The sequence below is a fragment of the Planctomycetaceae bacterium genome (assembly GCA_041398785.1).
Taxonomy (GTDB): domain Bacteria; phylum Planctomycetota; class Planctomycetia; order Planctomycetales; family Planctomycetaceae; genus JAWKUA01.
Window position 1 is genome coordinate 57,672 of sequence record JAWKUA010000012.1, and the last position, 115,343, is coordinate 173,014.

81 protein-coding genes (1 of these 81 only partly in view) are annotated in these 115,343 nt (G+C 59.8%); 43 read left to right on the plus strand and 38 right to left on the minus strand.

What is annotated here, in order from left to right; all coding sequences use genetic code 11:
* Window positions 1-2,466, plus strand: partial view of a hypothetical protein gene (locus tag R3C19_15085; GenBank protein ID MEZ6061670.1) — the final stretch only. 2,640 nt of this gene lie to the left of the window's left edge; the window shows 2,466 of its 5,106 coding nt (coding positions 2,641-5,106); its start codon lies beyond the left edge, outside the window; the stop codon is at window positions 2,464-2,466.
* Between the two features lie 191 nt (window positions 2,467-2,657).
* On the opposite strand, the gene R3C19_15090 is transcribed toward R3C19_15085, so the two are convergent.
* On the minus strand, window positions 2,658-3,140 hold the full coding sequence (locus R3C19_15090) for a hypothetical protein (GenBank protein MEZ6061671.1): 483 nt from the start codon (window positions 3,138-3,140) through the stop codon (window positions 2,658-2,660).
* 400 nt (window positions 3,141-3,540) lie between these two features.
* On the opposite strand from R3C19_15090, the gene R3C19_15095 reads away from it, so the two are divergent.
* Window positions 3,541-3,984: a hypothetical protein gene (locus R3C19_15095; protein MEZ6061672.1), complete on the plus strand. Its 444-nt coding sequence runs from the start codon at window positions 3,541-3,543 to the stop codon at window positions 3,982-3,984.
* A gap of 52 nt (window positions 3,985-4,036) precedes the next feature.
* Window positions 4,037-5,125: a hypothetical protein gene (locus R3C19_15100; GenBank protein MEZ6061673.1), complete on the plus strand. Its 1,089-nt coding sequence runs from the start codon at window positions 4,037-4,039 to the stop codon at window positions 5,123-5,125.
* A 13-nt stretch (window positions 5,126-5,138) separates the two neighbouring features.
* Here R3C19_15100 and R3C19_15105 read toward each other — a convergent pair whose 3' ends face one another.
* Together R3C19_15105 and R3C19_15110 are read right to left on the minus strand one after the other, a co-directional pair.
* A complete protein-coding gene (locus R3C19_15105; GenBank protein ID MEZ6061674.1) occupies window positions 5,139-6,857 on the minus strand; it encodes an ATP-binding protein in 1,719 nt (572 codons plus the stop codon).
* Between the two features lie 15 nt (window positions 6,858-6,872).
* The gene (locus tag R3C19_15110; protein MEZ6061675.1) at window positions 6,873-7,832 is read right to left on the minus strand and encodes a response regulator; all 960 of its coding nucleotides are present in this window, start codon (window positions 7,830-7,832) and stop codon (window positions 6,873-6,875) included.
* Between the two features lie 189 nt (window positions 7,833-8,021).
* Here R3C19_15110 and R3C19_15115 point away from each other — a divergent pair, with 189 nt between their 5' ends.
* The 4 genes from R3C19_15115 (at window position 8,022) to R3C19_15130 (ending at window position 12,370) form a co-directional block, all read left to right on the plus strand.
* Window positions 8,022-8,363, plus strand: coding sequence for an Hpt domain-containing protein (locus tag R3C19_15115; GenBank protein ID MEZ6061676.1), 342 nt, complete (start codon window positions 8,022-8,024; stop codon window positions 8,361-8,363).
* Between the two features lie 68 nt (window positions 8,364-8,431).
* Window positions 8,432-9,040 (plus strand): c-type cytochrome domain-containing protein, encoded by a 609-nt coding sequence (locus R3C19_15120; protein MEZ6061677.1) that lies wholly within the window; start codon window positions 8,432-8,434, stop codon window positions 9,038-9,040.
* Window positions 8,953-10,863 (plus strand): DUF1549 and DUF1553 domain-containing protein, encoded by a 1,911-nt coding sequence (locus tag R3C19_15125; GenBank protein MEZ6061678.1) that lies wholly within the window; start codon window positions 8,953-8,955, stop codon window positions 10,861-10,863. The genes R3C19_15120 and R3C19_15125 overlap by 88 nt, the downstream gene beginning before the upstream one ends.
* A 106-nt stretch (window positions 10,864-10,969) precedes the next feature.
* Window positions 10,970-12,370, plus strand: a complete 1,401-nt coding sequence (locus R3C19_15130) for a DUF1501 domain-containing protein (protein ID MEZ6061679.1) — start codon at window positions 10,970-10,972, stop codon at window positions 12,368-12,370.
* 132 nt (window positions 12,371-12,502) lie between these two features.
* Here R3C19_15130 and R3C19_15135 read toward each other — a convergent pair whose 3' ends face one another.
* From R3C19_15135 to R3C19_15160, 6 genes are all read right to left on the minus strand, one after another.
* The gene (locus R3C19_15135) at window positions 12,503-13,438 is read right to left on the minus strand and encodes an isoaspartyl peptidase/L-asparaginase (protein ID MEZ6061680.1); all 936 of its coding nucleotides are present in this window, start codon (window positions 13,436-13,438) and stop codon (window positions 12,503-12,505) included.
* Between the two features lie 117 nt (window positions 13,439-13,555).
* Window positions 13,556-14,392: a hypothetical protein gene (locus R3C19_15140; GenBank protein MEZ6061681.1), complete on the minus strand. Its 837-nt coding sequence runs from the start codon at window positions 14,390-14,392 to the stop codon at window positions 13,556-13,558.
* A 400-nt stretch (window positions 14,393-14,792) separates the two neighbouring features.
* Window positions 14,793-15,551 (minus strand): lysophospholipid acyltransferase family protein, encoded by a 759-nt coding sequence (locus R3C19_15145; protein ID MEZ6061682.1) that lies wholly within the window; start codon window positions 15,549-15,551, stop codon window positions 14,793-14,795.
* A gap of 6 nt (window positions 15,552-15,557) precedes the next feature.
* A complete protein-coding gene (locus tag R3C19_15150) occupies window positions 15,558-16,562 on the minus strand; it encodes a phosphatidate cytidylyltransferase (protein MEZ6061683.1) in 1,005 nt (334 codons plus the stop codon).
* Window positions 16,559-17,227, minus strand: a complete 669-nt coding sequence (locus tag R3C19_15155; GenBank protein MEZ6061684.1) for a CDP-alcohol phosphatidyltransferase family protein — start codon at window positions 17,225-17,227, stop codon at window positions 16,559-16,561. Before R3C19_15155 ends, R3C19_15150 begins: the two co-directional genes overlap by 4 nt.
* Complete coding sequence (locus R3C19_15160) at window positions 17,224-17,574, minus strand: hypothetical protein (protein ID MEZ6061685.1); 351 nt, start codon at window positions 17,572-17,574, stop codon at window positions 17,224-17,226. Before R3C19_15160 ends, R3C19_15155 begins: the two co-directional genes overlap by 4 nt.
* 251 nt (window positions 17,575-17,825) lie before the next feature.
* Between R3C19_15160 and R3C19_15165 the strand changes: the two genes are divergently transcribed.
* A complete protein-coding gene (locus tag R3C19_15165; GenBank protein ID MEZ6061686.1) occupies window positions 17,826-19,523 on the plus strand; it encodes a B12-binding domain-containing radical SAM protein in 1,698 nt (565 codons plus the stop codon).
* Window positions 19,524-19,629: 106 nt separating this feature from the next.
* On the opposite strand, the gene R3C19_15170 is transcribed toward R3C19_15165, so the two are convergent.
* From R3C19_15170 to R3C19_15185, 4 genes are all read right to left on the minus strand, one after another.
* Window positions 19,630-20,307, minus strand: coding sequence for a Uma2 family endonuclease (locus R3C19_15170; protein ID MEZ6061687.1), 678 nt, complete (start codon window positions 20,305-20,307; stop codon window positions 19,630-19,632).
* A 439-nt stretch (window positions 20,308-20,746) separates the two neighbouring features.
* Window positions 20,747-21,592, minus strand: a complete 846-nt coding sequence (locus R3C19_15175; GenBank protein ID MEZ6061688.1) for a hypothetical protein — start codon at window positions 21,590-21,592, stop codon at window positions 20,747-20,749.
* An 11-nt stretch (window positions 21,593-21,603) separates the two neighbouring features.
* Complete coding sequence (locus R3C19_15180) at window positions 21,604-22,938, minus strand: sulfatase-like hydrolase/transferase (GenBank protein MEZ6061689.1); 1,335 nt, start codon at window positions 22,936-22,938, stop codon at window positions 21,604-21,606.
* Window positions 22,939-22,998: 60 nt separating this feature from the next.
* Window positions 22,999-23,472, minus strand: coding sequence for a carbonic anhydrase (locus tag R3C19_15185; protein ID MEZ6061690.1), 474 nt, complete (start codon window positions 23,470-23,472; stop codon window positions 22,999-23,001).
* Between R3C19_15185 and R3C19_15190 the strand changes: the two genes are divergently transcribed.
* Both R3C19_15190 and R3C19_15195 read left to right on the plus strand, forming a co-directional pair.
* Window positions 23,467-23,649, plus strand: coding sequence for a hypothetical protein (locus R3C19_15190; GenBank protein MEZ6061691.1), 183 nt, complete (start codon window positions 23,467-23,469; stop codon window positions 23,647-23,649). The genes R3C19_15185 and R3C19_15190 overlap by 6 nt on opposite strands.
* A gap of 77 nt (window positions 23,650-23,726) precedes the next feature.
* Window positions 23,727-25,160 (plus strand): cytochrome P450, encoded by a 1,434-nt coding sequence (locus tag R3C19_15195; GenBank protein MEZ6061692.1) that lies wholly within the window; start codon window positions 23,727-23,729, stop codon window positions 25,158-25,160.
* 160 nt (window positions 25,161-25,320) lie between these two features.
* Here the strand turns inward: R3C19_15195 and R3C19_15200 are convergent, their stop codons facing one another.
* The 3 genes from R3C19_15200 to R3C19_15210 form a co-directional block, all read right to left on the minus strand.
* Window positions 25,321-25,884 (minus strand): hypothetical protein, encoded by a 564-nt coding sequence (locus tag R3C19_15200; protein ID MEZ6061693.1) that lies wholly within the window; start codon window positions 25,882-25,884, stop codon window positions 25,321-25,323.
* A 331-nt stretch (window positions 25,885-26,215) separates the two neighbouring features.
* Window positions 26,216-26,914, minus strand: a complete 699-nt coding sequence (locus tag R3C19_15205) for a hypothetical protein (protein MEZ6061694.1) — start codon at window positions 26,912-26,914, stop codon at window positions 26,216-26,218.
* A 155-nt stretch (window positions 26,915-27,069) separates the two neighbouring features.
* Window positions 27,070-28,602, minus strand: coding sequence for a hypothetical protein (locus R3C19_15210; protein ID MEZ6061695.1), 1,533 nt, complete (start codon window positions 28,600-28,602; stop codon window positions 27,070-27,072).
* 362 nt (window positions 28,603-28,964) lie between these two features.
* Here R3C19_15210 and R3C19_15215 point away from each other — a divergent pair, with 362 nt between their 5' ends.
* The 3 genes from R3C19_15215 to R3C19_15225 all read left to right on the plus strand — a co-directional run bounded on the left by R3C19_15215 (window position 28,965) and on the right by R3C19_15225 (window position 32,558).
* Complete coding sequence (locus R3C19_15215) at window positions 28,965-29,768, plus strand: hypothetical protein (protein MEZ6061696.1); 804 nt, start codon at window positions 28,965-28,967, stop codon at window positions 29,766-29,768.
* A 126-nt stretch (window positions 29,769-29,894) separates the two neighbouring features.
* On the plus strand, window positions 29,895-31,193 hold the full coding sequence (locus tag R3C19_15220) for a hypothetical protein (protein MEZ6061697.1): 1,299 nt from the start codon (window positions 29,895-29,897) through the stop codon (window positions 31,191-31,193).
* A gap of 30 nt (window positions 31,194-31,223) precedes the next feature.
* On the plus strand, window positions 31,224-32,558 hold the full coding sequence (locus tag R3C19_15225) for a Gfo/Idh/MocA family oxidoreductase (protein MEZ6061698.1): 1,335 nt from the start codon (window positions 31,224-31,226) through the stop codon (window positions 32,556-32,558).
* A 301-nt stretch (window positions 32,559-32,859) separates the two neighbouring features.
* Here the strand turns inward: R3C19_15225 and R3C19_15230 are convergent, their stop codons facing one another.
* Entirely contained in the window at window positions 32,860-34,206 is a 1,347-nt protein-coding gene (locus tag R3C19_15230) for a Gfo/Idh/MocA family oxidoreductase (protein MEZ6061699.1), read from the minus strand.
* 269 nt (window positions 34,207-34,475) lie between these two features.
* On the opposite strand from R3C19_15230, the gene R3C19_15235 reads away from it, so the two are divergent.
* The 4 genes from R3C19_15235 to R3C19_15250 all read left to right on the plus strand — a co-directional run bounded on the left by R3C19_15235 (window position 34,476) and on the right by R3C19_15250 (window position 41,559).
* Window positions 34,476-35,831, plus strand: coding sequence for a thioredoxin-like domain-containing protein (locus R3C19_15235; GenBank protein MEZ6061700.1), 1,356 nt, complete (start codon window positions 34,476-34,478; stop codon window positions 35,829-35,831).
* Window positions 35,832-36,077: 246 nt separating this feature from the next.
* The gene (locus R3C19_15240; protein MEZ6061701.1) at window positions 36,078-37,259 is read left to right on the plus strand and encodes an acyl-CoA thioester hydrolase/BAAT C-terminal domain-containing protein; all 1,182 of its coding nucleotides are present in this window, start codon (window positions 36,078-36,080) and stop codon (window positions 37,257-37,259) included.
* The gene (locus R3C19_15245) at window positions 37,259-39,367 is read left to right on the plus strand and encodes a hypothetical protein (GenBank protein ID MEZ6061702.1); all 2,109 of its coding nucleotides are present in this window, start codon (window positions 37,259-37,261) and stop codon (window positions 39,365-39,367) included. Before R3C19_15240 ends, R3C19_15245 begins: the two co-directional genes overlap by 1 nt.
* A gap of 107 nt (window positions 39,368-39,474) precedes the next feature.
* A complete protein-coding gene (locus R3C19_15250; GenBank protein ID MEZ6061703.1) occupies window positions 39,475-41,559 on the plus strand; it encodes a fused MFS/spermidine synthase in 2,085 nt (694 codons plus the stop codon).
* A gap of 33 nt (window positions 41,560-41,592) precedes the next feature.
* On the opposite strand, the gene R3C19_15255 is transcribed toward R3C19_15250, so the two are convergent.
* Window positions 41,593-42,972, minus strand: a complete 1,380-nt coding sequence (locus R3C19_15255) for an alkaline phosphatase D family protein (GenBank protein ID MEZ6061704.1) — start codon at window positions 42,970-42,972, stop codon at window positions 41,593-41,595.
* Window positions 42,973-43,377: 405 nt separating this feature from the next.
* Window positions 43,378-44,439, minus strand: coding sequence for a hypothetical protein (locus tag R3C19_15260; protein MEZ6061705.1), 1,062 nt, complete (start codon window positions 44,437-44,439; stop codon window positions 43,378-43,380).
* A gap of 656 nt (window positions 44,440-45,095) precedes the next feature.
* Here R3C19_15260 and R3C19_15265 point away from each other — a divergent pair.
* The 7 genes from R3C19_15265 to R3C19_15295 all read left to right on the plus strand — a co-directional run bounded on the left by R3C19_15265 (window position 45,096) and on the right by R3C19_15295 (window position 54,225).
* Entirely contained in the window at window positions 45,096-46,532 is a 1,437-nt protein-coding gene (locus R3C19_15265; GenBank protein MEZ6061706.1) for a DUF1501 domain-containing protein, read from the plus strand.
* 58 nt (window positions 46,533-46,590) lie between these two features.
* Window positions 46,591-48,234 (plus strand): ABC transporter permease subunit, encoded by a 1,644-nt coding sequence (locus R3C19_15270; GenBank protein ID MEZ6061707.1) that lies wholly within the window; start codon window positions 46,591-46,593, stop codon window positions 48,232-48,234.
* Window positions 48,231-48,974 carry an amino acid ABC transporter ATP-binding protein gene (locus tag R3C19_15275; protein MEZ6061708.1) on the plus strand — a complete coding sequence of 248 codons (744 nt, stop codon included), beginning with the start codon at window positions 48,231-48,233 and terminating at the stop codon, window positions 48,972-48,974. Before R3C19_15270 ends, R3C19_15275 begins: the two co-directional genes overlap by 4 nt.
* A 23-nt stretch (window positions 48,975-48,997) precedes the next feature.
* Entirely contained in the window at window positions 48,998-50,980 is a 1,983-nt protein-coding gene (locus tag R3C19_15280) for a GDSL-type esterase/lipase family protein (GenBank protein ID MEZ6061709.1), read from the plus strand.
* 131 nt (window positions 50,981-51,111) lie between these two features.
* On the plus strand, window positions 51,112-51,720 hold the full coding sequence (locus R3C19_15285; protein ID MEZ6061710.1) for a sigma-70 family RNA polymerase sigma factor: 609 nt from the start codon (window positions 51,112-51,114) through the stop codon (window positions 51,718-51,720).
* On the plus strand, window positions 51,707-53,296 hold the full coding sequence (locus R3C19_15290) for a serine/threonine-protein kinase (protein MEZ6061711.1): 1,590 nt from the start codon (window positions 51,707-51,709) through the stop codon (window positions 53,294-53,296). The genes R3C19_15285 and R3C19_15290 overlap by 14 nt, the downstream gene beginning before the upstream one ends.
* Window positions 53,297-53,442: 146 nt before the next feature.
* The gene (locus R3C19_15295; GenBank protein ID MEZ6061712.1) at window positions 53,443-54,225 is read left to right on the plus strand and encodes a hypothetical protein; all 783 of its coding nucleotides are present in this window, start codon (window positions 53,443-53,445) and stop codon (window positions 54,223-54,225) included.
* A 179-nt stretch (window positions 54,226-54,404) separates the two neighbouring features.
* Here the strand turns inward: R3C19_15295 and R3C19_15300 are convergent, their stop codons facing one another.
* Entirely contained in the window at window positions 54,405-58,430 is a 4,026-nt protein-coding gene (locus R3C19_15300) for a plastocyanin/azurin family copper-binding protein (GenBank protein ID MEZ6061713.1), read from the minus strand.
* A 121-nt stretch (window positions 58,431-58,551) separates the two neighbouring features.
* On the opposite strand from R3C19_15300, the gene R3C19_15305 reads away from it, so the two are divergent.
* From R3C19_15305 to R3C19_15320, 4 genes are all read left to right on the plus strand, one after another.
* Entirely contained in the window at window positions 58,552-61,611 is a 3,060-nt protein-coding gene (locus tag R3C19_15305; protein ID MEZ6061714.1) for a DUF1553 domain-containing protein, read from the plus strand.
* 25 nt (window positions 61,612-61,636) lie between these two features.
* A complete protein-coding gene (locus R3C19_15310; protein ID MEZ6061715.1) occupies window positions 61,637-63,073 on the plus strand; it encodes a DUF1501 domain-containing protein in 1,437 nt (478 codons plus the stop codon).
* 80 nt (window positions 63,074-63,153) lie between these two features.
* A complete protein-coding gene (locus R3C19_15315; GenBank protein MEZ6061716.1) occupies window positions 63,154-63,648 on the plus strand; it encodes a RidA family protein in 495 nt (164 codons plus the stop codon).
* A gap of 84 nt (window positions 63,649-63,732) precedes the next feature.
* Window positions 63,733-65,133 (plus strand): glycosyltransferase 87 family protein, encoded by a 1,401-nt coding sequence (locus tag R3C19_15320; protein ID MEZ6061717.1) that lies wholly within the window; start codon window positions 63,733-63,735, stop codon window positions 65,131-65,133.
* Window positions 65,134-65,409: 276 nt separating this feature from the next.
* On the opposite strand, the gene R3C19_15325 is transcribed toward R3C19_15320, so the two are convergent.
* Entirely contained in the window at window positions 65,410-65,649 is a 240-nt protein-coding gene (locus R3C19_15325; protein MEZ6061718.1) for a GYF domain-containing protein, read from the minus strand.
* Window positions 65,650-67,152: 1,503 nt separating this feature from the next.
* Between R3C19_15325 and R3C19_15330 the strand changes: the two genes are divergently transcribed.
* The 6 genes from R3C19_15330 to R3C19_15355 all read left to right on the plus strand — a co-directional run bounded on the left by R3C19_15330 (window position 67,153) and on the right by R3C19_15355 (window position 73,198).
* The gene (locus tag R3C19_15330) at window positions 67,153-67,458 is read left to right on the plus strand and encodes a hypothetical protein (protein MEZ6061719.1); all 306 of its coding nucleotides are present in this window, start codon (window positions 67,153-67,155) and stop codon (window positions 67,456-67,458) included.
* A gap of 431 nt (window positions 67,459-67,889) precedes the next feature.
* Window positions 67,890-68,258 (plus strand): hypothetical protein, encoded by a 369-nt coding sequence (locus R3C19_15335; protein MEZ6061720.1) that lies wholly within the window; start codon window positions 67,890-67,892, stop codon window positions 68,256-68,258.
* Between the two features lie 1,748 nt (window positions 68,259-70,006).
* Window positions 70,007-70,246, plus strand: coding sequence for a hypothetical protein (locus R3C19_15340; GenBank protein ID MEZ6061721.1), 240 nt, complete (start codon window positions 70,007-70,009; stop codon window positions 70,244-70,246).
* Between the two features lie 796 nt (window positions 70,247-71,042).
* Window positions 71,043-71,216, plus strand: coding sequence for a hypothetical protein (locus R3C19_15345; GenBank protein MEZ6061722.1), 174 nt, complete (start codon window positions 71,043-71,045; stop codon window positions 71,214-71,216).
* Window positions 71,217-71,227: 11 nt separating this feature from the next.
* Window positions 71,228-71,608: a hypothetical protein gene (locus R3C19_15350; GenBank protein ID MEZ6061723.1), complete on the plus strand. Its 381-nt coding sequence runs from the start codon at window positions 71,228-71,230 to the stop codon at window positions 71,606-71,608.
* Window positions 71,609-72,733: 1,125 nt separating this feature from the next.
* A complete protein-coding gene (locus R3C19_15355; protein MEZ6061724.1) occupies window positions 72,734-73,198 on the plus strand; it encodes a hypothetical protein in 465 nt (154 codons plus the stop codon).
* Between the two features lie 611 nt (window positions 73,199-73,809).
* Here the strand turns inward: R3C19_15355 and R3C19_15360 are convergent.
* Complete coding sequence (locus R3C19_15360; protein ID MEZ6061725.1) at window positions 73,810-73,968, minus strand: hypothetical protein; 159 nt, start codon at window positions 73,966-73,968, stop codon at window positions 73,810-73,812.
* Window positions 73,969-74,216: 248 nt separating this feature from the next.
* Complete coding sequence (locus R3C19_15365) at window positions 74,217-75,224, minus strand: Gfo/Idh/MocA family oxidoreductase (protein ID MEZ6061726.1); 1,008 nt, start codon at window positions 75,222-75,224, stop codon at window positions 74,217-74,219.
* Between the two features lie 117 nt (window positions 75,225-75,341).
* Here R3C19_15365 and R3C19_15370 point away from each other — a divergent pair, with 117 nt between their 5' ends.
* Window positions 75,342-76,112 (plus strand): DUF4058 family protein, encoded by a 771-nt coding sequence (locus R3C19_15370; GenBank protein ID MEZ6061727.1) that lies wholly within the window; start codon window positions 75,342-75,344, stop codon window positions 76,110-76,112.
* 169 nt (window positions 76,113-76,281) lie between these two features.
* Here the strand turns inward: R3C19_15370 and R3C19_15375 are convergent, their stop codons facing one another.
* From R3C19_15375 to R3C19_15400, 6 genes are all read right to left on the minus strand, one after another.
* On the minus strand, window positions 76,282-76,761 hold the full coding sequence (locus tag R3C19_15375) for a hypothetical protein (protein MEZ6061728.1): 480 nt from the start codon (window positions 76,759-76,761) through the stop codon (window positions 76,282-76,284).
* Between the two features lie 34 nt (window positions 76,762-76,795).
* On the minus strand, window positions 76,796-78,145 hold the full coding sequence (locus R3C19_15380) for a right-handed parallel beta-helix repeat-containing protein (protein MEZ6061729.1): 1,350 nt from the start codon (window positions 78,143-78,145) through the stop codon (window positions 76,796-76,798).
* A gap of 36 nt (window positions 78,146-78,181) precedes the next feature.
* Complete coding sequence (locus R3C19_15385) at window positions 78,182-78,616, minus strand: type II toxin-antitoxin system VapC family toxin (GenBank protein ID MEZ6061730.1); 435 nt, start codon at window positions 78,614-78,616, stop codon at window positions 78,182-78,184.
* Window positions 78,617-78,618: 2 nt separating this feature from the next.
* Window positions 78,619-78,834: a hypothetical protein gene (locus R3C19_15390; protein MEZ6061731.1), complete on the minus strand. Its 216-nt coding sequence runs from the start codon at window positions 78,832-78,834 to the stop codon at window positions 78,619-78,621.
* Window positions 78,835-78,868: 34 nt separating this feature from the next.
* Window positions 78,869-80,278, minus strand: coding sequence for a DUF1501 domain-containing protein (locus R3C19_15395; GenBank protein MEZ6061732.1), 1,410 nt, complete (start codon window positions 80,276-80,278; stop codon window positions 78,869-78,871).
* A gap of 320 nt (window positions 80,279-80,598) precedes the next feature.
* On the minus strand, window positions 80,599-83,112 hold the full coding sequence (locus R3C19_15400; GenBank protein ID MEZ6061733.1) for a DUF1549 domain-containing protein: 2,514 nt from the start codon (window positions 83,110-83,112) through the stop codon (window positions 80,599-80,601).
* Between the two features lie 209 nt (window positions 83,113-83,321).
* On the opposite strand from R3C19_15400, the gene R3C19_15405 reads away from it, so the two are divergent.
* The 3 genes from R3C19_15405 to R3C19_15415 are packed head-to-tail and all read left to right on the plus strand — an operon-like array spanning window position 83,322 to window position 88,533.
* Window positions 83,322-86,180: a DUF1549 domain-containing protein gene (locus R3C19_15405; protein ID MEZ6061734.1), complete on the plus strand. Its 2,859-nt coding sequence runs from the start codon at window positions 83,322-83,324 to the stop codon at window positions 86,178-86,180.
* A gap of 21 nt (window positions 86,181-86,201) precedes the next feature.
* The gene (locus R3C19_15410) at window positions 86,202-87,485 is read left to right on the plus strand and encodes a DUF1501 domain-containing protein (GenBank protein MEZ6061735.1); all 1,284 of its coding nucleotides are present in this window, start codon (window positions 86,202-86,204) and stop codon (window positions 87,483-87,485) included.
* 37 nt (window positions 87,486-87,522) lie between these two features.
* A complete protein-coding gene (locus tag R3C19_15415; GenBank protein MEZ6061736.1) occupies window positions 87,523-88,533 on the plus strand; it encodes a hypothetical protein in 1,011 nt (336 codons plus the stop codon).
* Window positions 88,534-88,755: 222 nt separating this feature from the next.
* Here R3C19_15415 and R3C19_15420 read toward each other — a convergent pair whose 3' ends face one another.
* Entirely contained in the window at window positions 88,756-93,738 is a 4,983-nt protein-coding gene (locus R3C19_15420) for a HEAT repeat domain-containing protein (protein ID MEZ6061737.1), read from the minus strand.
* Between the two features lie 212 nt (window positions 93,739-93,950).
* Window positions 93,951-94,559 (minus strand): RNA polymerase sigma factor, encoded by a 609-nt coding sequence (locus tag R3C19_15425; GenBank protein MEZ6061738.1) that lies wholly within the window; start codon window positions 94,557-94,559, stop codon window positions 93,951-93,953.
* 292 nt (window positions 94,560-94,851) lie between these two features.
* On the opposite strand from R3C19_15425, the gene R3C19_15430 reads away from it, so the two are divergent.
* The 3 genes from R3C19_15430 to R3C19_15440 all read left to right on the plus strand — a co-directional run bounded on the left by R3C19_15430 (window position 94,852) and on the right by R3C19_15440 (window position 102,639).
* Window positions 94,852-96,165, plus strand: a complete 1,314-nt coding sequence (locus R3C19_15430) for a hypothetical protein (GenBank protein ID MEZ6061739.1) — start codon at window positions 94,852-94,854, stop codon at window positions 96,163-96,165.
* 191 nt (window positions 96,166-96,356) lie between these two features.
* On the plus strand, window positions 96,357-102,401 hold the full coding sequence (locus tag R3C19_15435; protein ID MEZ6061740.1) for a choice-of-anchor Q domain-containing protein: 6,045 nt from the start codon (window positions 96,357-96,359) through the stop codon (window positions 102,399-102,401).
* Window positions 102,391-102,639 (plus strand): hypothetical protein, encoded by a 249-nt coding sequence (locus R3C19_15440; GenBank protein MEZ6061741.1) that lies wholly within the window; start codon window positions 102,391-102,393, stop codon window positions 102,637-102,639. The genes R3C19_15435 and R3C19_15440 overlap by 11 nt, the downstream gene beginning before the upstream one ends.
* A 286-nt stretch (window positions 102,640-102,925) precedes the next feature.
* On the opposite strand, the gene R3C19_15445 is transcribed toward R3C19_15440, so the two are convergent.
* Window positions 102,926-105,403, minus strand: coding sequence for a serine/threonine-protein kinase (locus tag R3C19_15445; GenBank protein MEZ6061742.1), 2,478 nt, complete (start codon window positions 105,401-105,403; stop codon window positions 102,926-102,928).
* 195 nt (window positions 105,404-105,598) lie between these two features.
* Between R3C19_15445 and R3C19_15450 the strand changes: the two genes are divergently transcribed.
* Window positions 105,599-106,909, plus strand: coding sequence for a Gfo/Idh/MocA family oxidoreductase (locus R3C19_15450; protein MEZ6061743.1), 1,311 nt, complete (start codon window positions 105,599-105,601; stop codon window positions 106,907-106,909).
* On the opposite strand, the gene R3C19_15455 is transcribed toward R3C19_15450, so the two are convergent.
* Genes R3C19_15455 through R3C19_15465 form a run of 3 tightly spaced genes read right to left on the minus strand, consistent with a single transcriptional unit; the run spans window position 106,899 to window position 110,225 of the window.
* A complete protein-coding gene (locus R3C19_15455; GenBank protein MEZ6061744.1) occupies window positions 106,899-108,722 on the minus strand; it encodes a biotin/lipoyl-containing protein in 1,824 nt (607 codons plus the stop codon). The genes R3C19_15450 and R3C19_15455 overlap by 11 nt on opposite strands.
* A 22-nt stretch (window positions 108,723-108,744) precedes the next feature.
* The gene (locus R3C19_15460; GenBank protein MEZ6061745.1) at window positions 108,745-109,869 is read right to left on the minus strand and encodes a sodium ion-translocating decarboxylase subunit beta; all 1,125 of its coding nucleotides are present in this window, start codon (window positions 109,867-109,869) and stop codon (window positions 108,745-108,747) included.
* Window positions 109,870-109,928: 59 nt separating this feature from the next.
* Complete coding sequence (locus R3C19_15465) at window positions 109,929-110,225, minus strand: OadG family protein (protein MEZ6061746.1); 297 nt, start codon at window positions 110,223-110,225, stop codon at window positions 109,929-109,931.
* A gap of 456 nt (window positions 110,226-110,681) precedes the next feature.
* Here R3C19_15465 and R3C19_15470 point away from each other — a divergent pair, with 456 nt between their 5' ends.
* On the plus strand, window positions 110,682-111,536 hold the full coding sequence (locus tag R3C19_15470) for a LamG domain-containing protein (protein MEZ6061747.1): 855 nt from the start codon (window positions 110,682-110,684) through the stop codon (window positions 111,534-111,536).
* Between the two features lie 41 nt (window positions 111,537-111,577).
* On the opposite strand, the gene R3C19_15475 is transcribed toward R3C19_15470, so the two are convergent.
* The 3 genes from R3C19_15475 to R3C19_15485 all read right to left on the minus strand — a co-directional run bounded on the left by R3C19_15475 (window position 111,578) and on the right by R3C19_15485 (window position 115,311).
* Entirely contained in the window at window positions 111,578-112,285 is a 708-nt protein-coding gene (locus R3C19_15475) for a Dabb family protein (protein ID MEZ6061748.1), read from the minus strand.
* Window positions 112,286-112,662: 377 nt separating this feature from the next.
* Window positions 112,663-114,711, minus strand: a complete 2,049-nt coding sequence (locus R3C19_15480; protein ID MEZ6061749.1) for a protein kinase — start codon at window positions 114,709-114,711, stop codon at window positions 112,663-112,665.
* A gap of 36 nt (window positions 114,712-114,747) precedes the next feature.
* Complete coding sequence (locus tag R3C19_15485; protein MEZ6061750.1) at window positions 114,748-115,311, minus strand: sigma-70 family RNA polymerase sigma factor; 564 nt, start codon at window positions 115,309-115,311, stop codon at window positions 114,748-114,750.
* Window positions 115,312-115,343 lie beyond the last annotated feature (32 nt).

The following is a 115,343-nucleotide window of genomic DNA, read 5'->3' on the forward strand; positions in this document are numbered from 1 at the left end:
ACGGTCAGCTTCGACGGTTCGGCATCCACGCACACCAACCCAGGTGCCGGTTCGCTTGTGTTGTATGAATGGGACTTTGACTATCAGAACGCAACGTTTACCGTCGATGCGACCGGCGTCACGGCATCGACGTCGTACAATACCGACCGCGACCGGATTGTCGCGCTGCGTGTGACGGACAACTCGAACAAGACGGACATTGCATTCGTGACCGTTATTGTTGGAGTACCGACTCGGCCGGAAATCATCAGCCCGTTCCCGGTTACCAGCGACTCCACACCCACCATTGACTGGATCAATGCGACCGGGACGTTCTCGCTGGTGATCAACAATCTGAGCACCGGGCAGAACGGCGTCGTTTCGCAAACCGGTTTGACATCGAATTCCTTCACGGTTCCCGCGAGCCTGGCTCCCGGTCAGTACGAAGTCATTGTCACTGCGACGAACGCTGACGGCAGCACGTCCAGCCTTCCTTATGAGTTTGAGATTGTCCAGATCCAGCTTCAGAATCCGGCCAATGGACAGTCCGGGTTTGACACAAGTCCGAACTTTGTCTGGAACGCTGTACCCAACACAGAACGATATGTGCTGTGGGTGAACCAACGGACGCCTGTGGCAACTCCGCGGATCGTCTTCGAAGAATTCATTGACGGAACGACATCCGTTTCTCTGGATGGGCTGACGGCAAGTTTCGAAGTTATCAATTCACTGCCGGTAGGAACCTACACCGCATGGGTGCAGGCAATCGACGACAACGGAAATGCCGGCGACTGGAGCCCGGCGACGCAGTTCGAGATTTCACGAATCATGGTGACGGGACCCGCACCCGCGACGCATTCCATCCTTGACCGGACACCGACGATTACCTGGACAGGACTTGGTGCGAACCAATACGAACTGTGGGTCACGCAGTTGAGCGGCGAAACGAAGGACACGTCCGGAAACACAGTGCCGCTGACATCGCCAAAGCGCGTGATCTACCTGCCCGCGTTGCAGCTTCAGCCCGGTGCTCCCCGCGAATATACGCCGACAACACCGCTTAATAACGGCCAGTACCGGATTTGGGTACGCCCGCTGGCGGACGACGGAGAGCCGGGTCTGTGGAGTCCGGCTTATGATCTGCAGGTTGACTTCCGGGTCGGTCCGACTGCCATTTCGCCGACCGGAACGGTGACGGATCGGACTCCGGAGTTCGTCTGGACGGCCATCGACGGTGCTGACCACTACGAGTTGTGGGTAAACCGGGCCGGTTCGAATCCTGCGACGAGAGTGATCTACAACAACGATATTCCGCACGTCAACGGGGCGACGACAATCAAGTACACCGACCCGGCCGTGAAGCTGATCAATCCCGGACACCGCTGGTGGGTCCGGGCATTCACGGCGGACGGGACTCCGGGCGCGTGGAGCGCTGTTCAGACATTCTTTATTCCGGCACCGGCGATGACCGGTCCCTCCGGTGCTATCACAAACACCGGTCGGCCGACATTTACATGGACCGGCGTGCCGGAATATGTCCGGTATGAACTTTGGGTCAATAATACGACGACCGGCGTATCGCGTGCGGTCTATGAAACTCAATTGACCGGAACCTCATTCACGCCCGACCTGCCGCTGCAGAACGGAACGTTCCGGGCATGGGTCAGAGGATTTGACGCTCAGGGAAATGACTCCCAGTGGAGTAACCCGATTGTCTTTTCCATCAACACGGCTCCGACGAATGCTCCGACTCTGTTGAGTCCCAGCGGAGTGACGACAGACAACACGCCGACATTCACCTGGAACGCCGGCGGGCCTGCTGTCGCCTACGAACTGATTCTGAAACAGATCACGAATCTGGGACAGCAGGAAGTTGCTCATCCGACGGGAATCACTGGCACGTCGTATCAGCAGACCACGCTGCTGTCGCCGGGAACCTACCGCTGGTGGGTGAGAGGCCTGAACGTCGACGGCAATCCGTCAACGGCATGGAGCCAGCCGCGCGACTTCCGGGTCGTGTCTGCTGAAGTTCCTGCGATCGACGGCTTTGCCTCTCCGCTGATCCCGGGTGAGTCTGCCGCCGAGGCGATCGTAACGTCACTGGATGTCACTGACTGGAAGGACAATCTGCACAGCATCACGGTTCATCCTGCAGCCGTCGTGGCCACGTATCATTCGAACGCTGTGGAAGCGCAGACGGCTGTTTTGGAAGAAGTTCCCGCATCGGCCGAAGACGAGAACTACCGACAGTTGGACGCCGTGCTGGAAGCATTCGCCGTTGATGGATTCTGGTCAGAACTGCCTGGTGTGGAGCTGCAGTTTGACGATGCCGATAGCGACAACCTTCCCGGCGTTCCGGCAGCTGTCATTGACGAAGCCGTCGTGCAGCCCGCTGAACAACAGGAGCGGTCGTATTCCGCTGCCGCAGTGGCAATCGGGATCGCGGCGTCAACGAGGAGACGTCGTGTTCGCAATGAAGAAGAGTAGGCTCCCGGCGCGAATTGGCGGCTGATTCGGCGTCACAGAGGATGCTGCCATGTGGCGGCGAGTTGTGGTGACGACGATCACGCCGAAATGAACGTGCGAGCCTGGTGACAACGGAGACGGGGCCGGCGGATATCCGCCGGCCCCGTTTTTTTCGTCGTCACGGAATGTCTGCCAGATCAAATCGACCGGCACTAATCCTGATAGTCGACTTCGATGTATCCCTTCCTGACGCGAACATCGACCTTGTACTCACCGTAGTTGTATCGAACGCGATTGCCGTCGCGACGACATTGAATGCTCTCGCAGGCACACGGCGGCACGCAGATGCTGATGTAGACGCACTTCGGACCGCAGCAGTCGCAGTCGTGTTTGCATGCACAGGGATCCTTGACCTTGATGATCTTCGTGACGGCGCACGGAGCCATCTCCCTGAGGTCTTTGTACCTGACGCGCTGGAACAGCGGCGCCACGGGTTCGGAGTAGATTTGCCCATACGGTGCCGCGTCGCTGTAGATCTCCGCGCCACCGTTGACGTCGCCGTCGCTGTAGATGTCGCCGTACGGTGCCTCCGGAATCGGCGTCAGGACTGGCGGATCCTGTGCCGGCGCGAAGCCGACGGAACCAGCAACAACCAGGGTCATGCACAATGACCCGATTCGACCGAGTTTCTTCATCGCTGTCCTTTCCTTCCCTGTGAAAATTGAGTGAATTCGACTGAACGGTGCGAGTGTTTCGCCGCAGGGACGACGTCCGGACTCGCCCCTGCATGACAACTCTTGCCCACCGTGACGATCCGTCAAGAGCTGCTTTCCGTGGCGGTGCCATTTCTGCGGTGCCCGGCGTCGTGTTGGCGCGTCGTGGCGACCGCTGTTAATCACGGTAGGCTGCGAAGCCTGAAAAACTCAGCGGATTTCGCCGATATTCTGATCCGACTGCATAAGACACGACACGTGGGCGGTTTGTGCGATCCGTGCGGACTTCCGGCTGTTGACTTTCGTCTTGGCCGAATTTGCCGATTTCCGTACGATCGGGCATATGGAATTCAACATACGGCCAGTTTCACGGACATGTGCCGTGACGGGAAAGGCGTTAACACCCGGCGACATCTGTTGGTCAGCGCTGGTTGAAGAAGAGGGACGGCTGGTTCGACAGGATTTCAGTGCGGAGGGCTGGACCGAGCCTCCGCCGAATGCTGTTGGGTATTGGAGATGCGTTGTTCCGCCCGAACAGGAATCCGGCGAGCGTCGCCTGGATACAAGTTCGCTGTTTGAATACTTCCTGCAGTTGTGCGAATCACCGAATGTCGTGGAGCAACAGCATCTGTATGTTCTTGCGCTGCTGCTGCTGCGAAAGAAACGACTGATTCTGGAAGAGACCGTGGAGACCGAAGGGCAGTCGTCAATGCGGCTGATCGGATCAGGCGGCGAAGGGCCATTCACGGTCACCGAAGTTGAACTCGCCGGCGACAGCATCCTGGAGATACAGTCTCAGTTGTTTGGAACTGCCGACGCCGCGTGACTGCACGAACCGCTCACGGATGAGCCATTCGAGATCAGGGAAGACAATGTACGTGCAAGTACTTCAACGTCTGGCAATCTGTCTGCTGCTGCTGCTGACGGTCTGCGGCTGTCAGTTGAACCGCTGGTGGCGAAAAAGTGAGGTTGTGCCGGCAGATCCCGCTTTGCCGATGACGCTGAGTCGGGATGAGCTGGTGGAGTACATCAACAGTCAGGTTGTCGGCATGGATTCCTGGCGCAGCACTCGGACGAAGATGACGGTTCGGATGCCGGGGATGCCGTCGCAGCGGCTGAGCGGTTCGATTGCCTGTCAGGCTCCGCGGTATTTTCACCTTGTTGCCGACAATGTTATTGCTCACGCGGATCTGGGGTCGAATTCCGAACGATGCTGGGTGTACGTGCAGCCTGGTGAATCCGCGGTGCTGACATGGCAGCATGAGGACACCGCCCTGCTGCAGCAGGTTCCCACCGGCGTCCCGTACATCGACCCGAGCTGGCTGATGCTGGTGCTGGGCGTCACACCGCTGGAACCGGAAGACTACTTTTTGAGTGAAGAAGCGTCCCGTGTGCTCTGTCTGAACGCGAATGAACGCAGCCCGGAAGGACGCAGCCTGAGACGTGTCATTCGCGTGGACACGGTGAAAGGGGTGGTGAAGGAGCATGCAGTCTACGACGACCACGCGAATCTGCTGGTGCGGGCTCAGCTAAGCGACCACCGGCCGTTTCAGGGGCGCGTGATCCCGACCGCCGTCACGCTGGATTTTCCACAGATGAATTCTGAAATCTCGCTGACGTTCGAGCAGATCGAAACCAACCCGACGTTGCCTGCCGCGATCTGGGAAGTGCCGAGCGGCAAGGCAATGGAAGTGGTAGATCTGGGCGTCAATCTTCGGCAGCATTTGCAAAAAAACAACATTGTGATCCCGCCGCCGAAACGGGAACCTTTCCTGGGCGGTCCATCGATTCGGCTTGAGCAACCGCAGTTTAACGGCAGCGGCAGTCCGGGGCACGACCTGGAGGCGCCGGACTGGGACGTCGACAGTCCGTTTGGTTCAGTCTTTCGTGAGACCGGCGCGACCGACTCAGAGTTCGACACGACCGATTCGCCTGCCGCAGCGGGGCGCGCCCGGCCTTCCTGGTAGCGGGCTGGCGGTATCAATCGGCAGCCGGGCCGGTGCCGTGCGGGACAATCGTTTCACTTCCGAACGGTGCGGTTTGGGATTCCACCGATCCGCGGGGCCAGCACAGCACAAACCGAGTGCCTTCACCCGGAGCGCCTTCAATTGAGATGCGGCCGCCGTGTTCCCGGATGATCTTGCGGCTGACGGGAAGTCCGATTCCGGTTCCGCGCGACCCTTTGGACGATTCGAACAGATTGAAGACCGTACCGCGCTGTTCTTCCGGTATGCCGGGACCATTATCGGAGACAGCCACCATCATCATGTCAGAGCGGGAATCGAATCCGGTCTGCATGACGACGGCCCCGCCGTCAGTACCTTCGACGGCGTCGATGGCGTTGGAGGCGATGTTCAGCACCGCGCGATGAATGCCGTCTTCGTCGAATGCCGCAACGGGCAGATTCTCGCAGGGTTCGAACTGAAAACGAACGCCGCGTTCTTCCGCCTGCAGCGCCATCAGGTCCGCGATGTCGCCACACACATCGTTCAGTTGAGCGGGTTTCAGATTCGGGACACGATCCTTACTGAACGAGAGCATATCGGTCACCAGATCGAAGATCCGGTTTTGATTGCGTTCCACGATTCCCCAGCCCTGGCGAATCTGCTCCTCCCGAGACTGATCCAGGCCGGTTTGAATCAGGTAACTGCCTCCGCGAATGCCCTGCAGGATATTCTTGATGTGGTGGCTGAGCACTGCGATCGTCTGTCCCATGGCGGCGAAGCGTTCCGCCTTCAGAAAAGCTTCCTGATGACGTCGGGCCTCCACCGCCAGAGCTGACTGGCGAGCGACCGCCAGCACGGCTTTGAGGTGTTCGTCGTTGAGGTGTTCCCCGCTGAGCACCACTCCACCATCGCCACCGATAGTGGTCGTATCGATATACAGGACTCCCAGAAGTTCTTCATGGCCCTTCATCGGTGCACAGATGGCTTCGCGAGTTCCGGAAGCAACGATGCTGTTTCCTCCGGAAAACCGGGCGTCGTGCAGTGCGTCGGACGTGCGGACGGCCTGACCGTGTTTAAGCACATGTCCGGTAATCGACCGCGAGATCTGCATTTGATCAGGTGCTCCCTGGTCCGGTCGCCGCTTCTGAAACGCGATCGGTGTCAATTCTTCGCCGATGGCTTCCTTCAGCAGAAAGCAGCCCCGATCGGCCCGAATCGCGGTCAGCGTCAGTTCCAGAATTCGCTGCAGCAGTGATTCCAGCGTATGCACCGGTCGGACCAGTTCTTCGGCGACCTGGTACAGCAGTTCGAGTCCGCCGCGCTGTTCGGACCATAGCGCCAGCGACGACGCGGAATCGGCCCGCACCTGCCGCACGATCGCCGATTGCGGTTCGGCCAGGAAGTCGTCAACCAGTTGCACCTGATCGGCTGAGGCGTTTGCGGTGTCTTCGGCCTGGTCCAGTTGAAACGTCAGCAGAGTTGCACCCAGCCGAATGGAATCGCCGTTTCGCAGGCGGGCATCGGAAGTCCGCTGCCCATTCACGCGGATGCCGTTGGCGCTATTCAGATCGACGACGCGAAATCCGGAACCATCGGGAACGATTCTCGCGTGTTGACGAGAAACTTCGCTGTCGTCGAGCCGCACCTGCGACCCGACACTGCGTCCGATGACGATGGCACCTTCGTCGGAAGTGACTTGAAACCGCGTGCCACGATTTGGTCCGTGGACGACCAGCAGTGTCGCCAGAGTCACAGGATCTTCCCTCGTTCATCGACACGCGGCAGCGGACTGTCTTTCCGAGTTTGCCGCGGCACAGTCGTCGCTGCCGGAAGCGTCGGCATCGCTGCGGCGGCGCTTCACAATCGTGACGGCATTCCCTTCGTCGTTGAATGTCACTCTGTCCATGAACGCGCGGACCAGCAACAGCCCCCGGCCGCTGGCACGCAGCAGATTCTCCGGGTCGCGAGGATCGGGCAGCGCTGCGACGTCGAACCCTGGGCCTTCATCGCGGATCGTGATTTCGGCCATATCGCAGGTGAACAGTGCGTCAATCGTCACACGGCGCTCCTGATACGGCGACTCAACGCGTCGCGCGGCAATCATCTGTTCGTAGTGGTCCTGCCCCGACTCCTTCAGATCGGAACTGACTTCCAGATTGCCGTGGACGATTGCATTGACGAGTGATTCTTCCAGTGCCACTCCGAACTGAACGGCATCGCTGTCGCCGATGACTCCCAGAGAACGGCCCAGTTCCTGCAGATACGAAACGGTGACGGGGATCTGTTTGCGGTCGTTTGGCAGCCGGATTTCCAGCGAATGCCGAGTCACCTGGCTCAGCAGAGCCCTCCGCTGCCGGTCGCCGTCCGACGCGGCCAGGACGGACTCAATGGCTTCGGCAAGTGACGCTTCCAGGTGCTGTTTGGAAACGTAACTGGCGGCTCCCTGTCGCAGAGCCCGCATTGCCACTTCCTCACTTCCGAAGGACGTAACGATCACCACCGGAATCTGAGGATGCTGTTTGCGGACGTGGCCCAGCAGGGCCAGCCCGTCCATCCGCGGCATCCGAACGTCGCTGATAATCAGATCGCAACTATTCTGTTTCAGGAATTCCACGGCTTCCGTTCCGTCGGTCGCGGTGCGGACTTCCCATTCCGGCACACGTGCCAGCAGCCTTTCGGCAAACATCAGATCGAACTTCGAATCGTCGACCAGAAGAATCCGCGGCATGAGAACAGTTCTTTCTGTGAACAGACACGCCGAAGTCGCTGCTACGCGGTATCATCAGCATGGCAAACCTGTCAGCCCGAACGGTGCTTTCGATATCGTAGCCGGATTCAGGTGCCTGTCACAACAGAGCGATGTGAACTTGCAGATGTGCCGGTGCCGGCTGTTTCCGGGCGGCGGAAGTGAGTCCGCATGATTGATCAGCAGCAACTTCTTGTGAATACGGGGAACGATCCCGTATTGGCGTATCAACTCTGCGAAGCATTCGTCAGCAGTTCCACCGAACTGGAAGCCGAACTGCGAGCTGCCTGCCTTTCACATGATCATGAGTTACTGTCCCGCACGGCTCACACTCTGAAATCTGCCTTCGACGTGCTGGGGGCCGTTGAGCAGCGCGACCTGGCACTGCAGGTCGAACTGCTGGCTTCGGCACGCGGCTCAACCGGTGCGGAAGCGGACCTGCTGACTCTCAGCCACCGTCTGCTGGGGGAGGTCGTCTCGGTTCGGGCCGCCGTCCGGCAGTTACTGGACTGACACACGTTGTTTATGCCCGGTGCCCTGAATAAACTGGATAGCCGTCCTGAGCCATCGGAGACTTGTCCATGAACATGACAGCAAACCTAAAGATCATGCCAGCCGTGATGGCGGCGATCCTTCTGGCTCCCTTTGCATCAGCGCAGGACGCAGCTGCGCCAGCGCCTGAATTCGAAACGGTGATCGCCCCGCTGCTGGAAGCTCATTGCATTCAGTGTCACGGCCCGGATGCTCAGGAAGGTGATCTGCGGCTGGACGGTTTTGAGGGGCTGGCCGCCGGTGGCAAGTCAGGTTCTGCGATCGTGCCGGGTTCCGTCGACGAGAGCCTTCTGATCGCGGCCATTGAGTACAACGATGAGGCGCTGCAGATGCCTCCCGACGGTAAGTTGCCAGCGGACGTCATCAAATCACTGCGATCATGGATCGAAAACGGAGCTAATCACCCGGACGGCGACCTGACTCCGCGCGAAGTGAAGCCACCGTTTGATGTCGACCAGGCGCGCCTGTTCTGGGCGTTCCAGCCTGTGCGCCGGCCGACAATTCCTGCTGTCGCCGGTGAAGCTGCCGGGACGCGCCGATCGACGCGTTTGTGCTCGCAGCGCTGCAGGACCAGGGCATTCCGCCGAATGGTCCCGCAACGAAGGAGCAGCTCATTCGACGTGCCACATTCGATCTGACGGGGCTTCCGCCGACTCCCGAAGACATTGCGGCGTTCCTGGCCGACGAATCCGAGCAGGCATGGGAACGCGTCGTCGACCGCCTGCTCGAATCGCCGCACTACGGCGAACGCTGGGGACGTCACTGGCTGGATGTCGTTCGGTATGCTGATTCCAACGGCCTCGATGAAAACGTGGCCCACGGCAACGCCTGGCGCTATCGAGACTACGTGATCGCTTCCTTCAATGCCGACAAACCATTCGATCAGTTTCTGCGTGAGCAGATCGCCGGGGACCTGCTCATCGGTGATGCCACTCCGGAAGACCGCCGCAATGAACTGCTGACGGCGACAGGATTCCTGGCACTTGGCGCAAAGGTGCTGGCTGAAACCGACAAAGTCAAACTGCAGATGGACATCGTCGACGAGCAGGTCGACACGCTTGGGAAAGCGTTTCTGGGAATGACCTTCGGCTGTGCTCGCTGCCACGATCACAAGTTCGATCCGGTTTCGCAGGCGGACTATTACGCGATGGTCGGCATCTTCAAAAGCACTCACACAATGGAGTCGCTGAAGACGATCGCTAAGTGGAACGAAAACCCGATCGCGACAAAGGCCGACACGGCGCGAATCGAGCAGCATCAGCAACAGATTGATGCGAAGAAAACCGACATCGAACGCGTCATCGCTGACGCCCGGGCGGCTGTCGCGACGGCTTCCGGCAGCGATGCCGCAAACGCTGCCGAAGAGCAGTTCCCCGAATCCTCAAGGAAACACCTTGCGGCCCTGCGAGAAGAACTGAAGCAACTGGAATCCTCCGTTCCCGTTGTTCCGACGGCCATGGGAGTCACCGAAGGCGAAGTCGCCAGCGCCCGCATCAATGTTCGCGGCAGCCATCTGACGCTCGGCAGGCGAGTGAATCGCGGCGTCCCGATTGTGTTTTCCGATGCGTCGAAGCTGCAGATCGCGTCCGAAGAAAGCGGCCGGAAACAGCTTGCCGACTGGCTGACGGGTCCGTCACATCCGCTGACCGCACGAGTGTTCGTCAATCGCATCTGGCGCTGGCACTTCGGTCGCGGGCTGGTGGCGTCGACCGAAAACTTTGGTCATCTGGGAACTCCGCCGTCGCATCCGGAACTGCTCGACTGGCTGGCCGCCGAACTGGTGGAGCAGGGCTTGTCCGTGAAGCGACTTCACCGCGAAATCATGCTGTCGGCAGCGTACCAGCGAAGCAGTCGCGATTGTGAAACAGCGACCGGCATTGATCCGGAGAATCACCTGCTGTGGCGATTCAGCCCGCGTCGCCTTGAGGCCGAAGAAATTCGCGACAGCGTACTGTTCGTCAGCGGCCTGCTGGACAACAAACAGGGCGGTTCGATTCTGAACGTCGGTAATCGCGAGTTCATCTTTGACCATACGTCTAAGGACAATACGTCGTACGATTCGTTTCAGCGGTCGGTGTACCTGCCCGTGATCCGCAACAACCTGTACGACGGCTTCGCGTTGTTCGATTACACGGACGCAGCGGTGCCCAACGGAGACCGCAGCACATCAACCGTGGCTCCGCAGGCGCTGTACATGCTGAACAGCCCGCTGTTTTTGCAGGCGTCCTCAAAGTTATCCTCCCGGCTGTTGAGCGAATGTCCTGACGATGAAGCTCGCGTTCAACGACTTTATCAGCTGGCGTTCGGGCGCACGGCGACGGCTGACGAAATCCAGAGAACGCTGGCCTTCTCGCAGCAGTTTGCCGAAGCAATCACGCAGCAGAATGAAAAACGTGACGCCGCGTGGACCGCGATTTGCCAAAGCGTCTTGGCGTCGAATGAGTTTGTCTATGTGAGGTAAAAGCACTCCGCAGCGACCGTTGCTTTGCAGATCCGCGTCCCGAACGGTGCTGTCGACACTCCCGATGATCCCTCCCTCCGGCAATCCCGCCATCAGACTTCCCGCCATGAATACCAACGTACAGAGTCGCCGTTGTCTGCTGCAGAACACCGCTGTCGGTTTCGGACATCTCGCGATGGCCGCCATGCTGCAGCAGCAGGCCTTTGCCGACCTTCCGACGGCAGCAGCACCCTTTCATTTCGCTGCGCGAGCCAAGCGGGTCATCTTTCTGTTCATGAAGGGCGGCCCGTCGCACATGGATACGTTCGACTACAAGCCGCAACTGCAGAAGGATCACGGCAAGCCGCTGCCGTTCGACAAGCCGCGTGTCCAGTTCGCTCCCACCAACAACCTGCTGGGATCGCCGTGGCGATTCCGCCCGCACGGTGAAAGCGGCATTCCGGTCAGCACGCTTTTCCCGAATGTCGCGAAGTGCGTTGACGACATCTGTTTTCTGAATTCCGTCCACGGCACAAATGCGGCTCACGGCGGAGCAGCTCTCAAACTGCACACGGGAAGCGACACGTTCGTGCGGCCCAGCATGGGAGCGTGGGTGAATTATGGTCTGGGCACGGAAAACGAAAACCTGCCTGGTTTCGTCACGATCTGCCCGACGCTGGCTCACGGTGGTGTTAACAACTGGGGGTCCGCCTTTCTTCCCGCACAAAGCCAGGGGATTCCGCTGGGTGTCGCCAGCCAGCCTTCGTCGTCCGCCGCCGTGAAGTACATCAGCAACGATCGCTGGTCGCCGGAAGTTCAGCGATTGCAGTTGAAGCTGCTGAAGCAGATGAATGCTCCTCTGCTGCAGGACGCCGCCAACGCCGACGTGCTGGAAGCCCGCATCAAGTCGTTCGAACTGGCGTTTCGAATGCAGTCACAGATGCCGGCGGTGCAGGATCTCACGCAGGAAACCAAGGCCACTCATCAGTTGTACGGCATGGATGAAAGCATGACCGAAGACTTCGGTCGGCAGTGCCTGATGGCTCGCAGATTCACGGAAGCCGGCGTTCGGTTCGTCCAGATCACTCACAGCGACACGAAAGTCCAGTGGGATCAGCATTCCGACCTGTTCGAAGGTCATACAAAGAACGCACATGAAGTCGACAAGCCGATTGCCGGGCTGCTGATGGATCTGAAGCAGCGAGGACTGCTCAGCGACACGCTGGTGATGTGGGGCGGCGAGTTCGGGCGCACGCCGACGGCTCAGGGAACGAACGGCCGTGATCACAATCCGGAAGGCTTCACGATGTGGATGGCCGGTGGCGGCGTAAAGGGCGGCATGCGCCACGGCGCGACCGACGAATACGGCTATTACGCCGTCGAAAAGCCGATGCACATTCACGACGTTCACGCGACCATGCTGCACCTGCTGGGACTGGACCACGAGCGTCTGACGTACCGCCACGCCGGCCGCGATTTCCGCCTGACGGATATCGCCGGAAAGGTGCACAGCGAAATCCTCGCGTGACACGAATTCAAGGGAGCGGTGTCCTCCGTCATTCCCGCGCAGGCGGAAACCCAGCGTATGCAACTGCGTTTCCGCCTGCGCGGGAATGACCAGCTGATACAGGGAACTGAAGCATCAATCCATTGGTACACGTTACTTACCCACCAGAATCTCCCGCCGGCCATTCGAGTCTGCTGCCGCGCGGTTCATGCCGTCCGTATTAAAGTCCATGACGATATTGCCGGCCTTCGAAACTGCGATCACGCCGCCACTTGTCCTGTGACTCGGATGCCGCAGCGTCGCCCTGACCGCTTCTTCGACCGATTCGCCGAGATACTCCATCCGCGCCGCGATGTTGTACGCAACGGCGTGGCGAATGAAGTCTTCGCCAACACCGGTGCACGACACGCCGCACGTTGAGTTATCGGCGTACGTTCCGGCTCCGACGACGGGAGAATCGCCGACCCGACCAAAGCGTTTATTCGTCAGGCCGCCGGTGGACGTGCCGGCCGCGATATTGCCCTGAGAATCAATCGCCACGCAGCCGACGGTCCCGATGCGAAATCCGTCGGGCATTTCCCGGAACGCCTGCGCTTTCTGCAGATTCTTCCGCTGTTGATCTGTGGAAAACCATTCGTTCGAGACACGTTCGATCGCATCGCCGAGTTCATCAGCGAAGGATTCCGCACCGTCGGTGACGAGCAGCACATGGCGAGTATCCGTCATCACATGGCGGGCGAGCGTAATCGGATGACGGATCGTGCGGACTCCGGCAACCGCTCCGCAGGACCGGTCGCGTCCGTCCATGATCGACGCGTCCAGTTCGTGACCCCCAGCCGCATTGAACACAGCTCCGCGGCCGGCGTTGAACTGCGGCAGATCCTCCATAACACGGATGACGGCTTCGACGGCATCCAGACTGCTTCTCCCGTCTTTAAGTATCAATTCACCGGCTGACAGTGCCTGTTCCAGTCCGGCTTCGCGACTCGACCGGTCCTCATCGTTCTCCGGAGCACTGCCTGCTCCGCCGTGGATGGCAATGGCATACGAGGGAGCCTTCTGCTGGGCAGCGACATTAACAGTTGTCATGACGAACAGTCCCAGCGTGATAACAACAGGGCATGTCGAATAACGGCAGCGTGGCCTGCGAGACATTTCAGATCCTTTGCGGTCAAAGACGACAGAGTCCGGACGGTCAATCAGTGGTCATGACGTTGTCGACCGTTTCGTTTCCGCTGCGGCCATCAGTTTTCGCTGATACCGTCCCTGTACGACGTCGACAATCACCAGCACGAAGATCACGAAGTAGAACGTGCTCTTGGCCATCGGTTCGACGTGGTACGAAAACAGTTCCAGGTGAGCCAGGTGGCCGCCTTCGGAAACCAGCATGATGCCGACGATAAACAGGATGAACAGGCCGAGGACTTCATATAGCCGATTGCGTTTCAGAAACTCACTGACGCGGTCAGCCAGGACAATCATCAGCACGCCGCTGGCCACGATCGCCAGAGACATCACCACCATGTTGGCCGTCGTGACGGTCCGAATCTTTGTTTCCGCATCCGTCGTCGAAGCCAGGGCAATCGCGCTCAGGATGGAATCAAAGCTGAAGATGACGTTCATCGTCACGATCCAGAACACCGCCGACGCGACGGATCGTTTTCCGCCTGTCTCCGCGTGCAGGTCGTGATCGGCCAGCATGTGGTGAATCTCCTTAACGGCCGTGTAGATGATGAACGCCCCACCGGTCAGGACGATCAGCGAATGCACAGTAAATTCAAAGCTGACGTGAATGGATTCGAAGGTGCGGCCGATCAATGGCTTCGAAAACTTCTCGATCGCCGCTGTCACCGCAAACAGCAGAGCAATGCGCAAAAGTATCGCGAGCCCGATTCCCAGCTTGCGAACAAACGACTGCCTGTCCTCGGGCACTCGCTTGGATTCAATGGAGATATACAACAGGTTATCGAACCCCAGCACCGCCTGCAGCAGAGTCAGCATCAGCAGCGTCATGACGTGAGACAATAGGATTTCAAACGCCATGGCGCTGGCTTTCACGGTGGTTCGCGGTGGAGTCAAACCGTACGGAATGCGGTCGCGCGGGAGTGTAACAGCGCTGTCGCACCGACTTCAAAGTCACCACGCGAACGATTCGACCGGAGTGATCGCCTGTTCTGCGCTGTTGTGGCTTTAGCCGAAGCTCGCAAACCGACGATCGCAGTGCCATGCCCAGGCAACTCGGTGCAGCCAGTTGCCACCGTCAACGTCCGATTCACGGCAGTTAATGACATGCAACTCACTGGTGCCAGGCTCTGCGAGCTCTGAAGCGGTGGGAGCGGACATCGATTCGTTCCAGAATTTCGTTGTGTCGCCGGAAACTCGCTGGCCAGTGCCGTGGACGTCTGAACCCAGGCGATGGCGAGGAATCGCAGGACGTTTCCGTTCAGCGTGAATGTGCTTCAGTCCGGACGCCGGTTCGCAATACTTCAACCGTCTGTTGCATCTGATCGCTGATCTGTTGCCAGCCCGCGCGACGGTACTCGACTTGGTCAAACGTCATTGCTTCGCCGATGCAAACCGAGACCGCGCCGAACTTCGGACGCTTAGCGTCCGGTGGCCACGCCTCGAATGCTCCGCGAATGTAACAGGGGATTACCGGCACCGCCGTTCCGGCGACCAGCATTCCCGCGCCGGGTTTGAATGGGTTCATCATGCCTGTTCGCGTGCGAGTTCCTTCCGGAAACAGAATCAGCGCCCCGCGACCGTCCACCAGCCGTTGACGCAGCGATTTCAGAGCATGCAGGCCACAGTTGTCTCGCCACATCGGTAAAGCATTCAGCAGGAAAGCCGACAGCACTGCCGACGTTCGTGTTTCAAAGAATGTGTCACCCGCGGCGATTGGAAACAAACGATGACGAATCGCTGCCGGGGCGGCAGCTCCCAGAACAAGTGCATCCAGATGCGAAGAATGATTGGCGACCATCACGAACGGAGGTCTTGAAGGCAATCGGTCGCCGCCCTCCACCTTCAATGCGAATCGTCGCCGCAGCCACCGCTCGACGAAAAACCAGCAGCACCGAGTCGTGGCGCTGCCAACCAATCCCGGTTCACGCACGGCGCTTCGAAGGGCTGCCCCGGCCGACAGGTTCAGGTCGGCTGCCGGTTCATATTGCCATTCCGATTCCGGTTCCTCGTTGCTCATGTTTCGTTACACGCCACTAATGATGCGGGTCGCCTGATCGAGTCCAACTCCGCCGGCTTTGAAGTAGTTGACGTAATGAAACACTGCCGGAGCCACCAGCAGCAGGCTGTCGAAGCGATCAAGAAATCCGCCGTGGCCCGGAATCGTGGCTGCCATGTCCTTGATCCCCAGGTCGCGTTTGATCGATGACAAGACCAGGTCGCCGCATTGTCCCATTACGCTGATTGTCATTCCCAGCACCAGCAAGTGTGCCGGATGGTCGAGTGTGGTTTTCTGAAACACGAAGTGCCCGATGACCGAAACAAGAATGGTCGTCAACATCAATGCTCCGACCGCCCCGCCGATTGTCTTGTTGGGGCTTGTATTCGGGGCCAGTTTCTGTCTGCCGAATTTCTTTCCGGCGATGTACGCAAACACATCATTGAGTTCCACGGTCAGCAGCAGCCATAACAGCATCGGACGAAACAGCGCGTCGTTTGCCAGGTATGCCAGGTGTCCAAGACTTGCTCCCAGAAGTGCGAATCCGAAGACGCTGAGACCAACCCGCTGAATGAAACCCTTCGGTTGATCCGCGAGCAAAGCGGTCAATGAAATCAGGCAGACCGCCAAAGGCCACGCCGCTGTGAAGAACCCAGGCCAATGATCGATCACCGCAAAGTAGACCATCAGAATCGTCACGACGACGGCGCTGCTCATCATCGGCCAGCGAAAGAGTCCGGTCGCGCGCGCGTACTCGCGGTAACACAATAGACTCAGGAAGCAAAGAGTCCCGATGACCCAGGCGGCACCCAGCAGAATCGGGACAACCAGCAGCGTGGCCAGCACATACCACGATCGGGTTCTCGTGATGAGTTCCCGGAACGTCGTCTCGTCGACACTGCGCCGGTGATGTAGAACACGAATCATCACCGACGCGAAAAGCAGTCCGGCGACAATCGCGATGCAAACGCCGACAGTCACCGGGTGATCAAACGCCTTCGTTACATCAAATAGCCGCTCCCGGGTGGTCATTGCGTTTGACCTCCCAGAAATACGGCCGCACGCCACAGCCTGCGGATTGCGGTGATGAGTCCGCCAGCGATAACCACCAGCAGCACCGCCCGTGCCTCACCCGTTAAACCGTGCCAGGTGCCCGGTGCGAATGTCATGTAGACTCCCAGCATCGTGACAAGCGCCATTCGCTGCGGCTTCGCCAGCGGTCCGCAGAAGTCATTGGGTGCTCCGACGTTTGCCGCCGTCATTCGTACGTAGGCGACGAATACGGCCACAAGAGCCGCAAGGTAGCCGAACGTGACGCCGCCGCCGGCTGCGTAGCCCAGGCCAATGAAGATTGCCGAATCCGAAACGCGGTCCGGAACTTCGTTGTAGAGTTCACCCGTTGGCGATGCGATCTTTCGTTCAATCGCAACCATGCCGTCGAACAGATTGCACAGCAGCCGCACCTGGCACAGGATGGCTCCCAGCAGCCACGCCAGTCTCTGCGGTACCCCCGTCCAATGCGATGTCGCGGCGAATGTGCATCCCGCGCAACCGGCGGCGACCATTCCGAATACCGAAATTGCATTCGGCGAGACTCCGGCACTCGCCAGTCCGTGAGAAGCCCATTTCGCCCACGCAGTACCGCGGCTCTTCAATGGCCGCCGATCGGTGGGTGCATACGGCGGGTCCGGGATCATGATTTACCCATCAGGTACATTCCGGCAATCATCAGCAGCATTCCGGCGACGTTAACCATTCTGATCGGCGTCCCATAGGCTCGCCAGGCGACCAGAGCAGCCCAGATAAATGTGCTGGCATAGATCGGATACAGGACCGTCAGCGATCCGCCTTTCCTGAACGCTGCCACAAACAGAACCATCACGGCCACATAGCAGATCACTCCGCCGGCGAGCCGCGGATTCACCACGTAGCTCATCACGGAACCCTGCGCGGATTCCGCGCCGCTCTTGTAGAGATACTGTCCGATGGCACCCAGCAGTGCGGCGATCGCGAACAGCACAACGCTGACAGCGGGTGTTTTCACTGAATATCTCCCCAGGTCCTGTGTGAAGATGGTGGCAGGCTCGCGTATTCACTTCGTGCGATAAAGCGCAGTGTAATGCACGGTCCGTGCAGAATTTACTCTGCAACAGGACTTCGAATGTCTGCGGATTCCGTTCCGACATTGTAATCCTGTTGACTGGCCCTGGCGGCAGTCTCAGACTGGGGCAGCATTCGCGGATTCCGCGTGCGTATCTGTCTGACTGTTTCGAAATTCCACAGAACATTGTCCTTATGGCTTGGCCGAATTGCGTTCCGGACGACAACGTCCATTGCCTGCTGATTCAGCCGGAGTTCAGGGCATCCAATTTCTGGAACCTGACGGAATCGGCGGCTACCACGGGAGCAAGAACCGTCGCGCCACCTCTGGGACTGCTGACGGTTGCCGCCATTCTGCCGCAGCACTGGACGTTTCAGCTGGTTGATCTGAATGTCCGGCCGCTGAGTGACGACGAATGGGAAGCCGCCGATGTGATCTGTACCGGCGGCATGATCCCGCAGCAAAGCGGCATTCTGTCGCTGATTGACCGCGCGAACCGTGACGGCAAGTACATCGTTGTCGGCGGACCCGATCCCACCAGCCAGCCGGACATCTACTGTGGGGCCGACGCGCGAGTACTGGGCGAAGGCGAAGCGTCGATTCCCGTGTGGATGGAATCCTGGCGCGCCGGAAATCCCTGCGGCCTGTTCGCCGCAAACGGAAAGCCGGACGTGACACTGTCGCCGACACCTCGCTTTGATCTTGTTGATTTCCGGTACTACCTGCAGGTGGGAATTCAGATTTCCCGTGGCTGTCCGTTCAATTGTGAATTCTGTGACATCATTGAACTTTACGGCCGAGTACCCCGCAGCAAGACGGTGCCGCAGGTGCTGGCCGAACTGGACCGTATCGCCGACCTGGGTTATCGCGGCTGGATCGATATTTCAGACGACAACTTCATCGGCAACAAGAGATTCGTGAAGTCGTTCCTGTCGGAACTCGAACGCTGGTGTCAGCGCAGAAAGTTCCCGTTCTACTTTTCGACCGAAGCGTCGATGAATCTGGCGGACGATGACGAGTTGCTGGACCTGATGAAGCGCTGCGACTTTCGCTTCGTCTTTATGGGAATTGAAACGCCGGATCCGGATCTTCTGGCCGTGACGCAGAAGAAGATAAATTCCATGAAGCCGATCGTGGAACGCGTGCATCACGTCTACAAACACGGCATCTCCATTTCGGCCGGCTTCATTCTGGGATTCGACAGCGAAAAGCCGGGTATCGCCGATGCAATGATCGAATGCATCGAGGAAACCGGGATCATGGTCTCGATGGTGGGGCTGCTGGTCGCTCTGCCAAACACGCAACTGACGCGGCGTCTAATGCGCGAAGGGCGCATGATCGGCAGCGACCATCAACTGATCCCGCCGTCGTCCGAAACCCTCTATCGGCTGGAAAACCCCGCCAGTTCCGACAACACAACCGGCGGACTGAACTTCGTCAGTACTCGCGACCGGCGGGAAATCTACGACGACTATCGCCGGATTATCGCGGCCGTTTACGATCCGAACGTGTATATGAAGCGAGTCATGCGAACGACTCGAATGATGCGGCCGGAGCGGCGCCAGCAACCTTCGCTGCGGGAACTGATTGTACTTGCCAAAGCGCTGGCCCGAATTGCCTGGTGGATGACTCGCAACCGGCAGGTCCGTCGGCACTATTGGATCAACACGCTCCGCGCGCTGCCAATGGGAATGGCCAAATTCGAATTCTGTCAGTCCCACATGGCCGCCTTCATGCATCTGGGGGCTCAGGCCGATCGAGTCGCCACAGAAATGCAGGTGGGCATCGATTTCGCAAACGATGTCGCCACGTATCCGCTCAGCACGGACGATCTGCCGTCCGCGGTAAAGCCGCTGCTGCCTGTTGCCGCGGGCACGTGTGCCTCAAGCTGACTGGTTCCAGGGCTCTGCCTTCGCGACTTGTTCCAGGGCTCAGCCCCGGAACGCCATGCCAGGAGGCGGCGCCTTTCATGCATCGAGGCATCGCGATGCTGCCGCGTCAATCGCCCGGGCAGGATTCCAGCGATTGCCGGAACTGACGCATGAGCGTCGTTTCGTCAACCTTTGATCGTTGCGACAAGGCAGTGCGAAGCTGCTTGAAAGGAAATCCCGGCAGGGCCGTGCTGTCTTCCTGCTCAACGTACTCGCCATCCACGAGTCGATGAATTGTCAGCATCTCGTCGTGCCATCGCCAGACTTCGGGAACGCCCAGCCGGGCATAAATCGGCATCTTGCGAATCGCAGCGGCCCTGTGTTCAACTTCGATCGCAAGATCGGGAGGCGGAGCGGTTTCCAGGTCGATCTTGTTGAGCGCCCGCACACGCGGTTCGTTCTGAATATAGTAACTCTGATCTCCCTCCAGTCCCCGGTTGATCGACTTGCACCGCAGAGTCATTGATCCCGAGGAACGGATCTGGATGTTTCGAGCCATCCGCCATTCGTGAATGAATGTATGAATTAGCATCGAAATCAGTTCGTGGAAGCTGCTCAGCGTCATGATTTCCAGCACTCCGTCGTCGAACGTCATTCGCAGTCCGGGATTACCCGGCTTGTCGCGCAGCAGGACATACTCTTCCCAGTCGATTTGCGACAGAACCACCGCATTTTCGAATGCGCCACCACGCCCCGGCGGTGAGTCCTGCGTCTCGGGCACGGACGGAATGGTCGTTGTTGACATGATTTGCTCCTGCTCAGCCATAGGAATCGCATTGGTATTCTACGGCGCTGCCAATCACGCGTCGAGAAAGCTCACGCGGGGCGATTGCCACCGTCGCGGCGACCACCGGGCTCTCCGATGTTGGCACGACATATCGACCGGCTGCCCGCGATCGAAGCGCGCAACAGACGAGCAGGCTGAACTTGCAAGGCAGCGCGTTCCAGGGCACAGCCTACTCACGAGTTCTCGGCAACTTTCTTGAGCCACTCCAGCTCGACTTTCAGCCGTCCGATCTGCTCGTACAGTTTGGTCGATTCCGGGGCGGTAGTGAAAGTCGGCAATTGTGGTCTCCCGGTACGGAAACGCGTCGAACAAGCACGGATTGTATCACGGGGTTGGATGGTCGGCGCGGATTCCATCGGTCGTTACGGCAAGTGGCGAGTGTCTGCACCCCGCCAGCTTATGGTGCGTCCAGCAGCAGGACCGGGTTGATTTTGAACTGCAGCATGTTTGCGGTTTCTCTTCCGTTGTCACCGCCTTTGCGCTGCATGGAGACGCGACCGATTTTCAGATTGCCGGCGCGAGTCACGACGACATGGCCTTCGGCATAGAAATTGACGACCTCGTTCAATTCACGAAGAGTCCACCGCTGCGAGTCTTCGGTGTTCTGTGTGACCATGAACCATTGCGGCGGCTGCGGTCCGTCGCCGGCGAACAGGTCTTCGACAACGCGACGCTTGTTCTTCGTGAAGAACTGAACAACGGCGGCGCGAGATTCGTCGGGCAGTTCGTCGAGATACATTCGATCCGGTCGCCGACTCGGCCGCGACGGAGCGTCTTCGCCGACGTAGAACTTCATCGCTCTGATCACAGGCAGCGGCATATTCCACATTTCGGCGTAGGATTTCAGCCAGCGCTTGTCGACCTGATTGAAGCCGCTTTCGCCGCTGACGAGCTTGATGGAAATCCCCTGTGTCTGCTTCTGTCCCGAGTTCATCGTGATATGAACGACCACGTCCGCCTTTTGGCCGTGAGGTTTTTCGGCACGAACTTTGCGGATTTCGGCTGGCGAATAGTTCATCGCCTTGAGCCAGGCTTGAGCATCGGGGTCGGCCATCCAGTCGTTGAGTTTGTCGCGCACGTGGTCTTCATTGGAGAAACCGGCTTTGGCGATCAGAGACCCGCGGCGCACATCCGCGTCGTCTGCAGCCGGGGGTCGCTGTGCCGCAGCACGCGAATCCTGTGGCCGCGCTTCGGCACACAAGAGCCGGCAAAGCAGGAGCGTCAGCAGAAGGATTCTTGTCAAGCGACGTGACGTCACAGTGATTGACGATCCTGTGGCAGGGGCTTCTGCAAGTCGTTCAACGCCGCGTTCAGTTGAGCGTACGCGCGGCGAGTTTCTCCGGTGAGTTCGCTTTCGCTGACCGGTGATGATTCCAAAGGATCGGTCGTCAGATCAAAAAAGCGGCCGTCGCTGTACAGCTTTGCGTGATGTGACCGAACGCATCGCTGGCCGCGGTGTTCGATGTAGATCCAGTCACGTTTTTGTTCCTGGCCAGAAGTTCCCAGCAGCGTGGGGGCAAAACTGACGCCGTCGCGGGGGACGTCGTCGGGAGGCAGATTCGCGACTTCCGCCAGCGTCGGCAGGAAGTCGGTGAAGTCGACCAGGATGTCCGTTTCGGTGCCCGGCTCGATGCGACCCGGCCAGTTGGCGATCAGAGGAACTCGCGTGCCGGTATCGTCGGTCTTGCCTTTGCCTCCGGGAACGACCGTTCCGTTGCGGATGGAGAACACTTTCTCTTTGGTCATCTTTCCGGAGGCGTCGAGTCTGGAATAGCTGGCCGCCGCGGTTCCGTTGTCGGTTGTGAAGAGGATCAGCGTGTCATCACGAATTCCCATTTGTTCGAGTGCAGTGATCAGCCGGCCGACCATGTCGTCCATGGATGCCATCATTTCGCCGTACGCCATCCAGCGGTCGTCGGTTGCAAATGCCACCAGTTCACCATTCAGATCGTCCGTGACGTCGTGACACAACGCCATCGGATAGTACGCAAAAAAGGGTTCGTCGGCGTGGTGACTTCGCTGCATAAAGTCGATCAGAAAGTCCACGTAGATATCGGGACCATATTGGCCGGTCGTGTCCGTTCGGCGCACTCCGTTCTGATAGATCAGCGGATCGTGATAGCGACCGCCTTCATGCCAGCCGAACAGGCACCATTCGTCGAAGCCTGTTCGTCGCGGATGGTCGACGTCGTTCTTCATCAGGCAGAGTTGCCACTTTCCGGCCACGGCCGTTCGATAGCCTGCCTGCTGCATGCGGTTGCCGATCGCCAGCTCTTCGGCCTCGTCGGGGAAGTCGCCCCACTTCGAGCCAGCCGCGCCGAAACGAAACGGATACCGGCCGGTCATCAGGCACATGCGAGTCGGATGGCACACCGGCATGGAATAGGCGTGACGGAACTTCAGTCCGCCAGCAGCCAGCTTATCGATATGCGGTGTCGGGTAGCTCTGGCCACCGTAGCAGCCGATGGCGTCGCTGCCGACATCGTCTGCCATGATCAGCAGAATGTTCGGTCGGTCCGCGGCGCGCGCGCATGTCGGCACGATGAGCATCAGAGCAAGGACGAATCCGAGAAAGTTTCGATTTCGCATCGCGTCGGCTCTTTCTTTGGAAGGCGTCACCGAGCCCCGCCGAACAGGGAACAAACAAGTTTACAGATCGACTTCTTCGAATTGAACGGTGCCGATGCCGCGCGTTCGGGCGAAGAACGCGCTGACCGCCAGTGTCGACGACAGCGACCGGACTCGCCGGACCGCCTTCTGCATGTCTTCCCGCTGTTGAGATTCCAGTTGCAGCGGCGAGATACAAAGTCGCTCCGAATAGAACGCACAGTTTTCGTGGGCGATCAGGACAACGCGTTCCAGGCCGTGGACGCTGACCAGAAACCGCAGTTGTTCGAAGACACCTTCTTCTTCGCGATATGTGGCAAAATGGCGCGCCAGGCAGGCCGAACCGCCCGGCACAGCCAGACGGTCGTAGCGCGGCAACTGCAGCGCATTTTGCAGCAGGTCGTCGAACTGTTCACCGAAACGGCCATCGCTGCAGTACACGGCGGCGGCTCGGATGCGCGTTCTTTCGAACGGTGCTGAACTTTCGAAGAAGACCGGGCGATCGTCAGGATGCATGAGTTTCAGTCGTACCGCAATGCCGTGTCCGGGCGGGGCGTTATTGGACGAAAGCGACTGGCCGCCATTCTTCGGCCTGGACCGCCCGTGATTCTGGTGGAACCGGGAAAACACGGCAAGATTTCGGTCCGATTCGCCGAGGAACGGTCGTTCAGCGTGACCGATATCATCTGGTGAAGAACACCGGTTTTCGCTAAAACTTGACTGCTGTCCCGGAATGGAATCCGGGCGTAAATTTGTCAGGGATGACAGACATGGACAACTCTGCTTCGCTGCGTCTGGATCAGGCGCATTTGCCGATTTCTCGCGGATCGCTGCTGCAGTTTCCGGAAGACCCGATCGCCTGCATGAAGCGGCTCCACGCCCGACACGGCGATCTTGCTGTTCTGGAAGACGATGGCCAGCGGCTCGTTTTCATATTCGGCCCCGAATACAACCGCCAGGTGTTGTCCGATTCCAAGCGGTTCCATTCGCAGTTCTTCGCCGTGCGGGGAGGTCGGCGGTCGGCACAGCGTCGAGTGACATCGGGCCTGCTGAGTCAGAACGGTGCTGAACACCGCGAAGGCCGCCGAATTCTGATGGACGTCTTCAGCAAGAAGACTCTGCCCGGCTACCACGACACGATCTGCGACATCACTCAGGAACTCATCGAAGACTGGGACATCGGCCAGCGGCGAGACCTGAATTCCGAAATGACCCAATACATGCTGCGTCTAACAGCGGCGCTGCTGTTCGGTGTCGACGATGCCGGGTACTCAACAGAACTCGGGCGGATGGTGGACCGCTGGGTTCATCGCAATCACGAAGTCGGCATGGGAGCTTTGGTGTCGTCGCCGGAGTTTCCCGAACGTTACGAAACGCTGCTGTCGATGGCTGACGAACTGGAAGCCTGTGTCGAGCAGATGTTCGAAAAGCACCGCCGACGGAATTCCGAACGCATCGACATTCTGAGTCTGCTGTTCCAGGCACAGCAGGGCGGGGGAGGACTGTCGGACGATCAACTGGTCGGCCACACGACTCTGCTGTTCGCCGCCGCGCATCTGACGACCGCTCACACGCTGAGCTGGACGCTGTTCCTGCTGGCTCAACATCCGGAGGTGATGAAGAAACTGCAGGCCGAACTGGATTCCGCCGTCGACGGACCGGTTCCGGCGCCTGTTGAAGCCGACCGGCTGACTTACATGGACCAGGTGATTCGCGAAAGCATGCGAGTCCTGCCGGCTTCATCGTACTCGCAGCGAATCTGTGCCGAACCCGTGACACTGGGACCACTGAATTTAAGGCAGGGCACACCGATCATCTTCAGCCAGTACATCACTCATCACCGGCCGGACCTCTTCGACGAACCGGATGTCTTCCGCCCGGAACGCTGGGACACGATCAATCCGTCACCGTACGAATACCTACCTTTCGGAGCCGGGCCGCGGATGTGCATTGGAGCACCGCTGGCGATGGTCGAACTGCGCACGGCATTGACGATCATCCTGAAACGGTTCCACTTCCAGATTGAACCGGGTTCGACGGTCAACGGCCAGGTCGTTTCAACGATGCTCGCCCCGACCAGCACGATCGAAAGCAAGCTGCTGCCGACGGAATCGATTCCAGGACTCGCCCCGGTCACCGGAACAATCCATGACCTCGTCCGGCTTCCACGGCAGGCCGTTGTTGAACAGCGGCGAGCTGCATAGCGTTCGCCGGATGCAGTGACTCGACCGACCAGTCAGTGGTCCCGCAGCGTGTGCGCCGCAAGGTTAAGAGGTACCGAACGGAAGATCGGCGAACGTGTACTGCATCCGCGTCTTGCGCTCGGAGCCAGTCCCATTTCCCGGTCAGCGTGAATAATCCGGGCTATGGAAGACGGAACTTATAGGCCGGATACATCTTTGCGAGGATACTTCGGTGCCCCAGATTCTCAGCCTGAGTGGCGTACCGCACTTTTACGACATTCACCTTGCCGCCCGACAGTCGGTCGAATCCCCAAACGACGGACACCAGCGTGGTGATTCTGGTTCCATCGACCTCCGACAGTGATGTCACAAAGCGAATCCAGGTGCTGCCGCTGGCCGGTGCGGGTTCACTCGGTTTGTCATAGAATCCCGGTCCCTGGCCGCCGGTAAACTCCGCGTCCGTCCAATAGTACGGCTGAGCGTCGTCGGCGGCACAGATTTCGTTTCCGGTTACCGGATCGTTTGTACCCGTGGGGCCCCAGGGGTCGACGTATGCCTTGAGCTTGCACGCCTTGTAGAACGATCCGTTTTCCGCGACCGTCTGGACCCACCGCAGCGACTTGCCAGCGATTGTCGGGACGTTGTGGGAAATGCGGATCTCAACGCCGTCCACCGTCGCTGTGTATGACGACACGTCGATCTTTTTACCCTTGTGGGTTCCGCAGGCAATTTTGAACGCAGGCATTACAGCTTACTCCAGAGGGACACGAGAGGTTGCACCCGCGAATGGATCGACTTTGAACGTGCATTCGCCGCCGAATAGTTTCGGATTGGCTGGACCATGGTTTCCTGAATTTATTCCTGAAACCGAAAGTATCAGTGTCGAATTGAAGTGGCATTGCCAGGCGTTTACGCCTGTGGGAGTCCGCACTCTTCAACGGAACGTCAATGTTCCAGGGCGTTCTGCGAATGAGAATTTACCGACGCGCACGCTGGCAGCGTCCACAACGCTTTTGGTGCTGCCAGCATCGGCAGAGAAGTTCTGATCCGCCGCTCGCCCCGGTGCTGCGCGTTTATCAATCACACGAACCACTCGAATCGCAGTTGCCGGACAGCTCGTCGCGCTCCGTGGCGCGAATCGTCATTCCCAGTCCCGCTGCCATGATCGCCAATGCCGGAACGAACAGCCACCACCAGAAATCTCCGGGCGTGTATTGGCTCAGTTGCGCCATTCCGCCTGCGCTCAATTCGCCGGCCGCCGGCTGAAGAAATGCCACCAGTCCCAGTACGGCACCCGCCACGAAGACCGCAACGCTGTTTCGCGTGAAACAGATGTTTCTGGTGGATTGCAGCGTGAAGTATCCCCACGCGATGAACAGCACGGAAATCATTGCCGGACAGAGCCACGGACCCAGCCACACACTGGGAATCAGGAACAACACGTCCCATTCCAGCCAGGAAACCGGCCAGCCCATCAGGACTTTCAGCCATAAGTAGTAGAACAGGTCCCACACGCCGAACACGAAAACGAACGCGGCAAAAGTACGTGTCTGCGACGTCCGCTCCGCCAGAAACGCAACGGCCAGGATCATCGCTACCGTTGCGGCTTCCCGGCTGAGTTCCAGCACGGCGTCGTAGGCGCTGAGGAACTTCAGCGGGAAGATCTGCAGCGGATCATCGGGGTAATACAGCTTGCGCATGTAAACGACCACGGCGGCTTCCAGAAGCGCCATGGCCACCGAGTACACGGCAAGACTTGTCAGGATGCGTTTCATTGCGGATTCCCGCTCATGGTCGGATCGGCGTCACACTCCCGCCGAGACAACAGCCGGCCCTCGAACTGTCTGCCCTTCCTGCCTCAACAATCGCCGGCGAAAGGCCACATGCCGTCGTCGTGTGATCTCCACAAGCGGACGCCACGCAAGCGCGGTCAGTCGCCCAGTTTCGCCAGAACGTCCAGCGCCTTCTGTTCGAAGATGGCCTGCCATTCGGGGGCCAGCAGGCAGTCGCTGTCCTCCTGAGCGTTGCCGACGTTTCTGAGTTGTTCGGCCGTCGGCGAATAGTAGAGGTAGCCGTTGGTGTAGCCGGCGACGAACGTGTTCTCAAACGGCGATCGCGACTTCAGGTTCAGACCAATCTGAACGGTCAGTTCTCCGGGAAACGTGACCAGGCGGAACGTTCCCACGCGAAGTCCTGCGACTTCTGCGTCGACGGTTCTGCGGCCGGCTGCGACATAGTGCGCCTGATGTTTTTCCAGCAGTCGCTGGTTGGTCTGCAGTCGGGTGAGTTGCTCCATGGTGTGGATGTTGCGGATGTACTGGTCGATGGCTCGGCGGTTTTCGTCGTCCAGCCGTTCGAGATGGTTCCTTCCAAGCTGCCGCTCGTTCAGGTAGCTGTGGGAATAGTATGAAGGAAAGTTGTCGTCCAGTCGGTAGCGGACAACGAGCGGCAGAAACGTCTTCAGATTCAGCGTAGTGCCGCCCAGCGAACGCAGCAGTCGTTCCTTTTCAGCCTCCATCGCGGTGATGCGTTCGGACAGGTCGGCTCGCGGAAGTTCGATGGATTCGTTCAGGACCCGCAAAGGTCCGTCACTTTCGCAGACGACACGGCGGACGGCCTTCAGTGTGCTTAGTCCCAGCGTCTGTCCGAGCGGTTCCGCGTTTCTGGGCAGACTGACGTCCTTGTAGAACGCGGGATTGATGTCGCCTCCGCAGCCCTGAACAAACAGTGCGACGGCGTCTTTGTCCAGATTGTCCTCAATAACCTGAGACGCGAAGCCCGTGATGTCGGACGTGTTGAGACCTCCGGGAACTCCCTGAATCGGATGGCAGGCAAAGTTGTAGACGACCGCCAGCACGCTGCCGTCCTCGCGGTCGAGTCTTAGCACGCCAATCTCCGGGTCGATCGGACCGACTTCCGCAACATCCTCATCGGGAGGCATGGAATACGCATGCCGCACGTCGATTTCGCGGCCATCGTTCAGTTTCAGCCGCCGGTTTTCCATGATGCGGTCTTCATGTCCTCGCCCGACGCCCGCGCGAACCGGAACGAGCCTGCCAGCCGCTTCGACAATCGCCTGCACAGTCTTGTCCGCGACGTCGTCGCACGGGATTCCGTGACAGTGGCTGGCATTGACCAGAATATTCCGCGGCAGAATTCCCAGTTCATCGCTGACGCGTGCCCGGACCGCGGGAAGAAAGTCGTTTCCGATATGACCGATTTCTCCGATCGCCACGACATCGAGCGTGACCACGACAGCGGTTGTGTCACCGTCCTGCAGCACGAGCGCGCGAGCGTGCAAACGACCGTGAGCCGGGCCGGCTGTGGGACTTGTGATGTCGACGCGGGCGGCTCCGGCCATCAGTTGCCCTGCGTTTAAGGATTCCGGCTGTGCGACGACGGCCATCAGCAGGGCGGCAAGAACAATTGCGATCCGATGAGCTTGTCCGGAAATCGTGGTCACTGCGGATTGCTTTCTGCTTCAGGCGGAAATCGTGGTGTCGGACGACGAGGTCCCGGGGCACTGGCTGGCGGGCAACGGACGTCATGGCCGCAAACATCGTCGCACGTGGCTACCGACCATCGTAAAGCGGGCACCTTGCCAGAACCACCGAACGCACTCCTGCGCTCCGAACAGACGTTCGGAACGGGCTGCGCGGCCGTGTGGCGGGAAAATGGCGAAAAAACCGATTCATCAGGAGGACCGGGTGGACATCGCATGTTCACACCAAAATGATGGAAACCGCGTGGTCCGCACCGACGTGCTGAAGAGCGATTTTTCCAGCGTCGCGGCATCCTGATTGACAACAAAGAAAGGCACTGCGCATGTCCATCACCGTTGACGGCACGTCCGACCTGACGTCCGACTCAAGTGACGCGACGGCAGAGATCGTCGAGTCGTCGCCCAGGCCGCAGCAGCGCCGGCCTCCGACGCGACTCGTCTCCCTGGTTCGCTGGACGCAGCACGTCGCGAAAGGGATCGACCAGTGGAGCCACGGCTACGTTCCGTTTCTGTTGTGGCTGGCTTTGCTGTTCGGTGGCATCTGGTTTCCCGCGACCGGTTTTTTGAATCACATCTTTGGTGCCGGTGAGATGCCGAACACCGTCTTCACGCCGCACGCGAAGCCGGGTGCATCGGTGGGACTGGCCGGCGCTGTGTGCGTGATTCCGTTTTGCCTGTTGTTCTGGACCTGGACGAATCTCGCGTTCCTTTGCGTGATGGCGTCATCGATGGGCGAAGTCAACCGCTGGGAAAACCGGCGACACAAGGAACTTCGGCGCGCTGCTCGACCGGAGGTTCATGTGTCCGGAAACGGATCCACGGCGGAACTGCCCGACTATCGAATGGCATGCACCCGAGCATTCTTTGTGTACCTGTTCACGCTGCTGAATGAACTGGCCGTCGTGGGGTCGCTGACGCCACCGTCCGGAGGTGAATTCGTGCAGAGCGGGTACACGCGGATCGCCGTGTTGTCGTCGCTGTTGTGTTTCATCGCTTCGTACCGGCCGAGTTTTTACGAGAGCATGGTCAGCAAATTCGGGACATCTCAGGACACGCGGCAGCACAGCGACAGGGACTCAGCACACACGGAATCAGCGCTGAGTTCAATCCACAGCAAGCCTCGTTAAGATCACGGTGTCCGCAGCACCCGCGGCGTCAATCCGGCAGCGGTGCAGCGGACATTGAGAATCGCCGGCACATTGTTCCTGCGACTCATGTCAACCGGATCGTCGATACACAAGAGCGGGGCAGCCATGATCAAAAAAGACCGAACTGGTTCTCCGGCGGCGCGGTCACGCCGCGACTGTCTGAAACTTGCGGTCGGCAGTGTGGCGGCCGGCTATTGGGGCGCACATGCTTTTGCACAGGACGTCGCGACGGCCGCTCAACCGGTTCAGCCGAAGTCCGTGGCCGCTGTGGTCACGATTTATTTCAGGAATTCGCACGCCGACGTCATTCTCGGCAAGATCCTGGAAGGCTGGAAGCAGGACGGAGGCCCCGGACCGGCGCTGAAGCTGGCCTCGGTCTATGTCGAACAGCAGCCCGACACCGACATCGGCCGTGCGATCTGCGAAAAGTACGGCGTGCCGGTCTTCAGTTCGATCGAACAGGCTGTCACCGTCGGCGAAGATCGGATCCCGGTCGACGCGGTACTGAGCATCGGCGAACACGGCGACTATCCCGATAACGAGATCGGACAAAAGCTTTATCCCCGGCGTCGGTTCATGGAAGAAATCACGGCGACGTTCGAAAAATACGACCGCGTCGTGCCGGTGTTCAATGACAAGCATCTCGGGCCGGCCTGGAGCGACGCGCGCTGGATGTACGATCGCGCGCGGCAATTGCAGATTCCATTCATGGCCGGTTCGTCGCTGCCGGCCGGGTATCGGACCAGTGCAATTGATCTGCCCACGGGCTGCGACATCGAGGCCGCGGTGGGAATCGGCTACAGCGGGTTCGAGATCTACGGAATTCACGCGCTGGAATTTTTTCAGTACCACGTCGAACGCCGCCGTGGTGCGGAACAGGGTGTCCGATCGGTGCAGTTTCTCGAGGGTCCTGCAATCTGGAAGGCTGTCGACGACGGCGCGGTTTCGCAAACCGCACTTGATGCCGCGGTTGCCGCAGTTCCGAAGTCGGACAATCCGGACATTCGCCAGGACGACAAGGCCGGACTGTTTCTGTTCGAATATCGCGACGGACTGAAGGGCGCGATCTTCATGCTGAGCTGCATCGCAGGAACCTCCATCGGCGTGAAACTCCGGAACCGGACGGAACCTCTGGCCACGGCTTTCGATGAACGCACAGAACCGCGCTATCCTCACTTCGCGTATCTGTTGAAGGCCATTGAACGCATGGTTCACACCGGCCAGCCGACCTATCCTGTCGAACGCACGCTGCTGACCAGTGGTGTCCTTGACCGCGTCCTGACGTCGCGAGCCCGCGGCGGGGCGCGTCTGGAGACTCCCGAATTGGAGATCGCTTACAAACCCGTCCACTATCCTCACGCCCCGCATGTGGACTTGCTGGCCCCGCCCGCGCTCGCCCGGTGAGCCGCAGTCCGCCGATCTGGGAGAGAACGAATGAAGTCATCCGGCAGCCGTCGTGATTTTCTGTGTGATGTGACTCACTCCGCTGCGGTCCTTGGTGCTGCATCCGCGATCAAAGGTGCTCACGCGGCGCAGGAACAGAAGCCCGTGACAATTCGTCTGGGCATCATCGGCTGCGGCGGAATCATGACATTCCACGTGAAGGGGCTTGTGGAACGCGGCGAAGCGGTGTCGATTGCCTGGTTGTGCGATGTCGATCCGGCTCAGATCGAAAAAATGGACCGCCTCGTCACGCGCGACTTCCAGCCCGCCGCGCCGAAGCGGACGGCTGAGTTCGAAGACGTCATTTCAGACCGCGACGTAGACGCCGTCATCATTGCCACACCGCACCAGTGGCACGCGCCGATCGCGTTGCGTGCGATGCAGTCGGGCAAAGACGTCTACATCGAAAAGCCGATCTCGCACGTCTTCAGCGAAGGGCCGGTGATTATCGCAGCCGCGAAAAAATTCGGCCGCGTGGTTCAGCAGGGAAGCCAGATGCGAAACAGTCCGGTGACCAAAAAGGCGGGCGAACTGCTGAAGGACGGCATCATCGGCGATATCCGGGTCGCTCGCGCATGGACGGCGGAAATGCGCACCGTCCGGAAGCCACTGCCCGACGGGACGCCTCCGGCAGGTGTCGACTATGACCGCTGGCTGGGTCCGGCTCCGAAACGTCCGTTCAATCCGTATCGCTTTCATCAGACGTGGCGGATGTTCACGGACTACGGCAACGGCGAAATCGGTGACGACGGCATTCACGATCTCGACATGGCCGCGTGGGGACTCGGCATCGACACGCTGCCGAAACAAATCACCGCTCGCGGCGGCCGTATGCTGCCGCCCGGCGATGCCAGCGACTATCCCGACAACATGAACGTGACGTTCGAGTATCCCGACGGCCGGTTGCTGATCTACGAAAATTATCCGTTCACCGCATACGGGTTGCACGGGTTCGACAACGGCAATGTTTTCTACGGAACCGAAGGCTTCATGGTGTTTTCACGTCGCGGAGCATTCAGTGTGTTTCTGGGTTCGAAGGGAACGCCGGGGCCGACGGAGGGCAGGGAACTGCGCGGCCAGCGAGGTTATCCTGAACACATGGCCGAGTTCCTGCAGGCCGTGCGCGTGCGGACTCCCACGAAGGCATCCGCCGAGACCGCTCATCGAAGCTGTGCTCTGGTCCATCTGGCCGAGATCGCATACCGCACGACCGGACGTCTGGATTTCGATGAGCAAACCGGAACTTTTCCTGGAAACGAACAGGCGAACGCGTTGCTGACGAAGCAATACCGCGAGCCGTTCGGCCTGCCCGCGATCGACGCCTGACCGGTTGGCGGTCGCCGCGCGCGGAAGCGCGGCTTGCATTCCACCCCTCCCGGCCGAAGGCCAACTGGGAGGGTTCGAACGAGCGAAGCAAGTTCGGGGGAGGGTCCGTCCGCGCGTTGGTTGCTCTGCGTGGGCAGTGCGTTGAATGCGCGGTCTGCCCTCTCCCGGGCATCGCTCCGCTCGCCCGACCTCTCCCGGTCGGCTGCGCCTGGGAGAGGTGGTTGCGCGGACGCTGTGCCGGAAGAGGTTGTTCTGGCTCCCGTGTGGCCAATGCGGCGTCGGCGATTAGTCAGCCGGAACCTCAGCCGATTCGGTATCCCTCGCGCTGCTCGCGAGACAGCCAGGTGTTGGCTTCGTCGTCGCCGGTGATCATTTCCTTCGCGGAATCCCAGTTGATCGCACGGCCAAGGCGAATGGAGATATTTGCCAGGTGACACGCCGAGACAACTCGGTGCTGACTGACGACGTCGGACACCGGGTGTTTGCCGTGCAGGAACGCTTCGAAGAAGTTGCCCATGTGGTCGCCCATGCGAGCGGTGTTGCCTTTGAACAGCGCTGTTGCGGAATCCAGGATCTTTGACTTCAGTCCTTCGTCCGCGTCCTGTTCTTCGATGGGCTTGCCGGTGATCTTTCCGCGATCCACGAAGATGCGTCCCTTCTCGCCCGTGATCAGCACGCCATGATCGCCGCCGGACGTGATCTTCACGTTGACGTCGTGCGGGTACATCATGTCGACGCTGTAGTCCGTCGGCGTGTTGTAGCCGTTGGGAATGTTGGGAAGTTTCGTGGCCGATCCGTCGATGGCCAGCGGACCGGATTCTTCGCAGTCGAGCGCCCAGTGAGCGATGTCGACATAGTGAGCACCCCAGTCGGTCATCATTCCGCCGGAGTATTCAAACCACCAGCGAAAGGAACCGTGGCATCGTTCTGTGCAGTATTCAACCAACGGGGTCTGGCCCAGCCAGCGATCCCAGTTCAGTCCATCCGGAACGGGCTTGTTTTCATAGGGACCACCGGCGGGAGCCGGCCCCGGCAAAACGACGTCGACCCGCAGGATTTTTCCAAGCTGTCCGCTGCGAGCCGTCGCGACCGCTCGCGCGAACTGAGGCATGTCGGTTCGCTGCATCGTGCCGACCTGAAATGTCTTCCCCGATTCCTTCACAGCGGCGACGATCAGTTTGCCTTCGTCGATCGTCAGAGTGAGCGGCTTCTCGCAATAGATGTGCTTGCCGGCTTTCAGAGCGGCCAGCACCGGAGCCGTGTGCCAGTGGTCGGGAGTACCAATCGTGACGGCATCGATATCGCTTCGTTTCAGCAGTTCGTTGTAGTCTTCGTAGATATCAGCCTTTCCGCCGAAACGCTCCTTTGCTCGTTCGGCGTGCTGCCGCTGCACGTCGCACACCGCCACAATGTCGCCGTAATTCTTCGCTCGCTCGCCGATGTACGTTCCCTGGCCGCCGGTTCCGATACAGCCGATGCGGGGACGGTCGTTTTTCGATTCCTGCCCGATCGCCCGGCGACTGCTGAACAGACCTTCCGTGAACCAGTCGCCCGCCGCGACTGTCAGAGCCGCCGCTCCGGAAGTCGTCAACATCCGGCGACGTGAAATGGAACGGCTGGTGCCGAGGGACGCGAGACTCTTTTTCATCGGGACGCTCCGAAACGGAAAATCGAACAGGGCAGGACGAAGCCGGATGCCCGCGCGACCTCCGCTCACAGGAACGGAAAATTCACGCGGTTGGTACTGACGCATCATCGTACGAGAATCGGACCGGGTCCGGACAGCGTCGCCAACGAATTCGTATTCTCGAAATTCCTGGATTTCCCTAGATTTCGGTCTGGGGAAGTTCCAGAAACCGTGTGGTATTCCAGTCAAAGGGATGCCCGGTGATTTGCAGATCGAAGGATCGATGACCGATGCGATTGATGATTTCACTGACCGGATGCGTGATTTGTCTGCTGCTGGCGGGTTGTGGCAAAACGGAGACGCCGTCAACCGCGAACTCGAATGAATCCGGAACTGCGGCGTCGCGTGGTGCGTCTGATCCGGCAGACGTCGCCGGCACATTGCCTGAGACCACCCATCATTCCGCGCCGACGTCGTCGGGCAGTGCTGTTCCCGCGGTGACGGCGTCACTGTCGAATCCGAAAGAAGAGAGTCTTCCGCCGGATGGCGGTTCAGCGGTCGCGAATTCGGCCTCGCAGCCGGACGCGCCCCCGGCGCCCGGCGATGAGGCGATGGAAACGCTGCAGAAGATTCAAAAACTGCGGCTGGCACCGGTCCCCAGCGATCTGGAACAGGCTCGCGCAGCGCGGCGGGACCGCAACCTGGAAATCATCGACCTGGCCACTCGTGTGCTGGCGCTAACCGTGGAGGACACGGAAAAGCAGGCGGTCTTCAACCAGGCCATCAGTCAATTGCTGGAAGCGCGGTTTCAACTGGCACTGGCAGGCTCGAAGGACGACATCGATCAGCTCTACGCCGACGTCGAAGCGCTGAACGATCGCGATCCGGAATCGGTTGGCGCGATGGAAGGCGTCTACTATCTGGCGAAGTTTGCTCACACCAAAGCGCGACTTCAGGGCGGTGAGAACACTGTCTGGTTCGAAAACTTCTCCCGCTGGGCTCGTGAATTTGCCGATCGGTTTCCGGATCAGTCGGCGCGTGCCGTGCAGTTGCTGTTCGGCGCGGGACGAAGCTGCGAAATGCACTCTGTCGTCACGGATTCGGCCGATGAACGCACACGGCTGATGACGGAAGCAAAACTGTGCTATTCGGCCCTGGCGGAAAAATGGCCTGACACGTCGCAGGGACAGGAAGCGGCCGGTGTACTGCGCCGTCTGGCGCTGCCCGGTCAGCCGTTGTCGCAGTTTTCGGGGCCCACTCTGGAAGGCGGCTACATCAGTTCCGACGAGTTTCCCGGCAAGATCACAGTGATCTATTTCTGGGAAAGCGAAAGCGAGGAATTTGTGACGGACCTGCTGCCGCTGCTGCAACAGGCGAATACCAAATTGTCCGAACAGGTACGCTTTGTCGGCGTCAATCTGGATGAAGAGGAAGTCGCTCTGAATGACTTCCTGGAAAAAAATTCCGTCCCCGGCCGGCAGATTTTCTTCGCCAGCCAGGAACAGCGATCGTGGGACAGTCCGCTGGTTCGTTTCTGGGGCGTGTCGAAAAATCCCAGCGTGTGGATCGTTAAGAAAGACGGTGTTGTCAGCGCTGTTGACGTTGGACACGCGACGCTGGTCGAAGAAATGCGTAAGCTGTTCTGATCCGGCCGCTGACCATCCGGCGACCGGGACATCCGGATCGCTGGAGAATCGTCGATGCCGTCATTTCATCCGCCGTCGAACAGCATCACACGAAAACGGCGCGACGCCTGTCGGCCGACACGGTCGCGGGCTTCGGACGTTTCGCTGAGCGGCGCGATGTCAGTCCGCCAGCATGGCCGTTGCCGGTTGTTGACGAAGACAGACTCACGCGGCGTTTCCCGCCCGGTGCGGTCACGCCTGACTCGAATGGCCGCGTGCCTGATCGTCGGCCTGATTGCCTGCAACTCCGTTTCGGCGCAGTTCAGATATCACACGCCGCCGAAGTCCGCTCATCCGCTGATGCAGCGGCAGCACGAATTCGATCTGCCCTCGCTGCTTGTTACGGATTCGGGCCAGCCGGTGACATCGAAGGAACAGTGGTTTGAATCTCGCCGGCCGGAACTGATTGCTCACTGGAGGCGAATTCTCGGCAAACTGCGGCCGGCGCCCGAAGACGCTCGCTGGTTCGGCGACATCACAAAGTCGGTCGAAATCAACCGCGAACAGAAGGACGGCTATACCCGAATCGAACTGCAAATCCCCATCGAAACCGACTTCCTGCAGCCGCACGTACTGCTGATTCCCGACAACGCCGAACCGGGACAATGCCCGGCCGTCATCGCCTGGACATCCACCGGTCCCGACTACCGGCAACCGGAAGAATGGTGGGGCCGGTGGCTGGCTCAGCACGGCTGCGTGGTGCTGACCGGCTGGGCTCACATCCGCAACTACCGCAACGGAATCAGCTATCGCAACGGTGTCAATAAGGCAGTCTATGACCGCTTTGGTCACTGGCTTCCGATGGCGAAAATGGTCGATGACGTTCAGCGTGAAGTTGAATACCTGAAGGCAGCGGTGCCCGCCGTCGATCCCGAACGGATCGGCTTCATGGGATTCTCGCTGAGCGCCAAGTCGGCGCTGTATGTGGCGGCATTTTCTGACGACATCAAGGCCACGGTTTCGATCGATCCGCACCTGGCGATGCACGGCGACACGAACTATCACGACGAATGGTATCTGGACTGGCGGCACCGGTTCGACGACATCCAAACGCCTGGATATCCGGATGCGGAACTTCGCGGCACCGTGTTCAGTCTGCTGGACGCCGATCCCGCGCGGCCGGGATTCGAACGCAACCATCACGAACTGCTGGCTCTGGCGGCGCCGCGCGCGATGATGGTGATCGGCTGCAGCACGGATCAGGACACCGCCGTTCATTCCGACGACCGACAAAGCATCGCGTACGTGAACCGAGCCCGCGAAGTCTATGACCTTCTGGGGATTTCCGATCGGCTGCAGTACGCACCGCTGACGTGCGGGCATAAAGCCGATCATCCGGACGTTACCGCGGCCTGGCAGCCGTTCCTTCGCCGCTGGCTGGAGTTCTGATGAATACTCGCAAGTCGCTCGTTGTTTCCTGCGCCTTCGCAATGCTGCTGGCTCTGTCCGCCGCGCTGTCGGTCAGCGGCAGGCAGTCCGTGCGCGCCGACGATGATTCCGTGTTCGCTCAGCCGCGCAGGCATCAGGAACTTAATCGGCTGCGGCAGCTAATCACGGCGCTGTTTCAGCAGGACAACTACACTCTGGCGGAAACGTATTCTCACGATGCCACCCGGCTGGCTCCCGACGATCCCGTCAGCCGGTACAACCTGGCCTGCGCCGAGGCTCAGCTTGGCAAGCCGGACCAGGCAATGGCGACTCTGACGAAAGCCGTCGAACTCGGTTTTCGCGGTTCCCGGCTGATGACGGCGGACAGCGATCTGAACAGTCTGCACGAACACGCCGACTGGGACAGTCTGCTTGCAAAGGCCGATGAACCGCCGCCCGAAGCGAAGACTCGCAAAGTCACGCCCGGACTGATCGCGGACAATGTCGCCCTGGTGGAAGAATCCAACACGGTCTTCAACCCGGCGTCCGGCCTGCTGCACGTTTTCTTTCGCCGCGAGTCCGCTGAGGAAATCGAAGCCCAAAGCAAACTGCCGATTGTGAACGGCAGCGACGAAGTCAGCAGTCTGCTGAAGCAGTGGCAGGAAGAAGGGACAGCAGCGGGCCTGGCCAATGTCCTGTACGACAATCATGACAAAGATCATTCCAACATGAAGTACGGAGACTTCCCGCAGTTGTCCCGCATTGAATACAGCGAGGCCGCGAAGGCGGAGCAGTTGGACAACGGACTGCAGGTCGCGTTTCAATACAACGGAACAGTGATCGGCAATTCTTCAACGGCTGTTGTCAATTCCGCAATCTGGCGCAGCCAGCCGCGCCTGGCCTATGCGGGCGGAGCGTCCGCGGCCCGACTGGCGGGGCAGTATTTCGGTAGTCACATTTACATCTATCCCGAACACAAGGACTACGATCCGGGCCACAACGGCAGCGGCGGAGGCTATGGTGATGTCTATCCGGCCAATACGCCGTATTTGATCACGTCGCAGGGATCTTCGGGTTCGGATCGAGTCTTTCTGGACGCAGTCGCCCGGACACTCGCCGCGCTGCGTCCGGAGGTTCATCGGAAGCTGGCCGAAAACGCTGTGCTGATGCCCACCGTGCAGATGATCTTCCGCCGTTGTAACAAGCCCGTGCAGTCCGACGATGATTATCTGAACGGTAAAGCTCACCCTGTTGTCTTTCAGGGAAAGAACCTGGACGTGCTGCGGATGGTCCGAATGGCTCATGAAATCACACTCGACACTCTGCCGCCTGTGGTCGTGCTGAGCGTTGTAGAGGAAGATCAGCCGGTGGTCGGGAAAGACTATTTCGACATCGGGCCAAAAGAACAGCTATTCACGACTCCCGCCGCCATCGCGCGAATTGGACGTTCTGTTCAGCAGTCGCGGCGAATGGTGGTTTCCGCGGAAGCCAGCAAAGATCTGAACAACCGCGACCTGACATTTCACTGGGTCGTGCTCCAGGGTGTTCCGGGGAAGATCACAATCAAAGCGCAGAACAAGAAATCATCGGTCGCGGAACTGAACATCCAATACCACTCACGGTTTCCGGTGACCGAAGGTTCGACGATGGAGACAAACCGTGTGGACATCGGCGTCTTCGCACATAATGGCACCCGCTATTCGGCGCCGGCGCTGATCTCGTTCTATTGGCCCGACAATGAAACTCGCGAATACGACGATCAGGGCCGCATCCGGTCCGTCAAATATGGTGACCCGGCCAACGGCGGAAATTATGTCGACCCGCTGATCGTCACGCCGATCGACTGGCAGGACGAATATCACTATCACGACGGCCACCTCATCGACATCACCCGCAGAAGACCCGACCGGACGGAACATCTGACCGCCGACGGAGCGGTCGTTCTGACTCGCGACGATCTGAAGCGTCCTCTGACTGCCCGCACCGTCGATTATGTGGCGGTCCCGCGAAAGCAGAATCAGCCGCCGCTGCTGGAACAGAGACCAGGCCGCGAAATCCTGCACTATACCTACGCGTCCGATGACGACATGCGAGGCACCATCGTTCGAAGGACACCGGTCGCCAGGTAACTGGTCGGCAAGTAACCGGACGCGATCTTCGCTTCGAATCCGATGCGCCGGCCGACACGCGCGTCTATCGTTGAGCTGACGCCGGGGCCCGCACTATTCTTCGACGGATGCAGTCACAAACTGACAACCCTGCCGCCGGAGCGGACCGCTCACCGGTTTCCACTGCGCATTTCGCTGCAGCCGTATTTGTCAGCGCGTTTTTGTTGTTCCAGGTGCAGCCACTGATCGGCAAGGCGATCCTGCCGTGGTTCGGCGGAAGTCCGGGTGTGTGGACGACATGCATGCTGTTTTTTCAGGCCATGTTGTTCGGAGGCTACGCGTGGTCCCATCTTCTGGCCAGCCGAGTCTCCGTCCGCGGACAGATCGGAATCCAGCTCGCGTTGATTGCCGCGACGCTGTTCCTGCTTCGAGTCCTGCCGGAATCGACGTTGCAGTCGGGAAACACGGACTCACCGGTAATCAGTATTATCTTGGTGCTGGCGACGACGATCGGGCTGCCGTATTTCTTGCTCGCGACGACGGGACCACTGCTTCAAAGCTGGTTCGCCCAGTCGTACCCCGGACGTTCGCCGTACCGGCTGTATGCGCTGTCCAACGCCGGATCTCTGCTGGCGCTGCTGTCGTATCCGTTTGTTGTCGAACCGCTGCTGGCACTGCGGGCTCAGTCACGCATCTGGATGGCCGCTTACTGGGCATTCGCGGCGCTGGTGGCGGCCTGTGCGTTCAGTGTGTGGAAGCGAGAAGTCCGCACGATCGGCGAACTTCCGGAACACGGCGATGCAAAACCCGACACGGCGATTGGCACTGCTCGCGCGGCGGCATGGTTCGTTCCTGCGATGCTGGCGTCGGCCACGTATCTGTCGACGACGAACCAGGTGTGCCAGGGCATCGCCGTTGTGCCGTTTCTGTGGGTCGTCCCGCTGTCGCTTTACCTGGCGTCGTTTATCGTTTGCTTCGAACACGACCGCTGGTACCGGCGCCGCTGGTGGGCGATCACGACGATCGCGCTGCTGATGGCCGTGTGCGGAATGATGCTGTTCGGTCTGACGTGGCCGCTGACGCTGCGGCTGAGCATCGAGTTCGCTGCGATGTTCAGTGTCTGCATGACGTGCCACGGCGAACTCGCCAGGCTTCGGCCTTCCCCGCAGAAGCTGACATCGTTTTATCTGCTCCTGTCTGCTGGCGGCGCGGCGGGAGGATTGCTGGTGGCCGTGGCTGCTCCAATGCTGTTTCCGGATTTCTGGGAACTGCACCTGTGCCTGCTGGCCGGCCTGGCAACCGCAACCGCCGTCCTGTTCGACGAAGGCAAATGGATGACCACGAACGGCATTCCGCTGGTCGCCCTGGCTGGTCTGATCCTTGCGGTCGTTGTGGCGGGAACGGTCTTCACTGAAGAAGTGTCAGGCTTTCAGACCGCCATCGCCATGACGCGAAACTTCTATGGCGTGCTGGAAACCGAACCGGACGCCGACAACGACGCTCTGGTCCTGCGTCATGGAAGTATCATTCACGGCGTGCAGTATCGTCGAACCGACCGGCAGATGATTCCCACAACCTACTACAGTCGCCGAACAGGTATCGGCCGCACGATCGAAATGCTGCAGTCCCGCAAACCGGCGATCCGCGCGGGACTGGCCGGACTGGGGGTCGGTACTCTGGCAGCCTATGGCCGTGAATCCGATGTGTTGCGGTTCTATGAGATCAACCAGGACGTCGTTCGCCACGCGGAAACGTATTTCACGTTTCTGAAGCGATCTCCCGCGACGATCGAAACGGCTGTGGGCGACGCTCGAATGCTGATGAATGCGGAATCGCCGCAGAACTATGATCTGCTGGTCCTGGACGCTTTTTCGGGAGACGCCGTCCCCACGCATCTGCTGACACGCGAAGCCTTCGCCGTGTACCTGCGGCACGTCGCCGACGACGGCATCGTGGCCGTTCATATTTCCAATCGGCATTTCGGACTCAGACCGGTCGTTGATGCCGTCGCCGCCGAATACCAACTGCATTCGGTGACGATCTACGTTCCGGAGCTCAAGGCCGTGGTTGATCCCGGCAGCGAATGGGTACTGTTGTCGCGGACCGCGGAATCGCTGGACGACGATCGCCTTCGCCGGGATGTCGCTCCTCCGCAACACGACCTGGTGCTGTGGACCGACGACTTCAGCAATCTGTTTCAGGTCATGCGCTGACTGCGAACTGCCTGCGACTTTATCGAGCGAAAACTATTTGCGTTTCTCGTGATGGTAAAGAGACGTGCCCTTCTCGTCGTAGAAGTCAAACGACAGGCTGGTTTGCTGACCGTCGTCGGAAGGCTCACAGGTTACCATCAGGAATCCGCCGGATCGTTCCGTCTGAGTATGCAGGTGTTTGATCAGGCCCATCGGGTCAGTGCCCTGCGGATCACCCGGCATGCGTCCCAGCCGCGAATTCGCATCGACCAGCGCACCACACGAAAACTCTTCGAATCCACTCGGATCCAGAGCATGATATTGCCAGTGCCGGTCACCGCAGATCATAAAGAAGTTCTGCTGGTCCAGGCCGTTCTCTTTCAGGAATCGGAAGAATTCGTCGCGCTCGTGTCGGAATCCACCGACATCGCAGTGATTGTCGGTCTTCCGCAGATCGTCGGGTCCGATCATCGGCGTTGGTGAAATCAGCAGCTTGAATGCGGCATCACTGGCCAGCAGCGTTTCCTTCAGCCACTGTTTCTGTTCTTCGCCCCAGATCGATTTTCCGGGGCCGTCCGGCATGATATTGGGACTGCGATAGAACCGGTTTTCCGGCAGCCAGATCTGCAGATCGCGACTGACGCGATGAGTGCGGTAGGTCTTCGCCGCCGGTTCGTCAGCCGGCGCATACGGCAACTGCTCCAGAAGAATGCGGCGCCCGGTTTCCGGCAGCGGCAGGTACTCAACGGTATTGTCGCCGTCGTCGACGCGATAGTCATGGTCATCAACCATCCAGAACGTCGGCACATGCGAAAACAGGTCCAGGTATCGCGGCTGAACAAACTGTTGATGCCATTTCTGTCGCATCTCCGGAACGGTCTGCGCGCGAGGATTATCGGGAGTGTCGTAGTAGACGTTGTCACCTGTGCCCACGAAGAAGTCCGGCCGTAGTTTCAGAATGGACTCCAGTGCCGGATATCCGAGATGCTTGTCAGGACCCGCATAAGGCGCCGGAAGATTGGTGTTGTTTTCAATGAGATGCTGCTTGCGATCGATGCGGCTGTCGCCGTGGAACTTCGCGTAGTTCATGCCGGTGACCACGACGAACGACACCTTTTTCGCCAGCGAACGCCCCGGATGCGTCTTGAAGTCCACAGTCGGTCCCTCGCGCAGCGCATCAGGGCGCAGGCCGATGCGAGTCGTGCAGACGTAGTTCGTGTCCGGCCGCAGATCGCGAAAGTGGACTCGCGCGATGAAATCACGCTGCGGCAGTGCTCGCGCGAGCTTCTGTTGCGTGGCTGGTGCGCCGTCCGCAGTATTCACAGTGAACTCGACGACGCCCCACGTCCCGGGCAGATCGCCGTCTACCAGCTCCGCATCCTGCGAGAGCCGGACCTGGACAAGTGCCGATGTACTGGTGACTTCGCCAGCCATGATGCCCATTCCGGCGACCGGTTCCGGAGCGTTCTCAGGCGGTTCCGGCGGCGGGTTCCGAGGCGAAACAGACTGCGAAATTGCCGTTGACGAAAAGACACAGAAACAGAATGCCGCCCAGGAAAGCCGGAAGGCGCATTTCGTGACGATATGGGAATGTGACATGTCGCAATCCTGAATCACGGAAGCGGTATTCAACGGGCGACGTTTCGAACCGACGTCGCTGCCGGTTCCTATGCTACCCGATCGGTTCGCCGACATCAGTCTCACGGGCAGAGCAACGCGGGTCAGGGACTCGCCGCGTCGTTTGCTGCGGGTGCAGTTTGCGATCCGAAAACTGCGCTGCGCTGTCCGTGCTCCGTCATTCTCAAAGGCGCCGTAGGCCCGCCCCGGCGCGTCGATCGACTATTCCGCAACCGCCAGGTCGGCCATGTAGATCGCAGTGATGCCGTTGCCGTTGTCGTCCTTCTCATGCGACGAGTACCACGAGACAACGGCCTGCGTCGGGCTGAGAGCGATGAAGCCCGGGTACGAGTTGTCGCCGGCGCTGGGAAGGCTGGCGAATTCGTGCAGCGTGTCGCCGTCCAGCCAGCACAGCGACGTTTTGGGGCCGTGGTCCGTCGATCGGCGGCCTCCGACGACATAGCGTTCTCCCCAGCGGATCAGCAGCGGGCCGCCGATGTAGCGGTCGAGATCCCTGCGAATCCATTCCGTGTACGGTGGTTGTGATCGCAGAATCTGAGCCGGCCGGCTGCCCGAACGACCGATCGCGAGCAGGCTGCCATCGGACTCGAACTGAAACGCCGTTTCGTCGCCGCGATTGGGCTGAAAGACGGCGCGCTTCTTCCAGATCAGGCCGTCGTCGCTTTCCAGCATCAGCGATTCCACCTGGTCGCCTTCGCCTTTCGGGCCTTCGTCGAAGTCGATCTTGCGGCGTCCGCACAGGTACGCTTTGCCGCCGAACGTGTTGGCTTTCCAAACGTAGTGGCCGTAGGTTCCGTCGAGCATCACCGGGCTGTGCCAGTCGCTGCCGTCGGTCGTCCACGCGGCATAGCCGAGATGCTTGTTGAGATCATACTGGTCTCGCGGCAGCGTCGTTTCGCCGCTGTACCACGTGCCCGTGTAGACGAACAGCTTGTCCTGAAACACCAGAAAATGCGGATCGCGAGTGTCGCGGTTCCGAACGCTGAACCGGTGAACCTGTTCCCAGGAATCAAAGTCGTCGCTGACCAGCATGATGATCGACGACGTCGGATGCACCATATGCCCGTCAGGACAGCTTCGAAACGTCAGATAGTAGCGATCCCGGAATTTCACCAGATCGGTGAAGGCATTGTGTTCACCGTTGTGGAAGACTCGCCGGATGTTGCTGACTTCGACGTCCGGGAATTCCGCCGCCTGGTTCGCCGAACAGAGCAGGGCAGCGAAGGCGACGGTCAGGTGAACTGTGATGGTGCGCTCGTTCATGATGACAGCTCCGTAGCTGAAGTTGACTAGCGATGGAAGACGTTAACAAAGAACGACGGCAGTGTCTTCTTGCAGGGCTGGAGCTCTGGAATCAACGGTGGTTGCTTCCGACGAGCTTTCGAAACGCAGCCTTCACGATTTGCATCGCTATTCCCGTGGCGTGCCCCCGCCCCGTCATTCCCACTGCGCAGTCCGCGCTCCGTCATTCCCGCGCAGGCGGGAACCCAGCGATCGGGCATCCTGGTTCCCGCCTGCGCAGGAATATCGGGGCGCGGAGGAGGGCTGTGCAACATGCCACCTCGTTCCAGCGCTCCGGCCCAGGAACGCGATGCCCTCAAGGCTCTGCCTGCTGGTGCGTCGCGGTGCCTGCAACGCGGATGCGTTCGGCGGTGATGGCAGACTGACGTCGCGCCGCTCGTCGGCTGGGTTCCCGCCTGCGCGGGAATGACGGTCAGTTCCGTGCACACTATTTACTATTCCCTATTCCCTACTCACTATTCCCTGTTCCCTCCAGACGCTGAGTACCCGACGGCCGACTTTTCGGGTGCAGGCTGTGCGGGAATGACGGTGTGGGCCGCTTGGTTCGCCGTGGACTTCGTGGTGTATTTCGGCGACGATGATTCCGCCGAGTCGTCCACGAACAGGGAACCCGCCTCATGCATCACTCCCGCCACGCATTTTCCAATTACCATCCGCTGACCAACGAGGGGCTGGCGCTGCGCGGTCGTCGCAACATGCTGAAGGCGGGGCTGGCCGGGATTGCCGGGCTGAGTCTTCCCGCGTTGCTGAAGACTCGCGCGGCGGCGAGCGAATCCGGTCGGCCGATGGGTCACAGGAGCGTCATCCTGTTGTGGATGACCGGCGGTCCCAGTCAGATCGACACGTGGGATCCGAAACCCGACCGGCCGTATATGAACCGCGGACCGTTCTCGCCGATTTCCACGGCGCTGCCGGGAATAATCATCTGCGAACATCTGCCGAAGCAGGCGGCGATGCTGGAAAAGTTCACGCTGATTCGTTCGGTCGATCCGGCTCAGAGCAATCATGAACCGAATCAGGTAATGCAGACCGGTAATCGCGAGGCGGCTCCGCGAGTGAATCCGAAAGGCGACCGGCATCCCGCAATTGCGTCGATCGTCGCCAAGCATCACGGAGCTAATCATCCGGCGATGCCTCCGTACGTGGCGTTCATGCGAAGTCGGTCGCACATCGCGTGGGGAGGATGGCTGGGGAAGCAATACGACCCGTTCATCGGCAACAAAGCCGCGGTTCTGCCGGAATATGATCTGCTGGGGAAGCCGCTGAACCGCAACACAGGAGCCGACATGTTTCATCTTCCCGGTCACCTGAGCATCGATCGGTTGTCGAACCGCCGTGCTCTGATGACGGATCTCGATCGCATTCGCAGCGGGCTGGATCAGTCCGGTTCGATGGAAGCGATGGACGTGTACAGTCAGCAGGCGTTCGACATGGTTCTGGGCCGGCGTGCTCAGCAGGCCTTCGACATTTCGGCGGAACCGGTGAAGTCGCGAGAACGCTACGGGGATCACTTGTGGAGTCAGCAGGCGCTGCTGGCTCGCCGGCTGGTGGAAGCGGGCGTCAGCTTTGTGACGCTCGATCTGAGTTACCACACAGCGTCCGGAACGTGGGACAATCACGGCATTCCCGGCGGAGTCTACGGCGGAATTTCGAAGGGACTGAAGCCGCTGCTGCCGCTGTTCGATCATTTGATCACAACTCTGGTCAGTGATCTTGACGAACGAGGCCTGCAGGATGAATGCCTGGTGATCGCCATGGGAGAATTCGGCCGGACTCCGAACATGGGAACTCAGGACAGTGTCGATGGTCGCAACCACTGGCCGAACGTGATGTCCATGTGTCTCGCCGGCGGCGGCCTTCGTCACGGCCAGGTCATCGGGGCCAGTTCGCACGACGGCGGCACGATCCAGGAACGCCCGGTGACTCCGGCAGATCTGGCGGCGACAATTTATCGGCACATGGATGTTCCACTGGACGGTACGTACCTCGACGAACGCGGCCGGCCCCGATACTTCGTGGAAGAGAACGGCCAGCCGCTGAGCGAACTGTTCTGATTCTGTCTGACCATTTGCTGTCCCACCATTCTCCATCAAAGCGATTTCGAGCACGCCGTTGAAACACACTGTCGGGATGATGATCTGCAGTCGGGTCATTCGCCTTCGTCTTTTCGCGGTCGCCGCTTTGTTGTTCTTCGCCGGCATTCGGACTCACATCGCCGTTGCCGATGAAGCTCTGGACGCCATCCGGCAGCGGGGCACGCTGATCTGGGGTGCCGATCAGGAAGGCGGCGGGCCGTTCGTGTATCCGAAACCGGATGACCCGGCTCAACTGGCAGGTTTCGAAGTCGAACTTGCCGACGTCATCGCCGCTCATCTGGGCGTCAGGGCACAGTTCGCACAGGGTCAGTGGGATAAACTGCCGGACCTGATGGATCGCGGCGACGTGGACATCGTGCTGAACGGCTACGAATGGACAACCAACCGCGCCGAACGTTACGGGCTGTCGATTCCGTACTACATTTATGAGCTTCAACTGCTGGCGCGCGTGGGTGACGACAGCCTGAAGTCGTGGGACGATCTGCTGCAGCCGATCGACGGCCGCGCTCGAAAAGTGTCGGTGCTTGGTGGCACGGCGGCTCAGGATTACATCGAGAAATTCGGAGCAGGACGGATTGAACTGGCGCTGTTCGACGGCGTGACCGATGCCATGGAAGCCGCGGAACTGGGGCTAAGCAATGTCGACGCCAATCTTCAGGACCTCCCGATCTGGACGTTTTATTCCGGTGGATTCAGCAGGCTGCGACCCGTCGGGCCGCCGGTTGGTCGCGGCTATTATGTTGTGATGACTCGCCGGGAGGACACCGACTTGCTGAAGGCCGTCAACGAGGCGATCCTGGCGTCGCTGCAGGACGGGACGCTGCGCCGAATTCTTGCCCGGTACCAGATCTGGAATGAAACTCAGCGGATGCGCGGGCTGGAGGTTGATGCTTTCGGCAGCTTTGTCGGAAGTGCGATCTCCGGGGCCGACGACGTCGATCAGCCGGACGTCGGCCAGACGGAGCACTTCGAGCGTGTTTCGGGCTGGGGCGTGATTCGTCAGCGGGGCGGTCTGCTGGTCGACGCCGCGGGCATGACGGTGCTGCTGTCCGTCTGCGCGATGCCGCTGGCGGTGATGATCGGCCTGGCAATTGCCCTGTCCAGGCTTTACGGCCCGGGCTGGATCAGAATCCCCGCCGCGTGTTACGTGGAACTGGTTCGCGGCACGCCGCTGGTTCTGCAGTTGTACCTGATCTACTTTTTGCTGCCGAAACTTCTGGACAGTCTGGTACCGGATTCCGGGCTGACGATCAACGCCTTCACCGCCGCTGTGGCCGGGTTGGCGGTGAACTATTCCGCGTACGAAGCCGAAATTTATCGCGGCGGAATTCAGTCGATCCCGAAAGGCCAGATGGAAGCTGCGCTGTCGCTGGGCATGTCGAAGGCGATGGCACTGCGGCGAGTGATCATTCCGCAGGCGACTCGCCTGGTTCTTCCTCCGATGACGAACGACTTCATCGCGCTGTTCAAGGACACGGCTGTATGTTCGGTCATCACCGTCGTCGAGCTTTCGAAGATGTACTACATCCAGGCGCGAAGCGCGGGAGCCATTGTGGAACTCGGCCTGCTGACGGCTCTGCTGTACCTTGCGATGAGTTATCCGCTGTCGATTGTGACGAATCGTCTTGAGAAGAATCTCGGTCAGGAGCGGCGGTCGTGATTGAGCTGACCGGCATCGTCAAGCGCTATCAGCAGCATGAAGTCCTGCGCGGCGTCAGTCTGAAAGTGGCCGATGGCGAAGTCTGCGTTCTGCTGGGACCGTCCGGCGGAGGCAAGAGTACATTGCTGCGCACGATCAACGGCCTGGAGACGTTTGACAGTGGAACGATCCGTGTGGGCGACGTTGTTCTTCCGGCGGAAGCGGGTCCTGCGCGGGAAGCCGCACTGGTAAGAATTCGGCAGCGAGTCGGAATGGTGTTTCAGCAGTTCAATCTGTTTCCTCACCGAACGGTGCTGCAGAACGTCACGGAAGCTCCCATTCATGTGCTGCGTCAGCCCGTCGACACTGCCGTTGCAACGGCGCGGCGTCTGTTGGATCGAGTCGGGATGCTGGACAAGCAGGATGCCCGCCCCGGATCTCTGTCGGGAGGTCAGCAGCAGCGCGTTGCCATCGCGCGAACTCTTGCGATGAATCCCCAGGCAATTCTGTTTGATGAACCCACCAGCGCGCTGGATCCGCGAACAACGGCCGAAATCATCAGCGTCATGACCGATCTTGCGAAAACCGGGCAGCGAATGATTGTGGTGACTCACGCGATGTCCTTCGCTCGCACAGTCGCCCATCAGATTCATATCCTGCATGCGGGCATGATCGCCGAATCGGGTCCGCCCCGTCAGATTTTTGAATGTCCTCAAACGGAAATCACGCGCAGCTTTCTGTCGGAAGCCGCCGCTTCGTGACCGTTTCGACACTGGAGACCAAAATGAAAACAATCATTCCTGCCGCTCTGTCGATGGTTGTGTTCGTCATGGGAACGTCGTCGGCTGACGAAAATTCCGCTGCTGAATGGAAGTACGATCCGGAAATGCTGCGACCTCTGTGGACGGGTGATACGGTTCGGGGCGAATCGCTGCTGTTCGTCAAAGATCCGGAGACCGGTGAAGCGAAAGCGTCGGTGCTGTTTCCCGTGACGGAAGTTCTGGGCGTCTGCAACTCGGCGGGAGATACGTGCTACGAAGAAGGCCGGGACTTCGTCTGGCAGCCCGAGTCCCGCGAAATTCGACTTCCGAAGAACTCCCGGATCGCTTCGTTCGCGCCGGAGGATCTGCGTCGGCCGGCGGGGACTCAGAAGTATCGACTGACGCATCGCGACGGCGGCGGAGAAATCCTGTTCGGGGCGTTGCTGGAATATCACCAGATGCAGACTTCGATCAGCTATCGGCACAAGCCGGAACCGTGGCCGTCGGCCGTTCCGGCGTTCGACGCAAACGCGCTGCCTCGCACGATTCAAAAACTTCAGCACGCTCAGCCCGTTTCCGTCGTCCTGATCGGCGACAGCATCTCAACGGGCTGCAACGCATCCGGCTGGGCGAGCGGTGCTCCGTTTCAGCCGGCGTATCCGGAACTGCTGCAGCGGCATCTGGAAGCGAGCTACGGAGCCAGCGTTCAATTGACCAACCTGTCCGTGGGCGGCATGGCGACACCGTGGATGCTGACGATGATCGAAAAAGTTGTGGAACCGAAGCCGGACCTGGTGATCATCGCGTTCGGCATGAATGATTCCGCCGGCCGCTCCGCGGAGGAGTATCAGGCGAACACGAAGGCCGCGATTGCGAAGATTCGCGAATCTCTGCCGGATTGCGAATTCGTGCTCGTGGCCACGATGCTGGGAAACCCGGACTGGACTCTGCTGAAGCAGGAGCTGTTTCCACAGTACCGGGATGCTCTGGCGGAACTGTGCGAACCCGGCATCGTGCTGGCGGACGTGACTTCGGTCTGGACGGAGTTCCTGAAACGAAAACAGGACCGGGATCTGACCGGCAACGGTGTGAATCATCCGAACGATTTCGGTCACCGAGTCTACGCGCAGGTGCTGTCAACGCTGCTTGTTTCACCGGCGGCATTCGCGGCCGCTCAGCAGGCGTCACCAAAGGCTGCCCCGGAGCCGATCGAAGTATCGCTGTGGAACGGAAAGGCTCCCAACGGCGACGGTACCTTCGACGACGCCGACCCGAAGATCACGGTGCATCGACCTTCCAGCGGCAACGGAACGGTCGTCGTCATTTGTCCGGGAGGCGGCTATGGCGGACTGGTGACCGATGCGGAAGGTCATGGAATTGCTGAATGGCTGAATGGCCACGAAATCACGGGTGTCGTCCTGGAGTACCGCCTGCCCGCCGGTCGTCCGTATGTGCCGCTGCTGGACGCTCAGCAGGCGATCCGCACAGTTCGTGCGAATGCCAAAGCATGGAACATCGACCCGTCGCGCGTCGGAATTATCGGGTTTTCGGCGGGAGGCCATCTGGCATCAACGGCGGCCACTCACTTCGACAGCGGCGATTCCAGCGCGACTGATCCCGTTGCGCGACAGAGCAGCCGTCCCGATTTCGCCATACTGGTTTACCCGGTCGTCACGATGGACGAGACGACTCACGCGGGCTGCCGGAAGAATCTGCTGGGACCGAATCCCGCGCCGGAAATGATCGAACTGTTTTCGAACGAGAAACAGGTCACGAAGAAATCGTCGCCGACATTTCTGACTCACGCCGTGGACGACAAAGCGGTCTCGGCGGACAACAGCCGGTTGTTTTTCGAGGCCCTGAAGGGCAACGGCGTTCCCACGGAATATCTGGAACTGCCGTCCGGCGGCCATGGTCTGAACGGTTATCAGGGGCCGATGTGGGACGCGTGGCAGAAGCAGTCGCTGGAATGGCTGGTCCGCATCACGAGCGAAGGCGGCAGGTAGCCCGCAGCGGCGTTCCGGGACGCCTGCACCAAACGCGTTATGACACGAATCTGCGAGTGTGCGTCTTTTTTTCGGGATTCCGTGAAAGAACCTTCCGCGACCGTCGTGTATAGGTCTTGTGGGAGATCCCGATGCCGCGTGTGCCCGAAACTCGAGCCAGTCTGATTCTGCGCCTTCCGTCCGTGGACGACGCGGAAGCCTGGCGCGAGTTCGTGGCGATTTACGAACCATTCGTCTATCGGTTCGCGCGGCGCGGCGGATTACAGGATGCGGACGCCCGCGAACTGGTGCAGAACGTGATGCTGTCCGTGGCGCGCGCCGTCGGTCACTGGAGTCCCGACGAAGCTCGCGGGCGGTTTCGAACCTGGCTGTTTCGGATTGCGCGCAACCAGCTTCTGGATGTCGTTGCGAAGCATCGGAAGCAGATCCAGTCGCGAGGCGGCAGCAACTTTTTTGCGGCGGTCGCGGATTTGTCGGCCGACGATCCGACGGCCGCCGATCAACTGTGTCTGGAACATCGCCGGGAATTGTTCCGCTGGGCCGCGGAACGCGTCAAATCGAATGTTCGGGAAACCACCTGGAAGGCATTCTGGCTGACCGCGGTCGAAGACCATCCGGTGGAGATGGTTGCTGACCAGCTTGGTCTGACGCCGGGAGCCATCTACATCGCCCGCAGCCGCGTGCTTGCAAAGCTGCGTGACGAAGTTCAGAAGTGGGAGGACCAGGATGCAATGCAATGATGACAGTCTGGCCGTGCTGCTTCACGACGAAGAAGACAGCGCGGAATTCCTGTCGGTCTCGCAGCATGTGGAATCGTGTCCGAAGTGCCAGCACCGTCTGCAGGAGATTTCGTGTGATCCGAAGCTGCTGCGGGAAGTCCGCGAAACTCTGCAGGACTGCGGTCAGACCGAACAGTTTCATTCGAACGGCGCGTCGTCGGTTGTGATCGCCGTGGACGGACACTGGGACGACGATTTTCTGGCAGAGTGCGAACCAATCTCGCTGGACTTTCTGTCGCCGCCGAGCCACCCCGAAATGCTGGGCCGAATCGGCCGCTATGAAGTTGAACGAATCATCGGTTCCGGCGGGATGGGAATTGTGCTGAAGGGATTCGATACGGAACTTCACCGAGTCGTCGCCATTAAAGTGCTGAAACCGCACCTGGCTCACAATGGAGCCGCCCGCCGCCGATTCGCGCGGGAAGCTCAGTCCGCTGCGGCGGTAGTTCACGAACATGTCATTCCCATTCATGACGTGCTGACCGACGGCGATACTCCCTATCTGGTCATGCAATTTGTTGCCGGCAATTCGCTGCAGCATCGCGTGGACGAACGAGGACCGCTGGATGCGCGTGAAGTTGTGCGGATTGCTCGCCAGGCGGCCGCTGGTCTGGCTGCGGCACATGCACAGGGCGTCGTCCATCGCGATGTGAAGCCCGCCAACATTCTGCTGGAGGAATCGGTTGACCGTGTCCTGATTTCGGATTTTGGCCTGGCTCGCACGGTCGACGACGCGACGCTGACACGAACCGGCGTGGTGGCCGGAACGCCGCACTACATGTCGCCGGAACAGGCGGCCGGAAAACCGGTCGATCATCGATCAGACCTGTTCAGTCTGGGCAGCGTGATCTATTTCATGTGTACCGGCCGGCCTCCGTTTCGAGCCGATCATGCTCTGGCGATTCTGAACCGAATCTGTCACGACGAGCCGCGCCCCGTCGACGAAGTCAACACGGAAGTTCCGCCGGAACTGGCTGACGTCGTGGACCGGTTGCTGTCGAAGAACCCGGCGAAGCGGTTTCGCGACGCGAATGAAGTGGAGCAGCAGTTGGAGCAGATTCTGGTGCGGCTGCAGAACGGGACGTCTGCACGCCGGCCCCGCTGGATGCGCACCTGGCGGCGGCGGAGAATCTTCGTGCAGCGAGCCGCGTTCGCAATTGTTTCGGTGACCGCCTGTGTTCTTGCCGGACTGCTGATTGCCGGTTCGGATCTGGTTCAGCGGCCGTCCCGGGTGACCGCCGCGTCGGATCGTGACCGGGCGCAACCTGCGGTATCAGCAGCGCCGCCGGCCGAAACCAGTTTCAACAGAGAGACCTCGCTGGTCATCAAATTTCCGCCGGATGGCACAGAACCGAATTCCGAAGACACTTCCCGGATACTGCAGACTCTGAGACTGAAACTGGATTCCGTCGCCGGCAATTCTTCTCAGAGCACGAATAAACCAGACGGCTGGACGAACGAACTTGAAGAAGTCCGGCAGATGATTGACGAACTGGAATCCGCGACATGGGTTCAGAAGAAGGACGAAGGCCGCTGATTCAGCGGACAAACAACTTCCATCCCGGCGTCTTGCCGCGTGCGGTCACTTCCTCGTCAGCGCTGCCGGGCCACTTGAAGTCTCACCAGGAATCTGCGGGCCGCAACGACCGCGCGTTCAACACGAATTGTCGAAAGGACTGACGTATGCGAACTTTGAAGTACATCCTCCCCGTCCTCGTTCTGATCAGTATTTGTGGTGTTGCGCAGTTCGGAATGACGCAGCAGGCGTCGGGCGAGAATCTCGCTGCAGACGACGACGCCGGTCCGCGGACGGACCGTCAGCCGCCGGCAGATGCTGCGCCGAAGTCACGGCAGGCTCCGCCGGTCCGGCGCGTCGATGCATTCGACACGCTGCCTCTGCCGGAAGCTGAAGCCGAACGACTGACCGAAGCCGTCGGCCCGGATGTCTCACGGCCTGCCATCGGAGTCGTGGACGGAACGGAACTGAACGGCGCCAACCTGGAACAATTCATCAACGCCGCCAGGGCCAAAGGACTGAGCGTCCTGGATCCCATGCGAGCAAGGCGCGTGAAGCGAACCATCACGGAACTGCGATTTGAAGCGATCCCGAAGGAAGAACTGGAAGCCTGTCGTAAACTGCAGGAGGCTGTGGAATCACTGAAGGCTGCTGCCGACGACGAGTCTCGCAACGCCGTCACGGATGACATCCGAAAGCAGCTGGCGTCCCAGTTCGAACGCGATCTGAAGGAACGAGAGCGGGAGCTGGCCGAAATCGAAGAACGTGTGAAGTCGCTTCGCGATCAGCTCGACAAGCGAAAGGCCGCGCAGGAAGACATTATCAGCCTGCAGCTTCAGACGCTGATCAACGATGCCAACGGTCTGGGGTTCCCGAAGAATCCTCTTTCGCCGATCGGCACGCTTCAGTCCATCACGCCTGGCTTCGATTCCGATGAAGTCGTGCAATAACGCGGGCCGACGGCTGCTTGTGCCCAAACTGCAATCCTGAAACCGCCGGCGCGAGAATCCTGCTGAGTTGCCGGGTCTGCATTTGCCGAGGCCAGCCAATCTCCTCCGTGGTCGCGGCTCAGCAGGATTTTCGCTCCGGCAAGTGTGCGACTCGGATCTGAAGACAACTGCCCGCGCGCCTATTCGACGACCAGCGTTCCGTTCATCACCATCCAGTGACCGGGGAACGTGCACAGATAGGGATATCGTCCCGGCGTTTCCGGCGCTTTGAAGTAGATTGTGTGTGCTTCACCCGGCGACACAATATCCGTGTGGGCCAGGATGTCGTCGGTCTCGGGAATGTACTGGCGAGCGTACGCTTCCGGATCGGCAATCAGGCGATTCCCGAGTTCCCCGACACGCTGCAGCGCGCCGGCCTTCACAAGAACCCAGTTGTGCGGCACGACATCAGGATTCTTCAGCGTAAAGGCGATGGGTTCACCGGCGTTGACTGTGAACTCCCGGATGGCATAAGTCAGGTTCTTGCCGGTTTCAACTTCGACGGAGCGTGCTCCTTTGATCGGATACCTCCACGGGTTGGGAACCTGTATGGCGCTTAACGCAAGATCTGCCAGCAGCGGATGGGCGGCAATTGTCTTTTCGTGAGGTACATAGCCGGGAAACTCCGTGAACGGCTTGTCCAGCTTATGCACGGTCGCCAGCAGATCGTGGCCGTGTCCGGACGGGTTGCAGGTGAAGTGATCGTCTTTGTTGACGTGCAGCCTCAGGTGAAGTTGATTCACCGGCTGAAGGTCCGGGAGTTCCAGAAACAGACTACGACCGTCGGCCAGCATATGTGTCGACGCGATCGTCAGCGGATCGTGACCGGAAACGCCGGGATGCGTGGTCGAGTAGTCCACGGAACCGTACGCCGCGCTGTAGCGATAGTTCCAGCACTGCACGAAATGACTGTGCGGATCGGTGGCGACGGCTGCGTCCAGCGGCTGCGAAAACGTGACGCGGACTCCGTTTTCATGCACGTGAAAACCAACCGGCACCTGCACGGCATCGCCCGTATAGCGAACTCGCTGAAAGCTGCCGTCGTCGCGCGTGTACGATCCCCAGCCCGCCATGCCGGATACGTACAACTGCCCGTCCGTCGGTCGAAAACGTCCTCGATGAACGCCCGACAAAAAGTCTCCCGCCATCAGAACCGCGGCGCCCTGCATCTGGCCATCGACTTCGTCGCGAAGCACCAGAAACCACGAACCCGCTCCGAACGAAAAATGCGTCAGTTGTCCCTGCAGCGGCCCGAACCGATCGCTGTCAACGTAAGCCTGTCCGCCGCTGGAGTTGTCGAGTCCTCGGGGAAGGTAGACTATCGGCAGTTCGGGAGGCTTGCCGTCGATCGGCCCGCGATAGCCAAAATGCGGCGGAGGACCAGCGACCGCGCCATCGGCATTGCGCACGGCACAAATGGACGAGGCCGGCGTCCATTCACCTTCCGATGTCGGCACGGTCACCGTTCCGTCCGGCAGCAGTCCCAGGCCGTCCGGATTGCGAAATCCCGTGGAGATGACATCGGCCGTTTTTCCATCCGGCGAGATCCGCACGAGACCCTGATTGCCGGACGCCATATAGAAGTTGCCGTGCGAATCGCGCTGCAGTCCGCAGATAAAATCGTGGCCGGCCGGTGAGGTTTCGAATGCGTTGCTGAAGCATTCATAGAAGTCCGCTTCGCCGTCGCCGTTCAGATCGGTCAGGCGAGTCAACTGGTCACGGCATTGCACAAAGATCTGGCCGTCTGCGACAACCAGCCCCAGAGCGTGATGGAGCCCGGATGCAAACCGTCGCCATTGAGCAACGCCGGGCCGATCGGTTCCGGAGTCCAGGCCGGTGACACGCCAGACATCGCCCTGCATCGTGCAGACCAATGCACTTCCGTCCGGCAGGAAGTCGTGGTCGCCGCAGAACATCGGTGCTTTCCACGGGTTGTCATAGGGAAGTTCGATGGTGTCGACGGCGTACGGCCGACCGTTTCCGGGAATGATCTTTGTTTCCAGCACCTGCGGCCACTGTTCCGGACCGCCGGTCGTCAGTTGTCGCAGCGGATGCCGGTCGGCGCGTTCGACGTCGTGGGCGAACCGGCCTTCGTCGACCCACGGAGAGTCCAGGTATTCGATGTCGCCGATGCGGTAGGAGAACACGACGCGATTGCCGTGGCGATAAAACCCGTGATATTGAAACGGCTGCCCCGGCGAGTTCTGGTTCGGGATCTCCTGCGGTGTGCCCGCCATTCTCAGGCCGCTGACAAATCCGTGTCGCACGGAATCGAAGCTGACAAATCCGCCGGTCCAGATGGCGTCGTAGGTCAGCGTGTCAGGATTGAAGCACGCTGACACTTCGCCTCGGTCACCCAGCCGAAGGCACACGCCGCGTGCGATGGTGAGTCCGTCCGCGTGGAAGACGCCTGACATCACGGACCCGAGCTGCGTGTCGTTCCAGCGACCGTCCACCCAGACGTCTTCGTTCTGATTTCCCCAGTGACCCTGCTGGCCTCCGTCGAGTCCCGGAAAGCCCGCCAGCAGCATCGGGACGTGTGGCTGCTGCCGGAAGTATTCGGCCTGCTTCGTATAGAAATCGTAAAGCCGATCACGATTGACGGGATGTTGCGAATTCGGCCAGCGCGCTTCATCAATCGGCTTTGCCGTGAACGGAAACCTGGCGGCTCCGTGCATCTGGCTGTGAGCGATCACCTGCAGAATTTCCTCCGACGGCGGTTGTCCGTTTCTCCCCAGATCGCTCACGAAACGGATCAGATCCCGCTGCTGTTGCGGCGACATCGCAGCCGTCAGTCCCGCGGGCATAACGGTCGTCCCGGGGGACTGTTCTTCGATGTCCGCGACCGCGATCTGAGTCAGCTTTCCTGAAGCCGGGTCCTTCAATGTGATGGTCTCGTCACCGACTTCGACGCGATAGCCCGTGACGACCTTTCCTTCGACGGTCACTACCTGCCACGTCACGAACTCGGGCTTTACATCGCGTTTTGGCCACAAAATGGATTCCACGATGTGTGTCAGTTCCCGGTCCTTTGCGATGGCTGTCAGTTCAGGGCCGACCGTTCCTCCGTGCGGCCCGACTTTGTGGCACGACAGACAGGCCAGCTTTGCATTCGCGAACACCGCTGCTCCGCGCGCGGCGTCGCCGTGTTCGCGTGAGTCCGACACCAGAGTCGCCACGAGTTCCGCGTCGTAGGGCAGGTCGATGCCGGTGGTGCCCGCAGTGTTCTTCGGATCGCCGTGATCGTGCGCGGCGTCACCGGAAGAAGCCTGTTTCTGATCCGCTGCCGCCGGTTTTGGACCGCCGCTGCCGGGCTTCTGAATTTCCCGGCGGACCCACTCCAGTCCGTCGCGGTTTTCCTTCAGCGATTCGAAGGCATCAAGCTGTTCCCGATGATCGAGAATTCCGATCGGTCCGTCATAGCCGCTTTCCACGACTGTGCGGATCATTTCCAGTTCATGAGCACCTTTGCCGATGCCCAGAATCTTCGGCTGTTCGTTGTCATTCATTCCGTCCAGATTCAGGCAGTGCAGGAACGGCTTCATCATCGCGAAGGACTCAGCCCAGTCGCTGATGTGGCCGTGGCCGTGATGAAAGTTGTAGACGACGCCGACGTGATCGTGTCCCAGTTCACGCAGCCGACGGCAGACGGCCACCAGATTCTTCGGTTCGCCGCTCCAGCCTCCGTGGTTGTACAACCCCAGTTTGCATCCCATCGCCTTCGTGCGCCGGGCAACGGGCAGCAACTGCTGAGCGGCGGTCTCCACTCGGGCTTCCTGAGTCTCCCCTGCCGGATCGGCGAACATCAGCCAGATCTGAGGATGCAGGTCGTACTTTTCGAAGAGCCGGAACGCGTCGTCGTGGACGCCCCAGAACGCGAAGTATTCGATGCCCTGTTTGCGGTATTCCAGGATCTCCTGCTCGAAAGTCGGCACATGTTCTTCTCGCCAGTCGTAAGCGCACTTCAGGATGCCGAGTTCCTTCAGCATGACCGCGCGTTCGGCGGGTCCGCGTTTGTTTGCATCAAAGGGCACGATGCACCACGCCACCAGATTCTCGCGCCGCAGCACGTCAGCGCCGTCAGCGGCGCGCACCGCTGCCGTGTCGGCCGGATGCGGGCACAACAACGCGACCACTGAAGCGAAAGCAATTAGACCTCTGTTCATGGCGATTGCCCGTTCTAAAAAAAACTGAAGTGACTATTCTGGCAGTATCGTTTGGCGGTCGGGATACTTTCTGACGAAGCTGCGGACGATTTCACGGAGCCTTCCGGTGAGAATATCGAAGATGAAACCACGAGCAAGCGCGTTCGGCATCCGTCGAATCGTGGCGTGTCTGCTGATTCTGATCGCGACACCAGTGGCGCCGGCGGCCGCCTTCCAGCAGACGGAATCCGGCCCGCAGATCGACTTTGACAAACTCGTCGCGCCGATCTTCGCTTCGCATTGTCTGGAATGCCACTCCGGAACGGATCCGAAAGGCGGACTGTCGCTTGGAGATTCTGCGGCCGCGGCGACGGGCGGTGACAGCGGGGCAGCGATCGTCGCGAAGGATGCGGCCGCCAGTCTGCTGTGGCAGCGTGTCGCGGCAGACGATATGCCGCCCGAACATCCACTGACGGCCGACGACAAAGCTGTCATCAAACGCTGGCTGAACGAAGGAGCGGCGTGGGGCACCAGTCCGATCGATCCGTTTGCATCCACGACGTCAGCTCGCGCGGGCCGCGACTGGTGGTCGCTGCAGCCGCTGCGGAATGTATCGCCGCCGAAGGTTGAATCCGCCGGCTGGGTTCGCAACGACATCGACGCCTTCGTGCTGCGGCGCCTGCAGGAAGCCGGTTTGCAACCGTCAACGGTCGCTGATCCGCGCACGCTGATTCGGCGACTGTATTTTGACCTGACCGGACTGCCACCGGAACCGGAACAGGTCGCGGCCTTCGTCGCTGATCCGTCCGACGAAGCGTTCCTGAAACTTGTCGATGATCTGCTGGCATCGCCGCATTACGGCGAACGCTGGGCTCGGCACTGGCTGGATGTTGTCCGCTTCGGCGAAAGCAACGGGTTCGAATACGACCAGCCTCGCGACAACGCCTGGCACTACCGCAACTGGGTCATCGACGCGTTCAACCAGGATCTGTCGTACGATGAATTTGTTCGGCTGCAACTGGCCGGAGACATTCTGCGACCCGGCGACGTCAGTGCGATTGCGGCGTCCGGATTCCTGGTCGCCGGTCCGCACAACACGACGCTGCCCTCCAACGACAAGATGCGCATGTCGATGGCTCAGGACGAACTGGAAGACCTGGTCGGAAACGTGGCGCAGACATTTCTGGGACTGACCGCCAACTGTGCTCGGTGTCACGAACACAAGTTCGATCCGATTTCGCAAAAGGAATATTATCAGTTCGCGGCAACGCTCACCGGAGCGACTCACGGCGAACGCAGCGTAACCGTCGAACTCACGGAACAGCAGCAACAGCGGATCGCTGAACTGGAACTTCAGATCGACGCTCTTCAGACGGAACTCGCATCAATTGAGCAGCCTGTTCGAAACGCCGTCATTGCCGGACGGCGTCGCGGCACAGTGGCGCCGCCGGAACCTCCGCAGGCTCTGGCGTCATGGGAATTCGACGACGATTTCGCGGACCGGCTGGGGTCGCTGGACGGGACGCCTCACGGCCAGGCACGAATCGAAGACGGCTGCCTGGTGCTGGACGGAAAGGACTCCTTCGTTGAGACGCCATCGCTGCCCGCCGAACTCGGTGAAAAGACGCTGGAAGCCTGGGTGCGACTGGAGAATCTTGACCAGCAGGGCGGCGGCGTGATCAGTGTCCAGACGATCGGCGGCGGAGTGTTCGATGCGATCGTGTTTGGTGAACGAGAATCCGGGAAGTGGATTGCCGGCAGTAACAGTTTCGTCCGCACACAGTCGTTCAATGGCGATGCCGAAACCGACGCCGCCGAGCGCTTCGTTCACTTCGCGATTGTGTATCAGGCCGACGGAACAATCACCGGATATCGCGACGGCAAGCCGTACGGCGACGCGTATCGTCCGGGTGAACTGCAAACGTTTGCGGCCGAGAAGGCTCAGGTGATTTTCGGGCTGCGGCATAGTCCGGTCGGCGGCAATCGGATGCTGGCCGGACGCATCCAGCGGGCTCAGCTTTACGACCGCGCGCTTGCGGCTGACGAAGTTGCGGCATCGGCGGGTATCGGCGATCTGAATTTTGTTTCACAGTCCGCGCTGCTGGCGGCGATGGATTCCGATCAGCTTGCACGGCATGAAAAACACAGCGCCGAACTGACTGCTCTGCGAACGGAACTGGACGAGCTGAATCATTCAAAACAGCGAGTCCTGTACACCTGCGTGTCGGCGGATCCGGGAACCACGAGACTTCTGCGCCGCGGTGACGTCGGCAGCCCGGCCGAAGAAGTGGCGCCGTCCGGACTAAGCGCGATCGCCGGTAGTTCTCCGGATTTTGGTCTGCCTCCGAACGCCGCCGACGCGGAACGACGTGCCCGATTGGCCGAATGGATCACGAATCACGACAACCCGCTGTTCGCGCGAGTCATCGTGAACCGGCTGTGGCACTACCATTTCGGCCGCGGTCTGGTGTTCACGCCCAGCGACTTCGGTTTCAACGGCGGACGTCCCAGTCATCCGGACCTGCTTGACTGGCTGGCGCAGACGCTGCGTTCCGACGGGTATCGTCTCAAGGCTCTGCATCGGCTGATGGTGACTTCGGCAAGTTACCGGCAGGCTTCCGCATGGAAACCCGAGGCCGCGACGGTGGATGCCGACAATCGCTGGCTGTGGCGAAAAACGCCTCAGCGACTGGAGGCCGAAGAAATTCGCGACGCCGTTTTGACGGCCACAGGTCTGCTGAATCGGGAAATCGGCGGGCGAGGGTACCGCGACGTTCGTCACTTCGAATTCAAAGGCAGCAATTTCTACGAATCGATCGACGAATCCGGACCGGAGTCCCTGCGCCGGACGATCTATCGATTCACTCCGCGCGGCGGACGCAATCCGTTTCTGGATACGTTCGATTGTCCGGATCCGTCGGCAACTTCGCCGAACCGTGCTTCCACAACCACCCCTTTGCAGGCGCTGTCCCTGATGAACAACGCGCTGATCTTCCGGATGGCCGACCAGTTCGCGTCGCGAGCGAAGCGGGAAGCCGGCACCGACACCGTGGATCAGATCCGGCGAGTCTGCGAAATCGCCTGGGGCAGGGCTCCCGCGGCAGAAGAAATCGCGCTGGCTCGGCGGTTCGTCGACCAGTACGGACTGGCGTCGTACTGCCGCGTCATTCTTAACAGCAACGAATTCCTTTACGTGCAGTAACACGTCATCTGCGTGCAGAATCACCATGATCGAATCATTCCCGGTGCGGCGCGGCTTTCTGAAGTTCGCCGGCAGTTCACTGACGAGTACCGCATTCGCATCGATGCTGACGCGCGACGGCGTCGCGCGTGCTGATCGTGTTCCCGGACAGGCGGAAGGTCTGCCCCATCACGAACCGAAGGCGAAACGCGTCATCCACCTGTGCCTCTGCGGCGGTGTCAGCCACATCGATTCGTTCGATTACAAGCCGGAACTCGCGGCGTTTCACGGCAAGTCGCTTCAGTCCGAAGAACGGCCGGCAACCTTCTTTAACCAGATCGGATTGATCCGAAAGAACGACTGGGAATTTCGCCAGCGAGGCAAAAGCGGTTTGTGGATCTCCGATCTGTTTCCGCATCTGGCCGAAGTTGCCGACGAATTGACCGTGATTCGCTCGATGGTTGCTGACTCGGCGAACCACACGCCGGCGACGTTCGAAGAGAACTCCGGCTTCCGGCTGAACGGCTTTCCTGTCATGGGATCATGGGTGTCCTACGGCCTGGGCTGCGAGACCGACGAACTGCCGTCGTATGTTGTGTTGCCGGATGCTCGGGGACTTCCGGCGGGAGGAACCATCAACTGGTCCAACGGATTTCTGCCGGCGCAACATCAGGGAGTCGCCTTTCAGACGAAAGGTCCGGCAATTCACGATCTGTTCCCGGCGCACCGGCTTTCCGATGACCACGAACAGGACAGTCGCGATCTGCTGGCACAGATCAACCGCCGGCACCTTGAAACCACCGGCGCGGAAGATGCACTGGTCGCTCGCATGCGCACCTACGAACTGGCCGCGAAGATGCAGCTTGCCGTGCCGATGGTCACCGATCTGAATCAGGAAACTGCGTCGACCCGGTCGATGTACGGGCTTGATAACGAACAAACAGCGGACTTCGCCGGCCGCTGCCTGCTGGCTCGCCGACTGCTGGAACAGGGTGTGAGATTCGTGCAGTTGTTTTCCGGCGGTTCCTTCGGTTCACCGCGCATCAACTGGGATGGCCATGAAGACGTCAGGGAAAATCACACACGTGAAGCCGGTCGCCTGGACCAGCCGGTCGCAGCGTTGCTGAAGGATCTGCGGCAGCGCGGGATGCTGGACGACACGCTGGTGCTGTGGACGACCGAATTCGGCCGGACACCATTCACTCAGTCGGGAGCCGACAGTATCGGCACCGGTCGCGATCACAACATGTATGGCTTTTCCATATGGATGGCGGGCGCCGGTCTGAAGCGCGGACTGGCCTACGGCGAAACCGACGACATCGGCTGGAAGACGGTCGACAAGCCGGTTCACTGGTACGACTACCACGCTACGGTGCTGCATCTGCTGGGAATCGATCATGAACGGCTGACGTTCTACCACAACGGCATCCAGCGCCGCCTGACAAACGTCCACGGCGATGTGATCAGTGGCGCGCTGGCGTGACAATCGTCGTTGCGCGCCCCCGCCACTTTCGCTGAAGCCCGTGATGCGCGAAGCTGCCCCGCGGGTGCGGAATCGCTATCATGGCCGCCATCATCCGTTTCCCCCGGCACTCCAAAGGGCACGAAAAACAAATGAGCGCGGAACTGCGAGCAAAGAACCTGGGCATCGAATTCCCGGAACAGAAGCCCGGATACCTGAACCTGTGCATTCGAACCGGCAACCTGCTGATTACGTCCGGTCACACCAGCACACTGAAGGGTGTTTTGGGAAAAGGGCTGACGGTGGAGCAGGGCTACGAAGCCGCCAAAGACTGCGCGGTGAAGATTCTGCAGTCAGTGCATCACCAACACGGAACGCTGGACGGTCTGCGAGTTCTGAAGTTGCTGGGCTGCGTGTACTCGGCCCCAGACTTCACGGACCAGCATCTGGTGATCAACGGAGCGTCCGACCTGCTGCACGAAATCTTCGGCAGGGAAACCGACGGCTACCACGCCCGCAGCGCTCTGGGCTTTGCCGCATTGCCGACCGGAGCAGCGGTCGAAATCGAAGCGATCTTTGAAGTCAAGGATGCTTGATGCGTCGCCGTGCGTGACGTTCATGCAAACGCACGGGGGAGGGGGAAGCCAGCGTGATCGCGACTGACCAGACCGGCGAATGTCATGGCGCATTCCAGGATCAAGACGGGACTCTTGCTGTTCGGCGTGATCTGCCTTGTGGGCGGCGTCTGCTCGGCATGGACGTTTGCCCTGCAGCCGCGTTGCATCGGGATAGACTTCGTGCAGTTTCGGATCGTCGGTCAGCATCTGCAACGCGGCGGCAGTGCTCGCGTCTATGACGATGATGTCCGGGCTGAACTGCTGCAATCCGTCTTTCAGCAGGTGTCCGTTGACGAACCGCGCAGCCGTCATTTCTACGCCGTGCGGTTTCGGCACGACCGTTCACTGGAAACCTACTCCACGCCGCTGCTGTACTCGACGTTCGCCCTGCTGCCATCAGACGATTACGAAAACTCCATTCGTCGATTCTGGATGCTGGCAATCGCCGCTACCGTGATCGGCATGCTGGGCTGCTGGGCGGCGCTGCGAATGCAGGTGCCTGGACTGTTTCTTACCGCCGCGGTTCTCACGTGGTTCAACCCGCTGCTGATTGATCTGAACGTTGCCAACGTCAATCAGGTGCAGCTTGGAATGCTGGGAATTCTGCTGCTGCTGTTGCTGAGGCGGACACCGCCGACAGATTTTGTCGCGGCGTTCTGGCTGGGATTGTGTCTGGCGTTTAAGCCCAGTCTGGTTTTCTGTGCGGCGATGACTCCGGCTCTGTCAATGATTCGCCGAGACTGGTCGCGCGTCGCCCGCTGGCTGACCGGATTCGCGGCCAGCGCTGTTGTCGGAGTCGCGTTTTCGTCCGTGTGGTTTCCGTTGACCGCGTGGGTCGACTGGATGCGCGCCGTCGGCAGCATGCCTGACGAGATCATCACCGTAACGATGGGGAATTACTCCGCAACCCGAATGCTGCAGGACTGGACCGCGTCGGCTCTGCCATTCTCTTTATCGGCAGCCGTGCTGCTGACGGTGGTCACCATCGGCACGGCATGGTTCACCGAATGCCGCCCGACTTTGCCGGGATCAATCGGGTTCGCATCGACCCGGCAACGACGCATGACCGTCCAGGACGATGCTCTGGCCGTGGCGCTGGGCTGCCAGATCTTTCTGCTGTCGTCAAAGCTGGTCTGGTATCACTATTTGGTGTTGTCGCTTCCGGCTGTGCTGGTCGGCCTGAAATTCGCGATCGATCAGCGTCGGCTGATGGAGCGTCTGGTGCTGATCGGCGTTGTTCTGTGGTCGACGCTGCTGATCGGTTTCGCTCCCATCGATACGTGGCTGGCTTCCAGCGCCGAAGAACACCGGCTGCGCTGCGTGATGGCCAACGTCCTGCTGTTCGCGCTGCTGCTGATGCGGTTTACCGCGCGTTCCGATGTCGTTTCCGGCGGACAAACCATGTCATCAGCCACGCCAGCATCACCACATCAAAGCACAGCATCGAAAACTCCAGGCCGCTGACTTCACCCAGAACCGGAAACCACCATGTCGTCGGTTCATCACGGACATGGGCGGGTTTCGGAAACCGCTGAGCCGTGCAGCACGTCGACCAGGCGTACCAGCCGGCGACCAGTCCAACTGCTCCGCCGATCAACACGGTCTTTGCGGAGACCGGCCTGTCGAACGCCCAGCGCCGTTTCGGCGAAGTCGGCGTCAAAGAATCGGTGGACGCTGGTGCCTCGCCGTGAGCCGACTGACGGATCGTTGACTGTTGCGAACGCAGCGAGTCACCAGGCGTCACGTTCGCCGTTTCAGGCAGCGGGCATTAACGGAAGCCGTGCGGCTGGTTGCCTGCAGCAGTCGTCGAACGGCACGGTCCAGTCCGGGCACGTCTTCGATTTTCCGCCACTCGTCTTCGGAGTCCGGACGCACCAGTTCCGATTCCGAAAGCCTTCCGCAGGCAACCGCGTCCGCCAGTTGCTCGAAAGTCACCGGCTGAGATTCCGGATCCGATTTCACCCGCCATTGACTGCTCACGACACCTCCTCACGCATGCAGCGACATCATTTAACCGGCTGACCGTCACTCCCGAGAATGCCGGAACCCCGGCCGTCGCGCACGGAACCAACGAAGCACAAACCCAGTTCTCAGTACCCAATTCTTATGATCCAAACACCGGCTTATCCGCGAAATGAGGGTGATTGTCCAAATGAGTCTCAGGCCCGGCGGGCCGGCATAGCATCAGCCGGTGGCGTGAGCCACCGGTCAGGCGGTGAATTCATGGCCGGAGCCCTGAAGGGGCGACACGGTGTCGTGCAAAGTGCATGTGGCGGCCCTTCGGGCCTGCTGCCCCCAGGAATGCCGTCAACCGGAGCCTGCCGGCTCCGGCTGACGTTGTGCCTGCCCTCCGGGCATCAACATTCAGACAGGTCGCTGCTGCCTCTTCGCTTCCGAGGTTTTTCCCCAACAACAGCACCCTGCACGGCAGCATCGGCGGGGTTCCAGTGACTCGCCTGCCTGCGACACGCCGGCTGCCCGGACGGTACAAATACCAAACCTGACACCCAAGACTTCGAACCTTGCCCTCTTCAATACTCATCCCCGACAACACCCGCGTCCAGTGCCGTTCCCTGCAGTCGCGACCCCTGAGGCGTAAACAAACTGGTAGACTCGCCCGTCGATCCCTTCGCTCAGAAACTGCACGCGCCTCGTCAGCGAACATCACGTTCACCCGCCCGGTTTCCAGCGGCGTTCCGAGTTCTCCATCAACTTCTTGCGGCAGCTGGCGACGTGGTTATTGACCAATTCGCTGGCGGAAACACCACGGGAGGCTGTGGTCGAACGTCTCGGTCGCTAATGGATCGCGATGGACCTGAGCAAAGACTACCTGGAGGCAAGCCAGTTCGGCGTATGTCTGTCGCACGATTGCCAAGTCCTTCGAAGCTCTCACCGAAGCTCGCCATTTCGAAGAATCGTCGGGATGACGCACACAGGTTTGAACAGATGGAGACGCTGGCGACGACGTGAGTTCGCGCCTACCCCGCAGACCGACCGCCGCAACTGAGGTTTCGCTCGGCTTTGAACGAACCCGGTGACGAGCGGGCGAACTGATGGAGCCCGCTGACCGTTCAAAGCACGCGAATCAACCCGCCGCGTAACACTGATCAATGTCCCCGAATGGCCCCGCAAAGGCGTCGCAAGTGATGCTCGCCACAGCGATCGGTATCACTTGATACTTGTCCCCACCCGATTTCGGCTCCATCAGGGTCATCAGTATCACGGCAACTCAGGAAGCAACGATCCAACGAGATCGTGTTTCGAGCGTTCGTTCCTCCAAGTCGCTGCCGCCGACTACTCATTCCATGCGAAGAATGAGATACTGCAACAATCATCAAAATCGAGGGTGCACCCATGTGCGCGACAAGTTGTTCAGAAGGCTGCGACACCGGAAGTGGACAAGCAAAAATACAATGACGAATCAGATCGTTGGTGGATCGTAGCCGCTTGTGTTACGGCGGCCATCTGCGGACTTGCCGCGCCATGTGGTACTTCCCCACGTCGAAATGGGCGTGGATACTTGTCGCGACTATTCTGCTCTTTGCCGCCGTCTTCTACTTCAACCCAAGATACAAATACTGGCATCGAGCAAGTTGGTGCTTTGGAATCGCCGGAGTACTCGGATTGCTGCCAACCTTCACGCTGAAGGCAAACGTAGAAGGCGTTGCCGCGATTGAATTCCTGTCAGAGTCGTCACCGATCACGGTCCTGGATTTCTCGGAGCAGGATTGGTGCTTGCTTGGTTCGACTCGCGTCAGCACCGCCCACACAAAGCAAAGTTCGCCGTAGAGTCCAACAATGTCAATTTGAGCCCAGTCATAGTTCGAATTCAATTGCCGGCCTCGAGGCGGGAAGAGACATAGTTGTTCATCAGGGGGTTTCGAGGAAGTTCTCCTCGCCGCGCTTGATGTTCAGCGAATCGCCCCACTGCTTCCGTCCGAGGGCACTATAGAATCAACAGCAGTGGACGAAGAAATTGTCTGGCAGTTGGTAGATGACATCAAGTCCGGCACGACGTCGCCTGAAAGGAGGAAGCAACGCGGCTCATCACTCAATTGAGCCGTAGTTTCGATCGCGTGGTGGCAGATGGTCGAGCGTGTTGCGGACCGAATCCCTTCTTCTAATGGCAGAGGAGGAAAGAGCGAAGCTTGCCCAATCTCGTGCAAATGGCGAGGAAGTCGATCTCAACAGATTGCAAGATTTGCTAAGGGAGCTGAGGAATGTCTGAGCCAGCCCGTGGAAGTGACCATGATGCGAGAATCGCCGCTCTCCGGGGATTTCAACGGTCCATCACATCGGGTGTTGATGCCGGCTTGGCGCAACTCGGCCCGTTGAATGATCCGGTGAGAGTCTTTGCCGCCTTGCAGCTTCTAATCCAGAATGATCGCTTCCAGGATGCCGTGGATCTTGTCGCTACTCGCCGACTCGATTGCAAGTGGGTTGAACAGGCAGTCTATGCCTATGTTGCGTTGAAAGACTTGGCTTCGCCAGAAGGCTACTCACGTTCGCCTTTGAGGAATGTGATGAAAAGTGGGTGTCAGATCGTTGTCGGCTGTTCGTCGCAGAAGCGGCGTTCACTGAGATTCTAAATGAGACATCAACAGACATCACAGTCGGCGAAGGCGGTATCTCCGACGACGACCGTGCCATTCTCGATCTTGTGATCGAAGTCGTCGAGCCGTTGATCGCAACTGTTCGAGCAACAGGGGCACATTGAAGGCACTTTGCAGAAGACTGCTGTCGAATTTGCAGCAAACGCATATGCCACGCTGGGCCAGATGTCCAAGATCCGAGACTTGGCGACCCCGATGGCGAACTGCCACCCCTTACCACTGCTGCTTGCCCAGTTGACTCTTCGCGGGATTTGTGAGCCGCGAGATGGCTTATCGGGACGGATTCGAGCCGAGCATTCAGAGAACTTTCCCTGCTCGACTTCTAGCAGCGCTGCTTGATCGTGAGATCTACGACCGAGGTCCATATGCGTTACATCAGTTGCTGTCGCTTAAGGAGCTTGCGATCAGCGTAGGAACTGACTCGATCGAGCAGTTGTGTCAGGTACTCTTTGAGACCGCCAGTTCGTTGGATCTGCCATCGATGGCAAAGGCACGAAGCGCAGTCGACGACCTGCTTGGAACAGAGAACCCGTTTCGCCAATACTTTGACGCTGTGGCGTATCTGATGCAGCAGCAACCGCAATCCGCACTTGCGACCCTCGACGCTCAGAAGCGACATGATGTGGAGTCTGGTGGCAGATCGCGCAAAGGCCTTATGAACTGAATGGTGATCCGGAGGAAGCGACAAAATGTTGGGATCAGGCGTGCCAACTGATGCCGCACCCGGATTTGCTTGACCGATTTGCAGGATTCAGTGTTCAACAGCACCGATTTGAAGATGCCGTCCGTGCTCTAAAGGCTGCAATCCCGCGATCACCTGGGAATACCAGGCTCATGGAGCGATTGGCCTATGCTCACTCTCGACTTCGCGAGTTCTCCGAAGCAGCTGTCATTTTCAGATCGCTAATCCAGATTGAGCCCACTGCTCATTCACATCGCATCAATCTTGCGGTGTGCGAGCAGGATTGGCAACCCCAACTGGCGGCTGGATGCATTGACTCCCATCATCAACCGCGCTAATCCGGATCTCAGACTGATCGCATTCCGCACCGAGTTGCTCAACAGTCTCAATCGTGCATGATGCATTCGCGGACCTAGAACAGCTGGCAGAGGAACACTGGCGCAATCCTCACTTCTTGGTCCTTTACCTCGATACTGCCTACCGTTCCGGTAACGACAAGTCTGCGAACGCAGCCTTCCGACAGCTGCTGAAATGCAACATGGCGGTGAACTTTCTGAACCAGTGTTTCAACCGGCGTCGCTCGATGACATCAAGAAACAGGGCCTTGAGTACTTTCGTCAACGGGACGACTTGCATCTTCAACTCGTCAAAGGCCAGTTGCCGTGGCTTGCCGCAGAGGCGATGCTTCGAGTGCCCGAACAGGCCTGGCATCGGCGTACTCAGTCACTTCGGTGGCTGGCCGAAGCAGCAACTGCGCGAGGCGAGTGGAACACCTATTCCACAAATGGTTTCTCTGCCCAACAGAACTCTGATGGAAAGCCAACTGTAGAACGAATTGGACAGCCTGAGTCAGCGCTCCTGTCGTAGCCGATATGTCCTCGATTATCACGTTGCATCGGCTCGGACGTTTGGCGGTCGCTGCTGAGTACCTTGGCAAAGTCATACTGCCGGCTTCGCTTGGTGAGCTTGCAGTCCGTGATGCCCGCCGTCTGCTACCTCATCATAGCCATCTCGTGAGCGCGAATTGCGATTGATACGAGACATGGTTGACCGTCATCTTATCGAAGTGCTTGATCCGGACGCCGTCAATGGGGAGCTGCAAATCGTTGATGAGTACGGTGATGAGGAACAAAAGGACCGCTTTGTGCTACGCGATGTTTACGAACAGCTTCGATCAGCACAACTGTTGTCCACGCGAGCTCGACGAATTGTCTCCTCTGCCATCGACCGCCTCTCGAAGGCCGAACTCTCCCTCACAATTCCCGTGTTGTTTTTGAGATGAATGTGCTACGAACGCTTGCCGAATTCAATTGGCTCGAGCCGTCGTTTCACGTGCACACTGGTGCGTTCTACGCGATGACTATGAAGATGAGATCCATGATCTGGTGCTACGAGTTTCAACGCGACATCTACCAACAGCATCAGGAGCTGTGGGAGAGATTCGAACACTCTTAGATACAGGTTTAATGGAGTATCAGTAGCTCTCCTTCGGTGCCGTAACTGTTGCAGACGACGAAGAAGACGAAGATGTGAGCCTGCCCTTTTGACGCAGTCCTCGGCGAACGACCTCGGTCATCGACTGTTGGCGGACGACAGATTCTGTCGCCGTGGTACTGATCAGTCGCCCGCAATCTCCGATGCGGCGTTTGGCACGATCGCCTGCTTGTTGCAATCGAGGCAAGTGGAGACTGCAGACGACGACGTCCTCCGCGATTTGCTCCAGCTAATGCGTTGGCGATATCGATTTCTCCTGCCGGAACCGCATCATTTGAAATGTGCTGCCGACCGTTCGAATGAAAACCTTCCGGGCCCTGAGTTGCGGGAGATTGCCGCTTACGTTCAAGACTCGATGCGAGATCCCGGCTTGTTTTGTGGGCCAGAGAACGCTGACCCCCAACACCAATGGCATTCAACTACTTTATGGCTTGGAAGCTGCACTTGCGTCGAGTTTCTCGCGATCATGTGGGAAGACCTGACTTACGAAGATAAACGGCTCTCCAGTTTTAACGGTGCGGTGCATTCAGTGCCTGTTTCCGGCAGTTCCTCGAGGCATGCTGTACACACCTGTCGGAAGGCGAATGGCGGACTTTATCCCGAAGGCCTTTTTGATCGCCGCGATGGTGAGGTTTGCGACAGTGCAACCACTCAAGCGTGCAAACGACGCATTGCGAATCATGGCTGCCGCGTGGGGCTGGGTCCCTGACGAATTCTATGAAGCAGCAGCGGAGGCCGCAGATGACAGACTGGACTGAGGATGAGATTCATGGCGTTTCGTCGCCGCATACAGTCGCAGCGGCTTTGCCACAACGTGGGCAAGTCTGTGGCTGCAAAAGTGGTGATGCGATTCCGGAAGGCAGGAACTTGGGACGGCGGAATCGCTCCGGAAAGTCCTCCAGAACTGGGAGAAATTCGTCCGACGAGATCATCCATCCCGACTGCAGTTGCCCGCCGGCCCTTGGTTGTTGTTCTGGAGGACGAGGCACGTGGCATCATTGATGTCGATGAACATTTCTTGTCGCAAGATTCGGAAATTCGACTGGCTGCGTTGAAGCACTTTCTCGTGCTGAATCGGAAAAGGAGTGCTGGGTATCTCCTTTGTGCTCAGCCTTCTCAAACAGAATTCGGTTGCACTTCAGTCCAGTGATGAACAGACCCTGGATTCAGGCAGGCCTGACTCTCGCCGATGCAACTTCTCGTGATTTCCGCATCAACCGTGCCGGGTTGATTCAATCAGCCGAGTTGGAATTCGATGAATACTACGCGAAGTACATGGACAGAGTAGTCTGGCCGCGAGCCGCATTGCTTCTTTAACGACCGACCACCGGTGTGGAATCCGATGGAAGAGTCAGAAACACTCCTTGGCAGGTGTGATAAGTGCTGCATCTCACGACTAGAAGACTCGGCTCGAGCAGTACTTTTCCTTTGCGGATACCTTCCGCTGTCAGGTTCAGCTTCATTGGGAGCACTGGTCGCAGCATGGTCCAAACTGCATCCCAGCCAGAATGTGTGGCAATCTGTCTGGGGCTGGGTAGAGGGCTGCTCAAGCGTTCGAAGGCAGTACCATGCGGCCCATGCTTTCTTGGAACATCCTGAGTGATTCCGCCTGATGAAGTCAGCCGTCTCATAGACGTAGTACGTGAGATAGTCAGCAGTTCTGGTCTGATTCAGGATCGGAAGCGGCCTCACTTTGGAGCTCAGGGCACGACTTCTGCAGCACTTTCATATTCACCTTGAGACATCCATTCCCGCCCTCAATGGCGAAATCGTGGCGACAACCGCGTGTTGGATCGCCGAAATGGTTGCAGTCTTATTCGACGGTGGCTGATCAGGCTGCGTCCAATTGTGAGTGGTTAGAAAAGGAGGTGTTACCACACTCATGGCAGCAATGGACAATGGGCAGAACCCGAGTGTCTCCGAGCGAATTGCGTATTGCCAACCTGTATAATCCTTTCATTTGGGGCGACAGCCTTCTCGCCACTGCGATACGACATTCCCGGATTTTCCAGAATGCAAAGAGCGAGAAGCGTACCAAGACTTCTTGACGACGCGACTCACTTCAGCGATCTGTGTTGGTGGGCTACGCGTTAGGGAAGAGGAACTGCGTCATATGCGTTTGAAGTTCCAATCGTAGAATCTGATTTGGGCATCCCCTGACGGTCCAGTAGACAATGAACACGTCGAAGCAGCGAGACAGGTTCTTTGGCTCGAAGTGCGATCGAAGCAGATGGTTCTCTGAAAACTCATCTCCAGGATCTCAAAGACGTACAGGATGAGCTCGGTGTTCCTTTCAGTGAATCTTCGTTCGTGGAAGGTCGATCCGGTCGAGATGAGTGCGACGGTCAAGGAAGTTCTCAACGATGACGAATGGCGTAAGCAGGTGTTCACTGGTTTGCCGGTTTCTTCGTTGGACAATCTGTTGGCATTCATCGTCGAATGGCAGTTGCAGCAGGAAGATGAGTGGCTCATTCGTACCCCACAGCTCTTGGCGATCGAGTGCGAGCGATCGCAGGAGAGTGATCGACGGGAACTACTGTTGTGGGGCACCTGCGTAAGCTCGCTGGCTGCGGATGTTTGTAGCCCAGTACTAAGACTTCTATCAGGTCGCCACCGTACCGCGTTCCGCGAAAAAATCACCAATTGGGGACACTCCGCACGGTTAGCTACTCGCAACTCGGAACCTTGGCTGGCAGCTCGCATTCGCGGGTTTCTTGGAACAATTGAAAATCAGAATTGAACCACATTTTCTGCTAACCTCTTGACATCGGCTGCAAACAAGATACAAAGTTCATGTCACCCAAGCCGCGATTGTGCGGTGGAACCCAGTCTGCCGGCTCTGTCATGCCGGACATCGAAGCACTTGCAGACAGCGTTCGGGTTTCGATCGCGTTGCAGCCGCTGATGCTTTCATTCGACCCCATTTGTGAGCGGCGTGCGCCAGGTTGGCTTCAGAGATGACATCTGGAGCATTTCGTGGAACCACGACCTGCACCCACCGGATTGTGTCGCTTTCGGTCATCGGTGGTTTTCTTGACGGCCTGGAACTCTCGTTCGGCCAAGGGCTGAACACGATCATCGGCGCACGCGGACCGGAAAAACGACGGCAATCGAGTTCATCGGCTACGCGCTCGATTCCTTGCAGAGCTGGGAACACGCAGCGGATGAGCGAAAGCGTATCGAGACTCTGGTGAAACGAAACCTCGGTGGCGGACGGATCTGCCGCGGCATCCGGGAAACGACGGTGCCCGCTACACGTCACGCGGTCGTTCGGTGACGAGCCGATTGTTTCGATGCAAACGACCAGCCGATTTCGCTCAGGCTGAAATCGGGTATCTTCCGGGCGGACATCTACAGCCAGAACGCCGTGGAGTCGATCGCCGACCGCTGTTTCATAAGCCGCACGGTGAACCCCACCACGCGGTTCACCGTGCCCCTACCGATGAGTTGCGAAGCCAGCGGTCCGGAAATGTCTTCCGGTTTTCGAAAACCTCCGAAGTTCTGTGCCATTGTGAATTGCAGCGAAAGTTCGCTCCGTTCGCATTTCCGGCACCAGCCCGAGGCGTACTGCCTGGCGAGACTCACGGGCGTCCGCTGCGGCCGCGTGGATTCTGCGGAACGCCGCGAAGGCTCGACGGGACAATGGTCCCGTCCTACGACGTGCTGGCCTATGCGTCGTCGGTCAGTGGAAGCCCGCAGGCTTGCAGCAGGGCGGCTGCACCGTCAGGTCGTGTTCATACGAAAAGTCGCTGGCCTTTTCACCGCGGATGATTCGCGCCATGTCCGCGGCGTCGTCGACGTAGCGGGTGTACTTCGGAAATCGGACGTCCTGATAGCCGGCCTTGTAGTCGCCTCGCGGCTGTGACAGAGCGATGCGCGCCGAAGGATCGTCCAGCGGCTGAATGTGGAATGCCTTCCGTGCTGCAGACCACGAAGTGTCGCCGAGCGAAGCCTTCGACTTCCACCGCGCTGGATTTCACCGTGGCGATGGCATTTGGATAACTCAGCACCGCCAGCATGTTGTCAACGAGACCGTCGTCCGCCGAAGAAACATGCTGGTTGAAGGAAGTGACTTCCGTGGGCTTGCCGAGCACTCCGACGACAAGGTCAAGAATATGGCAGCCGAGTTCAAACATGATGCCGCCGGGGTACTCGGCCAGTTCGATCCGACTTTCGGAGCCAACGACTTTGCTCATCACGGTATGGACTTCGAACACGTCTCCCAGCCAGCCGTGTCTGAGGAATTCCCGCAGCAGGACGATCGCCGGGTTGTAGCGGTACATATATCCCATTTGAACCAGGAGGTTCTGTTGCTCGGCCCTCGCGAGAATTCGCCGGAACTGCGGCAGCGATTCCCCGGCCGGTTTGTCCAGACCAATATGCATTCCCGCGGCGACGCATGCCTCAGCGACGTCCAGCGAATCCTTCACACGGGTTTCGACCAGGACCGCCTGAAGTCCCGGAACATTCAGCAGTTGTTCCTGCGTCAGCCACGGGAGGTCACGAAACGCGGCCTGAGTCTCCGCGCTGCGACGAAGCTGTTCATCGGGTTCGACGATCCCGACCACTTCGTAGTCCGGTGAGTCGCGATAGACAGACAGCTTGGATGCGTGAGCGTGCCGACACCGATCTGCCCGATGCAATCGGCGTGTTCGCTGCTTCGGCGGCGAAGACATCAGCCTGGTCAAAGCGATGCCGGCGATGGTCGTCCCGGCGGATTTCAGGAAACATGCGGCGATTGTTGATGTCCAATTGATGGTCTCCATTTTTCGCCGCTGCTGAACGACCGGCGTCAACACCTGTTAAGGTGAGACATTACATCGTAATCGCAGTCCCCGCAGACGGCGAGGAACTGCATCCTGAAGTATGCCGGGAGACACGTCATGCCCAGTCCGTTTCCGGGAATGGACCCGTTCATTGAATCGCAGGGGTTCTGGCCCGATTTCCACGCGACATTCATCAACTATGTGCGTGAGCGGTTGGCGGACCAGCTTCCGGATTCCTACGACGCTCGTCTGGACGAACGTGTGAACTTTGTCCGCGTGCAGGACGATTCCATTCAGCGCATTCGTCCCGATGTCAGCATCTCTCAGTCGGATGCCCGTGATACCGGAGCGGCCACGTCCGGCGGCGTCGCGACGCTGGAACCGGTGACACTGCAGGAGACGATCGAAGAAGAGGTGCGCGAGGCGTACATCGAAATCATCAACCGCGAAGATCGCTCACTGGTCACGATTCTGGAAGTGTTGTCGCCGACGAATAAGAATGAACCGGCGCGTGGACACTACCTGACCAAACGGCTGGCAATTCTTCAGCAGCCCGTCCATCTGGTGGAACTCGACCTGCTGCGCGGTGGCCGCCGGCACAATTTCGCGCGCCCGCTTCCGCCTGGAGACTACTACGCTTATGTGTCGCGAGTTGAAAAGCGGATGGGCTGCGACGTGTATGCCTGGCCGCTGGAACGGTGTTTGCCGACCATCCCGGTACCGCTCGCCAAACCGGATCCTGATGTGCTGCTGGACCTGCAGGCGGTGTTCTCGCTGACGTACGATCGCGGTCGCTATCAACGCGCCATCGACTACGGGCAGCCGCTGACACCGACGCTCGACGAGCAGTCACGCCAATGGGCGGAATCGCTGCTGCACAACGGCTGAGGATCTTCCTGGAAATGCACGTCGCGGCAATACCTAATGCGAGCGGCAAGAACAATTCCGCCCGCGAGCCGCTGGGCGCTAGCCCCGGTTGTCTGCAACTTCGCAGTCCGGCGAGTTTCGTACGTGACCAGCTTCGTCGCGTGAGCGTCCCCGACACTGATCCACTAAACTAATGTGACATGTTTCGACTGGCGTGAATCAGCCACCGACGGACGACCGAGCTGACCAACCAAACGCAGCCGAAGCTCAGAAGGCCGACAAACTTACTGTCAGACGGCCGCGGGTCAGCGAGAATAACGACGAGAAGCGCTGTCGACAGCGTTATGGATGCCGCCGTCGCAGCTCGTTCGACTGACACAGATCGCAGCCAGATACCAAGGATCTCCGTGAACAGAACGATCGAAACCGGAATGACGACGAACTGCGAAGGTGGAGCATCGCCATAGATGTAGAGCAACCGCAGAAAACCCGGAGCCACGTAGCCGACGGCCGTGACGACTGCTCCGATACTCAGCACTCGGCAAATGCTCAGCAACACCCTGGCTTTCTTCGGCAACATGATCGTCCGCGCGACCGGCGGACAGGTTGTCACCGCGTACGGGTTCTCGGTGTTCATCTCGGCTACGACCGGATTCAGTGATCGTGACATGTCCTTCAACGTCGTTTCCTCGACAAAGCATCGGCTATTCCACCGTTCTCCGATCAACGATCGCCATCGCAACGCCTTCGATCCGGTTGTCTGCCAGCGTCACCTTGCCCGCGTTCGCGCTGATGCGGATGCCGGTGCGCTGCATCGGAGCGCGGTCGTCGCGGATCTCGTTGCCTGTGATCGTGATGTCCTTCGTCTGACCTGTCACGTCAATCGCTACACCGGCGTCGCCGCCGCTGTTCAGGATCCGGTTGTTCTCGATCACATTGCGGTTGGCCCAGAAGTCCTGACCGCGCGCGTCGTCGCGAAACAGAATGCCGATCTGCCCGCTGTTCGAAATCACGTTGTTGCGCATCACGTTATCGGTGTCGTTGTGACCGATTGATGTGCCGTACAGACGATTGCCGTCCATCGTGTTGCCTTCGGCCAAGCCGTATTTCACTCCCCAGCACCAGAACAATCCCTGATTGTTGCGTTCCATGCGATTGTTGCGAATCAGCGGACGCTGCGAACCGGAACCGGGGTGGACTCCCAGATCCGCGTTGTCGTGACTGTGGCAGTCTTCCACAACGACGTCGTGGCAGATCTGAAAACTGATGCCGTCGCCGTTGTAGTTGCGAGCCGTCACGTGCCGCATCCTGTAGCGATTGCAGTCCTGCAGGAAGATGCAGCCGCCGTAGTTGCCGTTGAAGTTCTCGTTGTTGGCGAGGTTGCCGTCGAGCGTGATGTTTTCAATGACAACATCCGACGTGTACTCGCTGGTCAGCAGCGGAAACAGTGACGAACAGGTGGGCTTTCCCGTGAGCCACAGGTTCTCGCGCAGGCCATCGTTCAGCTTGAAACGACGACCCGACTGCGCAACCAGCATGCGTTTGATCACCGTACTTCCGCCGTTGTCCGGATTGGTCGCTCGCAGCACGATGCCGTCACCGACTCGAAAATCCTTCGCGTCGCGAAGAGTGATTTCCTGATCGTACCAGTCGGAATCGTCGGCCAGTTCAACGGTGTCGGACGCGATCTTCGTGAGGACGGAATCTGCTCCGCTGCCGATCAGCCGAATCTTCGACGGCAGCACGACGGCGCTGCGCAACGTGTAGGTTCCCGGCAGAATCCGAACCGTGCCGCCGCCAAACCGAGCGACATAATCCACGGCGGCCTGCAGAACCTTGTCATCGCTGCCGACGAGATCGCCCGATTTTTCACCGACGGTGATGGTCAGCCGTTCGTCCCAGTTCGGTTCGAACCGATTGTCACCATCCGTCGCGCGAGGATTCGTCACCGGCGGCCGGCCATCGGCGAACAAGCGGGGCGAGCCAGCGGACGCTGCGACAAGGGCGGTGCAGTTCGCGAGAAAACGACGGCGGCTGGAGTGATGGGTATTCATGAGCGAATGGCTTGAAAATGACGAGATGCAGGAGCGTTAAACGTCGGGCAGCGTCCAGTCCTCAAACAACAGTCCTGGTACGCGTTCGAAATCCACGGTGTTGCGGGTCAACAGCGTCATGTCATTGGCGATTGCGATGGAAGCAATCCGCAGATCCATCGTGCCGACGCGAATCTTCTGCTTTCGAAAATCGGAGCAAATCTCTGCTGCCGCCTCGTCAAACGGCAGGAGCTGATAGCCGGAGAATGCCTTCAGGAGTTTTTCAAATCGAGCGTAACCAAGCACGAGATTCTCACGATCGTCTGCCTTGTTCAGATAGGCATTCCACCCCTGGAACTGCTCATGAAACGAAACAATCGAAACCCAGAAGTCAGCTTCGTCGCACTCATCAAGCCGTGAAACAAGATGCGAAGTCGATCGGCCGTTGTCACGCTGCAGCAACGAAAGATGATCGGTATCAAAGACGAACATGGTTAATCCTGGTGTTCGTCGCCCGAGTCTGGCGGCAGTTCCGCGTCGCGGATTTCCTTCCCAAGCCGGACGATCTCATCGAACACCGGATCATCGCGGAACTGACCCCGCATTCTTGAGATCCAGCCCGTTCCCGAACCGCTATTCAGTTGTGACTTGATCTGTTCGACTTCCCGTTCGACTTGCTCCAGTCGTTTTTCGATCGCTTGTTCCGACATTTCCGTTCTCCTGTTTTCTGAGATCTCCGGTGAATCACGCCAGAATCTCTTTCACCACCCGACCATACACATCCGTCAGACGGAAATCGCGGCCGTGGTGGGGGTGGGTGAGCTGTTCGTGATTCAGTCCCAGCAGGTGCAGCATCGTCGCGTGCAGGTCGTGCAGGTGGACGCGACCGGAAACCGGACGATAGCCAAGATCGTCCGTGTCGCCGTACACGAAACCTGGTTTGACTCCGCCGCCGGCCAGCAGCGTGCAGAAGCTTTCCTGCTGGTGTTCTCGTCCATGAACGTCAATCGGCGACGTTCCCGACAGGTCCTGACTCCAGTACGTTCGCCCGAATTCGCCGGAAATCAGCACCAGCGTTTCATCCAGCAGGCCGCGCTGCTTCAGATCGTGCAGCAGGCCGGCGATAGGTTTGTCCGAACCACCGCACGAACCGGGCAGCGCTCCGCGAATGTTGCCGTGGTGGTCCCAGCCGCCCATCGTCACCTGCACGAAACGAACTCCGGCTTCGCTCAGCCGCCGAGCCATCAAACACGCCTTGCCGTTGCGGTCCGTCGGTCCTTCCCCGATGCCGTACATCTGGTGTGTCGTCGATGTTTCGCCGGAGAAATCGACCAGTTCCGGTGTCTCTGCCTGCATCCGAAACGCCAGTTCGAAGGATTCGATGATGCCTTCCATCTGGCGATCCGTTTCTACGCGCTGCAGCAGGCGATTGTTCATGCTCTGCAGGAAATCCAGGCGACGCCGCTGAGTCGCCTCGTCGGTACTCGTGTCGCGCAGGTTGGTGATGGGAAGATCCCGTTCGCTGCCCGGAACGCGCAGCGGCGTGCCCTGATGAATGGCCGGCAGAAAGGACGAGCCATAGGTTCGGACATCTCCGGGAGGATGAATTGTCATGAAGCTGGGAAGGCTTTCGTTTTCTGTTCCCAGACCGTAACTGATCCACGCTCCCATCGACGGCCGCGCTTCGGCGATGTGACCGGTGTGGAACTGCAGTGATGCCGGAGCATGCGCCTTGTTGTCCGCCACCATCGCTCGCAGCAGGCACAGTTCATCCGCAACGCCCGACAGGTGGGGCAGCAGATCGGACATCATCATTCCCGACTGCCCGCGCGGGCGGATCGGCGCGACGGGAGCCATTGGCAGAAACTGAGCGACTCCGACACGAATCTGACCATCGCCTGCCACCGGCGATTCGATGGCCGTGCCGTGGCGTTTGGTGATGGCTTCCTTCGGAGCGAACAAATCCGCCTGCGACGGGCCGCCTTCGAGAAACACAAAGATCACGCGTTTCGCCCGGCCTGCTGAATGCGGCGGATGAACGGCCAGAGGATTCGCGGCTCGAGCAATTCCGGCCATCATGCCGTTCAGTGCGAGACCTCCAAAGCCGCACGCGGCGGTGTGAAGAACCTGTCGCCGTGTCTGTTGGAATTTCATGGAGTGGGTCCTATCAGAGCAGAGTCAGACTAACGCTGCACTCGGTTTTCAAAGTGACCTGACGACAAGTCTGCGAGCTGTATTGCACCTCTCCCCGGCGAAGCCGAGGGGGAGGTCGGACGAGCGGAGCGAGGTCCGGGAGGGGGTGTCGACCGTGCGATCGACGTTCTGGCGATGCAGGTTGACCAGCGTGTGCCATGGCCCTCCCCCGAACATCGCTTCGCTTGTTCGACCCCTCCCAACGCCTGCGGCGGGAGGGGTGGTTGGTGTTGTGTTTGTATGTTTGAAACGGGCGCAGTGCTGATTTGGCATGGCTCAGCTCATAGTCTCATCAGAAATTCGTTGGATACGAGGATGGCTCGGCACAGTTCGGTCCATGCGTCCTCTGCCGGGTCCGCGGAAGTGTTTAGAAACGCGGCTGCGTCGTGTTGTTCTGCGTCGGTGATTGGTCGATTCAGAACCGTCAGCCAGAGCAGTGACAGGCGCTCACTTCGGTCGTCTGTCTGTTGCCTTATCGTTTCGCTGACTGCCGCGGCGTGATCTTTTACTTCGGCACTGTTCATCAGGAACAGAGCCTGCGTCGGCACTGCCGTGATTGATCTGCGTCCGCTGAACTGTGACGGCTGAGGGAAGTCGAACACGTTGCGCAGTTCGCCCGGTCCCGGCTGAGCGATCGATCTCAGAATCGGCAAATAAACCGTGCGCTGATATTCCTGATCGGGCCGCCATTTGTTCAAGCGGAAATGCGGCGGATTGACGTCGGCCGGATTGAGGCCGCCGACGTTTTCCACGAACTCCAGCGGCATCGCGGAACCGCCGCTGGACGAAATCAGCCGGCCGCTGACCAGCAGCATCGCATCGCGAATCGCTTCGGCGTCGAGACGAAAACGATTCATCCGCCACAACAGCCGATTGTCCGGATCAACGACATACGCCTGATCGTTGTGCGCACTGCCGAGCGAATACGTGTGACTGAGCGTGATGTCGCGAATGAGCTGCTTCTGTGACCAGCCGCTTTCGGTGAACTGCGCGGCCAGATGATCGAGCAGCTCCGGATGCGACGGTGTCTCTCCCGGCCGGCCAAAGTAGTCCACCGTGCGGACAATTCCTTCGCCGAACAGCTTCTGCCACATGCGATTGACCGCGACGCGCGCCGTGAGCGGGTTGTCGGCGCGAGTAATCCATTCGGCCAACTCCCGTCGTCCGCTGGTTCCGTCGGCGATGTCCGGTCGTTCTTCGGAAATGACCTGCAGGAACCCTCGCGGGACCGCATCACCGAGTGCCCGCGGGTTGCCGCGAATCGTCACGCGCATATCGTCCGGATGCTCGACGTCGCGGACACCATGCACTTTCGGAACAGTGGGAGCGAAGAACTCAGCGTGCTGGATCTGAGCATCCAGTTGACCGACGCGGGCAGCCGCGTCGGCTCGTTCCTTTGTCAGCGGAGCACGTTCCTCATCGGACAGTGAGGCTGCGTTGAGCTGCCTGTCCAGCTCGGCGATGCGATCTGCATGCTGCTGCCGTTCCCGACGCAACTCCGCGAGTTGCTCGGCGTGAGCGGCTTCCTGCGTCTTTCGTTCGGATTTCTGCTGCTCGGTCTCCGGCAGGTCGATTATGTTCACATCGCTCCACACTCCGCGATCGGTTTTAAAGACCGTCGACGTGCCGTGGAAGAACCCGGCCATCGCGTAGTAATCCGTCTGCGCGATCGGATCGAACTTGTGATCGTGGCAGCGAGCACAGTCGATCGTCATGCCCAGCATCGCCTTGCTGACCTTGGTCAACTGCTGATCGACGATGTCGACCAGCAGCTTGGCTTTGTCGGATTCGACGATTTCGATATCGCCGAGCACCAGGAAACCCGTGGCTGTGATTCCGGCCGCGCGCGCTTCGACGGTGTCGTAGTCCAGCAGATCGCCGGCCACCTGTTCCCGCAGAAACTGGTCGAACGGTTTGTCATCATTGAAGGAATCGATGACGTAGTCGCGGTACTTCCACGCGTGTTGAGCGAAGACGTTGTTGGATGTGCCGATCTGATCCGCGTACCCGACCAGATCCAGCCAGTGCCGCCCCCATCGTTCGCCGAATGCCGGGGAATTCAGTAGTCGATCAACAACGGCGGCTTTCGCATCGGGCGATTCGTCAGCGATGAAGTTGTGGATTTCCTGGACCGTCGGAGGTAGTCCCGTAAGATCGAAGCTGACGCGCCGCAGCCAGGTGTAGCGGTCCGCGTCATCAACGGGTTTCAGGCCGGCGGCGTCAAGTCGCGCGAGAACAAAGCGGTCAATGTCGTTCGACGGCCAGTGCGGATCAGCCGTCGCCGGAGCAGGAACTGCGCTGACGGGTTGAAACGCCCAGTGCTGGCGGCCGGCTTCGATGTCGATTCCGCCGGATGCAATCGAGTTCGGCGCGACTCGCGGGTCGTGCGCCCCGTCGGCGACCCAGCGTTCGAGCCGCCGGATGAGTTCGTCGGACAGCCGTCCGGATGGCGGCATTTCGAGGCCTTCGTACCGCACGGCACTGATCAGCAGGCTGTCATCCGGTTTTCCGGGGACGATCGCCGAGCCGGAATCACCGCCGGTTTCCCAGCCGCCGCGCGAATCCAGCACCAGCCCGCCCTGAGCTTTCTTCGCGTCGTGACTGTGACATTCGAAGCAGTGTTCCTTCAGGATCGGCAGCACATCGCGCGTGAAGGCAGCGTCGCGCGCGGCCGCTTCGGCTGTTGCAACATCGTCGCAGCGGGTCTCGTCCAGTGCCGGGGGGGCAGCGGTGGCTACCAGAATCGCGGCAATTACTTTCAGCCGACGGAAACCGCAAACAAGTCGCACGTTCATTTGTGCCTTCCATCTACAGGACCGGACGGACATCGTGCAGGTTAATCTGGAATTCTGCACAAAGAAATCTCAAGGCTGCTGAATTCGTTATGACTACCGTTGAATCCGACCGCAATTTCAGCGCTAATTATGGCTGCATCAACGCACTCGGCCTGCGGTCGTCCTGACCGCCCCTGCCATGCCGAATCCCACCCCGGACGGATGATGTTATGAGTTCCACAGCCTCGCTTCTGTGGCGGTTTGTGTTGGTCGTTATCGCGGGCCACGCGATCTCGTTCGCCGACGATCCGCCGCTGCACTTACTTGTCGATCAGCGGCTGGCTCCCGTTTCCGGCATCGACGCTCCACAGTGTTCAGACGCGGAATTCCTGCGTCGCGTATCGCTGGATCTGATCGGGATGCCGCCCGGTCCGGACGAAGCACGCGCATTCATCGATGACACCGCGCCGGACAAGCGTGAACGGCTGATCGACCGGCTGCTGGAGTCCGTCCATTATCCCCGGCACATGGCTTCGGTGCTGGACCTGATGCTGATGGAACGGCGAGCCAACACTCACGTTTCCGCCGATGAATGGCAGGCGTGGCTGGTGAAGTCCGTTCGGGACAACAAGCCGTGGAACGTATTGGCCAGAGAACTGCTGTCTGCCGACGGCGAAGATCCGGCGACTCGGCCGGCCGCCAGGTTCATGCTCGACCGTGCGGCTGAATCGCATCTGCTGACCCGCGATATCGGACGCGTTTTCTTCGGGCGAGACCTGCAGTGTGCTCAGTGTCACGACCATCCGCTGGTCGACGATTACCTGCAGGCCGACTACCACGGGCTGCTGGCATTCGTTGCCGCAAGTTCTCTGCAGACGCTGAAAGAAGGTGACAAGGAAAAAACCGTGCTGGCGGAAAAGGCCGGCAGCGACGCGTCGTTCAAATCCGTGCTGATGGGGATTCCGCATCGCACGGGAGCCCGTCTGCCCGATGGCGTCTCGGTTCAGGAACCGTTCCTTCTGCCCGGCGAGGAATACAAGACCGCTCCGGCGGACAACGTGAAATCCGTTCCTCAGTTTAGTCGGCGGTTGAAGCTGGCAGAAACCGCGACGGATGGTTCCAACATCGCATTCAACGAAAACATCGCCAACCGGCTTTGGGCGCACATGTTCGGGCGAGGCCTCGTGCATCCGCTCGACCTGCACCACGCTGACAATCCCGCGACGGATCCTGAGCTGCTGCGGCTGCTGGCGGAACAATTCGTTACCATGAACTTCGACATCAGGGCGTTTTTGAAGCAGCTTGCGATGACGAAAGCCTATCAGCGAGGGTTCGACGCTCCGGCTGATCCTCTGACTGTCGCGGCTGAGGCTGCCGAGCTTGCCGCTGCGCTTTCGCAGAACCTTCCGTCCGCGGAAGAACAGGCGAAGCAGTCCGCGAGTGAATACGCCGCGTTGACGGAGGCCTGGTACGCCGCGGAAGCCGTGGCTCTGCCTGTTGCGACGGAAGTCGACACGGCTCGCAATCAGTATGCGGAAGCCAGGAAGAAGCTGGACGAAGCAACGACCGCGCTTGTTGCCGCGAAGGCCGGATTGACGGCGAAGGAGTCCGCCGCGACTGCGCTGCAGCAGGCCGTCACCGCGCTGGAACAGGCGGCGCAGGCAATTCCGGGTGATGCAGAAATCACCGACGCCACAAAAAAGCTGACCGCGAAGCTGCAGCAGGCGAAGGCTGAGATTCCCGGTCTGACGAAGTCCGTCGAAGAACTCACCGCCGCGCTGGCTGCTCCGACGGAAGCGCTGACGAACGCGAAGCCACCGCTGGACGCCGCTGTGGCCAGGCTGGCTCCGCTGAACGCCGCCGTGCTGGACGCCGAACAAAAGATGCTGGTGGCTCGCCGGCGCGCTGCGGTCCACGCGGGAGCCGTCAGGTCACTGCAACAGCGGCTGGAAACCGCAAACCTGATTGCTCAGCTTCCGGTCACGCAGCAGGCGATCGTCGCTGCCCGTCAGATGGTGGCCGATCGTGAAGGCGACGTCGCCGCGGCGCAGCAACAGCTTTCCGAATATGCCGCCGTCGTGTCAAAGGCTGAAGCGAATGCCAGTGCCGCCGCGGAACCGGTCGCCGCGGCACAGGCCGTTGTCACTGCTGCTCAGGGGGAACATAACAAACGCGTGGCCGAAGCGAGTTCCATCGCTGCCGCCTTTACGTCCGCCGACGCCGCAAGGCAGAAGATACCGGACGACGCCGTCCTGACCGAAGTTGCCGCGAAACTTCAGGAACGAAAGGCCGTTGCGGAATCGCTGACCGCTGAAACACAAAAGAACGTCGCCGCGGCGCTGGCCGAACAACAGGCGGTCGCCGATGCCGTCGCCGCCGTTCAGCAGGAACTCAGCGCCGTCCGCGCAGAACGCGATGTTCGGCAACAGGCCGTCGATAGCGCTGCCGAAAGTCTTGTCGCCGCCCGGGCCGAAGTTGAAGCCCGGACCGCGGAATTCGAAACGTCACTGGCTTCGCTCACGGACCGCTGGACGAAAGACTTTACGGTCTCGTCGCTGAAGCCGCTGACGCCGGAACAGATGTGCTGGACAATCTTCAAAGTCACAGGAGTCTACGACGCGTACTGGGCCGCCGAAGTCGCCGAACTCGATAAGTCGAGTCCTCTGACCGACGAGCAGAAGCAGGATCCCGCTGCGATTGCCGCTCGTGACATCGAACTGGAACAGCGCACGTTCGACAAGCTGAAGGGCAACGTCGGCACGTTCGTCACGTACTACGGAGCCGCCGCGGGACAGCCGCAGACAGATTTCTTCGCGACCGCCGATCAGGCTTTGTTCGCCGCCAACGGAGGTTCCATCAACAGCTGGGTCAGCCCCGGCAACACGGCCACGAATCGAGTCATTCAGCAGAATGATCCCAAGCTTGCCGCCGAAGCTCTGTACCTCAGCGTCCTGACGCGACTGCCGACCGAAGAAGAAACCGCCGACGTTGTCAATTATCTCGCCGCTCGCGAAAGTGACCGGCCCGTTGCCTCACAGGAACTTGTCTGGGCTCTGCTGAATTCCGCGGAATTCCGTTTCAACCATTAACTATCGACCAGGAAACATCCCATGCGGGTCAACTACGCTTGCCGGTCTTCAGATCATCACATTGCTCGACGGCAGTTTCTGGGAACCTGTGCCGCCGGAGCCATCGCCGGCGGGCTGGGCGTATTTTCCAACCCGGCCATTGCTGAGCAGCTGCGTTCGGACCAGAAACGCATCGTCGTGTTCAACATGCACGGCGGACTCAGCCAGTTGGAAAGCTGGGATCCGAAACCCGGCACCGACACGGGCGGGCCGTTTCGAGCCATCCAGACTTCGGTCCCAGGAATTCAGATCTGCGAGCTGTTGCCTCAAACCGCGATGCAGATGCAGCACCTGTGCCTGGTGCGCGGCGTTAACACCAGCGAGGACGATCACGGCAAGGGAACCTACATGATGCTGACCGGCCGCCGTCAGACGCCGGCTGCCGACTATCCGCAGATCGGCGCCGTCGCGGCGAAGGCGCTGACTCCGACCGACAGTTCGCTTCCCGGACATATCCTGATTACCCCCGGCGGCAGCGGCGGTCGAGGCAATGACGCGGCGTATCTGGGACCAAAGTATTCCAGTGTTTCGCTGGGCAACGGCAACCCGCCGCAGAACAGCAGCCGGCCGGACAACATGACGGAATCGTCCGACACCGCGCGGCAGGACTTTCGTCGAAGGATCAACGAACGATTTCTCAACCGCCGTCGCACGGCCGTTACCGAAGCGTTCACGAATTCGTACGAACAGGCCGAGCAGTTGATGAAGCAGCGCGACGTGTTCGACGTTACGAAGGAACCGGAAAAAGACAACGACCGCTACGGCCGGCACGATTTCGGCCGGCACTGCCTGCTGGCTCGCCGGCTGCTGGAACAGGGCATCACGTTCGTCCAGCTTTCGCACTCCAACTACGACACGCATAACGAGAACTTCAATTTCCACATCGAGCAGCTTGGCGAATTCGATCAGTCGTTTTCGTGTTTCGTCGCGGACCTGGCGGATCGCGGAATGCTGGACAGCACGCTGATTGTTGTGCTGTCGGAATTCGGCCGCACACCGAATATCAACCAGTACTACGGCCGGGATCACTGGTCGAAGGCGTGGTCGGTCTGTCTGGCCGGATGCCGCAGTCCTCGCGGGGCCGTCTACGGCAAGACCAACGCCAACGGGACGGCCGTTGAAGAAGGCGAAGTGAATCACGGGCAGTTGTTTCACACGTACCTGCAGTCGGCGGGAGTCGATTCGACCGGTTCGTTCGACATCGACGGTCGGCCCACGCCCATCGCCGATCCGTCCGAATACGCCGTGACCGAGCTGCTGACCTAATTTCGGCCCGTCGCACCTGACCCCAAAAGGACCTTTCATGGACATCCCGGCCGGCTTTGATCCCGCACAGGCCCACGTGGTTTCGCAGTGGAAGCACGATCGGCCGCTGAACGCGTGCCGCTTCGATCCGGGCGGCAAATTCGTGTTCTGCGGTTCCGAAGACGCCGTGGTCGAACGGTTTCTGCTCAGCGATGGAACCAGGACTCTGCTAAGCGGCGGCCACGAAACCTGGGTACGCGCGCTTGCGTGTACGAAAGACGGAACTCAGGTCGTCAGCGGCGGATGCGACGGCAGGTTGTCGTGGTGGGAAACCACCGGTGATGCTCCGGCGCTGATTCGATCAGTCGAAGCTCACCACGGCTGGATTCGTTCACTGGATATCAGCCCCGACGGCACACTGCTGGCCAGTGGAGGCAACGACAACAAGGTGCGGCTGTGGAACGTCGCCGACGGCACTCCGGTGCGCGACTTCATCGGCCACGAACGTCATGTGTATTCCGTGGCGTTTCATCCCGGCGGCGAATTCCTGCTCAGCGGCGACCTGATCGGCAGCCTGAGACAATGGGATATCGCCTCCGGCAGCGAAGTGCGTGCGTTCGATGCGAAGGTGCTGCATTCGTACAACGGCGGCCAGCGAGTCGACTTCGGCGGCATTCGAGCCATCGCTGTCAGCCCCGACGGCAAATGGCTGGCCGCCGGCGGTCTGCACAAGGCATCGAACCCGCTGGGAGCGATCCACGAACCGATCGTCGCATTGTTCAACTGGGAAACCGCGGCTCTGGAAAAACAGCAGATCGCGGAAGGCATCGCTCAGGGAGTGATCTGGCGATTGAAATGGATGGCGGACGGTTCATTGATGGGCCTCAGCGGCGGCGGCAACGGCGGATTCCTGCTGTTCTGGAAACCTGATGCCGAAAAGGACCACTTCCGTTTTCAGCTTCCGAATCTCGCCCGCGACATGGACGTGCATCCCGACGGCCTGCAGGTCGCCACCGCCCACTACGACCGCCACGTCAGAATCACACGCCTGGCTGCGAAGATTGCGTAGCGCCTTCTGGATGTCGAGCGCGGGGTACGCGTAAGCAGGTTGCGGGACGGCGACGGGCAATCCAACTTCGGATTTGCACCGCTTCGTCTCCGGTGGTCCATTGCAGAGGGCCGCCACAATCAGGGCGGATTCAATCTCCTGCCCGTACGACGTGAGGAGTGATCCTGCGATTGCGGCCATCGTGAGCTGCCCGTTCACGGCATGTCGCTCCGGGCTGCCCGGTCATTTGCTATCCAGCGGCGTTCGCAGCCAGGCGATCAGGTCGGCCAGTTCCTGAGGCTGAAGGACCTTTTCCAGTTCTTCCGGCATCAGCGACGTGCCGGAATTTCGCAGGAGTTCGATTTCCGATCGCGCCAGCGTGTGTTGTTTTCCATCCGCCAGTTTCAGCGTCACGCTGTTGGATGTTTCCGCGGCCAGCAGACCGGACAGGACGAGTCCGGAATCCAGCACGCAGGTGTAGCGCTGAAAACCGGGAAGGATTTCCGCATTCGGGTCGAGAATGCTGATGAGCAGCTTTTCGGGCGGATGAGCGATCACGGTAGCGAGGTTCGGGCCGACGTCGTGGCCTTCGTCGCCTCGACGGTGGCACGTCGCGCAGGCTCGTGTGAAGACGGCCCTGCCGCGCGCCGCATCGGCTGGCAGTGTCAGCACGGATCGATACTCGTCCAGCACTTTGGCTCGCGTCGGACTGCCGACGGTGTTCAATATCGCGGCGGCTTTCTGAGCGATCGTCGGTGACGGATGCTTAAGCAGCAGCGCTCGGCGAGCGGGGTCGAGACTGCTTGCCGGGATTTCGCTGGCTTCGATGCGCTGCAGCAGATCTTCCGTCCATTCACTGTGCGACAGCCACAGATCGAGCGCCTGATCTCGCAGAACCGGACTGAATTCCGGGAACGCGGCGGCCAGCAATTGTGTGATTCCGTCGCCCCTGCATTCGCCCAGTGCGGTCAGTGCCAGCGCCTGGTGTTCCGGAGCGATCTGCGGACGCAGCCAGTCCGCGAGATGCTCCAGTCCTTCTTCGTGATGCGATCCGATGATGCCCAGCAGCGACGCGGCGGCGATTCGATCTTCAGCCGATTGGTTCTCATCGACGGCCAGAACCTGCGCCTTGTGCAGAAGCGTCTTCTGCTCCGCGGCAAAGTCCTCCATCAGTGAATCATCACGGTCTGCTTCAAACGACAGCGGCAGATTCGTTTGCCTCATCGTATTCAGCAGGCTCATTGTTTCGCGAATCGCGTCGGCGACGGGAAGCGAATGCGCTGCATGGAACATCGCGACCGCCGTACCGGTATCTTCGGCGCCCAGCGCCATCCGCAGCAGCGGTTCGCGATAGGCGTCTCGCATGCGACGATCGGCCTTTAGAATCGCGGATGACAGAGCTTCCGCGTGTGGCAGAGCGGAACTCATCACGGCCGCGACGAAGAACGGTTCATCGGCGTTGTTCACGGCGAGTCGCGCGAGAGCGTCGCTGGCTGCGTCGTTTGCCGGCCATGATCCGAGACTCAGCGCCAGTTGCAGCCGGACTTTCGCTTCGGGATCGTCCACGAGTTTTGTTGCAGCAGCCAGAACCTGCGTGTCATTCGGAAAATCTTCGGCGATGCGTACGGCGTTTTCGCGGACGCGCGGATGAGCGTCTTCCAGCGCGACAACGAGTGACTCCGGCGAAAGTTCTTCCAGTACGTGCAGCGTCCACAGTGCCTGAACACGCGTCTGTGGACGATCGTTCGAGCGCACGAGTTCTTCCAGCAGTGGAACTGCCGCAGAATCGCCCTTCCACAGCAACAACTGTTGTGCCTTGTCACGCTGCCAGTCGTTGGGTGAATCGAACGCCGCCACGAGTTCCTTCGTGTCCAGCGATGACAGACGCGCGACTTCGCGTCGCGCCGCAGCGTCAGGAACAACTCGGTAAATGCGGCCTCGATCTTCACCGAGCCGATAATGAGGCAACAGTTCCGCCTTGCCGTTTTCGGGCAGCCATTCGGGATGTTCGATCATGTAGCGGTACATGTCGGCGACCCACAACGCTCCGTCCGGTCCCGTGCGAACCATCACCGGACGGCACCAGCGATCTTCGCTCGCGAAGAAATCGTGTTCTTCTTCGCCGGGTGCTCGATGAGCGACATAGCTGATGCCGTCGTCGTTGAGCACGTTGTGCTGCACCAGGTTGTGGAACGGTTCACACGTGAACGCGTGCAGAGAATCGCCGCTGCCGAACAGGCGATCGTCGTTGTAGATCATGCCTCCGCAAGCCGACGTAAAGCGGCCGGACTGTTCGAACGAGTGGTAGCGTTTTTCGAGCGAACTCGCGGGGAACACGGGCGGACTGCCGGGACCGACCACGTGCATCAGCGGAATGGGAGTCGGCACATGCGGGTTTCGCGTTGAGTAGCGATCCGGCAGAACGTAGTGCCACAGCGGAGCAGCGTTCTGTGTGCCAAACCAGTGTCCCCACGGATCGCGATTGCGGCCAAACTGCGTCGGCCCGGATTCCGGTTCGATGGCTCCCGTGTCCGGCTGAAAGCGAAAGTCGCGGCTGCCCAGCGGCAGTCGTGATCCCGTGCGAGTCGATTCGATGTGTGTGTCTTTGCCGTAATTCGCGTGATGTCCTCCGTTGGCGCAGTAAACCCAGCCGTCGATTCCCCAGCGCAGGCCGTTGACTCGCAGTTGCTGGTTGCCTTCGTTGAAACCTCGCAGCAGCACTTCGTGATCGTCGGCGGTGCCGTCGCCGTCGGTGTCGCGGAGAAACAAAATCTCCGGCGCGGCGGAAATGAGGATTCCATCGCGCCAGGTCAGAATGCCGTTGGGGAAGTTGAGTCCGTCGGCGAAGAGCCGGCTCGTTTCATAGCGACCGTCATTGTCGCGATCTTCGAGCACTCGCACGCGGCCTCCGGGTTGTCCCTGGCCGTCCATGCCGAGCGGATAATCGGCCATTTCAACAACCCACAAACGCCCGTCGGCGTCCCAGTCGAAAGCCACGGGATCGAGCACCTGCGGTTCGGAGGCGACAAGTTCCACACGAAAGCCGTCCGGCACGTGGATGGTGTCGAGCGATGCGGAAGGTTCGGTGGGTTGCGGCTCGCGAGACTCCGCAACGCGCGACGCCTGCCAGAATGCTGCGATTTCCGTCGGCGAGATCGGTCGATCGAATACCGCGATTTCGTCGAGTTTGCCCTGCAGCCCTTTGCCGAAGACGAATTCACTGCTGTTGGAAGACGCCGTTGTGGTCCTGAGTTCCGGAGTGTCCGCTCCGTCGATGTGAACTCGCACTTCCGCGCCGTCGCGAATGAGCACCGCGAAGTGCCAGTCGTCGGCGGGCAGTTCGGCGCTTGATGTTGCTTCGTCGAGCATCAACGTCACGCGATGATCGGCGCTCTGGCGACACGCGAGCGATTCGCCTCCCGGGCCGGTCAGTAACGTACCCGAACGTTCACTGGCTCCCGATTTTTCTCCCAGCCAAAACCAGAATGCAACGGAATAGGTATCGCCGAGAGTGTCGAGCGACGCGCGCAGATCGCCGCCGGCCAGATGGATCGATCGGTTGAGCTGATTCGGGCCGGAGAATGCGGATGGTGTCAATTCTTCGCCGGTGCCGGCTCCCGTGCCCGTGGCGACTCCGGGAAGATACCACGCGAAACCGGGACTCAGCTTCGCGGCGGGCGCGCCATCGACGGCGCTGCGTGCCGTGTTTCCGTCTTCGTCGTTGAGTCGCCAGTAACCGCGAGGTTCGGCGGACAGAATCGCTTCCGCGTACGGGCCGTGTTCGTCGGTCATTGTGCGGCGCGTTTTGCCAGTGACTTCTTCGAGTGCTGCGGTGAGCGCTTCCACGATCTTCGGTTCGGCCTGAACTTCCAGCCCCGCCGTGCGAGCCGGCCAGGTGGTGTAGCCTCCGAGTTGATGCTGCTCGGGAGGCGGGATGTAGCCTTCCGCTCCGTTGGCCAGTTCGATGTTGAAGTGCATCGCCGCCGGCGATCGGCCTTTCAGCTTGAGTCCCGTGAGCGCGTAGACTTCGTTGGGCAGCGTGGCGATCGTGAGGTCGCCGATGCGCAACGCCTGCAGAACGACTTCGGTGCGCTGGCGTTCATGCAGGATCTGCGCTTCGTTGGCGTAGACTTCAGGAAGGCTCTTCGGCAGATCGTTTTCAATCTGTGCCGCGATTGGCTTCGCCCATGCAAGTCGATCGGCGTCGGGAACGCGATAGTTCAGCGCCAGTCGTTTTTCGACCATCGCCAGTGTGACGGAATCGCGATACTCGATCGTGTCGATCGCGCGCTTGGCGTAGTCGGCAACGGCGGAACTGTACTCCTCGCTGGTAATGTCTTTCTGCGCGGCACCGTAATCCATCCACATCAGATCGCCGCTGGTTCCCTGAGACATCGCGCAGACGAAGGGTCCGTTGCCGTCGCCGGGTTGTCCGAGCCGATTCGCGATGTTCCGGCAGAACTGACCGAAGTAGTCGGCGGAAACGGGCGTGGACCGGAAGTAGTGCTGCGAATAATTTGCCAGAACGGCCAGCGGCGTTCCGTCGGTTGTCTGCACGGAAATCACGGACAGCGCGGGATCAACGGGTCCGGACGGTCCAATGATATCCGCGCTGAGATACCCCGGATGCATGTGGGCTCGACCGGTCGCATTCCCGAACGGATCGACGATCAGTTTCTCCGGCCGACGAATCCAGCGCCGATTGTGCGTGTGTTCCCAGTCGTGGATCGACGCCCATCCGATGCGCGCGGGCTGCAGGTTGTCGACGGCGTCCGCGATGGCATCGGCAATCTGAGCGGGCAGTCGAGCGGCATAGTCTTCGTCCTGCCGCGTCCCCAGACACCCCATCGCCGCCGGAGCGGAATGCGTGTGCGTGGCGCAGACGAGCATGCGATCGGTGGGAATTCCGGTTCGTTCACTGGCCTGCTGTTTGGCGTCGTCAATGAGCGACTGCGGCATCATGCAGGTATCAACAACGGCGATGGCGATTCTTGTTGTGCCGTCATCGAAGGCAAAGCTGCGAACGAACAGCGGATCGCTGATGTTGCTCGTTTGGGATTCGAGAAACATCCCGGCGATGATGGCAGGCAGATCGACAGGCGTAATATCGATCGTGGCCGTGCCGGCTCGGAACGGCGGCGGGTTGGGATTCGGCTGTTGACCGAAGCAGGGCAGGGCAGCCGTGAGTGTGAACACAAGGCAGAGGTGAGCGAGACGGTTTCTCATGTTGTGAACAATCCTGCAGGCCGTACGAATCATCAGACGTTGTTTGATGATAACCGGATTCCTGCGGAATGTAGTCGGTTGCGGGTTGCTTGCCGCGCGACGTGAGTCCGCTTTCGTGTGCTTCGACGGCTGTGATCGCGGACTGACGTCGCGCGGCTCGCTTCGCGGAGCGACGGGGGCGCAGTTCTTTTTCCTGGGCGGCGCGACGGGGGTCACGCGTCGGCCTGGCCGGTTTCCAGGACCTGGATTTCTTCCTGGATCAGTTTCCGGACCTGATTCTTGGCGGTGTAGACCGAAGCCACGGGCATGTTGAGTCGCGTTGCAGCCTCTTTGCCCGTGACCTGGTCCACCGCCGTCAGTCTCCATGCGGCGAAGCGGTCTTCGGTGACTCGCCGCTGAACACGGATCGCCGCTTCTTCGAAGAGTTCAATATCGAACGCGTCGTTCAGTCGAGCGGACAGGTCGTTTCGGGCTTCCGCGGTGTCCAGAGCCTGGCGCATGCCATCCCGGTGGCCAGCCGTCGGGTCGGATCGGCGGTCTCGCCAGAAATCAGCCAGCGCGTTCTGTGTGATTCGCCGCAGCCAGCCGCGAAAACTCTGGCTCGCGTCGTAGTCAAACGTTCGCAACTGACGGGCGAGTTTCGCCAGAACCTCCTGAGTGACGTCGTCGGCATCGACGTGCTGTAATCGCCGGGCGAGGCACCACGCGTGGATTCGGGGTCCGTAGCGGTTGACGAATTCGTCCCACGCCTGCTGATCCTGGTCCTGACGCCTGAGTTTCATCAGCAGGCTGACGCTGGTTTGGGATTCGTCAATGTTCATGCGGCCTGACGTTGTCGATGTACTGCTTTTTGCTGCGGTCCGGAGGTCTTTGGTCAATTCCGCGAAAAATCGAAAATCAGTCGCAGGTTTGGCTGCGCTGGCCGGTAACAGGTTACAGGGAGACGTTGGCCGTTCCGAGGGACGTTTCGGCATTCGACCGCGCGATGGAAAAGTTGCCGCGGGGCTGACCGTCTGACTCAGGGCACTGGAGAGGCTCTCATGGTCCGCGCGCCGAGTGCAGTGCGGGGGAATTGTCATCTGCCACGCGCCGAAGTCCCGGGAGAGAAGTCACGTGTTGCACACAAATCTGCGACGGACGTCGCCGCGAGGTCCGATTCGATTGCTGTGGGATACCTGGTTCGGCCGCAGCCGCCGTGTTGTTCGGCGCCGTCGAGGCAGGCCGGATTCAGCAAGTGCCGAAACGCTCGAAACGCGAACTCTGCTGGCAGCGCAGGTGGTCACACCGGACGCAGCCGCGCAGACGGTTGCTCCGGGCAATTCGTTCGCCTTCGACGCGATGTATTCCACAGCCGATCCGCAAGGCGCTCAGTACACCGGCCTGGCGCTGCGAATGCACTACGATTCGACGCAACTGACGTTCGACGGGCTGACCAATACTCTGGCGGCGGGGCTGGACTCACAGCAGGACCTGCCCGACGCCGGTGATCTCGACAACGACCCTTCCACGGATCGGTTTGTCGTGGTCCTGTGGTTCGACATCAGCGGGACGTGGCCGGCCGGCGTGACTCAGCCCGCCCGGTTATACACGGCGGCCTTCACGACTGCCGCAGGCTACACCGGCACACAGATCAATTTCACGGCGGAAACTGCGGCGGACGTGGAGTTCCAGTCGACGTCCGTGACGGTCGCGGAAAGCACCGCGTCGCTGGATGTCGATGCGAACGGAAACGCCGACCTGTTTACCGATGGAATCCTGATCGCTCGCTATCTTGTCGGATTCACCGGTCAGAACCTTGTCCGAAATGCCATCGGCAGTGGTGCCACACGAACCGCTCCGGCCGAGATTTCTGCGTTTCTGGAGGACGCTGGCGAGATGCTGGACGTGGACGGAAACGGCACGCGTGATCTGTTCACCGACGGAATTCTGATCGCTCGCTACCTGGTCGGGTTTACCGGTCAGAATCTGGTTCGCAACGCGGTTGGCAGCGGTGCAACTCGAACCGGCGCGCAGCAGATCACGGACTTTCTGGACCAGTACCGTCCTCCTGCCGGCGGGGCAACGGCAGCCGCGGGCGGATTCGCGAAGGGCGGACCTGTCGCCGATGCTGCGCCGTCTGCTATCGCCGCCTCGCCTGAGTTCATCGAGCGGATCGGTCAGTCTCTGAGTGGAGTCGGCGGGGCACGCACTGAGACGGCTGCTGTCGAAGATCGCGACACTGTCGCGCTTGCCGACCAGACAATGTCAGTTCCCGTTTCGGCACCTGCTCGTCCCGCAAGTCGAGGCCGGACGAGCGTGGCCAGCGAGGCTCCAACGTTGTCCCACAATTCGTTCACGACAGCACCACGTTCTGCCTTCGAGGACGAACTCATCGACACTGCGTTCACTGAACTCGGCAGCGACCTGAGCGCGCTGTCGTTCGGTTAGCCAGGCGTCAGAACTGGCCGGCACTCGTTTGATTTATTCCCAGCGAAAGTTTGATCATGTCTCGCAGGCACCGCCTCTCACGTTGGCTGAAGCGACAGTTCACGAAGCCGCGAAACGACCGACGCCGGCGTGCGCGCGGTGGTTTGGCTTCCGAAGTGCTGGAAGAACGCGTTTTGTTGGCCGCGTTTAACGTGACAAACCTCAACGACTCCGGTGCGGGCAGTCTGCGTCAGGCGGTGGCCGACGCGAACAGTACGCCGGGCGCGGACGAGATCAATTTCAGCGTCGACGGCACCGTCACGCTGACTTCCGGCGAACTGGTCGTGACGGAATCCGTTTCCATCAACGGTCGAGGCACGCCGGTGAATGGAGTTTCTGGCGGCGGCAACTCGCGTGTGTTCCTGATCGGCGGCAGCGGCGTGAATCAGTTCACGATCGACGGCCTGACCATTTCCGGCGGCAACGGCGCGGGTGGAGTTTTTTCCGGATTTGGTGGCGGGATCTACTTCATTGATGGTTTCGAAGGCAATGACACGCTCAACATTCGCGACTCCGTGATTCGAGGCAACACGGCTGATCTTGGCGGGGGAATTTACGTCGTCGATAACACGCTGAACATTATCGACACCGATATTCGTGACAATACTGCGACGGCGACCACAGACACACGCGGCGGGGGCGGCATCGCGGCTCAGTCGGCTGTGGTCACGATTACGAATTCCAGTGTCCGGCGCAACACAGCCGCGGGGACGGGTGGCGGCATTTACAACTTCACGTTTGCCGGAGCTGTTGGCCAGCGAGACAGCACGCTGACGTTGAACAACAGCAGCGTCAATCTCAACACCGCGGCTGCCGGCGGCGGGATTTACAACGAGAACCAGAATACGGGCGAAGCCGCTCCGCTAAGTCTGTCAAATACTCGAGTTTCGCAGAACGTCACGACCAGCGGCGAAGGCGGCGGCATCTGGAACAACAGCCGGCTCACCGTCAGCGGCGGTTCAGTCATCGAACTCAATCAGGCCGCAGGCGACGGCGGCGGCATCACGAATCGCGGTGCTCTGGAGTTGCGCGATTCGCAGGTGATTATGAACGCCAGTGCCGGTGGAGGCGGAGGGGGCGGGATCTACAGCCGTGGCGGCACGGACACGATCAGCAGCAGCACGATCTCTGACAACTTTGCGACAGCGGCAGGCTCGCAGGGCGGCGGCATCCGGTCGGATAACAGCACTACAACGATCATCAACAGCACGATTTCAGCGAACTCAACGAACGGCTTCGGCGGAGGCATCACGTCGTCCGGCGGAACAACGAACATCCTCGTTCGCAACAGCACGATCACCGGCAATCGGGGCAATGCCGACGGCGATGGAGTCGGGTTCGGTGGTGGAGTCAGTTTCAATCCGATTACTTTCGTCATTCATAACTCGATCGTCGCGGGGAACTTTCAGGGCAACGGAACCACACCCAGTGACATTGCGTCGTCGGTCGGCGGCGCGTCCTCGTTCAACCTGATCGGACACGCAGGCAGTTCCGGCGGACTGACTCACGGAACGAACGGCAACATCGTCGGCGTGAACGGCACCGGTCAGATTCCGATTGAATCGATTCTCAACACGACGCTGCCATTTGGTGAACCTCCGGTTCACGCGCTGGTTCCCGGAAGTCCTGCGATCGACGCGGGCAGCAATGCTCAGGCACTCGATGAAACCGGTGCCGCACTAACAACGGATCAGCGAGGCGCAGCGTTCCCGCGCGTGATCGACGGAGACAACAACGGCACCGCCACCGTCGACATCGGCGCGTACGAAGCTGCATCGCGTGTTGTTGTGAACGGCGAACTCGCGCCGAACGCGTCCGGCGACATCGACAACGATGGCGAGTTTCTGCGTGACACGGACGGAATTCTCAGCCTGCGTTTTCTGGCGGGCTTCCGTAACACAGCACTGACCACCGGCGCTGTCGGTGCCAACGCGCGGCGCAGTGACGCCGCAGCGGTCCAGTCGTTTCTCGACACCGGACCGATGCAGGCGTTCTTCGATCTCGATGGTGACGGCGAAATCCGGCCGCTGACGGACGGCATTCTGTTTCTGCGCGGTCTGCAGGGTTTGACCGGCGATGCTCTTGTGCGAGGGGCCGTTACCAGTGAAGCCAGTCGGTCCGCCGCCGAGATTCGCAGTCTGATCGACGCGTACCTGGGCTTCGGTGATACGGCAGTTGTCGACGAAGGCGTTGTGTTTCAGGTCGCGGCCGCTCAGGGGCTGCTGCAGAACGATCCGGCCGGTGCAACCGTAACAGGCTTCGATGCCACCAGCGCGCGCGGAGCCGCCGTGCAGGTGACTCCTGACGGCGGCTTCACCTACGACACGACGACGGTTCCGGAACTCAGCACGGACATCGCGCCATTCGAATTCGTCAGCGATTCGTTCTCGTACACGATCACGTACGGTGCTCAAACAGCGACCGTGATTGTGCAGGTGGTCGTCACGGGCAAAGGCGGGCCGAACGATATTCTGCTGGAAACCGACGAAGACACGGTCATTCCTCAGCGAGCTGGCGAGACTCTGCTGGCCAATGCCACCGGCGCGAACCCGCGAGTGACCAGCTTCGACGCCGTCAGTACGCTCGGCGCGACGGTCAACGTGCAGACCAATGGCGAATACAGCTACGACCCCACGACGTCGGCGGAACTGCAGTCTCTGATCGCCGGCGATCCGCTGATCGACACGTTCACGTTCACGCGGGAAACGGATTCGTCCGGCCCCGAAGTCATCACGGTGCAGATTCGCGTCACCGGCATGAACGACGCGCCCGAAGCGCCGGACGTGACGATCAGCGACTTCGCCGACACGGCAATTTCGCCAAAGCCCGAGACGACAATCAAGTTCGTCAACGGTGTCCTGACGGAAGTCAATGAGGTCCACGACTCCGGCCTGATCCATTCCTTCGACCGTTTCCGGATCGCGGTCAGCCAGTTGATCAGTGATGTCGACCTTGGCGACACCCACACGATCACGATCGATTCATCCGCCACCATTGCCGATGTCACGGTGGAACGGGTCGCCGGCACGGGCGGTGCCGCAGACGAATTCTTCATCGTGTATGACGCCACCGGTTCGTCGGTGTTTAAGGATCTGCCGTTTCTGACCGAAGTCGCCGATTCGTTCGGATACACCGTCACGGACAATAACGGAGCATCCAGCAGCGGCATCATCACCGTGGAACTGCTGAGCGGCGAATTGCACGCTCCGATTGCGGTGGACGACGTCTATCCGCTGCCCGGTGCCGGCCCCATTTTCACCGGCCAGCCTCACCGATTTCTTGCGAACCCCGAGGGCCTGCCGGAACCCGATCCGGCCACGAATGCCGGTCTGCTGAGGAACGACGGCGTCGACCCGACAGACCCATTCCCCAGCGATTTCGACGGCGACCAGATCGTCGTGCTGCAAGCTCTGGGTCAGTTCGGCGACTGGAGACAACTCACAGCACTGGGGGCGGAAGTGTTGTTCTTCGCGGACGGTTCCTTCTATTACAACCCCGTGACGTCAGCGACTCTGGAAGCTCTGCCGGACGGCCAGACGATGGTCGACACGTTCACCTATCACATCGATGACGAATTCGGCGACGGAGAATCTCTGGGTGAGATCTCCCAGGCGACTGTCAGGATCACAGTCACCGGCGTGCCTCAGCGGCAGACGTTCACGTTCGACGTTCCGGCCGGGACGGACGTGGCACTGGTCAGCCAGCCCGGTGCCAATCCGCCTCGAAACGTGATTCACGAACTCGGCAATCCCGGCAACATTCTGTGGCAGCAACCGTTCTCGCTGACAAGCCGGATCATCATCAACGGCAGCGAATCCGGGGACAGGATCGATGCCACGCAGTTTTCAGGCCGAGGATCGGCGCTGCTGGACGGCTTCCGGAGCATCTCGCTGACCGTCAACGGGCGCGGAGGAAATGACACGATTCTCGGTGGTCCTTCGAGCGAGACACTCAACGGCGACGCCGGCAATGACACAATCACCGGCGGCGACGGCGACGACGTGATCAGTGGCGGCGACGACGATGACGTGCTGCACGGTGAAAGCGGCAGCGATGTGCTGAACGGCGATCGCGGCAATGACCAGTTGTTCGGTGATTCCCCCGGCGGTTCCGCACAAGACGAACTCAACGGCGGCGACGGCAACGACCTGCTGGACGGCGGCGTGGGTCCGGACTTCGTGTACGGCAATGCCGGCAGCGACCTGTTCACGCCGCTGGATAAGCAGGACATATCCGACGTGAATCCGAACGAAGATCGCGTCGTCAATCCGCTCAACGAAAACCCCACCATCGCTGATCTGGCAGACGACTCGGGTGTCGGCCCGCGAGTCACGCTGTTCTCGCCTCAGACGGCAGTGGTCATCGGACCAAGCGGATACGGGTTTGCTCTGTCGGGCAACTGGACGCGAACGGCGCTCGGCAATGGCGGTGAACGCTTCACGGGAACCGATATCACCATCCCGACCGGAATTGCCGGCGAAATTCCGATTCCGTTTCTGCAGCTCGACACGCTGCCCGACAACGTTCAGGACACCGGCATTCTGACGAACTTCAGTCCGTTCTCGCTGATCCCTGGTGGCAACACGGCTTTCGCCGCGATCACTCAGTTCACCGGATTCAACCTGATCAGCGCCGGCCTGAACCTGCCGCAGTTCGGCCTGAAACTTGGAAGCCAGTTGCTCGCTAATGAATTCGCCGGCAGTGGTGCTCCGCTGAACAACGCGATTCCCTATCTGTATTTCCGCAGCTCCAGTGGCGATCCCGGGCTGGAGTTTGGGGGCGTTTCGCTGTCGGTTCCGTCGAACAGCAATCCGCTGCTGTTTGCGATTGATCCCTTCGACACATCGATCTGGGTCAAGGTCGGTGACTTCTCTGTAGGATACTCACACTCCGGCTACTTCCCGTTCGAGCCACTGGTGACGCCATCCGCAATCACCGGTCAGCAGATCTTCGGCAACTTCTATGGTTCCGGGCTGTTCTCGATCAACAACTTCGAGATCGACGGCGAAATCGTTCTGGATCTGGACCGCTTCTCCGGTCCGGGTCAGGGCGGGTTCAGTGCTCCCGCGAATATGCGAAACGACTTCGTCAACTTGTTTGACGGAGGACCGTCCGCTGTCATCGACAATATCGTGGCGGCGCTGACTCGAATTGAGATCGGAGTCAACGCGGCCGTCAGCTACGCGCCGGACATCGGCGTCACGAATCTCATCAACATCTCGATTCCGGTGGCGGACGCTTCGCTGATGTTTGTCGACGGCAACCTGTTCGCATTGCGCGGGGTCGCAGATCCGTTGAAGAGTGGAGTCAGGTTCCTTGAGCAAGTCGGAATCACCGGAACCGCGATGGCCTCGATCGATGGGTTCGTCATGTTCGACACGGGCCAGTTCCGCATCGAACTAAGTGCCAACGCGAGTGCCCGGATCGGCGGGTTTGCACCGGACGGCAAGTTCCGGCTGGTGCTGAACAACGACATGATCCGAGCGGAACTGATGGTCAAGCTTCCGCTGGTCGGTCGGGCCGAAGTCAGCGGCTTCATTAACTGGCGTTTCGGCACGTTCGAACTTCGCGGCAGCGGAAATCTGAGCCTCGGCATTTTTGGCTCCGTGAGGATGAGTTTCCGGTTCGGCAATACCGCCGCTCAGCCGGCGCGAATTGACGTCACTGCGACCGCGGATCTGCGAGCCACGTGGCAAGGCTACGGTGTCGGACTCAGTTTCCGAGCCGACGTGTCAGTCAACTTTTCGACGGGAGCCTTCTCGATCAATGGAACCGCGAAAGGCACGGCGTATCTCGGCGTTTTCGGTTCTGTGTCCATATCCGTCACGGTCGGCACCAGCGGTTTCAGCATCGACGTGCCGTGGCCGATTCCCGACATCAGCATTTCCTTCCCGAGTTTTCTGCACGCGAACGGGCCGGCGAAACTGACTCAGGCTGAGTCGATCAATCGCGACGCGCTGCCGGACATCGTCGACGAAGCCATTCGGCGCTTGTCTGGAACCGGCCTGACGCTCGAACAGGCTGCTGCTGCGCGACGTCGAGTTCCGGGTTTCGAAGATCGACAACGAAAAACGCCAGCTCGGCTACGCCGCCGGCAACGTGATCCACATCGACGACGACGCCGCAGGCCACGGCTGGTTCATCGACCCGACGCCTCGCGACAACGCGGAGTTCGACCCGGCGACATTGTTCGCTGACTCAGAAAGCGACGCCGCCGGCCGGATAGACCTGCTGAGCGTCATCATGCACGAACTGACTCACGTGCTCGAAGCTCGCTTTCCCGAGTCCGACTTCCACTTCGGCGAATCAGTTACTTCAGAAATGATTTCGGCCGGTCAGCGGTTTCACGTGTATGCACCCGTCGGCGGCGACGATGACGACGATCTGGACGATCTGTGGGCCGACGATCCGGCGCAACTGCTGGACTCGCGATAGATCGACGATGCAGCATCACTGCGGCGTTCCGTTCGTTCACAAACGCCAGACATTGTCCCTCACCCGCGCAGCGGGAGAGGGAGATTTTTCTGCGTCCAGCAGAAAGATCGGGGAGAGGGCCGCCGGCGCCTGCCATGAAGGCCGGCCCGCGGATGGCCCTCCCCGCGTTCGATTCGGTGGAAACGGATCAGGCTGCGATCTTCCATTGCACGGAAGAGTGTTGCAATTGAGCAACGGTGGCCAAACGAATGGCCATCGGACACGCTTCGTTGACAGCCAACCGTTCTCAGTCAGTTGTCGCGGTATGAGGATCCAGCAGCGGGCCGTACGTGATCTCACAACGCGGCAGGGCACGTTTTAGTTTCGTTGCAGCAGCAGCAGTGACCTGTGTTCCCTCCAGTTCAGCTTTCCGCATTGACTTCAGGTTGTGAACGGAATGCATCCAGTCGTCCCGCATGTTGGTGTCAGCGAGACACAATCCGTGCAGTTGAGTCAGCGATCCCAGTTCCTCGACGCCGCGCCTTGTCAGTGACCACGACAGGACGCCCAGATATCGGAGCTGCGGCATTCGTCCCAGATGATGGATGCCTTCGCACGTGAGCCCCTCAAACCGCATTCGGATTTCGATCAGTTGCTCATGCTCCGCGAGCAGAGGCCAGATGGAATCGTCCAGTTGTTCTGCGGCAATCTCCAGATGCGTGAGCGAAGCCGGAAGTCGTTTCAGGAACGCCGGCACGCCATTGCGGAAGTCCACACCGTTCAGGACAAGCGAGTGAATTCCAGGCAGTTCACGCAGCAATGCCGGAATCTCATCCACAACGACGTCGGCCTTCGTCTTCTTGGGGTCGACAATGCTAAGGATGTTGACGTTCGGCATCTGCCTGACGAACGAAAAGTCTCCGGCGTCGGCCTGCAGGCAGCGAATCTCCAGCCGTGTCAGTTGCTGCAACGCAATAACGTCGTGCATGTCGGCCGGCGTAACAGTGTCGACGAGAAGGACGCGCAGTTCCGGACAGTTCCGCAGGACTTCGATCCAGTTTGACTCGCCCGAACTGGCGGATTCCTTTTGCAGGTTCATATCGTTGGCGTTGACACCGCACGCGACAACCACGGGGTCTTCGGGCAGTTGATTCACCTCGGTGCATCGGATCGTGCGTCCGGGCAGGTCGCTGTGGACTCGCACATTGACCCATCCGGCGCCGTGGTTCAGCAGCCACTCGGCCGCGGATCCGGACTCATCTGGCGTCGGCACGTTTACAGACACCGCTCGCGTCACGTCCGGCGATGCTGCCGACGGCGACGATCCAACGGCCGATGTCGCAGAACGGTTGCGATCTCCAGCTCCAGGGAACTCAAGCATCGGCAAGGCAACCAGAGCGACTCCGACAACACAGGCCGCGGCGATGAATCTTCGCGGTCCGCGGGATCGCACGCGGGTGTTCTCCGTTCGGATATCGACAACCGTCGAGTGCGCTGCAGCGTCAGCATGTGCGAGGAAGGCGGGCCGGTGTTCCGGACGCGTTTTGGGGTTCTGGTTTTCGGATGTCGAATCCTGTGCGTTCGATTGCTCCTGCAGCCTGGTCATATCGTCCGGCCGAATCGGCGCGGCGCCGTGAATGTTCGATTCCGAGACAAGCTGACCGACTTTGTTGCCTTCGCAATGCGGCCGCAGTACGGCGATGACCTCCGTGAATGACTGAAACCGGTCCTCTGCCTTCCGCCGGCGCATGCGGTCAACGATGTCGATCAATTCCTGCGGCAGATCCGATCGCAGCGTGGCAACGGAAGGGCCATCGCCACGCGTGATCGCAAACAGCTTATTCAATGCGGAATCGTGCAGTGGCGGACCGAACGGCACGGTTCCCGTCAGCAGTTTGAAGAACGTCACGCCCAGGCTGAAGATGTCGGCTCGACCGTCGGTCACCTGTCCGGGATCTGCCTGTTCCGGCGCCATGAAGTCGATGGTGCCGATGATATCGCCGGTGGACGTCAGTTCGTCGCCGGGATGGTGGGCCAGTTTCGCGAGTCCCAGATCAAGAATTTTGACCACGCCCGTCGTTGTCACCATCAGGTTTGACGGCTTGATGTCGCGATGCACCATGCCGTGTTCGTGAGCGTACTGAAGTCCCACGGCCGCCTGACGGATGACTTCACAGACGTCGGCGACTGCCGGACGGCCGCTGCTGAAAAGGATCTCCGCAAGCGTTTGTCCTTCGACAAATTCCATCACCAGAAAATGTCGTTCACCGTCGCGGATCGCGTCCAGGGCTCGCACGATGTTGACGTGATCGAGCCTGCCCGCAACCGTAATTTCGCGCAGAAACCGGGCCACCGCGGATTGCCTGCCTGCGGAATCCTGTGGCAGCAGCTTGATGGCGACAAGGCGGTTCAGCAGCGCGTGATGCGCCAGAAACACGGTCCCCATTCCACCGCGACCCAGCAGCCGATCGACGCGATATCCGGGAATTTCCGGCAGAGTAATCTCAAGTGTCGATGTCCCGCCGGACCGGACAGTTGCCGTTTCGCAGAATCCAATGTCACTAACGGGATCTGACAGCGACGCCCACCGCCCCTGCGGTTGTTCGCGAAGTGTGCCGATTGCAGGCACGGACTCGTGCGTCATCGACTCCAGTTGTCTCTGGCACGCGTTGCAGTTTTCAACGTGCTGAGAAACCGCTGCGGCGTCAGGTCCGGACAACCGCAGTTCCAGCAGATCTTCCAACTGACAGACTGCTGGGCATTCGATTTCTGACGGCTGTTTCACGGTCCGCAAGGTTTCTCCTCCGACTGTGCTTTGGCGAGCCTCATTGCTGAATCGCCGCCCGGGTGATGCGGTCATCAGGAAACGGGCCATGATAGCGTGACGTTTCGGTCGATACCTGGCGAATCAAACTGTTCGCCAGTAGATTGGCCGCATTCCGTGCTCGGCCAAATCCCGCGAGAAATCAGGAGCGATTCCATGCCTGCCAGTACTCGTCGAAATTTCCTGCAAGCGTCTGGTGCGGCCATCGCCGCAGGTTCTCTGGCCACTGGAGCCGCGCGCGCGACGGTCACAAGGGCTCGGCCCGTCGTTGGGTTTATCGGCTGCGGCGGTCGGGCGCAGTCACTGTTCGGCGGATTTGCCGAAGACGCGACCGTCGCGTGGGCCTGTGATCCCGACGAGAAGCGAGCGAAGCTGTTCGCGGAGAAGTCGGGAGCGATCCGGTCGACCAGCGACCTGCGCGAGGTGCTTCGCGACGACGCCGTCGATGCCGTCGTGATCGCGACTCCCGATCACTGGCACGCTCCCGCCGCGATCATGGCGTGCGAGGCCGGCAAGCATGTCTACGTCGAAAAACCGTGCAGCCATAATCTCAGGGAAGGGCGGCTGCTGGTTGAAGCGGCGAAACGCAACAGCGTCGTCGTGCAGCACGGAACGCAGAGTCGCAACGATCCGCGAATCGCCGGCGCGGTGCAGATGCTGCGCGAAGGTCTGATTGGCGATGTGTTGATGGCGAAGGCCTGGAACGTTCAGCGGCGCCGCAACATCGGCCATTCGCAGCCGTCGGATCCTCCAGCGGGTCTGGATTACGATACGTGGGTCGGGCCGGCCGAATTCGTGCCGTTTCAGGACAATCGGTTTCATTACGACTGGCACTGGTGGCACAACTTCGGCACGGGTGACATCGGCAACGACGGGACTCACGAGATCGACATGGCTCGCTGGGGTCTGGGTGTTTCCGGTTTACCGTCAACCGTCACGGCGCTTGGCGGCAAATACTACTTCGACGACGATCAGCAGTTTCCCGACACTGCGACCTGTACGTTCGAATGGCCGGGCGACGGCGGCGTCGGCCGGCGGAAACAACTGATCTTCGAAATGCGAATCTGGTCGACGAATTATCCTCATAACTGCGATTCAGGAATTGAATTCTACGGCACGAAGGGGATGTTATTCGTCAGCAAACGGGGCAAGCTGCAGGTGTGGGACGAATCGAACCGGCCGGTCAGCGATCCTTCGCCGCGCGAAAAGCCGCAGTTGCCGAAGAATCATCAGTTCGATTTCCTGCAGGCCATCATCGACGGTCGAACGCCGGCTGCCGACGCTGAGACTGCGCATGATTCCACGGCGCTGGTTCATCTGGCGAACGTCGCCGTGCGCGTCGGGCGGTCGCTGAGCATAGACGTTGCGAACGAAACCGTTGTCGGCGATGCGGAAGCGGACGCGCTGCTCGGCCGCACGTATCGCGACGGCGGGCACTGGTCGGTGCCGAGTACGGTCATCCGTTAATGGACGCCAGCACCTGGCCAGTCGTCACCTGTTCGCCGACTTTGACGTTGACGGAAGCGACTGTTCCCGCGACGGGTGAAGCGACTTCCATTTCCATCTTCATGGCTTCCAGAATCAGCACAGCCTGGCCTTCCGACACGCGATCTCCGGGGCTGACCAGGACCTTAAACACGGACCCCGGCATCTGAGATTTCACGGACGTGACCTGAGCGGCCTTGCCGTTTTCTTCCTGGGCACCATCGCGCGACTCCACATTTCTGATGCCGACGCGGAATACTTTTCCGTTGATCGTGGCCATATTGCCTTCGAAGGCCATGAAGTAATCTTTGCCATCGACCGTTACGGTGTATTCGGCGGGCTGGCGTCTTCCAGAGGATGGCGTGACCTGCGGTGCGGCTGCGGCGGCGGCCCTGTCGACTTTTCGGACGCCGACCTCCGCTTCGCCCTTCAGGAACCGGATGCCTTTTTCGCGGCAGGTCGCGGCAATGAAGATGTTTTCGTCAGTGACGGGCAGTCCGGCGTCAGCCAGCACTTTTCCTGCGGCTTCCACGCCCTTGTTCGGATCCTCGTCATTCATTTCCAGCGGGGACCGCGTTGTCGGTTTCTTTCCAAGCTGCTTCGATGCCAGTTCGACGACTTCAGGATCGGGAGCAACGGGAGTCTTTCCGAAATATCCCAGCACCATCTGCCCATAGGGTTCGGCGATTTTTTTCCAGGGGCCGAACATCACATTGTTGAAGGCCTGCTGGAAATAGAACTGCGACACCGGAGTAACGGATGTTCCGTAGCCGCCTTTGCGCACCACGTCGCTCATCGCTTTGATGATTTCCGGATACTTTTCCATGATCCCGTTGTCGCGCAGCATCTGAGTATTGGCGGTGAGCGCTCCTCCGGGCATGGGGCTCCAGGGAATCAACGGTTCCACGGCAGTGGCTTCCGGCGGCAGGAAATAATCCTTCATGCACTCTTTGAAGACTTCTTCGGCCTCGCGGACTTTTTCAATATCGACGCCAAGGTCATATTCGGAACCTCGCAGAGCATGCCACATCACCAGGATATCGGGCTGGCATGTGCCACCGGAACACGGCGCCATGGACAGGTCAATCGCGTCGGCTCCCGCGTCCAGGGCCGCTTTATACGCCAGCACGCTGACACCTGCGGTTTCGTGAGTATGGAAGTGGATGAACGCATCGGACGGCAGCATTTTGCGGGCTCGCGCGATCGTGTCATAGACCTTTGCGGGCACGGCGGTTCCGGAAGCGTCCTTGAAACACACGGCGTCGAAGGGAATGTCCGCGTCCAGAATCTGCTGCAGTGTGTCGGCATAAAAACCGGCGTCGTGAGCACCCGTGCAGCCCGGCGGCAGTTCCATCAGTGTCACGCAGACCTGGTGCTTCAGTCCGGCTTCAACAATGCACCTGCCGCTGTAGATGAGATTGTTGACATCGTTCAGAGCATCAAAATTCCGGATGGTTGTCATGCCGTGTTTTTTGAACAGCTCGGCATGCAGTTTGATGATATCGCCGGACTGCGAATCCAGTCCCACAACATTGACTCCGCGTGCCAGAGTCTGCAGGTTTGCATCCGGACCGGCGGCACCGCGGAAGGCGTCCATCATGTCGAAGGCGTCTTCGTTGCAGTAGAAGTAGAGTGACTGAAAGCGGGCGCCGCCTCCGGCTTCGAACCAGGTGATGCCGGCGTCGCGAGTCGCCTCTACTGCCGGAAGAAAATCCTTTGTGAAAACACGGGCTCCGTAGACGGACTGGAATCCGTCACGGAACGCCGTACACATGAAGTTGACCTTCTTTGTCACAGTCAGTTCTTTCGTGAATGGGCTACGACAACACCGCCCACAGCACGCCGGCCGCGACGGCGGAACCGATGACTCCCGCGACGTTGGGTGCCATGGCGTGCATCAGCAGAAAGTTGTGAGGATCTTCCTTCTGCCCGACCATTTGAGCGACTCGGGCGGAATCCGGTACCGCGGAAACTCCGGCCGCACCGATCAGAGGATTGATCTTGTCCGTCAGAAACAGGTTCATGAACTTCGCAAACAGCACCCCGCCCGCCGTTGCCACAGCAAACGACAACGCTCCCAGCCCAAAGATCAGCAGCGACTTGCTGGTGATGAACGTGTTTGCCTGAGTGCTGGCTCCCACACAGAACCCCAGCAGCACGGTCACGGTATCGATCATCGCCGTGCGAGCCGTGTTGGCCAGGCGTTCCGTGACCAGACTTTCCTTCAGCAGGTTGCCGAAGAACAGCATTCCCAGCAGCACGATGGCTCCGGGAGCGATCATGGTGCAGATCAGAAACGCGGCAACGGGGAATATCATTTTCTCGCGAGTCGACACTTTTCGCGGCGGCTTCATGCGAATCAGCCGTTCCGACCGTGTTGTCAGCAGCCTCATGATGGGCGGCTGAATCACCGGAACCAGAGCCATGTACGAGTACGCGGCGATTGCGATCGGGCCAAGCAGATCCGGCGCCAGCTTGGACGCCAGAAAGATGGATGTCGGTCCGTCGGCTCCCCCGATGATTCCGATGGCACCGGCTTCGCTGGACGTGAAGCCCAGCGCCAGCGCGCCAAGAAACGTCATAAACACGCCGATTTGCGCAGCGGCTCCCAGCAGCACCAGCCGCGGACTCGACAGCATTGTCGAAAAATCCGTCATCGCGCCGATGCCCAGGAAGATCAGCGGCGGATAGATGCCCTGGCTGACGCCGAAGTACAGGTAATTCAGCACGCTGCCGGAATCGTAAACGCTTAACGCCATTCCGGGAGTTGTGGGAATGTTGCCCACGATGGCTCCCATCCCGATCGGTACCAGCAGCAGCGGTTCATAGTCCTTCTTGATCGCCAGAAAGATGAACACAATCCCGACCAGGATCATGATCAGATTCCCAGCCGTCATCGACGCGAACCCGGTCGTGTTCAGGAAGTCGAACAGAATCTTCATCGTGTGGCTTCTTGTGTTCCTTACGGAAAATCCGGCAGCCGAATCGGCGACCTGCAATATCAGTGAGTCGGCTTGTTTCCCGCAGCTTGTTTCTGAAGCTCCATATGCAGAACGAAACCGATCGCTGCCAGCAGGGCGTCATCGGGAAGCAGACTTTCGGATCGGTCCGGCAACGCGTGGCGTTCGGGGGCTTCGGGAAGGAACTTGCCGACGGCCAGCAGGATTTTTGGAAGCGCGGAGATGAACAATGTGATCAGCAGCAGCGCGGCGAACACAATCAACATGCCGCTGATCGCGATCGACGGGCCTTCACCGGAAATCATCCGGGAGAAATCGACGGCTGCAGTGATCGTCATGGGATTCGTAACTCCGTGAAAAGCAGATTCGGCGGGCTCGGCTTCCGCCACAGAAACCGGACAGTCGGCGGTCCGATCTAGTGCTGCGTCAGGCATAAATTGATGGGTCAGGTGCCACTGGCCGTGCCAGTGCTCTGCAACCCTGATCACACTGGCACAGCCAGTGGCACACATCAAAATACGTTGGACGAGGCACTAGACCACCGACAGCATGGGCGGGGACAACTCCGAAGCCGGTCCGGGGTTCCGGAAGTCGCCTGGTGATTCGGTCGAAACAGCAGGCTTCGAGAATGCGGGAAGCTAGCGGTTTTGCGCCGCAGCGTCATCTCACACCGTCGGCCGATTCGCGGCAATTCTTCGAACCGCCGTCCACGGTCGATTGCCGCTCGCCGTTCGGTATGATGCGCGTCCGAGAAACGCCTGTCCGCGCCACCGCCTGCCGATCGGATTGACCTGATGATTCGCTCTGTCTGTCTGTTGGTATCGATTTCCGCTGCCATCACGGCCGCGGCCGAAGACCCTTCGTCGCTGAGGAAATCGCTGATTTTTCGTGCATCGTTCGACGGATCGGCGGACGCCGGGATCGCGAAAGGCGACGGTCGCCTGTACACGGCGGAATCGATCGCGATGAAAGACGTGAGGCCGGGAATCCACGTGTCGGAAGTCTCAATCGCAGCCGACGCGGGGCGATTTGGCGACGCGCTTCGGTTTTCCGCGAAGACTCCGCAGGTGCTGTTCTACAAGGTCGCCGACAACGGATTTCGGCCTCGCGGCGACTGGTCCGGCACGTTTTCGTTCTGGATGAAGCTCAGCCCCGACGATGACCTTCCCGAAGGTTATTGCGATCCCGTGCAGATCACGTCAAAGACCTGGAACGATGCGGCATTCTTTGTCGACTTCGACCGCGACCTGCCGCGGGACTTTCGTCTGGGAGTCTTCTCGGATTACAAGTTCTGGAACCCGAAAGACATCTCCTGGGACGACTGGCCTGTTGAACGCCGACCGATGATTGTCGTCAGGAAGCCGCCATTTTCGCGGGATAAATGGACTCACGTGGCCTTCACGTTTCACGACGTGAATTCCTCAACCGGCGCGGATTCGACCGCCAGTCTGTACCTGAACGGACAACTTCAGGGCACTCTGAAGCAGCCGCTGCGGTTTACATGGGAACCTTCAGGCGACGGGCAGAAGGAAGCCGTGATGATGCTGGGAATCAACTACGTCGGCGACATCGACGAAGTGGCGTTGTTCAACCACGCACTCAGCAGCGACGATGTGAAAACGCTGTACGAATTGCCGGACGGCCTGTGAGAAACCGGCACTCGTGACACGTCCCCGGAGGTTCGTTCCTTCTACTTCTGAGCGAAGAAGTCCAGCACGCGCACCTTGTCCATCACAGGCTTCAGCACTTCGACGAATGCTTCGTGGTCGGCATGCGGCAGGTAGGCGGCTCGGTCGCCTTCTGAACCGAATGTTACCAGAAACGCGTGAGTGAATCCGTCATCGTGTTTTTCGGGGCTGTTGTTTGTTCCCCATTCGAAGGCCCGGATCGTGTCGATCTTCGAGGGTAGTTCGGCAAAGCCGGCTTCGACCTTTGCGATGTCTTCTGCAGCCGCATCGTCGTTGAACTTCAGAAACACAGCGTGGCGCAATGCGTTGTCTACCGGCGGTTCCGCCGGAGTTCCCCAGTAGTCGATGACGAATACGTCTTTCATGTGAGGTCGCAACACGTCGCCGAATGCTTTGTGAGCTTCGTGCGGCAGGTATTCCGCTCGACCAGCGCCGTCTTTGAACGTCAGCAGGAAGCAGTGCGTGAAACCGTCGTCCAGCCCTTCCGGACTGTTGTTGGTGCCCCATTCAAAGTCGATGATCGAATCAATCTTCGACGGCAGTTCGCGAAACGCGTTGACGACACTTTGGACATCTTCTTCGCTCGATTCGTCCTTGAAACTGAAGAACACCGCATGGCGCAGCACCTGCCCGGGCTGTGGCGGAGTGATATTGGCGACACCTGCGTCGGGTGTCGCGGCCGCCGCCGTCTTGTCAGCAGTTCCTGGCATTGTTGTAGTCTCACTGTTGGACGCTGCGGATTCGGGCGACGTCGATTCAGGGGCACACGAGATCCCGGTTGCACAAAGTGCGATCGCGACGAACAGGCACAGCCGCCTGCTTCGTGCTTGACGCGGATCGTTGCACGGCGACTTCGAATGATGGATTTGATTTCGTGCCATGATTCAGCATCTCCTGATGACGAAAACGACCCGGCCGGGACGGACGAATTCCGACCGGCAGTTGACAGCGGCAGTGTATCCGCAGCCTGAGTAACGTGACAGAGTATGGCCGAGCGATCGCTGTGAACCGCTGACCCGCGAATCTGCTGCGAATCTGTGGCATGCAGTTCGGGAAGGGTTCGGCCGTTTGCCGATACGGCCCGGGTTCAGTCGATCTGCAGAATACAGTCGGGGTGTTGCTGTCGCAGATGTGCAACGGTTGCATCGTCGATGCGGTCACCGCTCAATTGAAGACGCTTCAGGGAGTGATTGTCGAACAGCCGCAAACCGTTTCCCGTGACCCGTGTTTCGTCAACACAAAGCGTCTGCAGGTGCGTGAGACTGACAAGGTGGGCCAGGCCGGCATCCGTCACGGCGGTTCCACCGATGTCGAGCGTTGACAGGAATCGCACGTCGCTCAGACTGCGAAGTCCGTCGTCGGTGACAGGCGTGTGACTGATATCGAGCCATTCCAGAGTCCGGTTTCCGGCGAAACCCGCGAGTCCGGCGTCGGTGATGTCGTCCCCGCTGATGACAAGTTGTTGCAACTTTGGAAGCTTCGCCAGCTCCAGAATGCCGTCGTCTGTGATGCTGTTGACGGTTCTGTCCTGGTGCAGATAGACGTGAGTCAGCGATTTCCACGTGGCCAGTTCGGCCGCCGTCCTGTTGCTGATAGCCGTGCGGAAGAAGTCGACTCCGATCAGCTTGTCGAGCCCTCGGAACTCGCGGATCAGTTCGTCGTTCACGCGTTCGTTCTTCGGCATCATGATCCAGGTGAGCCCGATCCTGCCGGCCGGGATTTCATCGAGCCGCCCGATTTCCTTCGATTCAATCCCGTCGGTGACGTCGACCGTGCCGCCCAGCGACAGCACGCGAGCCGCGATTCGATGTTCCGCATCGGATGACTGGAATGCGTTCGTCGGATCAACCACGGCTGGCGAAATGTCTGCCGTTGAAGTACCGGCGTCCTGCCGCGCATCGGCGGCGGTATCCGGGCGGAACAGTTTCATCGGCCCGAAGGCGTAGCCCGTGACGGCAGCCAGCGCCACACCGGCGATCAGCACCGGTCGTGTCTTCCAGCGAGTTCCGGTGCCGGCCGGATTGCGTGCCGGATGCCCGGTTGAAAGGGAACTGCTGAGTTCAGCGGTTTCTGATTCGAACATGCCGGCGGAAGCGATGACCGTTGTGGGAGTGCGGTCCTTCTGTTTCGGACTCCGGTCGTGATGACCGAGTTCCGCCGCCATTTCGCCGGCCGTTGCAAACCGCCGCGACGGGTTCTTTTCGATCGCACGCAGGCAGACCGCCTCCAGCCATTCCGGAATGTCCGGATCCACCGCGCGCGGTGCCGGCGGCGTTGTTTCCGTCACGGCCTTCATCACGTCAACGGCCGACGATCCATTGAACGGCTTCTGTCCGGTCAGCATCTGGTACAGCACGACTCCCAGCGAAAAGATATCGCTGCGATGGTCCAGATGCGCTTCGTCACAGCGGACCTGTTCGGGACTCATGTACGCCGGAGTTCCCGCCAGCCTCCGGCCTTCCGGAGTCTCCGATCCCAGAATCGCCAGCCCGAAATCCGTGACGTACGGCGTGCGGTCGCTGAGTTCCAGCAGGATGTTTGACGGCTTGATGTCACGATGGACCAGCTTTCGGGAATGAGCGTACTCCAGCGCCGAAGCCACCGTTGACGCGATCCTCGCCGCTTCGTCGAACGGCAGCCGCTGATGTTCCATCGCCGCACCCAGATCCGTTCCCGCAATGTAGCGCGATACCAGATAGACGCAGCGATTCTGCGCACGCCCCACGTCGTAGATGGGGACGATTCCCGGATGCTCCATGCCGGCCACCAGGCGGGCTTCCGCCAGAAACGCCTCCGACTGTCCGCGATCGCGAAGCCTGGCGGCGTTCGGAACCTTAATCGCCACCGTTCGCTTCAGTTCCGTGTCGAAGCCCAGCCACACCTGCCCGAAGGCTCCTTCCCCGATCGTTCGAACAAGCTGATAGCGCCCGACATGTTCGCCCGGCTGAAAGAGGGCCGTCCGATCGGGTTCAACAACGGAATCCATCCGGTCATAGGAATCGAAGAACGACTGCAGCCCGGACTTTAACTGCGGATGCTCGTTCAACAGCCGCCGACGATCGGCGGGAGTTCCGGTTTCGGCGGCCCGCAGGTATTCGGCAATCACACCATCAATCTGTCGGCTGAGGTCTTTCATTTCGGTGACCCGGAGTACGAAAGGCAGTGCGTTCGGCTACGCGGAGCGTTCAGTTCCCATCGAACTCCGCAGTGTCCTGAGTCCGCGTTTCAACAAACCCGCGACCGCCGTGGGAGAACGGTCCAGTTCTTCAGCCACCTGAGAAATTGTCAGGCCGGCAAAGTGATGCAACTCAACAGCCATCCGTTGCGCCTCCGGAAGCTGCTCGACGGCATCGCACAGTTTCAACAGCGTTTCCTGCCGGGCTATGGCGTCCGGTGGTGCGTCGACGGTGATGGCCAGGGAGTTCTCCAGCTTCATCCACGACTCCAGCAGATCGTCTTCCAGCGACTGTTCCCGCCGAATATCGCGCCGATCGCGGCGAAGATCCCGCAACGTCCTCGCGATAACGTTGGACAGAATCTTCTTCAGCCACGCGATGCGTTCGGATTCGATTGTTCCGCGAAAGTCCGATTCCGCCCGATGAGCCAGCAGCAGTGTCTGCTGAACGATGTCCGAAGGATCGACCTTTCCCTGCACTTCACGCGAAAGGCCGGCCCGAGCGATCGCGCGAAGGTACGATCGATATCGCTCCGGGTTGTGGCCATTGTCGGAGTTCATCTGCGCACTTGCTCGCGAAACTCTGCTGCAAT

Excerpts from the sequence above, each read along its gene's own strand:
- R3C19_15090 (MEZ6061671.1), bottom strand. The coding sequence starts at position 3,140 with ATGAAGAAACTCGGTCGAATCGGGTCATTGTGCATGACCCTGGTTGTT.
- R3C19_15110 (MEZ6061675.1), bottom strand. The coding sequence starts at position 7,832 with ATGCCGCGGATTCTTCTGGTCGACGATTCGAAGTTCGATCTGATGTTT.
- R3C19_15115 (MEZ6061676.1), top strand. The coding sequence starts at position 8,022 with ATGATTGATCAGCAGCAACTTCTTGTGAATACGGGGAACGATCCCGTA.
- R3C19_15120 (MEZ6061677.1), top strand. The coding sequence starts at position 8,432 with ATGAACATGACAGCAAACCTAAAGATCATGCCAGCCGTGATGGCGGCG.
- R3C19_15130 (MEZ6061679.1), top strand. The coding sequence starts at position 10,970 with ATGAATACCAACGTACAGAGTCGCCGTTGTCTGCTGCAGAACACCGCT.
- R3C19_15135 (MEZ6061680.1), bottom strand. The coding sequence starts at position 13,438 with ATGACAACTGTTAATGTCGCTGCCCAGCAGAAGGCTCCCTCGTATGCC.
- R3C19_15140 (MEZ6061681.1), bottom strand. The coding sequence starts at position 14,392 with ATGGCGTTTGAAATCCTATTGTCTCACGTCATGACGCTGCTGATGCTG.
- R3C19_15145 (MEZ6061682.1), bottom strand. The coding sequence starts at position 15,551 with ATGAGCAACGAGGAACCGGAATCGGAATGGCAATATGAACCGGCAGCC.
- R3C19_15150 (MEZ6061683.1), bottom strand. The coding sequence starts at position 16,562 with ATGACCACCCGGGAGCGGCTATTTGATGTAACGAAGGCGTTTGATCAC.
- R3C19_15155 (MEZ6061684.1), bottom strand. The coding sequence starts at position 17,227 with ATGATCCCGGACCCGCCGTATGCACCCACCGATCGGCGGCCATTGAAG.
- R3C19_15165 (MEZ6061686.1), top strand. The coding sequence starts at position 17,826 with ATGGCTTGGCCGAATTGCGTTCCGGACGACAACGTCCATTGCCTGCTG.
- R3C19_15170 (MEZ6061687.1), bottom strand. The coding sequence starts at position 20,307 with ATGTCAACAACGACCATTCCGTCCGTGCCCGAGACGCAGGACTCACCG.
- R3C19_15180 (MEZ6061689.1), bottom strand. The coding sequence starts at position 22,938 with ATGCGAAATCGAAACTTTCTCGGATTCGTCCTTGCTCTGATGCTCATC.
- R3C19_15190 (MEZ6061691.1), top strand. The coding sequence starts at position 23,467 with ATGCATGAGTTTCAGTCGTACCGCAATGCCGTGTCCGGGCGGGGCGTT.
- R3C19_15185 (MEZ6061690.1), bottom strand. The coding sequence starts at position 23,472 with ATGCATCCTGACGATCGCCCGGTCTTCTTCGAAAGTTCAGCACCGTTC.
- R3C19_15195 (MEZ6061692.1), top strand. The coding sequence starts at position 23,727 with ATGGACAACTCTGCTTCGCTGCGTCTGGATCAGGCGCATTTGCCGATT.
- R3C19_15200 (MEZ6061693.1), bottom strand. The coding sequence starts at position 25,884 with ATGCCTGCGTTCAAAATTGCCTGCGGAACCCACAAGGGTAAAAAGATC.
- R3C19_15205 (MEZ6061694.1), bottom strand. The coding sequence starts at position 26,914 with ATGAAACGCATCCTGACAAGTCTTGCCGTGTACTCGGTGGCCATGGCG.
- R3C19_15215 (MEZ6061696.1), top strand. The coding sequence starts at position 28,965 with ATGTCCATCACCGTTGACGGCACGTCCGACCTGACGTCCGACTCAAGT.
- R3C19_15220 (MEZ6061697.1), top strand. The coding sequence starts at position 29,895 with ATGATCAAAAAAGACCGAACTGGTTCTCCGGCGGCGCGGTCACGCCGC.
- R3C19_15225 (MEZ6061698.1), top strand. The coding sequence starts at position 31,224 with ATGAAGTCATCCGGCAGCCGTCGTGATTTTCTGTGTGATGTGACTCAC.
- R3C19_15230 (MEZ6061699.1), bottom strand. The coding sequence starts at position 34,206 with ATGAAAAAGAGTCTCGCGTCCCTCGGCACCAGCCGTTCCATTTCACGT.
- R3C19_15235 (MEZ6061700.1), top strand. The coding sequence starts at position 34,476 with ATGCGATTGATGATTTCACTGACCGGATGCGTGATTTGTCTGCTGCTG.
- R3C19_15240 (MEZ6061701.1), top strand. The coding sequence starts at position 36,078 with ATGGCCGCGTGCCTGATCGTCGGCCTGATTGCCTGCAACTCCGTTTCG.
- R3C19_15245 (MEZ6061702.1), top strand. The coding sequence starts at position 37,259 with ATGAATACTCGCAAGTCGCTCGTTGTTTCCTGCGCCTTCGCAATGCTG.
- R3C19_15250 (MEZ6061703.1), top strand. The coding sequence starts at position 39,475 with ATGCAGTCACAAACTGACAACCCTGCCGCCGGAGCGGACCGCTCACCG.
- R3C19_15255 (MEZ6061704.1), bottom strand. The coding sequence starts at position 42,972 with ATGGCTGGCGAAGTCACCAGTACATCGGCACTTGTCCAGGTCCGGCTC.
- R3C19_15260 (MEZ6061705.1), bottom strand. The coding sequence starts at position 44,439 with ATGAACGAGCGCACCATCACAGTTCACCTGACCGTCGCCTTCGCTGCC.
- R3C19_15265 (MEZ6061706.1), top strand. The coding sequence starts at position 45,096 with ATGCATCACTCCCGCCACGCATTTTCCAATTACCATCCGCTGACCAAC.
- R3C19_15280 (MEZ6061709.1), top strand. The coding sequence starts at position 48,998 with ATGAAAACAATCATTCCTGCCGCTCTGTCGATGGTTGTGTTCGTCATG.
- R3C19_15285 (MEZ6061710.1), top strand. The coding sequence starts at position 51,112 with ATGCCGCGTGTGCCCGAAACTCGAGCCAGTCTGATTCTGCGCCTTCCG.
- R3C19_15290 (MEZ6061711.1), top strand. The coding sequence starts at position 51,707 with ATGCAATGCAATGATGACAGTCTGGCCGTGCTGCTTCACGACGAAGAA.
- R3C19_15295 (MEZ6061712.1), top strand. The coding sequence starts at position 53,443 with ATGCGAACTTTGAAGTACATCCTCCCCGTCCTCGTTCTGATCAGTATT.
- R3C19_15300 (MEZ6061713.1), bottom strand. The coding sequence starts at position 58,430 with ATGAACAGAGGTCTAATTGCTTTCGCTTCAGTGGTCGCGTTGTTGTGC.
- R3C19_15305 (MEZ6061714.1), top strand. The coding sequence starts at position 58,552 with ATGAAACCACGAGCAAGCGCGTTCGGCATCCGTCGAATCGTGGCGTGT.
- R3C19_15310 (MEZ6061715.1), top strand. The coding sequence starts at position 61,637 with ATGATCGAATCATTCCCGGTGCGGCGCGGCTTTCTGAAGTTCGCCGGC.
- R3C19_15315 (MEZ6061716.1), top strand. The coding sequence starts at position 63,154 with ATGGCCGCCATCATCCGTTTCCCCCGGCACTCCAAAGGGCACGAAAAA.
- R3C19_15320 (MEZ6061717.1), top strand. The coding sequence starts at position 63,733 with ATGGCGCATTCCAGGATCAAGACGGGACTCTTGCTGTTCGGCGTGATC.
- R3C19_15330 (MEZ6061719.1), top strand. The coding sequence starts at position 67,153 with ATGTGGTACTTCCCCACGTCGAAATGGGCGTGGATACTTGTCGCGACT.
- R3C19_15335 (MEZ6061720.1), top strand. The coding sequence starts at position 67,890 with ATGTCTGAGCCAGCCCGTGGAAGTGACCATGATGCGAGAATCGCCGCT.
- R3C19_15340 (MEZ6061721.1), top strand. The coding sequence starts at position 70,007 with ATGGTTGACCGTCATCTTATCGAAGTGCTTGATCCGGACGCCGTCAAT.
- R3C19_15345 (MEZ6061722.1), top strand. The coding sequence starts at position 71,043 with ATGGCGGACTTTATCCCGAAGGCCTTTTTGATCGCCGCGATGGTGAGG.
- R3C19_15350 (MEZ6061723.1), top strand. The coding sequence starts at position 71,228 with ATGGCGTTTCGTCGCCGCATACAGTCGCAGCGGCTTTGCCACAACGTG.
- R3C19_15355 (MEZ6061724.1), top strand. The coding sequence starts at position 72,734 with ATGAGCTCGGTGTTCCTTTCAGTGAATCTTCGTTCGTGGAAGGTCGAT.
- R3C19_15360 (MEZ6061725.1), bottom strand. The coding sequence starts at position 73,968 with ATGGCACAGAACTTCGGAGGTTTTCGAAAACCGGAAGACATTTCCGGA.
- R3C19_15365 (MEZ6061726.1), bottom strand. The coding sequence starts at position 75,224 with ATGGAGACCATCAATTGGACATCAACAATCGCCGCATGTTTCCTGAAA.
- R3C19_15370 (MEZ6061727.1), top strand. The coding sequence starts at position 75,342 with ATGCCCAGTCCGTTTCCGGGAATGGACCCGTTCATTGAATCGCAGGGG.
- R3C19_15375 (MEZ6061728.1), bottom strand. The coding sequence starts at position 76,761 with ATGTCACGATCACTGAATCCGGTCGTAGCCGAGATGAACACCGAGAAC.
- R3C19_15380 (MEZ6061729.1), bottom strand. The coding sequence starts at position 78,145 with ATGAATACCCATCACTCCAGCCGCCGTCGTTTTCTCGCGAACTGCACC.
- R3C19_15385 (MEZ6061730.1), bottom strand. The coding sequence starts at position 78,616 with ATGTTCGTCTTTGATACCGATCATCTTTCGTTGCTGCAGCGTGACAAC.
- R3C19_15390 (MEZ6061731.1), bottom strand. The coding sequence starts at position 78,834 with ATGTCGGAACAAGCGATCGAAAAACGACTGGAGCAAGTCGAACGGGAA.
- R3C19_15395 (MEZ6061732.1), bottom strand. The coding sequence starts at position 80,278 with ATGAAATTCCAACAGACACGGCGACAGGTTCTTCACACCGCCGCGTGC.
- R3C19_15400 (MEZ6061733.1), bottom strand. The coding sequence starts at position 83,112 with ATGAACGTGCGACTTGTTTGCGGTTTCCGTCGGCTGAAAGTAATTGCC.
- R3C19_15405 (MEZ6061734.1), top strand. The coding sequence starts at position 83,322 with ATGAGTTCCACAGCCTCGCTTCTGTGGCGGTTTGTGTTGGTCGTTATC.
- R3C19_15410 (MEZ6061735.1), top strand. The coding sequence starts at position 86,202 with ATGCGGGTCAACTACGCTTGCCGGTCTTCAGATCATCACATTGCTCGA.
- R3C19_15415 (MEZ6061736.1), top strand. The coding sequence starts at position 87,523 with ATGGACATCCCGGCCGGCTTTGATCCCGCACAGGCCCACGTGGTTTCG.
- R3C19_15420 (MEZ6061737.1), bottom strand. The coding sequence starts at position 93,738 with ATGAGAAACCGTCTCGCTCACCTCTGCCTTGTGTTCACACTCACGGCT.
- R3C19_15425 (MEZ6061738.1), bottom strand. The coding sequence starts at position 94,559 with ATGAACATTGACGAATCCCAAACCAGCGTCAGCCTGCTGATGAAACTC.
- R3C19_15450 (MEZ6061743.1), top strand. The coding sequence starts at position 105,599 with ATGCCTGCCAGTACTCGTCGAAATTTCCTGCAAGCGTCTGGTGCGGCC.
- R3C19_15460 (MEZ6061745.1), bottom strand. The coding sequence starts at position 109,869 with ATGAAGATTCTGTTCGACTTCCTGAACACGACCGGGTTCGCGTCGATG.
- R3C19_15465 (MEZ6061746.1), bottom strand. The coding sequence starts at position 110,225 with ATGACGATCACTGCAGCCGTCGATTTCTCCCGGATGATTTCCGGTGAA.
- R3C19_15470 (MEZ6061747.1), top strand. The coding sequence starts at position 110,682 with ATGATTCGCTCTGTCTGTCTGTTGGTATCGATTTCCGCTGCCATCACG.
- R3C19_15475 (MEZ6061748.1), bottom strand. The coding sequence starts at position 112,285 with ATGCCAGGAACTGCTGACAAGACGGCGGCGGCCGCGACACCCGACGCA.
- R3C19_15480 (MEZ6061749.1), bottom strand. The coding sequence starts at position 114,711 with ATGAAAGACCTCAGCCGACAGATTGATGGTGTGATTGCCGAATACCTG.
- R3C19_15485 (MEZ6061750.1), bottom strand. The coding sequence starts at position 115,311 with ATGAACTCCGACAATGGCCACAACCCGGAGCGATATCGATCGTACCTT.